Here is a 115,343-nt window from a genome sequence, read left to right as displayed (position 1 = left end):
TATGATGCGAGTCAATTTATAGAAGATTTACAGCAGTTAAGTAACACTTGCAACGATTGGCTTAAGTAATATCTAATTTTTAATTATATAAAGTGAAACTTTAATCAGTGGGGTGTCAGCCCCCGCTGATTATTAGCCCGACCCCCACCTAACTTCTTTGCTTTCGCTGAATTTTGAGATGGGGGTCTTACTGCCCGGCAAATAGCGGAATAAAATTGAAAATGAATAAAAGAAGAGACCATGTTGATATTACATGGTCTCTTCTTTTATTCATTAATACTAAGTAATTGTGGAAAATATAGGATGATTTGTAGTTTAATAGTAAAGAGAGTGATTAGTATTAATTTTCTTTGTTTTTAAAATTTTAAGTATGTAAATGTTTAACAGGGGGGAATAAAGTGAAATTCGTAAGCATTGAAAAAGATGAAATCTTAATTGAGGATATGGCAAAATTGTATTGTAAAGTATTTGAGAAAATAAATTTCAATGAAATGATCGAGCGAATGAATAGGCATATAGAATATACAGGTTTTAAAGGTATAGTAGCAATAAATGATGAAAATGAAGTAGTTGGCTTTACTTATGGTTATCGCTCAATCGAGGGACAGTACTATAATCAATTAATGAGAGAAGCATTACATCTAGAGCAAGTAGACGAATGGTTGCAAGATTGTTTTGAATTTGTAGAGTTAGCAGTTCACCCACAATATCAAAATAAAGGTCTTGGAACGAAATTACATAATGAATTACTAGAAGGGCTTTCAAATAGAACGAGTGTTTTAACAACACAAATAAACAATGAAAAAGCACGTTCGTTATATGAAAGATTAGATTGGGTAAATGTTTTAGAGCCATTTCATCCAAGTAAAAATGATGTTCCATATGTAATAATGGGAAAAGTATTAAAAATAAAAGTGAATTGATAATTATGGCATTCACAAAATGGTTGGTTTGTAATAATGAAGGGGAAAACGAAAATGACGAGAATATCTATAGAAAAAGCTACAATTTTAGATGCTGAGAAATTAACAGAAATAATGAAAAGAACATTTGATGCAGAAGCAAAACAATGGCTATACGGCCAAGATGATGTCATTGATTATAACATTCAACCGCCAGGGTACTCTTCAGTTGAAATGATGGAATATTCCATTGAAGAATTGGATTCTTTCAAAGTTGTAATGGATAAAGAAATAATTGGAGGGATAATAGTTACGATTTCTGGTAAGTCGTACGGTCGAATTGATCGTATTTTTGTAGATCCTGTTTATCAAGGAAAAGGAATTGGATCACATGTTATGAAATTAATAGAAAAGGAATATCCAAACATAAAGATTTGGGATCTCGAAACATCTAGTAGACAAATTAATAATCATCACTTTTATAAAAAGATGGGCTACCAAATGATTTTTGAATCGGAAGATGAGTATTGTTACGTGAAAAGAATAAAAACAAGCTCAAACAAAGAGAGTGTAGTTACAAATAAAGATATGAAAAATAGTCAATACGAAAACTGTAATTTAGCGAATACAGGGTATTATCAAGTGAATTTAAAAAACAGTTCATTTGTTGGTAGCAATATAATAAATATGAATATGAGTAATTGTAATGTAAGTCAATCAAAGTTTAGAAATATAAATTTTAGATGGTCATCATATGCAGATTTAAATCTTTCTGGCAGTAAATTTAATTTGGTGACTTTAGGTGGAGTGCAATTTAAAAATACAAGTCTCGGAGATGAGAAGGAACCTATTGTATTCGATAAATGTGATTTGGAAGGCAGCACTATAAGTAATAGTAATCTGAAAAATATTGAAATAGAAAATTGTAATATAGTCGGCATGAAACTAAATGGTATTCCAATTGAAAATTTGCTTAATTTATATAACGAGGCGAAAAGTTAACCAAATCCATATAGTTGTTAATCTTTTTGGAAATTAAGTATTATATCGAAATAATTATGTAAAAATGACATAAAGAAATACGAGTGAGAAGGTCATTCATACACGTTTCTAGAATACACACAAACAAATATATTGTTATTTATATGGAGGAGAGAAAGATGGGGATCAACGTTAGAGCAGTAGAAATACAAGATGCTAGAGCAATTCATCGTATATGTATACAGGATGACGTTTTACCGTATATGGTTTTCTTACCTAGCATGCGTGTAGAAGCTATGGAAAATAGAATTCGAAATTTAGCACCAAATCAATTTGAATTTGTTGCAGAATATGATGGAGAAGTTGTTGGATTTGTAGGTTTAACACAAAGTCCGGGCCGAAGATCTCATTCAGGCGATTTATTCATTGGGGTAGACAGTGAATATCATAATAAAGGAATTGGGAAAGCACTTCTTATGAAGATGCTTGATCTGGCTGATAATTGGTTAATGTTAGAGAGAGTAGAACTAGGTGTGTTAGAAACGAATCCAAAAGCAAAAGCTTTATATGAAAAATTTGGATTTGTAGAAGAGGGAGTAAAGATAGGGAATTTGAAAGCTCACGGAAAGTTTATTAATGAAATTATGATGAGTCGTTTTAGACCGAATGGTTTAATTGTACATAATGAATAGTTAAAAGCATGACAGTATACTGTCATGCTTTTTCATTAGAATTTGGCTGTAATAAAAATAATACTAAACCAATAAAAATAACGGTAATTCCTAGTCCTTGTTGTAAAGAAATAGTCTCATGTAATATAAAGTACGCTAGCATACAAGTGCCAATTGTTTCACCTAAAATACTCATTGAAATTACAGTAGCACTCATCCATTTTAATAACCAATTAAAAATGGTTTGTCCTAAAATTGTAGCAATGAAAGCTAATCCAATAAAGCACAACCAAGTTTGTGTAGAGTAATGGATGAAAGATTCTTGTTGCATGAAAGCAAATATGCTAAGAAAGCCAGCACTACTTCCATAACTAATTACCGAATATGGTATAAGTGACAAATCTTTACGAACGTGTTGGCTAATGAAAAAATAAGCAGTAATGATACCGGCAGCGATAAATGCTAAAATATCTCCATATAAAGCTTCTCCACTAATTTTGAAATCTTGCCAGCCAATGATGATACTACCTGAAATAGCGATGAGGCAACCAATAACCGCTCCTTTCGTAAATCTCTCCTTAAATAAAAAATAACCACCAATCATTGAGAACAAAGGTTGTAACGTTACGATAACTGTAGAGCTTGCTACAGAAGTATATTGTAATGATTCAAACCATAGTACATAATGTGCAGCTAAAAATAGCCCAGATGTGAATCCGAATGTCCATTGTTTTTTCGTTAAAGTTTTTAGCTCATTTCGACTATTTTTATTAAATAGTAATAACGGTAACAGGATCAGTGTGGCAAAGAATAATCGGTAAAAAGCAATGATTGTCGCAGGAGCATCTGCCAATTTTACAAAAATTGCTGAAGTTGATAAGGCGAATACACCAAAAAATAAGATGAAATATGAAAGAATAGGTGATTTCAAAGTTTGTCCCTCCGATAGAATGTTTATTATAATAAACTTAATGCGATATAATGTACAAAAGTAAGTATATAAGTCCCGGAGATAATAGGAAAGGATTATTTGCCTTTGTTTAGTATGTCAGCACAAAGACAATGAAATATGCATTATGATGGACGAAAGGAAGTTTTACTATGATACATGATAGGCTTGGACAAACAGTATTAAGTTATCGTAAGAAAAATAATATGACAATTCGTGAATTTGCTGATTATGCAGGGATTAGTACATCACTAATTAGCCAAATTGAAAGAGGACATGCTAATCCTTCTTTAAATGTTTTGGAGTTAATTGCAAAAGCATTAAATGTACCGCTGTTTACACTTTTTATTAATGATATCGATACAGATTCGCTCATTTCTAAGAAAAAAGATCGAAAAAAAGTATATCGGGAAAACAATGATCACATTGTATATGATGTATTAACACCTGATTTTATGAAAGCACGTATTGAAATGTTAATGATGGATTTAAATAAACAAGCAAACACAACAGAAAGTCATTATTCCCATGAAGATAAGGAAGAGATTGCTGTTATTATGAAAGGGGTAGTGTACGTAGAATTGGAGGGAAAAGAATATTTTTTAGAAGAAGGCGATGTTGTACGTATTCCACCAAATGTGAAGCATCGATTTTTGAATAAAAGTGATGAATCGAATCACATTTTATTTGTACTGACACCATCTTTAGGATGAAAATATAGTGATTTTAACTAGAGGAGAAAGAAAATGGAAAACAAAAGTATTTTAAAAGGCGGCCTTTCAATTATTTCTCAATGTAAAAAAGAAACAAATGATATTTGGCATGCGCATTTTGGAGCAGCTGCAATTGCCAGTTATTTTAATCATATAAAGAGAGCTCCAAATTATAAAGATATAACATTAGAAAAATTATTCATTCTTAATGAACGTCAATAATCTGTAAAAGAAAGCTTAATCTAGTTTCTTTTTTTGTTAGTAGTATATTATTTTTTCAAATATGTAAGATTTTACATGCGTATTTTACTTTTACTAATTATGTAAGTAGGCTATACTGAAATACATACATTTTATTTTTGGAGAGATGTAAAACGACATGGAACTAGCGAAATTGGAAAAAGTAATTGAAATAAAAAAAGAAGAACTTTTATATTTAGTATCGGATTATGGAATTCAACATGAAAAAGTATTGGCATTGAGTCAAGAACTAGACAAATTAATCAATTACTTTATGTTTTTAAAATAAAGAGAACTATGACGTGGTTTGTATATGTTATAGTTCTTTTTTATTAGGTAATTTGAAAATATATTCAAATATATTGTCTAATTTCTTACAGAATGCGCAACTTGCTAGTCGAATATAAGGACTTTTGGTTATAATAAAAAGGAATTATTAATTGTATCGGTTAGGAGCGCAGCACATATGAAAACAGTTGTTGTTATCGGTGGAGGTATAACGGGACTTTCTACTATGTTTTATTTAGAAAAATTAAAAAAGGATTATAATATCGATTTAAATTTTATTCTTATTGAGAAAGAAGAGTATTTAGGTGGTAAAATCCATAGTGTGGAAGAAAAGGATTTCATTATGGAGTCAGGAGCGGATTCAATCGTTGCTCGTAATGAATATGTTATGCCACTTGTAAAAGATTTAAATTTAGAAGATGAAATGGTATATAATGAAACGGGTATTTCTTACATATATTCTGAAAACATGTTACATCCGATTCCTTCTGATACTATATTTGGGATACCGATGAGCGCCCAGTCTTTGTTTAGCAGTACGCTAGTCTCAACGAAAGGGAAAATCGTAGCTTTAAAAGATTTCATAACGAAAAATAAAGAGTTTACGGAAGATACATCACTTGCTCTATTTTTAGAAAGTTTCTTAGGGAAAGAGTTAGTGGAAAGACAAATTGCTCCTGTACTTTCAGGCGTATATTCTGGTAAGTTGAATGAGCTTACAATGGCATCTACATTACCGTATTTACTGGATTATAAAAATAAGTATGGAAGTATTATTAAAGGTTTTGAAGAGAATAAAAAACAATTTCAATCAGCAGGAAATAAAAAATTCGTATCATTTAAAGGTGGACTATCTACGATAATTAATCGCTTAGAAGAAGTGCTCACTGAAACTGTCGTAAAAAAAGGTGCTATAACGACGGCTGTAAGTAAACAAGAAGATCGATATGAGATTTCTTTTGTAAATCATGAAACAATACAAGCTGATTATGTTGTTTTAGCAGCTCCGCATGATATAGCACAAACTTTATTACAGTCTAATGAGTTAAATGAGCAGTTTAATACATTTAAAAACTCATCTCTTATAAGTATTTACTTAGGATTTGACATACTAGATGAACAACTACCAGCTGACGGCACAGGGTTTATTGTAACGGAAAACAGTGATTTACATTGTGATGCTTGTACATGGACAAGTCGAAAGTGGAAACATACATCGGGTAAACAAAAATTATTAGTAAGAATGTTTTATAAGAGCACCAATCCGGTATATGAAACAATCAAAAATTATAGTGAAGAAGAATTAGTACGAGTAGCTTTATATGATATTGAAAAGAGTCTCGGAATTAAAGGTGAGCCAGAAGTAGTCGAAGTTACAAATTGGAAAGATTTAATGCCGAAATATCATTTAGAACATAATCAAGCGGTTCAAGCATTGCAAGAAAAAATGACGAATCTTTATCCAAATGTATATTTAGCTGGTGCCTCATATTATGGTGTCGGAATTGGTGCGTGTATTGGAAATGGAAAGAATATAGCCAATGAAATAATGGCTACATTAAATAAATAATACTGTAGAATAAATAAAAACTGTTCCTTCAGCAAAATGGAGGAACAGTTTTTATTTATTTTATTTGAATGGAAATTGTATTGTTTTTTACATTGTTTTCTTTTATTGTTAATGTTATTTCTCCAGACTCTTTAAATGAATACGGTGATAGTTGATAAATATCTTTTATATCATGTTTTTCTTGTAATTTATTTACCGGTATTGATACGATATTTGGCTTCCATGTTTCTTGTTTTCCTGAAGGATATTCTATAAGTATTACCGGATTTTTTAACTGTATTGTTTTCCAAGAGACGAAATATAGTTGTACTTCTGTATCTTTTTTTAATAATTCTTCGGAGAAATAACCGAATTCGCCTACATTACCGAAAACAGTATAGTTTTGATTTTTTAATTTAATATCTAAATAACTAGGTTGATATGTTACCGCATGATAAGTTCCATATGAAAGTGAGAGTATGGCAGCGATTAAAATACCGATTGAAAATGTCCTAAAGCTATTACCTTTAAAGCTAGTCATCATGAATGAGTTTGGTGTGAATTTTTTTGCGAATAAAAAAATAAGTAATATGAGTAAGAGGGATAAGCCGATGAATATATACATAGGAAATCTTCACCTCCACAATAAAATAATATATTAACTATATTTTACCATAAATGTATGGGGTAGGTTGGTTGTTTAGAAGGAGAAAATGAAGAAACAATTTCTTTACAGTTCTTGATAATTTAAAATTCGATTTATGGAAATTATAGCGTCATGTTTGAGGTGCAATCAGAAGGTATCTAATTCGTGTATATAGAATTAAGAGAGAATGTGCCATTAGAAATGTTTGATTTATGGAACAATAAGGACTTTACTAATTATACATATTTTTTCTGATATAATGAATGAGTAGAGAGAAAGGAGTGATCCTATGGCATTTCCTATACTAGAAACAGAACGCTTACGTTTAGTTGAAATAGAACAATCTTATTGTCAAAAAATATATGAAATCTTTTCATTGGATGAAGTGACGTGTTACTACGGTATGAATTCTTTTACGGAGTTTGGACAAGCTTCACGTATGATCGAATCTTTTTCAAAAAATTACTTTGAGAAAAAGGCAATACGATGGGGAATTGTGTTAAAAGAAACGAACGTTTTAATAGGAACAATTGGACTAAACAATTTACAATTATGGAGTAAACGATCTGAGATTGGATATGATCTGCATCCTCGCTATTGGGGAAATGGTTATGCTTCAGAAGCAGCTGGAGAAATTATTAATTATGGATTTAAAGATTTAGGTTTGTTTAGAATTGGAGCTATTACATATCCTGAAAATGTTACTTCTTGTAGAATGTTATCTAAAATTGGCTTCCAAAAGGAAGGGCTATTGCGCGGATATATTCATCAAGGAAATAAGCAACACGATGCATTATTGTATTCTATAGTGCGAACTGATGTTGAGGACATAAATTTATAATAAAAAAAACCTCTTAATTAAAAGAGGTTTTTTTTATTATAAATTAACCTAATTTAGGTAATAAACGTTCTCCGCTTTTCATGCTACTTTTACATAAAGGGCATTTAGGCTCTTCTTCAAATGAAAAGTTCTTTCTCATCCATCCTAAACAATCCTCTGATTCACATTCCCAAACAGGGGTTTGTTCTGGTGGTACTTCTGCTACATCGTTCTTTCGATTGCGATACATGTAACCACTCCTTTTATGTAAAAAATTTTAGTTATATATTAAAAAGGTTGTTAACCTTGCTGGTAACAACCTTTTTATTGTTTGAATTATAGCTTTACAACGTTTTTAGCTTGAGGTCCGCGGTTACCTTCTTCAACTTCAAAGCTAACTTCTTGACCTTCGTCAAGAGACTTGAAGCCGTCGCCAGTGATAGCTGAGAAGTGAACGAATACATCGTTACCGTCTGCAACTTCGATGAAACCGAAACCTTTTTCGCTGTTAAACCATTTTACTTTACCTGTTAATGTCATGGTAATGCCTCCTAAAAGTAGAAAAATTACAATATGATCGGCCTTATTTGAATGAAAATAAAATTTCACATATTATCAAAAACCCATAAGGAGTACAAACTGTCCCCGATTGATACTTGATAATATGCAAAGAAAATATAGTGTTAAATTGACCTTAATTACTATCTTACAACAAATGGTGGGAAATAGCAAGTGCTGGTAATACCACTGAGTAATCTGGGTGATAATAGTAAAGGCACAAAGGCACCTCTTTTATTTATATATTATTCCTAATTGGGATTTATGCAAAATCATGTAAGAAAAACTTAGAGTAAATATTAATAATATATTTTTCGTGGTAAAATATGGTTGGTTACTGTTGGTAGTTAAATATTATAAAAGGAGAAAAGAAAGTGAAAAATAATTCATTTATAATAATTGAAGCAGCAAAAGCAGGGAGAAAAAAGGTCCATCCAGTCTTTGCTGTAATATTAGCCATTATATTTTTGACTTTAGGCGAACTTTTTATGTTATTTATGTTATTTTTACCGAAAGCTGAAACGATATTCATGAAAGGTATTTATGACAATGTTAGAATGGTGTTAACGTTTGGCGGAGCTATATTTATTTTATTTATATGGGTTCGTTTTGTAGAAAAAAGACCTTTTTCATCCATTGGCTTTTGGAAAGAGAAATGGATGAGAAAGTATTTAAAAGGTGCGTTAATAGGGTTTTTATTTATTTCAACGCCAGTTATTCTACTATTATTAATGGGGAGTGTGAAATTGCAAGTACAACATATTACCTCAACAGTGATAGTAGGAATAGTAGGATCTCTAGTTGCATTTTTAATACAAGGGGCAGCGGAAGAAATTATTGTACGAGGTTGGTTATTCCCGGTTCTTTCTGTTAGAAGTCGTATATGGGTTGGAATAATTGTAACTTCATTTTTATTTGGATTTCTTCATCTACTTAATCCAGGAATTACAATATTATCTATATCGAATATAATATTAGTGGGTGTTTTCGCAGCTTTATATGTATTGAAAGAAGACGGTCTGTGGGGAATATGTGCATGGCACTCAATTTGGAACTGGGCTCAATATAATGTATATGGTTTTGCAGTTAGTGGCACAACTGTATATTCTACTCCAATTTTTAAGTCTATAACAAATGGACCAGAAACATTGCATGGAGGCACGTTCGGAATTGAAGGTAGTATCATTACAACAATCATGCTCACTGTCGCTTCAATTGTTTTATGGAGAAAGTTATGGGGAAGAAAAGCGAAACAACGAAATTTTAGTTAATGAAAGAGGGAGAAACTATGGGGATAATAGCATTTGAGGGAGCAAGCGCTGTTGGTAAAAGTACCACGTGCCGTGAATTAGAAAAGAATTATGGTGCTTATATAATACCTGAAGTGAATTCTTTATTTGAAAGGCCAAAAAATGAACATAGAACATGGTATTTTGAAAAACAAGTTGAGCGCTGGAATATAGCTGTTCAGAAGTCAAAGCAATATGGATTAGTAATACTCGATGGCGATATTTATCAGCCACTTAGTTATAATTGGTGTTTTCATTTTGATATATTTAATCAGCCATTATCTTTAATAGAAAATTTTTATAAAGAAAAGATGATAAATAGGGAAATTGGCTTTCCGGATCAATATTTTTATTTATATACGAACGATGAAGAACTTAGAAAGCGGAAAGTATCTGATGAGACGAAAAGAAGAAGAAACTTTGAAAAACATTTACATATATCAAAATCGTTTCAGCGTTATTATGAAAATTTAAATACTGTTACAGATGGGTATTGTAAATTAATTGAGGCAAAAAGTGTAAGAAATAATGAATTAGAAATAGTGAGAAACTCACAAAATTTGAACGTGTGTGAAGAAAGACGTTTTGATGTTTCGAAGTTAGATGCTATTACGAAGTGGTTAAAAGAAAATCGTGCATAAAGTAAAAACAACGAGTGTTGTAGAACGCGCTCGTTGTTTTTTTGTTTCTTTATAAATATAAAGGAAAAATTTGTAGAATATTTTCATTATTTAACAGAATAATCTTTCAATTTTAAAGAAAAAGAAATACAATATGAGGAAGTATATATAAATAATATGATAGGGGATGGGATGCGATATTTTGAATGAAGTAACAGTTTTTATATAAGAAATAATTAGGTAGTCAGAACGGAGATATTTGGGAGGAAACAAGCGAGATGAAAACATTTTTGAAAATAATAGGTGTTATAGCTGGTATGGCGGTAATTGGAGTAGGTTTAACATATGGTATGCTGCATTATTTAAATAATAGTAAACCAGCTGCGAAAAAGGCATCACCAGCTGCTCCAGCAGTAGAAGTATTAGCTGATAGTAACGTAAAAGCAGAAGATGCAAAGCTTTTAGAAAATGGAAATTATTCATTGCCGAATAGTGGTTTTAATAAAAATTTTAAATGGACAGATGAGAACATACAGACAGCATTACATGAAATGGCACATCAAAAAGCGAAAGCTGATCAAAAGTGGGGCTATATTTTTATTACACAAGAGCGGATTGAAAGCTTAATTGATATTATAAAGAGTAATGATCTTGTACAGGGAAGTACATATGTAGAAATTTTAGAACGATGGAAACAAGGAAAATATGAAAAGGTTGATGGGGATCACAATAAGATTTGGAAATTACAAAGTGGGAATTTAGGAGAAGGAAAAGGAGTAATGTCGCAAGCTGAGCAAAAAGAATTAATTAATCAAGTGTTTATGAACAAAGGTACATATTCAGGTAGTAAATTAATTGCAGGTGGGGAACAGACTAATAAATAGTATACTAATTAATGAAAGAGAGTAATTGCTTATTAGGCAATTACTCTTTTTCTATGTACGTCTTAATATTTTAGTCTCGTTCAAGTAAGGAAAGGAACGATTGTAATACCGGGGAAATCCATCTAGATTTATGATAGATTACATAACTTTGAATAACTGTTGGAGTTTCGATAGGTTGAAAACATAGTTGTCCTTTTTGGCAACTTTCTTGTACAACGATATAAGGAAGAATTGAAATGCCTAACTCACACATAACGGATTGTTTAATGACTTCAACATTGGAAGTTTCAAATGTTTTAGCTGGAATATTTCCACTTTGACATAAAAAACGATCTACCATTGGCCTATAGCCGCAGCTTTGTTCTGTAAAAATGAACTGGGTGTCCTGTAATAACTGGAATGGATTTGTATGCGCAGAGGAATAAGCTGGTAAAATCCATCCAAATGTTTCATTACTAAAAGTACGCGTAATAAAATCATTATGTTCTATACTTTCTCCAATTATGAAGACAACGTCTGTTTCTCCTTCACGTAATTTTTGTAATGCTTGTTCATTTGTGTTTGTTTCAAGTACGATATTTACTTTCGGATTTTTCTGTTTGTAAGTACGTAATAATTGTGGTAATCGGTATACCGCTAATGATTCATTAGATGTAATACTTAATGTACCTTCTAAATAATCTGTATTTTGGGGGATTTCTCGCGCTTTTTCATATATTGAAAGTAATTCTAATGCATAAGGATGAAATTGATGACCTGCTTTTGTAAGTAGCACTTTTTTCCCTAACCGATCGAAAAGAGGAATATGTAAATCGTTCTCTAAAGCTTTCATATGTGCTGTAACAGTAGATTGCGCATAACCTAGCGCATGCGCAGCCTTAGAAAAATTACCATACTTCACAATGGCGCAAAATGTTTTAACATGTCTCATTTCCATAAGCAATCCCTCTTTTATTATCATGATTTGTGAATGATTATATCATGTATTTTAATTTTCCAAATGATTAAATTCTGTATAAAATGAAATTGTAGAAATATTCATTCAGGTGATATTGGAGGAGAAAAGATGAAAAAAAAGGGCTATCATGTAGCTGTTGTTGGGGCTACAGGTGCGGTAGGACAAAAAATTATTGAACTGTTAGAGAATGAAATGAAGTTTAATATAGTTGAAGTTACATTGCTTTCGTCAAAACGATCCGCCGGTAAGAAAGTAAGATTCAAAGGACGAGAGATAATTATAAAAGAGGCAAAAACAACTAGCTTTGAAGGTGTAGATATTGCCTTTTTTAGCGCTGGGGGAGAAGTATCTAGACAATTTGTAACTCATGCAGTTTCTAGTGGTGCGATTGTAATTGATAACACAAGTGAGTACCGAATGGCGCAAGATGTACCGCTCGTTGTTCCGGAAGTGAATGCGCATACTTTAAAGCAGCATAAAGGTATCATTGCAGTTCCAAATTGTTCAGCATTACAGATGGTAACAGCACTTCAGCCGATTCGAAAATCATTCGGTTTAGAAAGAATTATCGTTTCAACATATCAAGCCGTATCGGGTTCTGGCATTCATGCGATTCATGAATTACAAGAGCAGGCTAAGTCTATGCTTGCTGGTGAAGAAGTGAAAAGTAATATATTACCGGCGAAAAAAGATAAAAAACATTACCCAATAGCGTTTAATGTACTGCCTCAAGTAGATATATTTACAGACAATGATTTTACTTTTGAAGAAGTAAAAATGATTCAAGAAACGAAGAAAATATTAGAAGATGAAAACCTGAAAATGGCAGCTACTTGTGTACGTGTTCCAGTTGTATCAGGGCATTCAGAATCGGTTTATATAGAACTGGAAAAAGAAGCAACCGTTACGGAAATTAAGGAAGTATTAATGGATGCACCAGGTGTTATTTTGCAGGATAACCCTAGTAAACAGCTGTATCCAATGCCATTATATGCAGAAGGGAAAATAGATACATTTGTCGGAAGAATACGTAAAGATCCTGATATGCCAAACGGATTCCACCTCTGGATTGTTTCTGATAACCTATTAAAAGGTGCGGCTTGGAATTCAGTTCAAATCGCAGAGACTTTAGTAGAAAAGGGAATACTTTAATCTAGTTTGAAAAACCGGGGAATCGATAATCATTTTCCGGTTTTTATCCCGCTATTTGCTGGGCAGTAAGACCCCCACTGATTAAAGCTTCACTTTATTTAATAATTGTTTTCTTTATTTCGCCCAACTTTAATTTAAATTAGTCGTTATTGAATTTTTATAAATATCTACTTTATGTGCAGTGAAGCATAAGGTTTTGGATTCTGCATGAATTGTTAGGTTAATAATAATCGATAACGGCATTTCGACCGTTTTCACAATATCTTCTATAGCAATATACTCATTTTCTGCTTCGTTATAATAAACAACAGAACGAATTACTGCCTCGTTATTTTCAATGTCAATTTCACACATCATAGGGAATTTTTCACCATTATGTAAGAATAGTTCGCCTAGTACGATTGAACCGTTTAGCTCCTCTGTAAAATTAGTAGTTGCTGCTGGTTTTACCCATGTTTCGTCATGTTCTTCGTTTTCCTCTTCATCTATTGCCCATTCCCAAATGGGGTTTTGTTTTAGGTCTTCAATAGTTAATTCATCAATTGGTTTGCAATTGCTCATACATAAATTCTCCTTTTGCTTTGATAAATAAGTTTCTTAATCTCAAAAATTAGATGATTGCTTACGAGTAAGTTCAATATAGTATTTTGCTCATTTGATATTAAACTATTTTATTTTGAAGTAAAGCTTCTGTAGCAATATTAACAAAAAAATAATTATTTAGTAAATAATTATTAGTGGAGGTTTTAAAGTGGCATGGAGTTAAGGTAAGGTAGTAAAAAACATCAAGAATGAATGGGATTCATTTGGTACGATATGGATATGTTTAATAAGAGGGGGAATTTGATGTATCAAGTAAAGGGGTATTTTTCATCGCTCAAAGGAAGTCATTATGAAATTGGTAAGCAACAAGGTGAATTTGTGAAACAACATTCTTATCTTATTCCGCAATTTATAGAGCAAGAAAACTTAATATCGCATAACCATTGGACAGAATCTAGAAATATATTAAATCAATATTGTTCTGGAATTAATGAAGAAATTGAAGGTTTTTGTGAAGTGTTAAAAATTCCTTCAAAAAATATGATGTATTACTATCAAACACTATTGAAAGCAGGTTGTAGTCATTGTGCAGTATTACCTAAAAAGACAGATTCAACTCACACTTATGTATTAAGAAATTATGATTTATCACCAGTAATAGATGATATGCGTTTTTGCTCGACGCATGTTGAAGGTGCGTATGCACATAGTGGCTTTTCTACTCAATATTTTGGTCGAACAGAAGGGGTTAACGAACATGGATTATCTGTTACATTTTCAGCATGTGGTCAACCAGTAGGAAACATTGCAGGTTTAAGAAAGCCAATGGTAAATGGTTTACAGTGTTTTGCGGTAATTCGATTGTTGTTGGAGAAATGTAAAAATGTGCAGGAAGCTAAATCACTAATAGAAGAAATACCAATTGCTAGTAATATTAATTTAATAGTAGCTGATCCTTTAAACGCAGCACATATTGAAATATTTGACGGTCATAAATCCACAACAACGATTGATGGTGACAACCAAACTTTTATTGTATCAACAAACCATGCAGTTAGTTCATCAATTCAGAAATTAAATAATAGGAAATTAGAACAATCTACAAAGAGATATCATGTTTTACATGAGCATTTAAATGGATATGAACAAGTGAGCATAGAGTCTTTAAAAAAGTTAGTAGAAGAAGAATATCCTGATGGACTGACTGTACATAACTATGAAGAATGGTTTGGAACTTTACATTCTGTATTATTCGATTTACATGATCGTACAATGAAGATTTGTTTCGGATCACCACTTTTAAACGACTGGTACTCATTGAAAGTTGGAGGAAGTATGCCGTTTTCTGAGGTGAACGTGAACTTTAAAAATAAAACTTATACTGACTTTTGGAGGGAAGATAAGAATGAATTGATGCCTAAAAGATAAATGAGATAAGATGATAATGAAGAGAGTGCATTTACACTGGAGGGATTACCAATGCTAAAAGTTATGTTACCATTTGTTCTTATCTTTTTTCTTGTTATTGCGATGTATATTGCTTATCAAAAGAGAAAAAAATCTGGGATAAAAGGATTGAAAAGTGCGTTAACTTCTATTTGCTTCTTTTCACTCGCAATTTTAAATATGTTTGCATATTGGTTTCACTTTGGCGGTGCTTTTACTTGGTTATTTTCAATTGCATTATTGCTAGTTGGTGCATATTTTACTAAATATATTCCAATATCTAAAAAGGTACATTAAAATCTATAAGAGTTTAATATAATGTTTACTTTGTTTTGAAAAGAGATTATTCTACTAGATCGTTGTGAAACGGTTTCATAGGATAATCTCTTTTGTTTAGTTTTGGAAAGAACGTACTGTACTTTTTAGTTGCTCAATAAATTCTCGAGTTGCAGCACACATATATTTATCTTTTCTATAAATTAGCCCTATTTCAATTGTTGGAGTAGGGTTTTCTATTTTAATAGCTTGAATGTTTTTATTTTGTAAAAAGTCTATATATGGTTTGGGTAACACTGTAATTCCCATTCCTTTGGAAACCATTTGGATTAAAGATTCCATCGTGCTAATTTCTAAAATTGGTCTTGGTTTAAAGTTGAATTTTTGACAATGAGATGTAATTAGTTCGGTTAAAAAGAAATTTTTAGGTAAAAGAATTAAAGGGTAGTTTTGTAATTCAGCAATAGATACATGATTACGTTCAGCTAATCGATGACCAGTTGGCACGACTAATGTAAGATCGCTTTTGTATAGAGGGATAGAGATAATCTCTTTATCTTGCACCGGGAGAAATGTAATTCCAATATCTAGTTCGTTTCGTAATAATTTTTCACGAATATCTCCTGTGCGAAGCCCTAATACAGAAAGCTCTATATTGGGATATAAATTATTGAAATTTAAAATAGTTAGTGGTAGTAAATAATTTAGGACGGTTAACAAAGCCCCTATTGTTAAGGAACCTTGCTGTAATCCGTTTAGGTCTTGAATAGCTGAACGAGCTTGTTCGACTTCATGAAAAATGGTTTTACTATGTGATAATAAAATCTTCCCTGCTTCAGTTAAAGATATTTTTTTACCAATTCGATCGAAAAGTGGCATTCCTACTTCATGCTCTAATGCACGTATTTGTTGACTTAGAGAAGGCTGTGAAATATTTAATTTCTCAGCTGCTTTTGTGAAATGTAATTCTTTTGAAACAGCTAAAAAGTATTCAAGTTGTCGTAATTCGATTGGAATCACCTCAAGTATAATAATAGGTTATACCTATCATTATTATATAAATAATTGAATTGAACAATGATTTTAAAGGTTTTATAATCATCTTTATATAGCAGAGAGGGTTGTAAAAATTAATTGAGAGAAAATACATGTAACACCTTTAAAGGAGGAAATAGAATGGCTAATGAATATCAATTATTATCTTTAAATATAGGATTACCAAAAGAGGTTACATACGGTGGAAAGGTAGTTCATACAGGCATAAATAAGAAACAAGTAAAGGAACCGGTATATTTATCCTTTGTAAAATTTAATGGGGATGGACAAGCTGACTTAGTTCATCATGGAGGAGTAGATAAAGCAGTTTGTGTTTATACTGGTGATCACTATCCATACTGGGAAAAAGAATTGAATCAAGAACTTGTATATGGGGCTTTCGGAGAAAATATAACAGTTAGTGGTATGAGCGAAGAGGATGTTTGTATTGGTGATACATTTGAGCTAGGACAGGCAATCGTACAGGTAACACAACCAAGGCAACCTTGTTTTAAATTAGCAAAAAAATATAATATTCCAAAGTTACCACTATATTTTCAAGAAACAGGATATACAGGATTTTATTTTCGTGTATTAAAAGAAGGATGGGTATCATCAGTCGACACCTTAAAAAGACTACAGTCTGATCCAAAAGGTGTTTCAGTAGCATTCGCTAACCGTATTATGCATAAGGAAAAACAAAATATTGAAGGGGTAAAAAGGATATTAGAAGTAAATGCACTTTCAAATAGTTGGAGAAAGTCTTTTGAAAAGCGTATAAGTGGAGAAGAAATTAATACGAAGGAAAGACTTGAAGGGATAAAAGAATAAAAATATTTTATTATAAATAGTGTATTTCTATTAGTAAAAGCTAATTAGAAAGCGCTATTTTTATAAAATAAACTAATTAATATCCGAAAATCTTAATATTTTTTTATTCGACTTATTTTCAAATAGTCGAAACATAAAATTAATTAGACTTTTTTTTTATGTTTTATGATAGTATATTGATTGGTAAGACCTCTATTTTTAAGAGTAGGTCATATAAGTATATCTAATTTAATGGAATTTAACATTTGGAGGTACAACATGGGGAATGTTGAAAAATTGGCAAGTCTTCTAATAGAAGAACCGAAAAGAGAGCAGTTATTTCCTTTATTTGAAGAAGTGTTTGGAATTACAACTCAAACATTGAATGATTTTTCGGATAAAGGATATTGGGATGATACATATAAAGCTTTATCATTTTTACAAGAAGATAAAGTGATTGCAAATGTTGCGGCATTTTCACTCCCATTATTAATTAATGGTGAAAAAATAAATGCGGCGGGTATTCAATCAGTAATGACACACCCTAATTTCCGTAGACAAGGGCTAATGACACAATTAATGAGTAAAATGATAGAAGAAATTGATAAGAAATGTGAATGTGCATTATTGTTTACGGAAAAACCTGAACTATATACAGCATTTGGATTTAAAGTTGTGCAGGAATATTTGATGACTATACCATATGATAAAAATATTAATAATAACCATTCACTACTTAAAAAGTTAGATTTCTATAATATAGAGAATAGACAGTTAATACATGAAACGATTGATAGTAGCCAAAGACTTTCAAATAGTTTTTCAACTTTAAACTTCCATCCTTCATTTTATTTGAATATGTATGATTCGGAATGGAATGAGAAATTGTATTATTCAGAGAAACTAGATGCTTTAATCGTTTATGAAGTAGACAATGAAAAGTTGAAATTATTTGGAGTATTTGCGCCAGTACTTCCGGTTTTAGATGAATTATGTGGAGAAATCAATGAAAGGTTTACGGAAATCGAATTTTATTTTTCACCGGATCAATTAGGGGTTGAGGATGTACAGTTTACAGAATTACAGTCTAGCAAGTATTTAATGGTTCGAAGTGATAAAGAGTTAGATTTTAAAGGTTATAAATTCCCAGTATTAGCGGAGTTTTAAATATTTGTATAAAGGTTTTATTATGGAGGAACTATGAATATATCATATATACCTAAACATGTTGAGCAGCTCACTATAATGAATGTCCCTGAATATTATAAAATTAATGACAAGCAGGCGTTTATTGTCCGTTCGAAAGCAGAAACAGATTTTTGGCTTAAAACACATTATGGTTTTGAAGTCATGAATGGTCATGTATTTTATAATGAAATGATGACAGACTTTCAAGCTGAAGTACAATTGTGTATGAATCCAAATTCAAAATACGATCAAGCAGGTCTTTTTGTTATGATTTCGGAAAAGTGTTGGTTGAAAACTTCATTAGAGTATATTCCAGATGGCCCTTCTCATTTAGGAGCTGTCGTAACGAATAATGGATATTCTGACTGGTCAACGCAAGATTATCCAACTGAAGCAGCTAAGCAACAACTTCGTTTTCGAATTATTCGAAAACGCGGTGATTATACAATATATGTGAAAAAGAGCCATCAATGGGAACAAATAAGAATCGCTCATTTAATGGAGGATATAGGGAATGAGCCTATTAAAATAGGTTTTTACACGTGTAGTCCTTCTAAAAATAATGGATTTGAGACTGAGTTTTTAAATTTTACAATTGAAGAAATATAGATGAAAAAACCGTATTCTTTTCATTAAGAATACGGTTTTTGTATTTACATAATATAAAGCACATTTATTGACCAGAAAGTCATTAATACTTATCATTTAATAATGTTAAATATTAATTTGCATAATATAATAAAAGTAATGAAGAAATTACAAAAAATATCAATTAAATAAGGAGGGATATGAATTATTCAGTGGTAATTTCATGGGAAAAGGAGATTATGTATGAAATCATTTCGTAAGTTATTACAGTATTTAAAACCATACATGTTCTTCGCTATTATTGGACCGCTATTCATGGTACTTGAGGTTGCGATGGACTTAATTCAACCGACTATTATGCAACATATCATTGATGTTGGGATTGCAAATCGGGATTTAAATTATGTAATAAAAATGGGGCTTCTTATGATAGGAGCAGCAGCACTCGGTTTAGTTGGAGGGCTTGGGTGTATGATGTATTCTACAAAAGCAGCTGTTAATTTCGCTACAGACATACGAAAAGATGTGTTTGCGAAAATAGAAACATTTTCTAGTAATAATCGTGATTCATTTGGAACAGGTAAATTATTAACGATCGTGACGAATGATATCACTTCCATTCAATCGGCAATGACGATGACATTACGTGTTCTCGTTCGTGGTCCACTGTTATTTATGGGAAGTATAATTATTGTTTTTGTAACAGCGCGAGAGTTATTTCCAATATTACTTGTAGTTGTTCCGATTTTATTACTTGCGATTATTTTAATTGCAAGTAAAGCAAGTGGTACATTTAAAAAGGTGCAAGAGGCATTGGACAAAGTGAATACAAAGTTACAAGAAAATTTATCTGGTGTACGTGTTATAAAAGCGTATGTAAGACAAAAATACGAAATCGTCCAATTTGGAAATGTAAATACAAATTTAACGAAGATAAATATTCGAGCTGTGCAACTTATTTCTTTAATGATGCCAATCATTATGCTAGTTGTAAGTGGCGGGATTGTCGCAACATTATGGATTGGTGGAGAAAAAGTATTCAATGGAATGCTTCAAGTAGGAGCGATTTTGGCATTTATTAATTACTTGAATATCATTTTAATGTCACTTATGTCGATTAGCATGGTATTTATTCAAATTGCGCGAGCTTTTCCATCTGCGGATCGTGTACAGCAAGTGTTAAATACCGAGGTTGATATTATAAGCGCAGCTAATGCAATCGAACCTGAGAAAATCGAGGGGAATATCGAATTTAAAAATGTTAGTTATAGCTATACGAAAAATAATGAATACGTTTTAAAGGATATTTCGTTTAGCATACAAAAAGGTGAAAAAGTAGGGATTATTGGATCAACTGGAAGTGGTAAATCTACCTTAGCGAAACTGTTACCACGTCTATATGATGTGGATCAAGGTGAAATATGTATAGATGGAATAGATGTTAAAACATATGATTTGCAAAAACTCCGTGCTTCAATAGGGTTTGTACCTCAGAAGGCTTTGTTGTTCTCAGGTAGTATAGAAGAGAATTTACGTTATGGTAAAGAAAATGCAACACATGATGAGCTGGAAGTAGCAGCTGCATCAGCTTGTGCGACTGAGTTTATCAATAAGCTGGAAGAATCTTATCGATATAATTTAACACAAGGTGCGACAAATCTATCAGGTGGACAAAAACAACGTGTATCAATTGCAAGGGCACTTGTGAGAAAACCACCGATTCTCATATTAGATGATTCTACATCAGCAGTTGATGCAAAATCAGAGGCTACTATTCAAACAGCTTTAAAAACAAAATATAAAGGCACAACGACATTATTAATCGCGTCCAAAATTTCTTCCATAATGGATGCGGATAAAATACTTGTATTAGATAATGGTGAATTAGTTGGCAATGGTACACATGAACAATTGTTAGAACGAAGTGAGGTTTATCAGGAAATTTATCTTTCCCAAGGTGGTAATTTGCATAAAGAAGGTGGGGAAGAACATGCGTAATTTTCAAGGGCAATTTGCTAATAAAGGTGGACGAAACACACCGAAGATGGGAAAAGCTAAAAATGCCCAAGGAACTGTAATGCGGATATGGAACTATATGGGCTATCAAAAAGCTGCTCTAATGTTTGTTATATTTCTAGTCGTTGTTACTACTTTACTTGGATTATTAGGTCCCTATTTTATGGGAGTCATTATAGATCAATATATTGTACCGAAAGATTTAAGTGGTACAGCAAGAATGTGTATGTTACTTATCGCGATTTACGGTGTAACTGTACTTTTAACATGGTTACAAACATTTGTCATGATTAACGTTGCATTAAAAACAATTCAAAAAATACGACAAGATATTTTTGAGAAAATCCAAACGCTTTCTTTACGGTTCTTTGATGTGCGTTCTCAAGGTGATTTAATGAGCCGTGTGACAAATGATATAGATAATTTGAACCAAGCTTTGACACAAAGTGTTGTACAAATTATTTCATCAGCGCTAACTTTTATAGGTGTAACGATTGCGATGTTCGCCTTAAATTGGATTTTAGCAATTGTAACTTTAATTACAGTACCTATTATGTTTTACGTTACAAAAAAACTAGTTGCATATAGTGGTAAAAACTTTGCGAAGCGTCAAAAAGATTTAGGTGAATTAAATGGATTTATTGAGGAAGCAATTACAGGTGCGGATGTTACGACGTTGTATGGAAAAGAAAAAGAAACTGTACAAAATTTCAATAAAATTAATGAACAGCTAAGAGTTTCAGCTACGAAGGCTGATACATTTTCAGCTTTTATTTTTCCAAGTATGAACTTTATTAATAACTTAGGTATGGGGCTTGTCATTGGGACTGGATCAGTTATGGTCTTAAACGGAATGACAACAGTAGGTGTTATTGCGGCTTTTATTAATTATTCTCGTCAATTCTCAAGACCGTTAAGTCAATTTGCGACTTTAATGAATACAATTCAAGCGGCAGTTGCTGGTGGAGAACGTGTTTTTGAGATTATGGATGAGGTACCAGAAATTCAAAATAAAAAAGACGCATTTGTTGTACAAAATTTACAAGGGCATGTTGCACTTGAGAATGTTTCATTTGGCTATGCAGAGAATAAAACGATTTTAAAAGAAGTGAGTCTTAAAGCGCAGCCAGGAGAGACAATTGCTTTAGTTGGCCCGACTGGATCAGGGAAAACAACAATCATTAATTTGTTAACTCGCTTTTACGATATACAGCAAGGACAAATTCATATTGATGGAAAAGATATAAAAGATTATGATATTAATTCTTTACGAAGTAAAATAGGAGTAGTTTTACAGGATACGTATTTATTCGCTGGTTCGATTATGGATAATATCCGTTATGGACGCTTAGATGCTACTGATGAAGAAGTTATCACTGCAGCTAAGGCAGCATCTGCACATTCTTTTATTAAGCATTTGCCAAATCAATATGAAACAGAAATTGCTTCAGAAGGATCGAATTTAAGTCAAGGACAAAAACAACTTCTTGCGATTGCACGAGCAATTTTAGCAGATGCAGATATATTAATTCTCGATGAAGCGACATCTAATATTGACACAAGAACAGAATTACAAATACAAGCAGGGCTAAATAATTTAATGAGAGGTCGCACAAGTTTTGTGATCGCTCACCGACTTAAAACAATTGAAAAAGCAGATCAAATCCTTGTTATAAAGGATGGAAGAATTTTAGAAAGAGGGAATCATGAGTCTCTTATGGAAGATAGAGGGTTTTATTTTGATCTGTATACGAGTCAGTTTAAAATTTAATAAAAAAAATGAGGTTTCTCTAGAAAAGAGAAGCCTCATTTTTTTATTTGTAAACTTTATGAATTACTTTTCTAACCAAATTAATTATCCGACCTGAAAAATACTTATACTTGCAGATACATTTGTTAAAGAGCCACCATCACTATTTGAGAGAGTGATAGTACCTGCTGAAGAGGTGTTATTTATTAAAGTCAATGTTGAAGGAACAACTGTTACGGTAAAAGCAGCAGTACCTTGATTTATTGTATGTGGTGACCCCGTACCAAAACGTCCACCTGAAATTGGTGTACCATTTAGTTGGAGGGAGAATTGGTTTTCGCGAGAAGCTTGTAATTGAAACTCTGCTACATATGTTCCTAGTGTATTAATTATAATATTTCCAGTACCTGTGATGTGGCTAAGGGCAGTTCCTGTTATAGGTCCATTTGTGTTAAAAGTAACACTACTTCCTACTGCAATTGATTGGTTAGTAGTATCAAAAACATATAGATAGTTTGTTAATCCTACACTAGCCGCCCCGGTAGGCCCAGTGGAGCCAGTAGAACCAGTAGAACCAGTAGGTCCAGTGGAACCGGTAGCTCCAGTAGGTCCGGTAGAGCCGGTAGTCCCAGTAGAGCCAGTAAGTCCAGTGGAACCGGTAGAGCCAGTAGCCCCGGTAGCTCCAGTGGAGCCAGTAGCCCCAGTAGCCCCGGTAGCTCCAGTAGGTCCGGTGGAACCGGTAGGTCCAGTAGGTCCAGTAGGTCCGGTAGTCCCAGTGGAGCCAGTGAGTCCAGTGGAACCGGTAGCCCCAGTAGCCCCAGTAGTCCCAGTGGAACCAGTAGAGCCAGTAGCCCCGGTAGTCCCAGTGGAACCAGTAGAGCCAGTAGGTCCGGTGGAACCGGTAGGTCCAGTAGGTCCAGTGGAGCCAGTAAGTCCAGTGGAACCGGTAGCCCCGGTAGCTCCAGTAGCCCCAGTAGTCCCGGTAGTCCCAGTGGAGCCAGTAAGTCCAGTGGAACCGGTAGGTCCAGTAGCTCCAGTAGCCCCGGTAGTCCCAGTGGAACCAGTAAGTCCAGTGGAACCGGTAGCCCCGGTAGCTCCAGTAGCCCCGGTAGTCCCAGTGGAACCAGTAGGTCCAGTAGGTCCGGTAGCTCCAGTAGAGCCAGTAGGTCCGGTGGAACCGGTAGGTCCAGTAGGTCCAGTGGCCCCGGTAGAGCCAGTAGGTCCAGTGGCCCCGGTAGAGCCAGTAGGTCCAGTGGAGCCAGTAAGTCCAGTGGAACCGGTAGCCCCGGTAGCCCCGGTAGTCCCAGTAGTCCCAGTGGAACCGGTAGCCCCGGTAGCTCCAGTAGGTCCGGTAGAGCCAGTAGCCCCGGTAGAGCCAGTGGAACCGGTAGCCCCGGTAGTCCCAGTGGAACCAGTAGGTCCAGTGGAACCGGTAGAGCCGGTAGCCCCAGTAGGAGAATGTGGGAGAATAATACGGTTAATATCTAAAAGTGAAAAGTTAATGAACATATCTTTGTTTTGATAATCTATCGAAATCACCTCACTAGCATGTTTAAAGAAATAGTAAAGTAATAATTTTTATAGGTATTTCATTTCTATATTATTAATGCAACTTATTTTGGAAACAGTAAATAGCTATTATGACTATAGGGTATTAATTTTTAACCTAAATTTTAATAAAACCTTTATTAAAGATAAAGAGCGCTTTTAAAGGCGCTCTGAGACAAGTTTCATGTTGAAAAAGGGAATTGAGGATATTATGTGCATACTGTTTTAGAATGTTGTAAATTTTTAATTAAAAATAAAAGGATCTTATAAAAATTTAAAATTTGTATTATTAGATAGTCACCATACAATAAAATATGCTTGTTTGATATAAATGTGTGTCAAATTTACCAAAATATATTTTGGCATGCATAAGAAAATTAAAATACTTTATTAGTAAATAATAGCGGCTTCAGTGACAGATGGTAGAAAGAGTTTATGTGGTATTGTAATAATTTCAAGCGCAATTTGCGCTGAATATAGGAGTATTTGAGTTAAATCTAAAGCGAGTGTTAAAAGTATTATGAAGCTTGTAAGAATTACAAAACTACCCCAAAAGAAACTTTTTGAAGTGTTGCGGAAATCTTTTATTAAGGAAAAGAAAGAAAAAGATGCGGTAACAATAAGAATGAAAATTTTATACTTATCAGACATTATAACCCTCCCAAAGAACAGTAATTTATATTATACTGTATTTTTCAATATTATTATAAAAAGATTTTAAAGTGAATAATAAGAAAAAAATAAAGCCATAACTTAAGACATTAGTTTAGGTTCTATTGTTTGAATACTTTGTTTTAGAAGGTATATAATCTGAAATTGAAAATTTTCCAAATGAATTGCCATTTTTTATTTCTAATCCAACATCAGGTACTCAATGAAATGGTATGAAAGATTATAGGCTGGTGATACGACATTAAATAAGAGGAATCTGCGCGCAGCAAGAGTCCTAGCTCAGATTTCTACTAGAGAAAAATATTTAGTTGGAGTTGATATGTTAATAAAAAACGGATGGATGTGGAAACTAAATATTCATGACATTAAGGATAAAGGTCAGGAAATATAATTTGGTATTCTGGGAATAACCGGAGGTCCGTAGTTAAAGTTGCATAGAATTTGTATTTTGTTTCTAATTTTTCAATTGTTGTTAAGTGATGAGAACCTAGTCCACGCTGTACACTATGTTGAGAAAGAGTCGGCCCAATTTGTAATTTTCGTTTTTTCATTGCATCGTTCCATGGACTATAAAAAAATTTAAAAATAAAAGCAGGTTCCATGTAAATGCTATAAGGATAATGCGAACCATGTCTCCCGACTCTATAGTTCCCGTGCGAATTATTGTGAATTAATCTACCGTTAAGATATAGTTGGTTTGGATTAGGTTGAATTATTATGCCGTGATAACGTTGTTTAACAAGCGGAGAGCTATATCTTGGGTTAGTGTAGCCATGAGTCGGTTTGTCAATCATCATAATCATTCTTATTGAAAACATATTGCCACCCATAGTGCTAAGTGATTTGAAAAATTGTTCTTTATTATAACAGCACAGGAATTCTGTCGTATTCAATACCATTTTCCATCCTGTAATTTCTCTTTCAATTTCCATAACTTCTTGATCAACTAAATAAGCATCAAATTCGAGTGATTTTGAGTTTCGTATTTCCCAATTAGGAGCGAATGTTTTACAGATTTCAACTGAACGATCAGTGGATCCACGATTAATAAGAATGCCATGATCAAATAGCTTTGTATGGTGCATTAACCACCATGGAAGTAAATATTCTTCATTGTAAAAATGAGAAATTAAAGTAGTCTTAATCAAAATCACCTCCGTATTTAACCTGCTTCTTATTTAATATGATATGGAAGGAAACCTATTGTTAGAAGGTTTCCTCTTAAAAGTTTTAAACCACATAGGGTATGTGGATGGATTAGTATATAAAGTAGTCTAATTGATAAAGAGTGGTATTAAAAAGTACAAAATCTAAAATGAGCATCGAATTAGTGTATAACGATTGAAACGGCACTGAAAACTAATAAAACAGCCATAATGATGTTGAATAATTGGTTATGTTTTACTAATATTTTTTGGAATATTGAACCAAATAAACTCCAACTAAATGTACTTAGTAAACCGACTATACCTAGAAATAATGAGAAAAGCAGAAAACTTGAATATGAATTGTAGTAGGGGAGTATGAAAGTCGATACTACAGTCAGTCCGAATAATATCCCTTTAGGATTAACGAATTGAAGAGAAATCCCCACAGTGAATAAGTTTTTATTATCTTTTTCAACGGGATTCGTACTGCTTTTACTAGTAAGTATTTTAATAGCTAAATATAACATATACGCTACACCTAAAATTTTTAAAGGGAATTCGATTATGGGTAAGATATTAAGTAGTACAACATTAAAGAAACTACATAAAGAAGTGAGGATGAAAAAACCAAAAGCTACTCCGAAGCAAAAGTTTATGCTTCTCTTTAATCCATGTTGATTTGCGTATGTCATAGCTAAGAAATTGTTAGGACCAGGTGTGAAGCTACTTATAAATACAAATAACAAAAAAGAAAATATAGGCATTTGAACCCCCCTAATTATTTTTGTATGTTATAATGACCGAAAAGAACAATATAACGTGTGCTTTTTATTATACATAACGGTCGTTATATTGTATATAGTGTGGGAGTGTTTTTTATGGAAGAAATTCAACTTATACTAGCGAAAAATTTAAAAACTATAAGAGAAAAAGAAAAAATAAGTTTGGAAAAAGTTTCCCAATTAACAGGTGTGAGTAAAACGATGATTGGACAAATTGAAAGAGGAGAATCAAGCCCGACACTAACAACAATATGGAAAATTGCAAATGGCTTGAAAGTTTCTTTTACCTCTTTAATCAACAATCCTCAGCCTGATACGAAAGTGATCTTAAGAAAAGATATTCAAGCATTGTCTGAAGACAATGGAAAATATAAAGTGTATCCTTCTTTTCCTTTTCAAGATGATAGACATTTTGAAATGTATACAGTAGAAATAGAAACAGAAGGGAAATTAAGTTCAGAAGGGCATAAAGAAGGCGCAGAAGAATTTATTACGGTATTTGAAGGTGAATTGACAGTAGAAGTGAATAACTGTCAATATACATTAAATAGTGGAGATTCAATTCGTTTTAAGGCCGATAGATCACACTCTTATTATAATTTAGGGGAATCTTTGACTCGATTAAGCATGACAATTTATTATCCAACTGCATAAGTTTACATTTATAGTAACAAAAGATAAAACCATCTTTAAGAGATGGTTTTTATTTTTTATTACTCACAAAAAAAGACACTCATCTGAGTGTCAACATAGTATTGCTCTCGCGTATAGGATTGGAGTACGTTTCTCAAATACGTATTGAGATGGTTCGTAAAAAAGAAACTGTCTTCATATTTAATGTAACATCGGTGGAAGTCAGTGTAAATTGATAATATATATACGGAAAATTTAGTATAGATAGTTTCTACTATGAATATAGTGCAATTTGTTCTTTAATGCGCCACCACTTTTATGAAATAATTGGGAGGTTCTTATCATGACAGACTTAGTATTTAATAATGTTTATTAGAAAAAGAATGAATCATTTTTAAATCGATTCGTATAATTGTTAGAGAGGCACCTGTTGAACCGCCTCCAACCAAATTAACGATGTATAATACGCCGAATAATTGAAGTGAAATTGTAGTATCGGCAATTAAATTATTGTTATAATTTGAAGTTGATATAGCGGGAGAAAAAATAGAACCAGGAAGTGGAGTAGAAGCGTTTAATAGTAGTTTTGTTCCAGCGAGTAGAGCAGTTGTCGTATTAACTTGATAGGTTAAATGATATCTTCTGGTTACAGGAATTGTAAATATATCGTTTGAGGCGTTAACTGTAAAATTACCGAGGCTTTGGTTATTAGAAAGAGGAATATTAGTTCCGCCTAATATCACAGTGATGGGATCACCTAATGTATTATTAGCGAACATAGAGTTTGTTGTAACTATTGACCCAGTATTTCTGGTAGGTTCAGTAAGTCTGTATGGAAGAATAATTTCAAGAGTCGTTGATACTAGTTTTTCTATTCTTTTTTCATTTTTATCTTGAGTATAAATTACCTCATTTTTAAATTAGAATGCAATAAGTTTCGTGTTTTTGGAATGGAACTATCATTTTATTATATTAATAGGGGTTATAGCAACGGTAAAATGTTTAATAACTGTATGAATCATTTGGAAAGAAAAAAGAATAGTTATGAAAGCATTTCTTAATAATAGACTCATACTTATGTAAGTTAATTAAAAATATGTGGAATGAGGAATTAAATTGAAGCGGAATGACAAATTATCAATAAATAAAGGTAAGATAGAACCTGAGAATATTGGACCTACATTTTCAGCTCTTCCACCAATATATATTCCAACAGGAGCAACAGGAGCAACAGGAGCAACGGGAGCAACGGGGGCAACGGGGGCAACAGGAATAACAGGAGCAACGGGAGCAACAGGAATAACAGGAATAACGGGAGTAACGGGAGCAACGGGAGTAACAGGAACAACGGGAGTAACAGGAACAACGGGAGTAACGGGAGCAACAGGAACAACGGGAGCAACAGGAACAACAGGAGCAACAGGAGCAACAGGAGCAACAGGAGCAACAGGAGCAACAGGAGCAACAGGAGTAACGGGAGCAACAGGAATAACAGGAGCAACGGGAGCAACAGGAATAACAGGAATAACGGGAGTAACGGGAGTAACGGGAGCAACGGGAGTAACAGGAACAACGGGAGTAACAGGAACAACGGGAGTAACGGGAGCAACAGGAACAACGGGAGCAACAGGAACAACAGGAGCAACAGGAGCAACGGGAGTAACAGGAGCAACGGGAGTAACAGGAGCAACGGGTGTAACGGGAGCAACAGGAATAACAGGAATAACGGGAGTAACGGGAGCAACAGGAGCAACGGGAGCAACGGGAGCAACGGGAGCAACGGGAGTAACAGGAGCAACGGGAGTAACAGGAGCAACGGGAGTAACAGGTCCTACTGGGGGGATTGGCCCTATAACAACAACTAATTTGCTATATTACACTTTTTCAGATGGAGAGAAACTTATATATACAGATGCAGATGGCATAGCTCAATATGGTACAACGAATATACTATCACCTACTGAGGTTTCATATGTAAATTTGTTTATCAATGGAATTCTGCAACCACAACCATTCTATGAAGTTAGTACTGGTAAACTAACTTTATTGGATAACCAACCACCATCGCAAGGTTCTTCAATTATTTTACAATTTATTATTATTAATTAAAAAAGACAGATTCTTAATGTGAAAAGGAATCTGTCTTTTTTGTTCTGAATTACATTCGGTAACATTAAGTGACGATAAATTCAATTGTAATTGGAATTCCGCCGTCTAATGCATCCCCACCAGGAATTGTAATAGCACCAGTAGGACCAGTAGTAACACTGGAGTTCACGCTTGGTTGAAGAATACCGTTCACATATAAGTTGTAATACGTGAAAGTCGGAAAAGCGGTTGCAGTAGTACCCGCATCGTTTAAACAAGCTGTGGCAGCAATTGCAAAAGCCGCACCTGTACCTGTGCCGGCTCCTAGTGTAGATGTAAATCTTCTAGATGCCATAAATGGTTGAATGATAGGCAATTAATTTTCACTCCTTACAATATTTTATTAGAACGAAGTATAAAATAACTTGTCCACTATATTGTATGAGAGTTTTTTATAATAGAAACGGCTTCCCCTTTAAAAGGGGAGCCCAATTTTAGTAAAGAAGTGTTCTTTATGTATATGAAAAAATGATGTTGTTACTTGCGGAATATATGTAAATCGTAAATTCGGTTTTTGTATTCAAATTAAAATGTGTCTTTGAACCTAAGAGATAAACGTGGAAAAATAAAATAAACTCTTAAGTTTAGGTATTTAATCTAAGCAGTCAATTATTAAAAACATATAATTAATATGTGAGTCATGAACATAATTAAATAGCGTTTGCAAGTTTAATTATATTTCATGTTTCCTATTTTAAGTCAATATATAACACATACTCTTTTACAACTTTATGATTTTTATAATAGGAAAAACTCAAATATAAAACAAGTAAGGAGGACATAAATGACAAGTAATAATTGTTTCGGTCATAACCACTGCAATAATCCGATTGTTTTCACTCCAGAGTGTTGTAACAATCCACAAACAGTTCCGATTACTAGTGAGCAATTAGGTAGATTAATTACTTTACTAAACTCTTTAATTTCGGCTATTGCAGCGTTTTTTGCAAATCCAAGTGATGCAAACAGATTAGCTTTACTCAATTTGTTTACTCAACTATTGAACTTACTAAATGAATTAGCACCTTCTCCAGAAGGGAATTTCTTAAAACAATTAATTCAAAGTATTATTAATTTACTACAATCTCCTAACCCAAATCTAAGTCAATTACTTTCTTTATTACAACAATTCTACAGTGCTCTTGCACCATTCTTCTTCTCTTTAATTATTGACCCTGCAAGTTTACAACTTTTATTAAACTTATTAACTCAATTAATTGGTGCTACTCCAGGAGGCGGCCCAACAGGTCCAACAGGTCCAACAGGTCCAGGAGGCGGAGCAACAGGAGCAACAGGAGCAACAGGAGCAACAGGAGCAACGGGAGCAACAGGAGCAACAGGAGCAGGAGTAACAGGATCAACAGGAGCAACAGGATTAACAGGTCCAACGGGAGCAACAGGCCCAACAGGATCAACAGGAGCAACAGGTCCATCAGGAGTAACAGGAGCAACAGGCCTAACAGGAGCAACAGGAGCAACAGGAGCAACAGGTCCAACAGGTCCAACAGGAGCAACAGGTCCAACGGGGGCAACAGGTTTAACTGGTGCAACAGGTTTAACAGGAGCAACAGGTGCAACTGGTGGCGGAGCTATTATTCCATTTGCTTCAGGTACAACACCATCTGCGTTAGTTAACGCGTTAGTAGCTAATACAGGAACTCTTCTTGGATTTGGATTTAGTCAGCCTGGTGTAGCATTAACAGGTGGAACTAGTATCACATTAGCATTAGGTGTAGGTGATTATGCATTTGTAGCACCACGTGCAGGAACTATCACGTCATTAGCAGGTTTCTTTAGTGCGACAGCTGCATTAGCTCCAATATCACCTGTTCAAGTGCAAATACAAATATTAACTGCACCTGCAGCAAGCAATACGTTTACAGTACAAGGTGCACCTCTATTATTAACACCAGCATTTGCCGCAATAGCGATTGGTTCTACAGCATCAGGAATCATACCTGAAGCTATTCCAGTAGCAGCTGGGGATAAAATACTGTTATATGTTTCATTAACAGCAGCAAGTCCAATAGCTGCAGTTGCTGGATTTGTAAGTGCAGGTATTAATATCGTTTAATTTGTTACAATGTTTAGTAGGAAATTAAACAGGGGTTTGTATATAGTCCTTCCTAATAAATTTAGGAAGGACTATATTTTTTAGGAAAATAAGTAATAAATTAATTGAACAATTACTCTTTGTTAAGTTCGTATAAAAAAGTATAATTTACCCTTTCTCATTTAAGTAATAAGTTATGTAACTTTAAAAATTTCCGATCAGTAAAAAAAGATGAATTCTTTTAAAAAAGAATTCATCCATAAGATAAACTATTTATTTTTATTACAGTTACATCCTTTTTTCTTTACATAGCCTTGCTCCGCTAAGTCTCTTTGCGATTGAGAATTGGAAGATTGAGAGGATGCTGAAGAACTACTATTTTTATTATAAGAGTAGTTTTTTCGATAGTTATAATTACTCATAGTACTATCACCTCCAATTTAATATATAAATATTATATGTATGTCCACTATCAATTGTTACTATTTTTAATAGGAAGAGAAGATACAATAAAAAAATCTCCTTGGTATTTTCCTAGGAGATAAATGATGATTCTTTTGAAAATTTACAAATTAATAGCCCCAGTAAAGAGGGAAGTAATAAGAATCTTGGTGATGCGGATTATGTTGTTGAGCGAGGGGCTGGGTTGGATAATTTTTCATTTCACGGTTTTGATTGCAGTTTGACGGAGGACCAATTACAGTAGTTGATTGGATAGGGGAAACCGCTTGTTTCCATTGTTGTTCATTGAGGCAGTAAGTATGGGCCATCATATGAGCTGGAGTTAACCTTAAAATGTCAGAACCGAAAATAACTTCTGGAGTTGGAGCATTGAAAATAGCTAATAAATGAGTATTATTTGCTGTAGCAATTTCATAATGCCACCACGCTTGTGGAATGTTGGCAACTTGCCCGGGTTTTATCGGTAAGTTTAATATTTGATTCGTAAATGGATTAAGTAAAGAAACAACAGCAGACCCTGAAATACAATAAACAAGTTCAGCTGCATTTTGATGAATATGTGGTTCTACAACATTTCCTGTACTTAAATAAATATCTAATAAAGAAGTATTTTCTAAAGTATTTAATTGTTTAATACCAAGTACATTTATATAATTTTGGGCATCTTTCCGAAAAAAATTACTTTTATTTACATCATAAGTAAAATTGGTTGAGGGGGAGGTATAGTCGATGTTGGCAGTCAATTGTATTACCCGCCTTTCTATAGGTAAGTTAGGTTACAAAATTAGGATATGTGTCTAGTCTTTGTTTTGTGCTGTTGTCGGTAGCTTAATAAATTCACTTATTCCATAAAGAATAAGGTGTTAAGACCAAACTATATTCGTATTCCCATTCATACTTTGGATTGATGGAAAAAAGTAATGAAAATGTTAATTTAAAATTACATCAATCATTTATAAGGAGTGAATGTTCATGTCATTTAGTGAAATGATTAGAAATGAAGTACTCAGCTGGGCGGGTGTTTCTGAAAAACCGCATCGATTTGGTGGTATTGAAATAAATTATGGCAAGAAAGAACTTGGCCATCTTCATGGTGATAAATTAGCTGATTTACCATTTCCGAAGTTAAAGCGAGATGAATTAGTGAAGCAAGGCTTGGTAAAACCACATCACGTATTACCTGAATCAGGATGGATCAGTTATTATTTAAAGAGTGAAGAGGATATTCCATTTGCAATTGAGTTATTTCGTATGCAATATGATCGAATTAAAAAGTAATGAAATAAAGTAGGATAATAAAAATTTATTTTTATGTCACATCCCTCCTTAATCGTTCGTCTTGTATGTAGAACGATTAAGGAGGGATTTTATTATGAATACATTTGATATAGCAATTGTTGGCGGTGGGCTTGCTGGATTAACAGCATCTATATATTTAGCGAAAGCTGGAAGGAAAGTGATTGTATTAGAAAAGTCCAGTCAATTCGGTGGCCGAGGGATGACTACAAATAAAAATGGAATCTGCATGAATCTTGGTGCACATGCTTTATATAGAGGCGGGGCAGCGTTTATAACTTTTAATGAGCTTGGTATGACTCTTCCAGGTGGAATACCATCTACAAAAGCACATGGAATATGGAAAGGGGATATATTCACTATCCCAACAGATTTTTACTCAATTTTATCAACACCACTACTTTCTTGGTCTGCAAAAGTACAATTCTCACGTCTTATGATTCGTTTAGGAAATTTAGATGTAGGAGAAGTTCCGAAAATGAGTCTAACTACATGGGCAGAAAATGAAATAAAAGATCCAATGGTTCGCAATATATTTTATGCGCTATGCCGAACAACAACATATACGTTTGCTCCTACAATACAATTAGCATCATCTGTACTAAAGCAAATACAGCTTTCTATAAAAGAGGGAGTGCTTTATGTAGATGGTGGTTGGGAGACGATAATAACAAAATTAAGAGCTATAGCGAATGATATCGGGGTGCAGTTTTTGGCTAAAAAGCATGTTGTGGAAATTGAGCATTCCGAAGGTAAACAAAGAATACATTGTGTTGATGATGAGGTTTTTGAAGTAGGCGCAGTCATCGTGACGACTCCGCCGAAAGAAGCTTGTAAAATAATAAAAGGTGCAGAAGGAACAAGTTTGCATAGATGGAGTGAACAATCTGTACCGGTTACTGTTGCTGCATTAGATATTGGCTTGAGACAATTACCCAATCCTACACATCAATTTGTATTAGGATTAGATCAACCTATATTTTTCACAAATCAATCGAGAGCAGCTAAATTAAGTGAAGATGGATCAATTGTAGTGAGTCTAATTAAGTACTATAATCCTGTACTCGAGATGAATCATATTCGTGATGATAAAGAACAGTTGGAAAGTACGATGGAGTTGTTACATCCAAATTGGAAAAGAGAAGTTGTTGCACAGCAATATTTACCGAAAATAACAGTAGTACATGATTTTCCTCATATTGACCGTGTTGAAAAAGCGAGCCCTAATATACCTGAAATGCCAGGTGTTTATGTTGCAGGAGATTGGGTAGGGCATGATGAAGTATTAGCTGATGCTGCGGTAGCAAGCGGGAAGCGTACAGCGTTATACATTTTAAAGCAATATGAAAGTGAGGCAGTTCATCATGGAAACGGAGCAGTTATATGAAGCGTATCAACCATTATTATTTTCGTTAGCATACAGAATCCTTGGGAGTGTTATGGATGCTGAGGATATCGTTCAGGATGTATTTATCTCGCTAAATAATATAGAAGATCCTCAATCTATAGAAAATATGAAAGCATATTTATGTAAGATGGCGACAAATCGTTCAATTGATAAATTACGATCGGCAGCGCATAAACGTAACGTGTATGTAGGGATGTGGTTGCCAGAGCCAATTGTAGAAGAGAGTGATGAGCCATCAAAGTCATTTATAATGAAAGAATCCCTTTCCACCGCATATTTATTACTTTTACAACAATTATCTGAGGTAGAAAGGATTGTTTTCATATTAAGAGAAGTTTTCAGTTATGAATACGAAGAAATAGCTTCAATTGTTGATAAGAGTAGTGTAAACTGCAGGAAGATCTTTCAACGTGCTCGAAAAAGCATGTTGGAGAAACCGAGGCAATCAAAATTAAGCACGGAGAAAATGGCTTCTTATGTTGAAAAGTTTGTATCATCATTACAGTGTGGGGATGCGGAAGGTATGTTAGAAGTATTAAAAACAGATGCTATACTCAAAGCTGATGGTGGTGGTAAAGTTACGACTGCGATTAACCCGATTTATTCTGCGGATCGAATTATACGTTTGTTCTTTGGGATTGCACAACGATTGACAGAAGAGTACACTGTTGATTTCAAAATGGTCAATGGTATACCAGGAGTTATAGTTACAATAAATAATAAAGTAACTTATGTTCTTTCGTTTGTATTTGAGGATGAGAAAATTTCAAATATTTATATGATGGTTAACCCTGAAAAACTTATGCATTTAAATGTAAAAATATAAAAAAGCGCATTTCTTCAGAAATGCGTTTTTTATTATTTTTCTAACATTTCAAGAGGTACATCTTTTTCGCCAGCTACCTCAAATTTAATTTCCCCGTCTTCTTCATAAATACGTGTAATAATCGGTATAGTAATCATTAATTTTTTATGCTGCTTTCGTTTTCTAGCAGCATCTAAGCTAATCACGTTCATTTGTAAGCATCCTTTCTTCTGGAAATATATAGACAAAGAAAATGCGTCCGAAAAGGGCGCTTAATTGAATTTGAAATACCGATTCATTTAAATGGGGTTTATATAATTTAATAACTGCAATTTTAATATGAAATAATATAAATGGAATAATTGCACGTAGAAATTAACTTTACCAAAAAACGAAACAATATGCTATAAAAAAATTCAAATCTTTGTCATATAACAGGAAAAAGGTTTTTGTTTCGCATATAATGAAAGTAGACGGGCAGCAAGAGCTTTTTCATCATATTGCTTTGGAAAGGCGATGAAAAAAATGGATACGTTAGATTCATTATTATTTCAACTTGAACAATATGGAGAAGAGCATGATCGAAATAAAAAAACAAGGGAAGAAAAATTACGGAATATTACTCGTGAGATGGGGCAATTTTTATCAATTTTAGTAAAAGGGTGTAGCGCAAAAAACATTTTAGAAATCGGAACTTCTAATGGTTATTCTACATTGTGGTTAGCTAATGCGGTAGAAGAAACAAATGGAAATGTAACAACTGTAGAGCTTTCTTCAGAACGAGTTGGAGAGGCACTTGTCAATTTTGAAAAGGCAAACCTTTTACAAAGGATTGATGTTCATAATCAAGAAGCAGGGGCATTTTTAGATGCGCAATTAGATCATTCATTTGATTTTATTTTCCTAGATTCAGAGCGTACGCAATACATGTGGTGGCTTGAGCATATAAAACGCATTTTACAACCAAAGGGTTTTCTTGTTGTTGATAACGCAACCTCTCATGCAAATGAATTAGCCGAGTTTAAAAAAATGATAGAAGAAGATGAAATGTTTGAAACGGTGTTATTGGCATTTCAAAATGGAGCATTCGTAGCGCGCAAGAAGAAATAGGAGTGAGCGCAATATAATTATCACATTGAAAAAGGGTGTATGTCAAAAGATTGAGTACAGAAGGATAGAAGAACATAATTTATATACGTAACATACGAAGAATCCGCCTTCAGCATGTCGTTCTCTAGGTCTTAAGTCTGAGGAAAATTATGTTGATTACAGGTATACTTATAGTAAGAAACAGGGAATGACTGCATAAACAGGCATTTCTAAAAAAATCGATTTCAAGCAGTCAGAATGTATATGAAATACGATATAATTGATGAAATATAGTGCATATAAATTCGCACATATAAATAAAGGAGCGATTTTGTTGACTGAACTCGAGAAAAAAGAACCTGTATCCATTGTGAAAGATAATAATGTAGAAGTAGTAGTTGATACAGTTATAAAAGATGAAGAATTAGAGGAACTAAATAAAGAAGCTGATCTTTATGTACAAAAGTTAAATAGCGAGCAAAATACAGATTTATCAAAAGTATTGTCTCAGCTAGGAGATTTAGGGGATAAAGAGCAACAGGCAGCAGGACAAACGTTATCAGCTTTAAAACGCCCTGTAACAGCGATGATGAATGGGAAAAATGAAGAAATTCCAAATACATTGTTAGAATTACGGAAAGTGGTATCAGAGCTTGATCCCAATTCACTTAAAGCAAGTGGTATGAAGAAAATAATGTTTAAAGTATTCAAGAAAAATCCACTTGAAACATATGTGCATAAATACCAATCTATAGATAAACAAATCGAGGAAATTATTAGATCCCTTCTAATTGGCCGTGATAACTTACAAGAGGATACAGTTGGTCTTGAAATGTTAAAAGAACAATCGCACGATAAAATTCATGCGCTTGATAAACAAGTATACTTAGGGAAAAAGCTTGCTGGCATGCTTGAAGCTGAGAAACAAAACCCAGAGCGTCAAAGAGATATTCCATTAATTAACGATGCGTTAGAAAAGATACTTGTACGTACACGTAATATGCAGCAAGCGAAAAGTGTTTTATTACAATCTATCGCATCTGTAGACATTATTAAGAAAAATAATGAAAAGTTAACAGAGGCAATTCGTAATGCAATTACGATGACGCAAAACGTTGTAACGGTTTCAGCTGCTATTCAGTTAGCGTTAACAAATCAACGGAAAACAATCGATGCAGTGAATGCGACAAATGAAGCAATTGAATCGATGGTATTAAGTAATTCTCAAGCGTTAAAACAAAATACAGAAGAAACGACAAAATTGCTTGAAAACCCTGCTATTAGCATGGATAAATTACGTGAATCATTCCAAAATGTGTTCGCTGCAATTGAAGCATCTGAAAAATCGTCAGAACGTATTATCGAGTCAAGTAAGAAGTTCGTTATTGAACTAGACACATTTAATGATGAGATGAAGCAGAAACTCATTCAGCGTCCAAGGAAATAACGGATTATTAGAGGAGGTGAACAAATGAGTTTCATTCAAACAGTATTATTACTACTCGGTACATTGCTTTTAATAGCATTTACTGTCGTTGTTTTAGTCGTATATTTCGGACGGAAGCTGTATTTTTCATGGACGAAGCCATATAAAAGAGCGCAAGATTCTTTAGACAAGTTATCAAACAAATCAATACCGTTTCTACAAGAATTTACACAACATCCACTGTTTTATCGCTGGATTCGCACTGAAGGAAAGAAAGAACAAAATACATTAAATACTCTATTTTGTGCATCAGGTCAACGTACGAGAGAACAAGTCTTCTCGATGTTACCGAAAGAAAAGCAGAAAAAAGTGCATGTAATGGCAAAAACTACGAAAAAGCTTACGAATGAAGATATTGATGTAGCTGCGATGAAAGTGAAAGATTTCTTAAGACAAGAAACACAGCAAACTGTAAAACCGACAGACTTATCATTTTACAAATTGTATTTTTATGACCGTTATCCAGACGCATTAAATACAATTCAAGCGTATAAACGCTCAATAAATCCTTCATTACAAAGAACGGTTGATGATATTACAATTTCAGTATTGAATGCACTTCCGTACTATCAAGAGCAACGCATGTTTGAACAACAACATAAACTTGAAACGTTCTTAATGAAAGATTTAACGGCCATGTTATCGTTGGTAGTACAATTACCACCTTCACAAAGACCAGAGAAGGAAGAAGAACTGAAAATCTACTTGGAAAATTTCCAAAAAGAAATGGAAGTAGTAGAGCGAGATATTCGCGATTCAATTGATCACGATTTAAATGTGAAGATGAGAGCAGCGACTGAGAAGTTTAAGAATAAATAACAAAAAGCGCCTTAAAAGCTAAGTATCACAGCTTTAGGGCGCTTTTTGTTATGAGATTTTATTTTGCACTAACGGTAGTATGACTAGAAGCCACACTTTCATTATGCAATCGATCAACTGCAGTTACGACATACGTATACGTTTCTCCAGAAATAACGGTTTTATCTACATAAATTTCTCCAAGTTTTGTTTTTCTTACAGTAGTAAGTAAATTTTTCGGATTTTGTATATCCACTTCATTTTTCCCATTCGCGCGGTAAATAGCGTAATAAGCAGAATCATTATCTCTATTGTCAATGATGCCAATTGCAATACCTTCATTTCTTGGAATGGCACCTTTTAAAGTCGGTTGTTTTGGTGGATCATGATCAATCCAAGGCATAGGCGGGATTAATGCAGGATATTTATATATGTCTTTTGAGAGTCTATCCTTAACTCCAAGTGGATTGTTATTAATATCTTTTAAGCTAAAATGCATACTACCTTTTATTTCAGGATATAGCCGGTTTAATGCAATTTGTCTTGGATATTCTTCTGGATCAGACCAAGCAGGGACGGAGTTATTATTAATTTTATAGGCCGCTTGACCGATGTATAGGTGAATCGGTTTGTTATTTGTTTCTTTAACCCACCAATCTACTAATATGTCATATGCAGCTGGGGTGAAACCTATATTCCAATATATTTGCGGTGTAATGTAGTCAATATATCCTTTTTGTATCCACTCACGTGTGTCAGCATAAAGGTCATCATAGTTTCTTTGGCCTGCGGTTGTGTTAGAGCCAGTCGGATCGTCAGCTATATTTCTCCATACGCCGAACGGACTAATGCCAAACTTTACATATGATTTTTCTTGTTTTATAGCAGTATTTAAATCTTTTACAAGTTCATTTACATTGTTACGTCGCCAATCTTCTATATTTGTAAATCTACCGTTATTATATGTTTCGTACGTTTTCTGATCTGAAAATTCTTCACCGGCTACTTTATATGGATAAAAATAATCATCCATATGCAGCGCATCAATATCGTAATTTTGCACGATTTCTAAAGCACCTTCTGTTATAAATTTTTTCACTTCTGGAATACCGGGATTGTAATATAACTTTCCGCCATAAGGGACAACCCAATTGGGATGTTGCCTTGCAGGGTGATTATTTGATAATCGATTTATATCGGTGTGATTCATCGTTATTCGGTATGGGTTAATCCAAGCGTGGAATTCTATATTTCTTTTATGAGTTTCTTCAATCATAAATGCAAGCGGGTCATAACCAGGATCTTTTCCTTGTGTTCCTGTAATGTATTCAGACCAAGGACCGTAATTTGAAGGATAGAAAGCATCAGCGGTTGGTTTAATTTGTACAACAACTGCATTCATACCAGTGCTTTTTACATCGTCTAATAATCTTATAAATTCTTGTTTCTGTTTTTCAATGGGTAAGCCAGTTTTTGAGGGCCAATCAATATTCAGAACAGATGCAATCCATACAGCACGTAATTCATGTTTTTTGTATGCAGTATTTACTTCAGCATAAGTAGAGTGAGGGGGAATGAAAGAGAAAGGGATGAACAAGATGACGATACAACATATCATTAATAAACGTTTAACGATCATTTATACGCCTCCCTATCATATGATTATTTAAAATAATATAGGAGGCGAGGTTGACTTTGCAATAGAGAAAATTGCATATTGAAACATTAATTTAATAGGAAAAATATTTTTAATGAAATTTACTTTCATTATAACTAAATTCATTTACTACTTCATATGCTTGTTAGTAAAGTGAAACTTCCTTTCATTTGAAGGGTAATAAATTATAAGTATAGGAGGATTAATAAATGAAAGTTTTGTTCGTCTGTTCTGGAGGAATGTCCAGTGCAATTGTTGTAAACGCTTTAAAAAAAGAAGCGGAGAAAAATGGTGTGAACATGGAAGTGCATGCAATTGGAACGAATGAGGTAGAGGAAGAAGTAAAGAATGGCTGGGATGTCGTAATGGTGGCACCTCAAATAAGACACCGATTTGACTCTGTAAAAAAATTTGCAGAGGAGGAATCTATTCCGTGTGGCATCATTCCACCGCAAGCATACACGCCACTTGGAGGCCCGACTTTATTAAAAACTGTAAATGAATTAATTAGTTAGGAGGAAGCGTTATGAATAAGTTTGTCACGTTTCTTGATAAAAACTTATCTGGCCCGATGGCAAGGCTTTCTGAGCAGAGGCATCTACAAGCAATCCGTGATGGAGTTATTTCGGCGTTACCATTTATTATAGTAGGAAGCTTTTTTTTAATAGTAGCATTTCCACCACTGCCGAAAGATAGTTTCATATCGGTTTGGGCATTAAAGAATCAAACAAGTATATTGATACCATATCGTTTAACTATGTTTATTATGTCCTTATATATAGCATTTGGAATAGGATATAATTTAGCGAAAAGTTATAAATTAGATGCTTTATCAGGAGCACAGCTTGCGGTATGTTCACTACTTTTAACATTAACGCCTGAGTTAATTGATAAAAAAGGATTCATGCTTCCGATGACAAATCTTGGAGGTCATGGATTATTTGTGACGATGATCGTCTCTATTTTATCAGTTGAGATTTTAAGGTTTTGTAAGAAGAATAACGTAACGATAAAAATGCCAGAACAAGTACCATCGTCAGTATCACGTTCATTTGAAGCACTTATACCTGCAGCATTCGTTATTATTATGATGAGTCTTATTACAGTCGTTTTTAAAGTTGATTTACATTACGTTGTAGATAAACTAGCCGCACCGTTAGTAAAAGCTGGTGATAGTTACTTTGGCGTTATTATACCTGTATTTTTAATTACGTTTTTCTGGTCTTTCGGGATACACGGAGTATCAGTTGTAGGTACTGTGGCAAGGCCACTTTGGGATGTGTATTTAGGAAAGAACGGTGAAGCTGTAGCAAGTGGAGCGAGTCATTTTCCGTTTATTGCACCAGAACCGTTTTATCAATGGTTTATTTGGATTGGTGGTTCGGGTGCAACGTTAGGGCTTGTGTTAGCTATGATTGTATTTGGTCGATCAAAATATTCAAAAGCATTATCGAGAACATGTATTGTCCCTGGGATTTTTAATATAAATGAACCGGTTATATTCGGTTTGCCGATTGTATTAAATCCAATTTTAATTATTCCTTTCGTCATTACCCCGTTAGTAACAGCTACTATAGCGTATGCTGCAACCGCAATGGGATTTGTAACACCAACGCATATTATGCCGCCATGGACATTACCTGCTCCAATTGGTGCATATTTAGCAACAGGTGGAGATTGGCGTGCGATTGTATTAGTTTTTATAAATATAGCAATATCGTTCCTTATTTATTTACCATTCTTTAAAATGTACGACAAAAATATGCTTGAAATCGAAAAGAATGGTGACGGAGAGTCGGTTAATCCTTAATCTGCATGCTGTTATTTTGAGTGATAGACTTTTTGTCTATCACTTCTTTCACATTAAAACTAGAAAGGGGGAAATAGAATGAATATAAAATTTAGTTATAAAGGTGTGTTTTTATTACTATTTGGAGTGATTTGTGCAAATTTACTTTTTGTCCCTTTATTAGGCATGCTAAATTTATCACAAATGCATAGTATTTGGCTCGTTACAAGTATTGCGGCAAGCGTTTTGCTTACGGTAGTTGTTTCTTTCATTGATGGATCGTTTGCATCGAAAGCTCAGTTGTTTTTTAGATTTATATTGTTTTCGATTGGTTGTACGTTGGTTACTTACATGATTGTTTTTTAGTAAATAGGAGGTCATGCATGTTATGTATGTTGCAGGGGTAATGTCCGGTACTTCGTTAGACGGAATAGATGTAGCACTCGTTCATATAGATGGAAGCGGTGTAGATTCTAAAGTTGAACTCATCCATTTTACTACTGTGCCATTTTGTAATGATATGAAAAATGATATCCAGCAGGCATTATCAATAGAAAATTCAAATGTACAACTTATATGCAGTTTGAATTTTAAACTCGGTTTACGCTTCGCAAACGCTGTAAAGGAAGTTTGTAAAGAGGCCAATTTTCCTTTGAGACAATTAGATTTAATTGGTTCTCACGGACAAACGATTTATCATCAGCCACAGCAAGATGGAGGTATGATTCCTTCTACATTACAAATTGGAGAACCAGCAATTATAGCGTATGAAACGAATACGACGGTTATTTCTAATTTTCGAACGATGGACATGGCAGCTGGAGGACAAGGAGCACCACTTGTATCATATTCAGAGATTATTTTATATCGTCACCAAACTAAAAATAGACTACTACAAAATATCGGCGGGATTGGTAATGTGACTGTAATACCAAGTCAACTAAGTGAGAAAAGCGTTATAGCATTTGATACAGGTCCAGGTAATATGGTAATGGATGAAGTATGTCAAAGGTTATTTCAGTTGTCATATGATCAAAATGGTAACATTGCAAAACAAGGAGTAGTTGTAGAAGAGGTTTTGACATATTGTATGAATCATCCATTTTTGAAAATGAATCCACCGAAATCAACTGGTAGAGAACAGTTTGGAGAAGAATTTGTCAGTGAGTTATTAAAGCGGTTTGAAAAGCATAGTAAAGAAAATATATTGACGACTGTCACAAGGTTTACAGCAAGTTCAATTGTTTATCATTATAAGGAGTTTATTCTGCCGTATTATGAAATCGATGAGGTAATTCTAGGTGGTGGCGGAAGTTATAATGATACACTTGTAGAAATGATACGGCATGGATTGAAAGAAGAAAAATGTGCATTATTCCTTCAAGAAGATATAGGCTATTCTTCAGAATCGAAGGAAGCAATCGCCTTTGCCATTTTAGCAAATGAAACATATCATCGTAATCCAAGTAATGTGCCGAGCGCAACAGGTGCTAAGAATTCCGTAATTTTAGGGAATATAACATTCCCTCCATACGCAGATGAAAATGAGGCGAACATATGAAGTATATGATTGGAGTAGATGGCGGGGGAACGAAGACAGAGGCAATTGCATTTGATCAAGATGGAAATGAAGTTGTAAGGGGTACGAGCAGATTTGGAAATGTATTAATAGATTTTGACCAGGCACTTTTGCATATTATGGAAGCAATTAATCAATGCCAGAAGAGTTTAATGAATGAGCATTGCGTTTGTATTTGTTTAGGATTAGCTGGTATAAGCGGAGGGAATACAAATGAATTAACATTACGTTTAAAAAAGAAATACGGAACAAAAATTGAAATTTTTAATGATGCAATGATCGCGCATGCAGCTGCTTTAAAAGGTAAGGAGGGAATATTAACTATAGGTGGTACAGGTGCAATTTGTATCGGAAAGAAAGGGGAAGTATATCAGTATAGCGGTGGATGGGGACATATTTTAGGAGATGAGGGGAGCGGATATTGGATTGCATTACAAGCTTTAAAGAAAATGGCAATTCAGTTCGATCAAGGAATCAGTCTTTGTCCATTGAGTTTGAACATTCAAAGGCAGTTTCAACTTTTGACACCGTCTCATATAAAAAGCTTAGTATATACTTCTTCTAAAGATAAAATTGCAGCAATCGCGCCATTAGTTATTCAGGAAGCGAGAAATGGGAATGATGATGCACGTGAAATTATCTTGCAAGCTGCTAAGGAATTAACGAGAATTACAGTGAATATTTACAATAAAATGAAGTTTGATGTACCAACTTCAATTGCAGTAAGTGGTAGCATAATGCGTTTCGTTCCAGAAATATATGCTGAATTTAAGAAATGCTGTGAGAAAAGTATAGGAAAAGTTACATTTGTATCACAATCCGAACCAGCAGTGAAAGGAACATATTATTTAATGAAGAATTTATATTTAAATAAATAGCTGTATGAGAATTTTTGTATGATTTGTAAAAATATGATGTTAAAATGTATAAAGGGATGTATGTTAAAAACGTACAATATACGTAGTAATTGAATATTGTATATGTAATCCCATGTAGAAAGTGAATGATTACATGATTAATAGTATGCAGTTTTTATATTTGGTGGCTTCTTATTTAATTGGAAACATATTGACCGCTTATATAGTAACAAAATTGAGACATAACGTTGATATTAGGGATGAAGGAAGCGGAAATCCTGGCGCAAGAAATATGGGGCGCGTATATGGAAAAGGGTATTTCATCGCTACATTTTTAGGTGATGCGATTAAAGGGGCAATCGTTGTTGCTGTAGCAAAATATCTTTTTGAAGATCCTACATTCGTAATGTTAACATTATTGTCCGTTATTATTGGACATATTTACCCAGTTTTATTTAAAGGCAAGGGCGGTAAAGGTATTTCAACATTTATAGGAGGACTAATCGCATTTGATTATTTGATAGCGCTTACCCTCTTAGGCATTTTTATTGTATTTTATTTAATATTTAAAGGGTTTACGAAGCCAGGACTAATTACAATTGCTTGTTTACCAATTTGTATGATTCTTTATTCTTATTCTATTGTTACCACTATATTAAGTGGAATGATTATTGTACTTATTCTATATGTGAATCGAGAATAAAATGAATGTTTAATAAGTGGGGATAATCTCCACTTATCATTTTTTATTAAATAGATAAAGGAGATAAGGCATGGGGTTAATTTATAAAGTTGCTGATCAAGATTGGGAATTTGAAAGTATACATAAATTAAATTATAAAACTTTTGTGGAAGAGATACCACAACATGAAGAAACGAAAGACCGGTTTCGTATAGATCGGTTTCATAAAGAAAATACATATTTAATTTGTTTAGATGAGGATAGATTAGTAGGTATGGTCGCAGTGCGGGGAAAACGACCATTCTCGTTAGATTATAAAATCTCAAATTTAGATGTTTATTTGCAAGAGCATGGAGAAAAAATGTATGAAATTCGTTTACTTTCAGTAGAACGTGAATATAGAAATGGAAGAGCGTTGTTAGGATTAATTCGTTTTCTACATCGTTATTTGCTTCTAAATGGATATGAATTAGCACTCATTTCTGCAACAACACGTGAACTAGCTTTATATGAGCAAATGGGATTCAAATCTTTCCATACGTTAGTTGGTACAGAAGAAGCAGCCTTCCAGCCAATGTATGTTACCCCTGCTATGTTTGAAGAGTCGAGTGTTGGGGGGGTTATGACGAAAGAATATACGTTTTTACCTGGTCCAGTAGATATTGAAGAGAACGTTCGAAAGGCATTTTCTACGCGGCCTATTTCGCATCGCTCTAAGTCATTTCAAGTGATGATGGACAATGTGAAAAAACGGTTACTTTATATGACAAAAGCAAAACATGTACAGCTTATGTTAGGAACAGGGACGTTAGCAAATGATGCGATTGCTTTACAGTTACGTTCTTTAAAAGGGAAAGGACTAGTATTAACAAATGGGGAATTTGGTAATAGATTAGTTGGACATGCAAAACGAGCACAGTTACATTTTGATACGTATAAAAAGGAAATGGGAGATCCATTTATTTATACCGAATTAGAAGAAATCATGACAACTGGAAATTATGAATGGATTTGGTTTGTTCATCATGAAACATCTACTGGAATGTTAAACGATTTAAACGAGCTAAATACTCTTTGTAACGAGAATCAAATAAAACTATGTGTAGATTGCATAAGCTCAATTGGAGCAATACCATTAGACTTGAAGGATGTGTATTTTGCGAGTGGTGTTAGCGGTAAAGCGATTAAATCATATACAGGAATTTCTTTCGTTTTTTATAACCACATTGTAAAAATAAACGAGGCTGTGCCAGCCTATATGGACATTGGCATGTATGAAGAAAATGAAAGCATTCCATACTCACAATCATGGAATTTAATTTATGCATTGCAAGAAGCGTTGAAGAGATTTGAAGATGAAAAGGTATTTGTAAAAATTAAAGAGACATACGAATATGTTGAAGAAGTTATTACTGATATGGGCTTAAAGCTTGTTTCACCTAAAGAACATGCCGCGCCAATTATACTTACTATTGTATTAAGCGAAGACCATTCTTCTAAAGTAGTAGGCGATGCATTAGCATTACAAGGATACATCGTTCATTATGAGTCATCTTATTTACAAAAGAATAATTGGATCCAAATTGCATGTTTAAATCATTATAAAGAACGCGATATGAAGAGGATGTTAAATTGTTTGCAAATGTGTTTATTTCAGAGTGGGGTACATATATAAAGATTTTTTCTTTTCGTATAAAGGAGCTACGACTTACGAAAACTTAGAAATAGAACTTTGGAAGAGGTGTCAGTATGATAACTAGAAAACTACCATTACATATAGACGATATTAAAAAAGCTCACAAGATTCTAGATAGAAATGCTCGTAAAACGCCATTAGTAAAATCTTTTTATTTGACTAGTAAAACGGGCGGAGAAATACATTTGAAATTAGAAAATATGCAATTAACGGGTTCTTTTAAATTTCGTGGCGCATTTAATAAAATGTCACGGCTCACGGATCAAGAAAAAGAAAGAGGTGTAATCGCATGTTCAGCAGGTAATCATGCACAAGGAGTTGCATTATCTGCTCATTTACTCGGTATTAAGAGTAAAATTGTTATGCCAATTTCTGCACCTCAGGCAAAAGTTGAAGCAACAAAAGGATATGGATCTGAAGTGATTTTACATGGTGAAACCTTTGATGATGCAAAGGTAAAATGTGAAGAAATTATAAGGGAAACAGGTGAAACATACTTACATCCATATGATGATGTAGAGGTAATGGCTGGTCAAGGTACAATTGGATTAGACATTCTTGATGATATGTGGGATGTAGATACTGTCATTGTACCAATAGGTGGAGGCGGAATTATTTCTGGTATTTCTGTAGCATTAAAATCTTTTAATCCATCCATTAATATAATTGGTGTCCAAGCAGATAATGTTCATGGAATGAAGGCATCTTACGATAAAGGCGCAATCGTAGAACATTATGAGGCTCCTACTATTGCAGATGGTTGCGCAGTTAAAATACCAGGAGAATTAACATTTGAAATTGTAAAAGAATTAGTAGATGATATTGTAACTGTATCAGAAAAAGAGCTGGAAGTAGCGATGAAAGATTTATTACAACGTGGGAAAGCTGTTGTAGAAGGTGCAGGTGCATTAGCAACTGCTGCACTTCTTGCGGGAAAAGTTGATAGTTATATAAAAGGGAAAAAAGTAGTGGCTGTTATATCTGGTGGGAACGTGGACTTACAGCGCATATCAAGTGTATGTGAGCACTTTTTTGTCGCTAATGAAGTGAAATAGTTTTATGAAAGAAGAGCTAAGAGAAATGATCTTAGCTCTTACTTTTTGTCTACCATTTACTGTAAGTAGCAATAAACTTGCAGAATTTGCTGTCTAATGAATTGTTTTATTTAAGCGCCTATTTTTACACATATCTTTAATGTTACAATAATTATTTCAATATTGTCGAAACGTAAGCAGAAATTTAATATAATAGTTTTAATGTGCTAATGAGCGGTGAGGAGGGCAGGTCATGAATAAAGAAGAACAGGTCATGAACGGTTTCAGGGAATTATATAATAAGCTGGTTTGGCTTAATAAAGATAAGATGGAAAAAGGTCTTAAAGGGTTTAAGTCTTCTGAAGTCCACTGTATTGAATATATTGAAAACAATGCAGATTCTAACGTGACACAACTCGCAGAGGCTTTTTATGTGACTCGCGGTGCTATAAGTAGAATGACTAAGAAGCTCATACAAAAAGGCCTTGTTGAAAGTTACCAAAAGTCAGAAAATAAGAAAGAAATTTATTTTAAGCTTACCGAACAAGGGAAAGAAATTTATAAAATCCATGAAAATCTGCACAAAGAGTTTCAAGAGCGGGATAAAGCTGTATTTGAGCAAGTAACTGAAGAAGAATTCGACAGTATAATTAGCTTTGTGGAAAAGTATAGTAGACATTTGGATGCAGAAATAAAGAAACAAGGTATACATATTAAATCGTAATACATTTTAATAATAAAATGGCAGCCTTACTCTAATATGAGAATAGGCTGCTTTTTTATTATTTTATCTTTGTTGACTAATCAACAAAACAGGGTTATTATTTTGTTGACAAAGCAACAAAACATTTTAAGGAGAGAAGTTAAATGTCTATATTTAGATCACAAAATGAAAGGGAAACTGAAAAAAGCATAGATAAACATGCGTTACTATTCGGACTTATTTCTGTATTTCTTTGTGGTATAGGTTTCAGTATCATCATGCCTGTAGTCCCATTCTTAGTACAGCCATATACAAGTAATCCGGAAGAACAAGCATTAGTTGTTACACTACTAACTTCCGTATATGCGGCCTGCGTGTTTTTAGCTGCTCCAGCACTCGGGGGTTTAAGCGATAAGTATGGCCGTCGTCCATTACTTTTAATATGCTTATTTGGTTCTGCAATTGGGTACTTGGTTTTTGGCATAGGAGGAGCTTTATGGGTATTATTTGCTGGACGGATAATAGAAGGTATAACAGGTGGGAGCATAAGTACTATCTTCGCATATTTTGCAGACATCATTCCGAAAGAGCAGAGAACGAAATACTTTGGATGGGTGAGTGCAGTTGTAGGTGCGGGAACTATTATTGGACCAACTCTTGGGGGTTTACTTGCAAAGTTTGGTCATTCTGTACCTTTATACTTTGGAGCGTTCATAACTTTATTAAATGTTTTATATGGTATGAAATACATGCCTGAGAGTCTTGACAAAAATAACAGGTTAAAAGAGATTACTTTTGTAAGGTTAAATCCTTTTGCACAGCTAGCAAATATACTTTCCATGAAAAATTTAAAATGGTTACTTATCTCAGCGTTTTTACTTTGGATACCTAACGGATCTTTACAAGCAATTTTCACGCAATTTACAATAGATACTTTCAGTTGGAAACCTGCATTAATCGGACTTATGTTTTCAATTTTGGGCTTTCAAGACATTGTTTCACAAAGTTTTATCATGCCAAAGCTTTTAATCAATCTTAGTGATAAACAAATAGCTATTCTTGGGATGGTTTCGGAGATTATAGGATACAGTTTTATTGCGGCATCAGCTTTGTTTTCACTCTATCCACTACTAATCGTTGGAATGCTAATGTATGGTTTTGGGGATTCAATTTTCGGGCCTTCATTCAACGGGATGCTTTCAAAGTCTGCCAGTTCTAGTGAACAAGGAAGGATTCAAGGTGGAAGCCAATCTATTCAAGCTTTAGCAAGAATGATTGGTCCTATTCTTGGAGGACAAATCTATGTATCACTTGGTCATGCCGCACCTGCTTTTATGGGTATGATTCTTATAGTAGCGGCAATAGCAGTTTTGTATAAGGGAACGTATGAAACTGTATAACAGATAGATATAAGAACAAATAAAAGGGAGTCAGAACTTAGGAACAAGTGCTGATTCCCTATTTGTTTACGGTTTGAGAGCTAAGAGAAATGCTTTTGTTTAGGAATTTATTCTGCTATGCTCTCATGGTGAAGGGTAATATTCAGTGAGGTGGAACTATCATTAATTACAGTTAGCTTTATTTGAAAGTAAAAAGGTAGGTAAATGACTAGATAATTTCATTATGCTTGTGCTGAAGTAAATAATGACTCCATCTTTACTTTGCTCTTTTCTCGAATTTCAGCATCTGCGTGTCTCATAACGTATTTATGCGCTACAGCGATTGCTAAAACATCATCTAATAACCCAATCCCAATAATAGCAGCTATATCTGGAATGAAATCGATTGTTAATACGTAATAAGATAAAGCGGCTAATATTATGAATTTCGCCTTAGTAGGTAATTCTTTCTTTTTCATTGTGTAGAATAAAATAATACTTTCATATACGCTAGATTTACCGAGGTTTACAGAGCTTTTTTTGAACTTTTTCCAAAGTGTCTGTTTCTCCATATAAACACTCCTTTTACAAAACATAGATTTTTTAAAAGGATGGACAAAGAAGTGAGAGATTAATCAATTTTATTGTTTTTCTTAATTATATATTTCCATAAAAATAGGGGATTACCTGTTTAAAATAATATAATGTGGATTATGTAACGATTCATAGTGTTCCGTTACATAGTATATATATTGTAAAATGTATGTGGATGATTTAGTTATTATTATGCATTTTATAAGCGGTATGGGGGAAGCAAAATGAAAATAATAGAACTACCAATTGAATTCGAATTTAACGGGCAAAAACAATGTGTTTATCCAAGTTTAATTATAGTACATAATGAATTAACATTAGTCGATACAGGATATCCAAGTTTTTTACCTTTAATTGAAAATGCAATATTAAAACATGGATATGAGATGAAAAACTTAAAAAATATAATTATTACTCATTATGATGATGATCATCTAGGGGCTTTATATGATTTCAAAGTGAAATATCCTCAAATTAATATTATTGCTAGTGAAATTGAATCTAACTATATTAGTGGTGATATAAAATCAGAGAGGTTAGTTCAAGCTGAAGTAATGTTAGAACGTATGCCAAATGAAGAAAAAGAATTTGGTAAATGGTTTATACAACAGTTAAAAAATATAAAACATATTTCCGTCGATGAAAAAGTGCATGATGGTCAAATGATTTTGAATAATGAATGTCAAATAGTAGCGACGCCAGGACATACTTCGGGGCATATTTCATTATATTTTCCGAATTTAGATTGTGTAATTACGGGAGATGCGGCTGTTCAAGAGAATCGTGAGTTAGTAATAGCTAATCCGAATTTTTGTTTGGATATAGAAAAAGCGAAACAGTCTTTAAACAGGATTAAAAGTTTTAAAGCAGCAGAGTATTATTGCTATCATGGAGGAAAGCTTACTGTATAAATTAATGAAAATCGGTCTTTCCTAAATCGAAAAGATTGGTTTTTAGTTCATATATTTTGCGATTTCAACCAAATCAGTAACATTATATTTCGGTAAAATTGAAATATATATGTAAAGAAGAATATATATAATTTGAGCAAGAGTATAGGGGGGAGAAGATGGGTTCGTTATTTGATGTAATAGCAGATATCATTTTATTTTATCCTCGAAATGACATGAAATTGAAACATCATATCGCAAAATTAAGTGAATTAGAGTGGTTTCGAAATCTACATGAAGATCTGAAGTATACAAGTTTAATTTGGAGTAATAGAAAAATTAAAAGGTATATTTTGACTTCTATAAACATGGAAGCATTAATAAAATCTGAGAAAAAGCAAAAAGAATTTGTTCATCTAGTACAGGATGAATATAAAAAAAGAAGATAAGAATTTTTTTATTTTTCATATTTGGCGAAACAAATGGTACAATGAAAGCTAATGTGAAAAATAAGGAAAAGAAGTGGTCTATTTGAAAAACTTTTTAGAATTAGGAATTAGTGAAACTTTTAATCATACATTACGTGAAAATGGAATTACAGAAGCAACACCAATTCAAGAGAAGGCAATTCCTGTTATTATGTCAGGTAAAGATATTATTGGGCAGGCGAAAACAGGAACGGGTAAAACGTTAGCATTCGTGTTACCGATTTTAGAAAAAATCGATCCAGAGTCTAGTGATGTTCAGGCCTTAATTGTTGCACCAACAAGGGAACTAGCTCTGCAAATTACAACTGAAATTAAAAAAATGCTTGTTCAAAGAGAAGATATTAATGTACTAGCGATTTATGGTGGGCAAGATGTAGCACAACAATTGAGAAAATTAAAAGGTAATACACATATTGTTGTTGCAACACCAGGACGATTATTAGATCATATACGACGTGAAACAATTGATTTAAGTAATCTTTCAACGATTGTACTAGATGAAGCGGATCAAATGCTTTATTTCGGTTTCTTATATGATATTGAAGATATTTTAGATGAGACACCAGGTAGTAAACAAACGATGTTATTCTCAGCAACGATGCCAAAAGATATTAAAAAATTAGCGAAACGTTATATGGATGAGCCGCAAATGATTCAAGTACAAAGTGAAGAAGTAACGGTTGATACAATTGAGCAGCGTGTCATTGAGACGACAGACCGTGCAAAGCCAGATGCACTTCGTTTTGTTATGGATCGTGATCAGCCATTTTTAGCTGTTATTTTCTGTCGTACAAAGGTTAGAGCAAGTAAGCTTTATGATAATTTAAAAGGATTAGGTTATAATTGTGCTGAACTTCATGGTGATATACCTCAAGCGAAACGTGAAAGAGTTATGAAGAGTTTCCGCGAAGCTAAAATTCAGTACTTAATCGCAACGGATGTAGCAGCTCGTGGACTTGATGTAGATGGTGTAACGCACGTATTTAACTTTGACATCCCTGAAGATGTAGAAAGTTATATTCACCGTATTGGCCGAACAGGACGTGCAGGTGGATCAGGTCTTGCAATTACGTTCGTTGCAGCGAAAGATGAAAAACATTTAGAAGAAATTGAAAAAACGCTTGGTGCACCAATACAAAGAGAAATAATCGAACAACCGAAGATAAAACGTGTAGATGAAAACGGAAAACCGGTACCAAAGCCAGCTCCGAAGAAATCAGGTCAAAATCGTCAAAGAGATAGCCGCGAAGGTTCAAGAAGTGAATCAAGACGTGATTCAAGAAATAGCTCAAGAAGTGATTCAAGAAATAGTTCTAGAAATGAAAATAACCGATCATTTAATAAGCCAAGTAATAAAAAAGGTAGTACAAAGCAAGGTCAGCAAAGACGTGGCCGTTAAATAGTTATAATTGTAAAAGAGTCGCAAAATATTGTGGCTCTTTTTTGTTTGTATACAACAAGGATGATGGCAAGAAAAAAACAAAATTTCATTCACCGCATTTGAAATTTATAAAGGGAATTTTATAGTCCAAAACCATTAGTGCAAGGGTATTACTATCATTCAGCAGAACACTTTGGTTAAAAGAAAAGGTATTGAAGCGAGCGAGTATTTTCATTATACATTCCGCAATTATTGAAATAGAACAAGAGAAGTTTATGAAGGATTAAACTCGTATTGGTGTACGATCGTTGGAAACTGGAAAACTAATTTGTTAGTTTTGATCGATGAGGAACTCGAGAAGCACCACTGCCATCCTTATGGGGAAATTGCTTACGACGACGATGAAGGTAATGTAGTGATAATATGCGAAATAAGAAAAAAGGACTAGCAGTCGTACCTGCCGTCCTTTAATAGGAGAAAAGTAATCTTGTTTAGAACTACGCATAAACAGAAAATCTGCTTGTAATTAGTTTTACCCTAAATATACGTGTCTATACAAAAAAGGGATAAGTAAAAGATACTTATCCCCGGAAGGGAAATCCCAAGCACCAAAATGGCTCGTATTGGTCTGCAGGTTCAAAAGTAGTATATGTAAAACGAAAAATCTCATACAAAAAGCAGACAACGATTTTGGTTGTCTGCCAGTGAGTTCAATGAGTTAGCTAATTGTGATAATTTGCATCCCCATTGCGAGAAGAGTGAAGCTGCTAGTTCAAACAGCTTGTTGGTATTATTTTCGATTTCTTAAAAAATATACAGAGAAAGTAGATAAGTGAAGAACCTACCTGTTTTTGCTGTAACAAAAGAAAGAGGTATTGGCCGTGGACACGGCGGCTTGAAAATAGTATGTATTTTTATTTGGAAAATATTCACGGGGTGAAGAAACGTGGAATGTTTGATAAAGGTGTTTGTGAAATTAATCAGCTAATTAGTAAAACAAAATAGTTATTTGGAAGAAAAGGAAAATGAATATGAGATGAATTGAAGCTGTTGAAAAATTACTTGAAGTGATGAAAGAATGCTTTTGGAACGGAACATCTTTAAAGGGTGAAGCTAATGATTTTAATATTGTATCTTGGCTGATTGAAGAAGCGACGCGTAAAACAAAATAAAGATTTCATTTTGTAGCAATGGAGAATAGATATGTGTACTTATTGGGGGAAAGTAGATAAAGAGTTCTTTAAGAGGCAAGAACCGGAACAAAATAAAAGAGCGGCTAGCAAAAGCTAACTGCTCAATACAAGGAGATACAGAGAAGACTACTTTAAATGAATGTTGGCATACAGCCCACATTCAGTATTGACCGAATATTTATTTTAAATTCAATTTATTTAAAGTAAACATCCCAACAGATAAAATGGTTGCGCCTGCTACAGAACCTAGCCAGTCTCTCCAGCCTAATGTATTTAAAGATGCATCTGTTAAATCCGTAATTAAGAAGATAGCAAACATTAATACACCAAATGCTAAGCATCCCCAAAATGTTTGCAAATATTTAATCATCTTCTTTCGGAACTTGCTCATATAAATCACCCTTATTAATAATTTATATTTTTATAAATAAATTATCACATATACAAAAATTAAAAGTGCGAAATATGCAATATTACATATTGGAACTCAACAAAATACTCCATTGATAAGTACATAGATCGAACGGAGGCATCGTTCTTTTCCTAAAATGAAAGGTGACGATAAGAAACATGAGATACGTTTTAAACAAATTGAGCGGACGTTAAAAAATAAAAATTTATAAAGGAAATAGAAAGTATGGTGTTGTATATGTACGATAATAGGAAACTTTTTGCAAACTAAACATATAATTTTAATAGACCGACAGTCGGTCTGATGGGAAGGAGAACTTGAATGCGAATTGTAAAGGAGTATGAGGAGCGTAGAAAGGAAATTTTAGAAACAGCTGAGCGTTTGTTTCTTACGAAAGGTTATACGAAAACAACCGTGAATGATATTTTAAAAGAAATTGGTATAGCAAAGGGGACGTTTTATCATTATTTTAAGTCGAAGGAGGAAGTAATGGATGAAATCATTATGAGGATTATTAAAGAGGATGTCACTAAGGCGAAAAGGATTGTCTCCAATCCCGATATCCCCGTTTTAGATAAGTTATTTAAAATTTTAATGGAACAATCACCAAAATCAGGAGATGTCAAAGAAAAAATGATTGAACAATTCCATCAACCAAATAATGCAGAAATGCATCAGAAAAGTTTAGTGCAATCCATTATACATTTATCTCCTGTATTAACGGAAGTTTTAGAGCAAGGAATAGAAGAAGGCATATTTTCTACTCCATACCCACAAGAAACAATTGAATTATTACTCTCTTCAGCACAAGTCATATTTGATGATGGTTTATTCCAGTGGAAACCGGAAGAAATGATGAGAAGAGCTAAGGCTTATATTAAAATGATGGAAGTATCTGTTGGAGCGAAAGAAGGGTCCTTTGATTATATGATCGAGGTTTTAATGAAACAGAAATAGCTTTTTTCTGTTTGGGTGTTATAGACCGGCAGTCGGTCTAGACTAAATGAAGGATGTGATGAAGATGCCAGCAAGTATTCAATCTTCCTTGAAAGATTTTCACTTAATGGTAAGTGGTCAAATTATTACTATTTTAGGTTCAACACTATTACGTTTTGCACTGTCTTTATATGTGCTAGATATAACAGGACGTGCCGATATATTTGCAGGGTTATATGCCATAACGAGTATCCCGTTTTTGTTAGCTCCTCTTGGCGGAGCGATAGCAGATCGTTTCAACCGCCGTAATGTAATGGTCATTTTGGATTTTATAAACGCTGCTATTGTATTAAGTTTTATAGTTTTGTTATTAACTGAATCGGTATCTATTTTATTGATTGGAGCAATTATGTTTTTACTAGCAGTCATTAGTGCAATGTACTCACCAGTTGTTATGGCAAGTATTCCGCAATTAGTTCCAGAGAAAAAGTTAGAACAAGCAAACGGTATCATAAATGGTGTGCAAGCATTATCTAATATAGTTGCACCTGTACTAGGAGGAATATTATATGGCATAATTGGTTTGAAAATGCTCGTAATAACAAGTTGTCTTGCTTTCTTTTTATCTGCAATTTTAGAAATGTTTATTACAATACCTTTTATAAAAAGAGCGCAAGAAAGCCATATCATACCGACAATTGTAAAAGATATGAAAAAAGGTTTTCTTTATGTTTTAAAGCAACCTTTTATTTTGAAGGCTATGTTACTTGCAGCTTTACTAAACTTAATTTTGACACCGTTATTTGTTGTTGGAGGACCTATTATGTTACGAGTAACTATGCAGAGTAGCGATACGATGTATGGAATTGGAATGGGATTAATTGATTTTGCAACCATATTAGGGGCATTGTCAATCGGTTTCTTTGCTAAAAAGTTACAGATGAAAACATTATATAATTGGATGCTTATCATAGCTTTATTAGTAATGCCAGTGGCACTATCAGTTACACCGTTTATTCTTAATTTAGGATACTATCCACCATTTATCCTCTTTATACTTTCTTCTCTTCTAATCGCAATGATTATGACAATTGTATCCATTTATGTGATTACTGTAGTCCAAAAGAAAACACCAAATGAAAATCTAGGAAAAGTGATGGCATTTATAACAGCGGTATCTCAATGTATGGCACCAATTGGGCAAGTCGTATATGGTTTTATGTTTGAAGGATTCAGTACGAAAATTTATTTACCTATATTTGCTATTAGTTTCATAATGATAATAATAGCGGTGGTGACGAAGAAAATATTAAGAAATGAAGGGAACTAGCTTCATATGCTTAGAGTATTAGCGAAACCCAATCCTAATCAATTCTTCATCATTTATTTCAATTACGAATCTATATTCTTTGTCTAATAGCCAGTAATAAAAACTGACTGCATCAACGTCAACTAGTGATTGGAATACTTTATCAAGATTTGTACTTACTACAGGGATTTCATAGTTATCCCGTATTATAAAAATCTGTTCGTCAAAATCTAGTTGGTTTGCTCTAATAAGGGAAATTAGTTGTTCTTTGTTCGAAGCTATGAATTGATTATCTATCTGTTCCCAATCTATTCTTCCCGAGACAATTATAGGAAATGAATTCATTAAAATAGTAGCAATCTGCTGGCTTTTTTCTTGGGAGAAAATGAGAGTTTCGTTTCCTAGGGATTCAAGGCATTCACTAAACAAAGGGTTTGTGTCATTGTTGTTTTTGGTTTTCAGTGCTCTTAACTTTTGTCGCAATTTCCATTGTCTTGACGATCTATCATCCATTTTTAACATTCCTTATACAATTATTTAAGAATGAGTATAGCATATAAGGGAAGTCTTTATGAAAAGGAACTTTTTAAATATAAATTAAACAAAAGCGTTATTTGAAAAAAAGCCTTTTAAGGAAAGATAAGAGGCCATCAAAAAATATAACAACATGAAAATTTTATATTATGTATATACAATTTAAAGAGTTAGTGGAAATAATAAAATGTATAAAATTCTTATAAAAAAGCCCTAGGATTAGGGGATCTAGGGCTTCCTCTGTTGGTATATCTCACACGACATTATAAAAAGAAAAGAACTTAATGAAGATAACACATGAATGTTTCGTAAATGTATCAAAAAAGTGAACAAAAACGTTATTTTATTAGAAAAATATGATTGTATGAAATATCATGTATGAAAGAAGAGGCGTTAGCAAAAATATACCTTAACGAAATCGACTTTATTTTTCAGCAAAGTATTCTTCTTAAGTGACTCATGTTGTAAAGGTAGCAGCGAAAACAGAAAGAGTTCTTTTTTTGCAGACTGAGAAATTGTTAGTGAAATACGGATGGGGAAATATGAACATGATTATTTGAAAGTACGGGAAGAGAAATTGCTAAAATGGCAAGATGTACTTGGATTTTAAAGAAAAAACTCCTATTGAATGTAGGAGTTTTTTCTTTGTTTGAAAGTTCAAAAAGATATATAATAATTTTCTGACTATTAATTTGTGGAGGGGTATTAATGAAAAATGAAACGTTACACACACAAGAAGACATTTTAAAAATGCTTGATTCATTATTAAGACCTGCAGAACCATTTTGGAATGAATTTTATGAGAATAGAGAAAAGGATGTTCCGTTTTTTGGAAATGTCCCAGATGAGAACCTAGTTTCGTATATACAAAAAGAGAGAGTTTCAAAAGGGAAAGTATTAGAACTTGGGTGTGGTCCAGGTAGAAATGCCATTTATTTAGCGACTCAAGGATTTGATGTAACAGCAGTGGATTTATCTGTAGAAGGCATTAATTGGGCTAAAGAAAGGGCATTGGCAAAAGAGGTAGCAATTCATTTTATTTGTGATTCAATTTTTAATTTAGAGGTTCAAAACGAATTTGATTTTGTATACGATTCGGGCTGTTTGCATCACATTCCACCGCATAGAAGAATAAATTATGTGGATTTAATTAAAAACTCATTAAAATCGGGTGGTTATTTCGGATTAACATGTTTTGCGGCAGGTGATTTAGATGAGCGAAATGGATCGGAAATAACAGATTGGGACGTATATAGAGAGTGGAGTCTACAAGGTGGTCTTGCATACTCGGAAGAAAAGTTAAGAGAGATATTTAAAGAATTTGAGGTAATTGAGATTAGAAGAATGAAACAAATGAAACAACCGAAAGAAATGTTTGGAGAATCATTTCTTTGGACAGCATTATTTAAGAAGAAATAATAAAGTAGATAATTGACAAACTCATCGTTTTTATAGACAATATATTAAAAGGAACGTACGTTTGGTTTTGTTGGCGTATGTTTTACATAAATACATAACAAGGGGCTGTCTCCATATGAGTAACGCAAATCAAAAAATTACTACGTTTTTAATGTTTGAGGGCAAAGCTGAGGAAGCAATGAATTTTTATACGTCACTATTTGATCAATCAGAAATTGTAAGTATTTCTCGCTACGATGAAAATGGACCTGGTAAAGAGGGAACTGTAATTCATGCAACTTTTACGCTAAATGGCCAAGAGTTTATGTGTATTGATAGTTATGTAAATCATAATTTTACATTCACTCCAGCTATGTCTCTTTATGTAACTTGTGAGACAGAAGAAGAAATTGAAACGGTCTTTCATAAACTAGCGCAGGATGGAGCGATTCTTATGCCTTTAGGTTCTTATCCGTTTAGTAAAAAGTTTGGCTGGTTAAATGATAAGTATGGTGTATCTTGGCAGTTAACTCTTGCTGAATAAAAAAGAAAAAGCGTAGCTTATTTGTTTGTCAAAGATGTTCATCTTGTATGGAATGAAGTTTCTAGGGTTTTAAAGAATAAAGGTGTTCTTATTGCTGGATTTACAAATCCGTTACTATGGATTTTTGATGATAACCAAGAGCAAAAAGGTATTCTGGATGTTAAACATTCAATTCCTTCATCAACATTGGATTATTTACCAGAGGATGAAGTTCAAGATTACATCGATTCAAATCAAACAATAGAATATGCGCATACTTTAGAAGACCAAATCCAAGGCCAAATTGATGCTGGTTTTGCTATAACAGGTTTTTATGAGGATGATTTTGGTGGAACAAGGATATTGGATAAGCATATTAAAACATTTATTGCGACAAAAGCTATAAAATTAAAGATGGATTAAGAATTTTTGCTTGTCGCACGGGGCGTTAGTCGAAGAAGGCTCTTAAAATAGAAAAGGATGGTACTTTCCATCCTTTTCCTTATGTATTTTGAGTGTCGAAACTATTCTCAAAACAAGTTTTACACTACTAGTTGTATAATTAGGTTATGCTTTTATATTAAGAATTTTGCTGACCGAATCTTTTCCCGAGTTTAGCTAACAATTCAGGTTGATCGCTTTGGCTCATTATAACTTCAATAAAGATAAGTTGATTCTTATTAAAAATTATATTTGTTAAGACTTCTGCTAATTCTGCTTCATTTTCTACTTTAAATGTTAGACTTTTTTCTTCTGATCCAAATATCATTGATAGTTTATTGTAATCCCACATCTGTATGTCATTATAAGGTTGGTTTTGTCCGTGAATGGCACGTTCAACAGTGTATCCGTTGTTATTGATTAAAAATATAATCGGTTTTAAATTTTGACGTAGTATAGTTGATAACTCTTGGGCAGTTACTTGGAAAGAACCATCACCAATAATTAAAATGTTGCGCCGTGATAAATTGGCGAGCTGTGTACCAAGTAGAGCGGGCAGTGTATATCCGATAGATCCCCATAACGGTTGTCCTACATATGCAGTGTCATTAGGTAGAGGGATAGCAGCACTACCAAAGAAAGGTGTTCCTTGCTCTACAATTAAGACGTCGTTTTCTTGTAAGAAATGGTACATTTGCTGCCAAAAACGTTTTTGTGTGACCATTTGTGCTTTTGGATTGAACTCTTCAGTAAAAGGTGATGATTCTAAAATAAATGGCTTAACGTCAAGGGTATCTTTATTACGATGCTCAATTGAATCACTTAAATGTTGTAAAACATCCTGCATTACAACTGGACCGTATTTTTTATCTATAATTTTCACAGTGTAGGGATGGATTTCTATAACTTGTTCTTTTGTAAAACCTTGTGTGAAGCCGCCTGTAATAGTATCAGTTAACTTCACACCAATACTAATAATACAATCAGATTCATCAATTCTTTTTCGCAAGTACGGAGAACTTACATCACCAGTATAAACACCTATAAATTGAGGGTGTTTTTCTGGGAATATTCCTTTTCCCATACTGAACGTCGCGATGGGAAACCCAGTTTTTTCTACGAATTGATGTAAACTTTCTTTAGCATGAAATCGATCTACTTCAAAATCAGCTAAAATAACAGGTTTTTTGGCACTATTTATTTTTGAAATGGCATGTAGAAGCATTTTATTTAATGCTTCTTTATTACTTAAAATAGGTTTATTTATAATAGGTTCTGTCGGTTTATTAATTGGTTTATTATACACATCAATCGGCAAATTAATATGAACAGGGCGTTTTTCATTCCAACATGCACGTAAAACACGGTCAATTTCCTCAGCAGCATGCTCAGGTGTTACATTTGTTTGTGCTATAGTGATTTCTCGATACATATTGGAAAAGTGATCGAACTTTCCATCTCCTAACGTATGATGGACGATTGCTCCATTTTCCATTACTTTTGTTGGTGGCGTACCTGTAATTTTTATAACTGGCACGTTTTCCGCATATGAGCCAGCAATACCGTTAATAGCGCTTAATTCTCCAACACCGAAAGTAGTAATAAGAGCGGCGATTCCTTTTATGCGAGCGTACCCATCTGCTGCATATGCAGCATTTAATTCATTACAATTGCCAATCCATTTTAAACTTTTATGTGCTATCACATCATCTAAAAAGGCAAGATTATAATCACCAGGAACCCCAAATATATGTTCAATTCCTAATTCGTGTAGTCTATCCAATAAATATGTACTTACAGTATATTGTTTTTTCAAATGAATCATCTCCTAATTATGCAATGAATGTTTCAATAGACTAAAGAAGTTCTAATGCGTTGATTAAAATATTCATTACTAGATTGTGGTATAATTTACATACAGGGGGAAAGTAGATGACACAACATAAAGAAGAACAGATGAATGAGGCATTAGCATTATTTTATTTTGCATATAAAACATTTACTGAAAAGCCAGATGAAATTATAAAAGAATATGGCATTCAACGAGTACATCATCGAATTTTATTTTTTATCGCACGTTTTCCAGGGATAAGTGTAAATGAGTTATTATCACTATTAGAAATAAGTAAACAAGCTCTCCACGGGCCGCTACGTCAACTTGTGGAAAAGGGCTTAATTGAGAGTAATGAAGCTATGCATGATCGACGTGTGAAACAGTTGTCTTTAACAGAAAAAGGTACAGATTTAGAGAAAAAACTGAGTGATGTACAAAGACAACAAATGGGTGCTATTTTTTCAAAATTTGGTGAATCATGTGAGGACAATTGGCACCAAGTTATGAATGAAATGGCAAATAGCCGATCAGGTTTTGATGCTTGGATATCGAAACGTGAAATACCAGTCGATCAAAAATAATGAAAAAACTTCTGTTTTTATCGTTTGAAAAAGAGCAAATTTTATCCATACATTTGGCAACTATGATTTGGTCATAGAGTGAATGGATAAAAAGATACATTACTAGATACTTTATACGTGTACGCAATGGAACAATAAAATTCACATTTCCGAAAGGGGAATTATAATGATAAAACTTGTACTTATTCGTCACGGACAAAGCTTATGGAATCTTGAAAATCGCTTTACTGGATGGACAGATGTTGATCTATCAGAGAATGGATTAAGTGAAGCGAGAGAAGCAGGAGCAATATTAAAGAAAAACGGATATACTTTTGATGTGGCTTATACATCTGTATTAAAACGCGCAATTCGGACGTTATGGATTGTACTTCATGAGATGGATCTTACTTGGGTTCCAATACATAAATCTTGGAAGCTAAATGAAAGACATTATGGTGCATTGCAAGGGCTGAATAAAGATGAAACTGCTCAAAAGTATGGTGAGGAGCAAGTTCATATTTGGAGAAGAAGTGTTGATGTAAGACCACCGGCTCTTACTGAAGACGATCCTCGATATGAAGCGACCGATCCAAGATATAAAACACTCAAAAAAGGTGAATTTCCATTAACTGAATGTTTAGAGGATACGGAGAAGAGAGTACTTGCTTATTGGCATTCAGAAATTGCGCCGACATTAAAAAGTGGTAATAAAGTAATTATTTCATCACACGGTAACACAATTCGCTCGCTAGTAAAATATTTAGACAACCTTTCAAGTGATGGTGTAGTTTCATTAAATATTCCAACTAGCATTCCGCTTGTTTATGAATTAGACGAAAACTTACGTCCGATTCGTCATTATTATTTAAGTATGGATGGAGAAGTACCTGAAGGGGAAATTCCGAAACATATTTCTTTTTAATACGAAAATTTGAAATGAATGCTTGTCTACATATATAATATAGACTCATGGTAAAGTGAAATTTTAATCAGTGGGGTCTTACTGCCCACAAATAGCAGGATAAAAGACGTGGTACCTTCTAATATATATGCGATGTAGCTAATTTTAGAAGCTTGTCCACGTCTTTTGTCATAAAGAGAGCAGCTTGCGCATGTAATGATATCGTGAGTAGTTTTTGAATGGAGGGTGATGTGATTAATGATCTCTAACATTCGAATTGGCTTATTTGTTTTAGCGATTGTCTTTGTAGTCCTTGTTTTCTTTTATTGGAAAAATGAAGAGTTGTACGAGGAGAAGAAGCAACGTATTAGAAAGACTTGGTATGGTTTGTTTATCATATCTGTCACCGTGTATTTCATGATAAAAGGAATCGATTTAACCCTCTGGAAAAATCTTTTAATGTTTACTGCAATGGTTATTTTTGTTGATATTGCGTTCATTTTAACGCCTAATATTTCAGAAATATGGGGTGCGAAATTTAGCGATATTGGCAAGACAGTTCAATCCATAAAACGATCATTAATTGCATCTAAAGCAAGAGGAGAAATATACACGACAATTATTCAAAATGTTAATCCAGCAGTATTCGGTACGATGGAATGGCATACGGAAGAGGAATATACAAAGAGCTTAAATGCATTTTTAGATTCATATGGGGAAAAGATTGGCGCGAAAATTGTTGTTTTTGAAGCTGCGAAGGAATTAAATACAAACTTTCGTGGTATTCGCTCACAATTTAGTATTATCGTCCCGTTAGAACATATCGAGCAATTGAATGAGCAGAAAGCGGTGCAAGTAGAAAATGTCGGGATTATACCAGCAAAAATAGTAAGTGACGTTTTCATTGTTATTGATGGAAAGAAAAATAACCTGCAAGATCGGGATTTTGAAAATGTATATAATTTAACAATACATCATAGTTATTTTAGTAAATAAGGACAGAATCTTTTTCTGTCCTTTTCTTCTATACATAAATTAAAAACAAAATCCGACAAAGTTGAATAAAATTGGACAATCATTCCTACACTAGCATGTAGAGGTGATTGTAGTGGTAAAAGATTATGACAATGATTTTTTTAAAGAAAATAACGAAGATACAACAGATTTCTCTTTAATAAAAGGGGATACGTTGCAGCAAGTAGAAGAATTAGAAGAAGAATTAAAAAGAAAATCATAAGTGTACACTCTTTCTACATTTGCTATATAATATAAATAAAAGGTTGTATCTTTTTGAAAAGGGGGAGAAGAGATGGCTGAAGTCAATGTACAAAAGTCTTCGTTTTTTAAAGAAAAAAAAGAAGAATCCAATACAGATTTCTCTCTTGTGAAAGGTGCATTAACGGAGAATATAAATCGGTTAGAGAAACTGATGAATAATAGTAGTTCAAAATATATACAGGTGAAAAGAACAAAAGAAAATGCATAGAGCATTTTCTTTTGTTTTTTATTTAATAGTAAACTTATCTTTTACTTTTTTAGGTAAATCTGTTTTCTGAATCTCTTCATAGGACTTTACTTCAATTGATGATATTTCATTGTTGCTATTATCATCTTGATCTACATAAAGGCGTAAAAACGCGTCTTTATTTAATTTATGATTGTTTTCTTTTTTTGTACTTCTAAATGTAATTTGTTTTTTGACGCCATCTTCATCATATGCGGACAGCGTATAGTTTCGTAAGTTTCTATGATCTACTTTTTCGATAGTTCCTTCGCCTTTTATCTGCATGTAATATACATCTTTACCAATTCTATTTAGTGACGCTCTCTCACAGCCAATAGTAAAACTAAAAAATAATAAACATAGTGTAATAATTGCTAAAAACTTTTTTATTTTCTTTATCTCCTTTAATGTGTTTCTTTAAAAAGTATACGACTATTATTAAATGAGAAAAATCGATGTAGATTACAACGCCCTTACAATGTTGTAAGAGTGTTGTACATAAAATGAACAATAAAAGTTAAAAGAAAGATAAAATAATGAATCATGGTATAATGATATGAGACTTACATATTATTTTTTCATTTTGAGAGGAGCTTGAAAAATGTATTCTACTTTAGAACAATTAACAAAGCACCCTGTATTTTTTCATTTTGCAGAAATTTCAAAGATTCCTAGAGGATCAGGTAATGAAAAGGAAATTAGTGATTATTTAGTGGGCTTTGCAAAAGAGCGTAACTTAGAAGTCATTCAAGATGAAGCATTAAATGTCATTATTAAAAAAGAAGCAACAGCTGGTTATGAAAATGTACCAGCTATTATTATTCAAGGTCATATGGATATGGTTTGCGAAAAAAATCAAGCAACAGTACATGATTTTGAAAAAGATCCAATTGAATTACGAATCATTGGGGACATGTTATATGCAAATCAAACAACTTTAGGTGCTGATAATGGTATTGCAGTTGCGTATGCATTAGCTTTATTAGATTCAAAAGAAATTCCGCATCCAGCACTTGAAGTCGTTATCACTACTGAAGAAGAAACGACAATGGGCGGAGCTTTTGCTATTGATCCAAATCATTTTGAAGGAAAGATATTTATAAATATTGATTCTGAAGAAGATCATAAATTACTTGTAAGTAGTGCAGGTGGTGCGAAAGCTGTTGAAACAATTCAAGTAATTTGGGATGAAACGCCAGCGAATATGGATGCATACCGTATATATGTTGGTGGTCTAAAAGGCGGCCATTCTGGTATGGAAATTGATAAACAACGCGGTAATGCGAACAAAGTATTAGGACGAGTATTACGTGATTTATCAGTACATACGGAGTTTTACATAAGTGAAGTTCACGGCGGATTAAAAACGAATGCAATTCCGCGTGAAAGTGTAGCTACAATTTTAATTCGTACAGAAGATGTAGGACAAGTAGAAGAAAAACTAGAATCATGGACACGTGTATTACAAGAAGAAATGCGTGCTGTTGATCCAGATGTTCATGTTACACTGACAAAATTGGATGAAAAAGTTGAAAAAGTATTTGCTAAAGAGACACAAAAGCAGCTTATTTCATCATTATTCTTAATTCCAAATGGCATTCAAAGTATGAGCATGGATATTAAAGGTCTTGTAGAAAGTTCAACAAATTTAGGCGTTATTGAAACGTTGCAAGATGAAATTAAATTACGTAACGAAGTGCGAAGTTCTGTAAGTAGTTTAAAACAACATGTTGCAGAAGAAATCAAATATATTGCTGAATTAGTTGGTGCTACATTTGAAATAGAGTCAGAGTATCCAGAATGGCCATACAATCCAAACTCACAAATTCGTAATTTATTTGAAAAAGTACATCAAGAAAAATACAATAAAGAAATTGAAATCTTCGCTGTACATGCGGGGATTGAGTGTAGCGCATTCGTTCAAAAGATGCCTGAGTTAGATGCAATTTCATTCGGACCAGACATTTTCAACGTCCACACTCCAGATGAACATATCAGTATCTCTTCTGTAGTGAATAACTGGGGATTCTTCATTGATGTAATGAAGGGTACGAAAGAATTAGCTAAGTAATAACAACGAAATAAAAAGGAGTCTATAAAAATTTATAGGCTCCTTTTTTGTATTGGAATTTATCCCACTATTTGCCGGGCAGCTCGATTGGTTCAACTAATAATCAGTGGGGGATGAATAAAACCACTACTGATTAAAGTTTCACTTTATGAGAAGTCATTTTTCGTTAGTATGTAATATTAAGCTTGAACAATTAATAAGGATGAATTGTTGATGTTTTTTAGTACTGATAAAGGGGTGGAGAAATGAAGGGAAGAAATCATTTTATTGTTTGTATGTTTTTATTGTTTTTCACATTTAGTTTTATTGGTGTTCAGAAAATAATAGCAGAAGAAGTTGAATTTTCAGGAACAACAGCTCCATTGAATATAAATGTTAGAGAGGCAAAAAGTTTAAATGCAAATATTGTAGATGTGATTCCCGGAAATACACAAGTATCTTTTAAAGGATGGGAGTATGGTGAAGCGGTTAAAGATTACTGGACAGGAAATTTAGATAATCGTTGGTTTTATTATTTTAAAGATGGAAAAAAAGTATATGTAACGTCAGCGTATATTAATGGAAATCCCCCAAGTACACCAACAGACCGTAAATTATCTGTACCTAACATATTACAAGAAAGATCAAATTGGTGTTGGGCAGGCACTTCGGTTTCGGTTTTAAATTATTTTGGGAAAACTCCTTCACAAGATCAGTACGTTAGGTATGTTAAGGGTGGATCATATAATAATCCTGCAACTTCACGTGAAATACAATATGGATTATCGGGATATGGTGTTAGCTCAGCTATAAGTTCTGGAGCAAAATCTTATGATTGGTTCAAAAGTCAAATTAATAGTAATCAGCCGATGATTGCACTCATTATGTGGCAAAATGGAGCTAACATCGGACACTTTCTAGTACTTGATGGATTTTATAAAGGGACAAATGGAACAGATTATATAACATACATGGACCCTTGGTATGGTGATCATTATAATCATAATTTCAGTACGTTCCATAACAATAATAATTTTTGGTGGAGTGAAACTGTTTATAATATCCATGCAAACTAATAATATTAAAAGCGGGGGTTCATAAATGGGAAAACTACTTAAGCTTGTGATACTGTGCATGTGCTTAATGACCGTTATTATTTTCGCTAGTAAAATTAGTTATGCATCAAAAAATAAAAGTGAATCAGTACAATCGATCGCATTAAAAGATTATCAATATAGTAAGGGAAGTTCTTCTGAAAATTTAAGTTTTGAAAAAATAACAACATCTCCATTTTCGTTACCAATCTATGAAACAATTCCAGCACAGCAAATTTTAAATAGCTCTGAATTTAAGAATTTACTATTACCAACAAATGAAAAGCTGTGGTTTATTATGAAGGGTGAGCAGCCAGAAGGACTAATTGTTGCGAATGATACTGAACCGATTCGAACGGGCGGAGAAAATAGAAGTAAAGATTTATATGGATTATATAAAGCAATAAAAAATAATACAAATGAAACAAAAGATATTAGTTATTTCGAATTTGAAGGGCAAGGAATATTGGTAGTAAATCAAAATAATGATCAAGAAATATACCTTAGTAAAGGTGCCGCTGCCATATTAAAACTTCCTGCTGGTCAAAAAGTATTGAGCAGTGAAGTAATACAGAAAATGAAAGAGAGAATTGTAACTGGTTTTGAATAGTGGTAATATCTGATTTTTTTTGTTTATACAAGGTTGAATAGGGAACAGGATCAATGGTAGCATTAGGGCATCTTTACTGTTTGAAACCTAATAGTGTATATAAAAAGGTTAGAGAAGTTAATTCTCTAACCTTTTTATATTAATGTCTGAAATTTAAAAAGTGATGGAGTAAACCAAATAATAAAAGTTTGTCTGCTCTTCTATTTTTATTTGCAATTTAAACTCGTTATATTCAGCTATCTATTGTACAACCTTTTTACATAGCTGAATTTTTTTATTTGAAAATAAGGGTGCATCTATAAAACCATAATGATAAACTAAAATACCTAATTCCACTCTAGAATTAATATGCCATTTTTCTTTAATATGATTAATTATCGTTGAAATTCTTCGAGGGGTAACATATATTTTTTTTGAAATTTCTGCATCTGTGTATCCTTTTGCTACATAAATAGCCACTTCTAACTCTCTTTCGGTCAACATTCTTTTCATAAAATACGCTCCTTCGAAATTATTTATATAAAAATCAAAAGAAACTATTAAAAGAAATAAAGGTGAAAAATCATATTTATTTTAATCCGGCTATTTGCGGGTAGTAAGACTCCGACCTCAAAATTTAGATGTGGCAAAGAAGTCGGACTCCCTGTAAAAGCCTGCCTGGGGTGGACTAATAATCAGTGGGGGTGAATAAAACGCACATTGATTATTAGTGAACCATATTTTAATAATTTCTCGTATTGTGATACAAGTTTGTAAAAGAAACTATAAATCCATATAATTAGTAATTGTAACTATATCAATTTTACATTACATTAAAAGTTGGAAAATATTCTTATACTCATAAAGTGTTACATTTGAGGGAGGAAAGATGGAATTCTACAATCTTGGTATTATTATTAAAGAACTTAGAAAGAAAAAAAACATGTCACAATCTGAATTATGTCATGGAATATGTTCACAAAGTCAAATTAGTAAGATAGAAAAAGGTATTATTTATCCATCTAGCATATTGTTGTATCAATTATCTGAAAGACTTGGTATTGATCCAAATTATATATTCGCACTAACCAAAAATAAAAAAATAAAATATATTGAAAATGTAAAATGTGTAATGAGAGATTGTGTAAAACAAAAACAATATAATGAGCTTTATGAAATAGTGAAAAAAGAGAAAAATGATAATAATTTCCAATCAAAAGAGGATAAACAATTTTTATTATGGCATGAAGCGATTGCTATATATTATGTAAATGGAGCAACAAGTAATGCTTTTGACATTTTAAATAGAGCACTAAAACAAACCTTAAGTAGTACTAACTTTTTATCAGAAAAAGAAATAAGCATAATGAATTCAATTGCTATAATACATGCAGAAAATGAAGAGTATGAGAAAAGTATAAATATATTAAAACAAAGTTTAATTAATTTTAATAAGATAGAATTTCCTAGAGAAAAAGAAATCAAATTAAGACTCATTCATACGTTAACAAAATGTTTACACCTTGCAAATCAATATGAAGAAGCAATAAAGTATAGTGAAATAGGTATAAAATTAGCCATAAATATGAATACTTTATACTTATTAGGTGAATTGTTTTTTGAAAAAGGTGCAATTTTATTGAAAGTTCAGCACTCTAATGAAGTTGGTTTAACAGACATAAAAAAAGCATTATTTATATTTGAACTAACTGAAAGAAAACAATATATAAAAATGATCAAGGAAAAATATATTAAAAATCAAGAATAAACAAGAAAGAATTTTAACATAAACTATTCCTAATTGTTATTTATTTCTAAAAAAAGTACTGTAATACGAACTATTCCTAATTGTTGTTTATTGCTAAAATGAATACCGTAATATTAGATAAATATAAAGGGTGGCATTTTATGAAATCAAGAGGAATTACTCGTAAAGCAGATAGTATGGGGCGTATTGTTATTCCAATGGAAATAAGACGGAGTTTAGGAATTGTAGAAAAAGATTCTCTTGAAATGTTTATAGAAGAGGATCAGATTATTTTACGAAAATATCAATCTCCAAGAGCTTGTGCACTTACAGGAGATATTTCAGACAGCAATATTTCGTTAGCGAATGGGAAGATTATCGTAAGTCCAAACGGGATGGAACTGTTAATAAAGAAGTTACAGCAATATCTTTTAAAGTAAAAGATAAGTAAGAACTTTAAAATAGAATATACTTGGAAAAAGTCCTCTATTCATTTAGGGGGCTTTTTTATTGTTATCAATAAAATTGAGAGGCCGTAGTTGGTTCAATGGAATACGGATTACCTTATAAATAGTCTGACTATTTTTTATAAAAAAACTATTTATTTACATTTTTTTGTTTCGTGTTATATTTTTAATGTTAACATAGTTGTATTGAAAATTCTGATTTTAAAATTAGGAAAACTTTAGAAAATGAAATACTCTTACTTGAATTGAAAATCATATAAACATAGTTTGAAAGTAAAGTATGAAAATGAATCAGATTTTCAAATTAAATTTGCTAAATCAATGGAGGTTCGTGGGGGAAATGTAACTAAGAAGAAATCTCTTATACTCCATGTTTTTTATTTGTAAATCGGTAATTCTAATAGCTCTGACGAAAAGTAAAGGAGTAAAAAAGAAGTGGATAGTTTGTTTAATAGAAGATAGGGTGTAAAAAATAAAACAACGGAGGTTTTATAATGAATAAAGGAATACTGCAGATTACAGAAATTGAAGAAATTACCATTCCGAATCTATTGAAGGATAAAATGAAGAATCTGATAGAAAATGAATTAAAAACTCATAATCCTTATACTTGTGATCAAGAAATAGCAGCATATTTTTCAAAAGAGTGGCTTAATTGTTTGATTGACTATTCAAAGAAAACTCCGAATTCAGACATGAAAAATCTACTACATATGATAAAAATAGCGAATTGTGGTGGGAACGTACCGCCTATCCTTATTAAAAATACTCCATGTGATCCTATAGAAACACTATTACCTGGGGAAAATCGCAGAGGTTTTAATTATGGTGAAGACGAACACGATAGAATGAAAAAATATTTTTATGCAGAATGGGTCACATGGCTTTTTGCCACACTTTTTAATTATGATGCTTTAATTCACCCATCCGAACATGCAGGGAAAAATAGATTTCATCTCATTTCACCTTTAAACAACGATGAAGTTTTGCGAAATGTCGGTGCAAGCACCGGTGGCGGGAACTTTTATCAACATAACGATGCCACAGTGTATACAGATATGAAAGACCAATCAGATATTGAAGCAAGATTGAAAACATTCAATACGAATTTAGAAATTGTATCAAATAGACTTAATAAATCCGTGGAACGAATAGTGTCTGAAATTACTTGTGGAAAATTTACTAGAGTTGATGCTCTTTTATTAAAAGGAGTGTTAAATTTAAAAACTCAAACTCATATTGGAACGCCAAAATTACTTCAAAAGCATCTTGAAGAAAATTTCTTCAGTAAAGATGACATATTGGCGATAAGTAAAATGCCTATTGCTCATATCGCAGGAATGGCTGATGGTGAAATATCGGGATTTGTAGGGGAAATAAACCAAATTATATTTTTAGATGATAATGGTGATATTATTGCAACTTGTTTAAATGGAGCAGAGAATAGATTGATTTATGTAGGAGAAAGTGAAGAAGAAAAATTGAAATTTGACATGTTTTTAGAACTCTTACGAACAACGCCTACTTATAAGGTTCCACTTACATCTGAAGATTTATTAATTATCCCAAATTCATACTATGGTAAACAAACAAATGTAACTCATGGTAGAGAAAGGTTATCTGAGGAAGAATATAAAATCCCGATTGGAAATAATAAATACGGAAGAAGAATTGTTTGCAGGCAATACGTTTCCAGCCGATTACGTGATCAGAAAGAAAGTTACTTTAAAGATTTAATTAACTAGTTTAAAGAGAGGAGGGAAGATGGGGAGGTTTGGGGTATAATAGCTCAAGCCTTCCCATATTCTTTGTATGGATTTTACTATTGAATTACTCATACTACTATTTTTAGTAGCTGTATTAGCAGGATGGATAGATACGATTGCTGGAGGCGGTGGTATGATAACTATCCCGATAATGTTATTAGTAGGTATGTCTCCTTCTGTAGCGATAGCAACTAATAAACTGCAAGGGAGTAGCGGAACTCTCATGGCAACAGTGTTTTTTATTAAGAAGAAAGAAATTAATCTTAAAGAAATGCGTTTGTCCATCTTAATGACCTTTTTTGGATCAGTTTTCGGTGGATGGCTTGTTTTACAGATACGAGCAGAATATCTAATTATGATATTACCTTTTTTACTTGTTTTTATTGGCATTTATTTTCTATTATCTCCAAATATAGCAAACGAAGATCGACCGAGAAAAATAAGTATGTTGTTGTTTGCGTTAACAGTGGCTCCGTTACTGGGATTTTATGATGGTTTCTTCGGCCCAGGAACAGGTAGTTTAATTGCTTTAGCATTCATTCTTTTATGTGGATATAGTGCTACACGGGCGACTGCAAATGCTAAGATTTTGAACTTTACAAGTAATTTCGCTGCTTTGTTGTATTTTATTATTTTTGGCCAAATCGATTGGACAATTGGATTGATTATGATGCTTGGTCAAATAATAGGATCATATATTGGGGCGAAGATGGTGCTTACAAAAGGGACGGCATTAATACGACCAATAGTGGTTATTGTTTGCTTTGTCATGGCAATTAAGATTTTTTTACAAAATATGAACTAAATGTAATCAATATATTATTTGTATCAAAGTTAGAGTGTTTTCATGTTCCTATTGCAGTATTACGCTGTTTAAGATGTGTTCAAAATTACACAATTTGACTAGTGTAATGTATTGCGTTATGCTTTTTTATAGTATAAAAGAAAGGCTTGAAGATAATGATTCGTCGTTTGAGAAAGCTAAAAAATGTAGCAGTCGTAGTAAGCTTCTAAGTAAATAGCAATATATATAATACTTAGAAGCGAGGAATAAAGTTATGAAGCATCCATTATTTAATCATTGGTCAGAAACAAAGTATATAAAAGATATAGTAACAAATCCACTCATTGAAGTAGGAGAGTACTCCTATTATTCAGGCTATTATAGTTATCAAAATTTTGAAGATGGCTGTGTAAGGTATTTGTGGGGAGATGCTAAGTCCCAAGCACTGTTCAATCCAATTGAACAGATGGGATGGCACCTTGACAAACTCATTATTGGGAATTATGTTTGCATAGCAAGCGGGGTAGTCATTTTAATGGGTGGTAATCATAATCATCACTCAGAATGGATTACAGTATATCCATTCGCTGAGCAAATTAAACAATCATATGAACCTAAGGGAGATACAGTCATTAAAAGTGATGCTTGGATTGGAATGAATGCTATAATAATGCCTGGCGTTACTATTGGTGAAGGTGCAATTGTTGCTGCAGGATCAGTCGTAAGTAAAGATGTTCCGCCGTATACAATAGTTGGTGGAAATCCTGCTAAGGAAATAAAGAAACGATTCACTGATACAGAAATAAACATGTTAATGGAAATGCGTTGGTTTGATTGGGATAGGAAATTGATTGAGAAGGCAATTCCGCTGTTATCTAGTCCATCCATCGAACCATTATTTGCTTTTTATAAAAATGAAGTGAAAAATAAATAAATCAGTTAGAAAAACTACATCCAGTATAGGGTGTAGTTTTTTATTTTTTGTAAATGTGGAACAAATGTATTATTTAGATTGTCTATTAACTGTAATCCTAAAAAAATATGAAAGTGTGAATCATTTTGAAAAATATAAGGGGATTAAAAATAAGGATATGTGTGGGAATACAAAGTATTAGCGCACCTAAAAATGTCGGATGAGATGGTCTATATGAAAGCGATTCTAACGTTTTATATGTATATACAATTTGAGAACACTTTCTATTTTTTTGCGGGATTATGTTAGAATAACGCTTTTTTTAAGTACAAAGAAATTGGAGGTAACAGAAGTGAAAGGTATGTTTTGCAATAGAGTTATTGCAATAGTAACAGTGCTTACAATATTTTGTAGCATGGTCGTTACAATTGGAAAAGCAGCAGCGGAAACAGATCCTGCTATAGACGTTGAAGCAGGGTCAGCAATTTTAATAGAAGCAAATTCTGGAAAAATTTTATATGAAAAAAATGCAGATGAATCATTGGCAATTGCTAGTATGACAAAAATGATGAGCGAATACTTAGTTCATGAAGCGGTGGATAAAGGAAAACTTAAATGGGATCAAAAAGTTAAAATCTCTGAATATGCACATAAGATTTCGCAAGATCGTTCACTATCAAATGTTCCATTAGAAAATGGTGGCTCTTATACGGTAAAAGAGTTATATGAGGCAATGGCAATTTACTCTGCAAATGGTGCAACAATTGCTTTAGTTGAACAGATTGCTGGTAAAGAGGTCAATTTTGTAAAAATGATGAACGATAAGTCAAAAGAGTTTGGTATGAAAGATTATAAGTTTGTAAACTCTACTGGCTTAACAAATCAAGATTTAAAAGGATATCATCTAGAAGGGACAACTCTAGAAGAGAAAAATAAAATGTCTGCAAGGGATTGTGCAATTTTAGCACAACGTCTTATTCAAGATTTCCCCCAAATATTAAATACAGCAAAAATTCCTAAAAAAACATTCCAAGAGGGTGGTAAATATCCAATTGATATGGCGAACTTTAACTGGATGTTAAAAGGCTTAATTAAGCAATATGAAGGTGTAGATGGTTTGAAAACAGGAACGACTCCAGAAGCGGGAGATTGTTTCACTGGTACAGTAGAAAGAAATGGTATGCGACTAATTTCTGTAGTGATAAAAGCAAAATCTCATACGGCACGTTTTGATGAAACAAAGAAATTATACGATTATGGATTTGCGAATTTTGAAGTGAAGAATGTCTACGGAAAAGATTCAGTAATAAAAGGACATGAAACAGTTCGAGTGGCAAATGCAAAAGACAAAGATGTAGTAGTTCAAACGAAGCAAGCTGTTTCACTTCCAATGCCGAAGGGCAATAAAGACATTTATAAAAAAGAATTTAAAGTATCGAATAGGGAACAAGAAGCGCCTATTAAAAAAGGTGTAACAATTAGTAAAATGATTATCTCGTCTAAAGATAATACAGATCCTGGGTTCTTATCAGGTAATTCATTACAAATAGACCTTGTAACAAAATCTGATGTGGAACAAGCAAATTGGCTTACACGTTTTATACGTAAAACAGGATCTTTTTTTAGTGGTATGTGGGATCGTACGATTGATATAGTAAAAAGCTAATTTTATAGGATACAACTAAATATTAGTTTGAAACAAAAGGTTTCCAAGCACTATAGATTCTTATGTGGATAGCTTGGAATGTCAGGGTGTAATTTTTTCTTCTTACTTTGTGCATTGCAATGACACTACTTTTTTCTATAGTTTCGTATCATTTAATCGAAAAGAAATGTATCAACTGGGCAAAACAAAGAACAACAAATTTTTTGAAAAAAGTATAATTCCTAGAGGGATTTTATTTCTTTAGTAAATATACGAATATGACCGATTCCTTAGTATACTTGGGAATCGGTCAATTTTGGATTCTAAATGTAAATATAGTAAAGTGGAATATAATTGAAATCGAAAACCACTTAGAAATAACAATTACGGTGTGAGCTATTGTATAGTATAGATATGTTTAAAAATAAAGGGGGAATACATATGTGGAAGCGATTTGTAGCAATTGGTGATAGTTTTACAGAGGGGATAGGGGATGAAGTTGAGGGAATTGCATTAAAAAGCTGGGTAGATCATTTTGTTCAACTGTGTGAAAAAGATATAGAATATGCCAATTTTGCAAAGCGTGGGTTAGTAACTGAAGAAATTCGCTTGCAGCAATTGGAAAAGGCGTTAACTTTTAATCCAGATTTGGTTAGTCTCATTGCAGGGGCAAACGATGTTTTAAAAGGACGTTGGAATCATGATGCATATAAGAACGATATGGAATTTATGATAGATACATTAAGTAAAGCAGGGGCTGATATTATTATAGCAAACCTTCCTGATTTTACAGTTAGGCTTCCTTTTGCTTCTGAAAAAAAACAAGAAATAAAAGAACAATTATTAGAGGCAAATGAAGTTATACATTCACTGAGCAGAGAGTATAAGCTTCATCATGTTGATTTTTGGAATCATCATTTAGTTAATGACAATACGCTTTGGTCTAAGGATTTAATTCATCCAAACTCAAAAGGATATGTAAAAGTTGCTGAATTGATTTTTAGTAGTTTGCCTGTACAGAAGACAAAATAATAGTTTGCAATGTAACGAATATGATATTAAGTGTATGAAGCTATGTTTTTTAGTAAATGGAAAGAACTAAACATTTAGCAAACAAAGCGTTTCTACGATATATTTCTACAGTAGTGCACAAATACAGAATCACAAAGAAAGATCACTTATGGAAATAGGTGGTCTTTAAATGTTTTTATAACTAAATTAGTATATACTGTATTACTAACAATTTCGTACTACATAAAAATTAAGTTCTCTTATAGAAAAACTGATTTTATATTATCTTAAAATATAATAACATGTTCAAATCATATTTTAGGTATGTATCCTAATTGTGAATGATGTGTAATTTTTTTGAAGTATAAATATCCAATAAATAAAATAGGTAGTAGGTGCAGAAGTATTAATACTATATTATTTAATTCTTGTTATGAGTACATTAGTGATTAGTAATATTATATTTTTATTATCAACTTTAGTTATTGGAATTAATTTGAATAGAAAATATGTAGGATAGGGAAAGGTACATATACTTTAATGTATATGTACCTTTTTATTTAGTAGGATTGATAGTCTCTATAAACTATTATATTAATAAAATTAAAAAACTTTATTCTTAATATTCCTATGGTTAAAGCTATCTATAAAATGAAAATATAACCAAATAATAGTTTTGTTATGATTTGTGGATTTGGTTTTTTTATCCGAATTTTCTGATTCAAATATTTCAACTTTATGAATATAGTAGGTGAAATATTTGTGTGATAGTATTTGAGATAGAAAAAAGCCAACTTTAAAAAGGATGTGAATTGAATGTGCAAACGACTGTAAAGGGTTATATTAAGGCAACGTTTAGCTGTTATTAGTGTAAGGTAAAGATATATTTTGTAACAGTTGATATAAAAATGAAGAAATAGGTACGCTTTCTCTTGTCTGACTATTTTAAATATATGAAAAATAAGAGCGGTTTGAGTTTTGACGAAGTTAAATTCTAGGTGAGATGTCAATAATGATTAATTAAGTTTAATAAAGAGGTACCTTATACGCAAAAGCGTTTATATTAGTAACCTAAGGAGCTTGCTTTTATGAAAACTACTGATTCAAAAGGCCTATTAGGAAATAGGGTTTATTTACAAGTTTTCTCTGCCTATTCATTGCTTATGCTTGGTGTTTTTATTGATATGTTAGCGATTATGACTATAGTTGGGTTTGAATGGGAAGTAGATCCTACTATGATTGGATTGATTCCTGTTGCATATGCACTTCCTGGAATTATTTTTGGCTCATGGGCAGGTGTTATTGCAGATCGTTTTAGAAAAATTCCAATTATGATGTTCTGTAATCTAATGGTTGGTCTAATAACAATTGCTCTTTTATTTGTACAAGATATCCACTGGCTCTTAGTGGCATTAATGATTCGTTCCATTTTTATTGTTTTCTATTATCCTGCACAGCAAACACTAACAAGACAGATTGTATCCCCGGACTTGCTTACTAAAGCAGTAAGTATCAACGGAATAGTAGAGCAGGGTACAAAGATAGTAGGCCCACTTATAGGGGGCATGTTGTTGAGCTGGTTTCAACCAGAGTTCTGCCTCATTATAAGAGCTATAAGTTGTTTATTAGCTACTTTAGTTTTGATACCCACAATAAAATTTAAAGAAACTATATCGAAAGAATTTGTTGAAAAGCAAAAACAAAGTACTTGGACCGCTTGGGTACAAGGGTGGGGTTATGTGTTATCTAATCGGATAATATTATCAACCATGATTTTCGTTACAATAGCCATGGCGGTATTACAATTAGTAGACTCACAATTCCCAACTTTATTTAAGAGCTTATTCCCACATGATAAAAGTAAAATGGGATATATCATTTCTATTATTGGTCTTGGCGGAATACTTGGTGCATTACTAACTCAGAAATTAAAACAATTTCAATATGGCTGGGTAGTATGTGGAGGTATGGTTTTAATGGGAATTGGTTTTGGGGGGATTGGTTTGATAACGCCCGGTACGGTCTTCGTTTTAGCCTATTTAATTAGTTTTATCGCTGGTATCGGAAGTGGGCTGATGCTTGTATCTAATCAAGTCATTTTACAAATAGAATCGGATCAAGATCAAGTAGGAAGAGTATTTGGTATACAAAGCAGTTTAACAAACGCAGTTCTAATTATTTCTCCTGCTATGAGTGGTCCATTAGTGCATTTGTTTGGAGTAACTCAACTCTATGTTTATGGAGGAATTGGGCTTGTTATTATTGGAGTAATTGGAGTTTCACTGCAGAAATATTTATGGGCTAAACATAAACACGAACCTATAAGAGCAAATAATTTTTGAAGGGAAGATTTTTATGACCAATGAGGAATGTTATCCATTAAGCCATCCGCAGCGAAGAATATGGTATACAGAAGTTATTCATTCTGATAAAGGAATATGTAATTTAAGATTTTTATTTAAACTTCATCGAAAAATGAACTATTCAAAATTAAACCAAGTTGTGAATCGCGTTATCAGTGAAAATGACGGTCTGTGCATTAGGTTAAAAGAAAATGGGCATCAAGAACCTAAACAATATTTTATTAAACATGAAGAACAAGAATTTGAGTTTTTTGATTTCAGTAATGTGGAGAATACAAATTTGCTTGAGGAATGGATTGAGCAGAAAACAAAAGAAACGTTTACATTATTTAATTCGAATTTATACTATTTCGCTTTAATAAAATTAAACGATAATGAATGTGCGGTCTTTGGAAATGTTCATCATATTATTATGGATGGTTTATCAATTCAAATATTTACTGAGCAGATTGCAAAATATTATTATGACATGCATAACGAGAATGAGGAAGGCGAAATTAAAAATTCATATGTTCAATTTCTGACTAATGAACAAACATACTTGAATAGTAGTCGTTTTCAAAAAGATCAAAAATTCTGGTTAGAGGAATTTAAAACACTGCCATCTGTGACCGGGTTGAAGCCTTATAATACGTACCAAGTTAGTACCAAAGCATCACGTGAGACGTTTATATTAACGGAACATTTGAAGAGAAAGATAGAAAAATTTTCTGAAGATTACAAAATTAGTTTATATACTCTTTTTGTTGCTGCTTTCTCGTTGTCCATGTATCGGTGGACCTCATCGCTTGATATTGGTTTAGGAATGGCTTACGGCAACCGTATGACTAAAATGGAACGAAAATTGATTGGAATGATGGTGAGTACAGTTCCTTTAAGAATGGATATTGATCCAGAAGAAGAAGTACTTTCATTTATTAGTAGGGTGTCCAGAAAACAAAGTAAATCATTAAGACACCAGAAATATCCATTTGATTTGTTATTAAAGCAGATTAATAAAGAGAGTAACAGTAATGTGAGACTTTTCGGAACTACGATTGATTATAGGGATCGTGATGAAAGTGGTGACTCACTATGGATTCCAAACCGTGAAGAAGTACAAGATTTTGCAGTGCATATTGAAAATCTAATTGATATAGACTCTTTACATGTACATATTGATTATCGTGAGGAGCTATTTTCTAAGGAAGAGATAGAACGATTCTTTAACGTTATGCTAGTGATACTGGAAAATATTTTTGAAAACCCAAAGCAGAAGGTTGCTGAAATAGAAATCATTTCTGAGGAAGATAAAAGAAAAAGTTTAGTTGAGTTCAACAATCCTAAACTGGATGTCCCGCCTCAAGCAACTATTCATGAAATGTTCGAACGGCAAGCGATGATTTATCCAAATGCTATTGCAGTTACGTATGAAAAAGAAAAAATTACTTATAAGGAGCTTAATGAACGTGCAAACCAGTTAGCTCATTATCTGCAGAAAAAAGGAGTAGGACCTGATACTTTAGTTGGACTGTGCGTTGAACGTTCCCACGAGATGATTGTAGGTATTTTAGGGATTTTGAAGGCTGGTGGGGCTTATGTCCCACTTGATCCAACATATCCAGAGCAACGACTTCAATATATTTTAGAAGATGCTAGCATTCAGTTATTCGTAACGCAAGAAAGTTTAAAAGAATTGAACTGGTTACCAGAAAATGTTGAGTCGATTTGCCTGGATCGTGATCAAGATGAGATTGGGAAAGAAAGTAAGACTTTGCCGGTTTCTAGTGTCGGTCCCCAAAATCTGGCATATGTAATCTATACTTCGGGATCAACGGGAAATCCAAAGGGCGTTATGATAGAGCATCACAATGTCATTCGGTTATTTAAATCGACGGATTGTTGGTATCAGTTTAATGAAAAAGATACTTGGACGCTTTTTCATTCGTATGCATTTGATTTCTCAGTATGGGAAATTTGGGGAGCATTATTATATGGTGGAAAATTAGTTGTTGTTCCGTACTGGATTAGTCGATCACCTAAGGATTTTTATCAATTATTGGTGGAGGAAGAAGTCACAGTTCTAAATCAGACACCTTCCGCATTTCGACAATTAATACAAGTGTGTGAACAAGAAGATAAGAATAAAAATTTGCAGCTGCGTTATGTCATATTTGGCGGAGAAGCGTTAGAACCTACTAGCTTGTTACCGTGGTTTCAAAGGTATGGGGAGAAAAACCCACAGTTAATTAATATGTATGGAATTACAGAAACTACAGTTCATGTTACATATTATCCAATTACTTTAGATGATGTGCAGCAGGCTTCAAGAAGTAATATTGGAAAGCGGATTCCCGATTTAGAAGTGTATATACTAGACGCTTATCAACAACCTGTTCCTATAGGTGTTGATGGTGAACTTTATATTGGCGGGGCAGGGCTTGCACGTGGGTATTTAAATAGACCTGAATTAACAGCAGAGCGTTTTATATCTCATCCATTTAGTAGTGATCTGAAAGCAAGATTATACCGGACAGGAGACTTAGCGAGGTATTTGCCAGATGGGAATCTAGATTATCGTGGAAGAATTGATCATCAGGTTAAAATACGTGGTTTCCGAATTGAGATTGGGGAAATTGAGTCTACTTTACATACATATGCATATGTAAAAGAGGTAGTTGTAATTGTAAGAGAAGATCAGCCAGGCGATAAACGATTAGTAGCATATGTTGTAGGAGATGGAAATGTAGATGCGTGGAGAGAGTATCTTAAAGCGAAACTACCAAGTTATATGGTTCCTTCGGGATTTGTGGCGATGGAAGCTATTCCACTTACAGCTAACGGTAAAGTTGATCGTGAGGCCTTACCTATGCCGGAGGAAACGCAGATTAATAGTGAATGTGTTGGCCCTCGGAATAGTAACGAACAGATACTAACTACCATTTGGAAGAGAGTATTAGGTGTTAAAAAGGTGGGAATCTATGATAATTTCTTTGAAATTGGTGGCGACTCGATTCTCAGTATTCAAATCATATCTCAAGCAAGTCAAGTGGGGTTAAAACTTACTCCAAAGCAAATGTTTGAATGCCCAACTATCGCTGAGCTGGCACAAGTGGCTATAGAAACGCAGGGAGTACAAGCGGAGCAGGGAATTGTGATAGGTGATGTGCCTCTTACTCCAATTCAGTGCTGGTTCTTCGAGCAAGAACATCCACATACAGAGCATTGGAATCAATCAATGCTTTTAAGAGTAAAAGAAAGATTGGATGTGAAATTACTAGAGGGAGCGATATTAAATTTACTGAAACATCATGATGCTTTACGTTTCCGGTACGAACAGTTACCAAACGGAACGTGGAGGCAGAGAAATGAAGGGACTGATGAGCTGTCAGTACTCCATGTTGTAAAACGGAATCAAGTTAATGAAAAAGAGTGGAATAAAATAATACAAGAAGAGATGAATATTCATCAAGCTAGTTTCAATTTAATTACTGGTCCGTTAATGAAAGTAGTGTACTTTGAAGATAACTTGATTGAAAATGATCGAATATTCTGGGTGATACATCATTTAGTAGTAGATGGAGTGTCATGGAGGATTCTATTGGAAGATTTACAGGTGGTATATAACCAGATGAAACAAGGTCAAGAAATTCGCTTACCTGCGAAAAGTACATCTTTTAAAGAATGGTCTGAACGACTTCAGACATACAGTGATTCGGGTATTTCAAAAGAAGTAAAGGATTATTGGAATGAACAAGTAGAAAAAGAAACGATGAAAATTCCAATGGACTATCCAATACAAGAAACGACAGAAGAATCGATTGATCAAGTGACGAGGACTTTAGGAATAGAAGAAACACAAGCATTGTTTCACGAAGTTCTAGTCACTCATAAGGCAAGGATTGATGAGGTACTATTAACGGCATTAGGACAAGCTATCGTCGATTGTACAAATCAGCAAACCGTTTCTATTCATCTAGAAGGACACGGGAGAGAAGAGATGATTGAAGGTATTGATTTATCAAGGACAGTGGGCTGGTTCACGAGTATTTATCCCGTTCATCTCAATTTTCAAGGAACTCAGACACCTATTGAAGGGTTAAAGGCAGTCAAAGAGCAATTGCGTCGAATCCCAAATCGCGGAGTTGACTATGGTATTTTATGTTACTTGAATAAAGGATTACTTCCGTTTTATCAGCAAAAGCCTTCAATAAGCTTTAACTATTTGGGCCAATTTGATCAGGTGTTTTCAAGGGACTCTTTGTTTATGCAAGAGACAGGATTTACATTTTTAGATCATGCTCCAGATTCCAAACCATCTCATCTAATTGATGTTATCGGAATGGTGAAAGATGAAAAGTTACATTTTATTTGGATGTATAGTAGGGAACAGTTTTCTAAATTAAAAATTCAAGTGATAGCAGATGGTATGTTGAGGCATCTTCGTCAACTTATAAATAAACCAACAACAGAGTCTGCTTTTACGGTATCAGATTTTGCTGATGCAGAGGATCTTACGGAAGAAAGCTTGAGCAAAGTATTACTTAAATTAACAAAGAAGAGGGTGTAAAAATGGGAGACGTTATTGATATATATGGTTTATCACCTTTGCAAAAAGGAATACTGTTTCATACTTTATACGATCAAGATGATGAACATTCTTTTTCCTATATTGTACAAGTAGGTTTCTTGCTCGGGGGGCAATTGGATGTTGATACTTTTGAAAAGGCTTGGGAATATGTTATTAATCGACATGAGGTTTTACGTTCAGTATTTGTATGGGAGGAAGTAGAAAAGCCACTACAAGCGGTTTACCAACGTCTTCCTTTTACTATTCATCAAGAGGATTGGAGCACCTATCCACATGAGGAAAGGGTGAAGAAATTACAACAGTTTTTGAATGTAGATCGTAGAAAAGGATTTTTATTGGATGAAGCACCATTGATGAGAGTCACTGCGATCAAAGAAGCAAAAGAGGAAACGAGAATTATTTGGACACATCATCATATTTTGCTAGATGGATGGAGTGTGTCATTGGTCTTTAGTGAAGTGATGGAAGTTTATCTCAAGATGATAAAGGGAGAATTATTGACTCTTCCTAAATCTCTTCCTTATAAAAAATATATCCAGTGGATAAATAAACAAGATCAAAGTCAAGCAGAGGAATTTTGGAAAGAAGAATTAAAAGGGTTCTATGCACCTACGCCATTAGCAATGGAAAGAAAGGATCAAGGACAAGAGAAGGGCTATGGAGAGTGTGTTTATCAAGTATCTGAGAAACTTACTGAGAAGTTACAAGAGTGGGTACGAAATAGTCGATTAACGTTGAATACGTTAGTACAAGGTGCATGGGCTTATTTGATGAGTAGGTATAGCGGTGACAGTGACGTCGTATTTGGCGTAACTAGCGCTGGACGTCCTACTGATTTAATGGGAGCAGAGAATATGGTGGGGCTATTTATTAACACATTACCTACCAGAATTCGATTAACGGATAATACATCAGTAGTAGATTGGCTTCGTAAAATACAAATGAAAGAAATGGAACGAAGACAGTATGAGTATAATTCGTTGATAGATATTCAAGGCTGGAGTGAGGTTCCGCGAAATAGCTCCTTATTCCATACCTTGTATGTGTTTGAAAATTATCCAATTCAAGGTGAGAGAAATGATGATTTAAGATTACTAGATGTTACAAGCACGGAACAAACAAATTATCCTTTAACACTCATTGTAATGCCCGGTAAGAAAATTACTTTAAAGTTGATGTATGATCGAAGCTATTTTAATGAAGAAACAATAAATCTGATTCAGAATCACTTATTGCAAATATTAATTCAGATGACGAAGAGCCTAGATTCAAAACTATTTGAAATTACTCATTTAACAGAAGAAGAACAGATACAGTTACTAGAGGAATGGAATCATACTCAATTTAATTATTCGGCTGAAGGCATGATTCATACGATGTTTGAGGAGCAAGTTAAAAAAACACCGGAAGCAATCGCGGCTAGTTACGAAAATGAACAAATTACCTATAAAGAGTTGGAGAAGCGTGCAAATCAGCTAGCTCATTATCTACAAAAGCATGGTGTAGGCCCAGAGTCTCTAGTTGGAGTATATATGGAACGTTCATTACAAATGATGATAGCGTTATTAGGTATTCTAAAATCAGGAGCAGCGTATGTTCCACTTGACCCTACTTATCCAGAGAGTCGACTTCGATATATATTAGAGGATGCTGGAATCGAAGTACTAGTGACGGAAGAGGATTCTAAAAATTTGTTTGTATCTGAAAATATAGAAACGATTTGTATGAATAAAGATTACACTGCAATTGAAAAAGAAGAATCAACCCCATGTATAAGTGGTGTAACAGGAGAAAATTTAGCGTATGTTATGTATACTTCAGGATCTACAGGGAATCCAAAGGGAGTAATGATTGAGCATCATTCAGTAATTAATTATCTAGAATGGATGCAACATAAATATCCGCTTTCTGAAAAGGATGTGGTCTTGCAGAAAACGCCATTCTCATTTGATGTCTCTGTTTGGGAATTGTTTTGGGGCATTCACGTTGGTGCAAGTGTATCTTTCCTACCTCCAGGTGGAGAAAAAGATCCTTCTATTATAGCTGAAGTGATTAAACAACATCAGGTTACTATAGTTCAATTTGTACCTTCGATGTTATCTGTTTTCTTAGACCACTTCAATCATATTGAATTGAACATGAATTGTTCGTCCGTACGCCATGTATTTTCTGGTGGAGAAGAACTAAGTTCAGGGTTGGTTAGACGATTTCAACAGAAATGGAATTATAGTGGACAAGTGAAATTAACCAACTTTTATGGGCCAACTGAAGCCACTATTTATGTGAATGCATTTGATATTCAGCCTAATCAAGAATTTGTTTCTATTGGGCAGCCAATACAGAACACGCAATTATATGTATTAGACCAAAATCAACGCTTGCAATCAATAGGAATTGAGGGTGAGTTATATATTGGTGGTGCTGGTTTAGCACGTGGATACTTAAATCGTCCGAATCTTACTGCTGAAAAATTCGTTTCGCATCCATATCGATTTGGGGAACGACTATATCGAACAGGAGATTCAGTAAGATATTTAACTGATGGGAATTTAGAATTTATAGGTAGAATGGACCACCAAGTCAAAATGCGTGGTTTTAGGATTGAATTAGGAGAAATTGAAGCGACTTTAGAAAAATGTTCGTTTATTAAAGAGGCTGTCGTATTAGTTAGAGAAGATCGTCCAGGTGATCAACGATTGGTTGCATATGTAATAAGCGATGGAAATACCGAGGAGTGGAGAGAGTATTTACAAAAACAATTACCAAATCATATGATTCCAGCGCACTTTATAGATTTAGAACACTTCCCGCTTACTCCAAATGGGAAAATTGACCGAAAGGCCTTGCCAGCACCTGATGAGCAAGCTATTGAAGATTTAAATGTGCTACCTCGGACGCCATCGGAAGAGCTTATTGCCTCGGTTTGGAGTCAAGTGTTAGGAACAGAAAATATTGGCATTCAGGATTCCTTCTTTGAACGTGGTGGGCACTCACTACTTGCTACTCAAATTGTCTCTCGATTGCAAGAACTGTTCCAAATTAAAATTCCATTACGTGAACTTTTCAAGCACGATACAGTGGAAGCATTGGCGAAACGAGTGGATCAGTTACGAAAAGAAGATAAAAAACGAGAGGTTGCTCCTCTTGTACCTATGAAACGAGAAGAAGTTATCCCACTTTCCTATGCGCAGAAACGTCTATGGTTTATTGATCAATTAATGCCAAATAGTGCTATGTACAATATCCATGCAGCGTGTCGCTTAACAGGTGAATGGTCAATTGAAGCATTGGAGGTCGGATGGAATCAATTGTTGGAGCGTCATGAATCATTAAGGACGACAATTCTAGAACAAGAGGGTGAACCTTTTCAACAAGTTCAATCTCATGTGTTCAGGCATATTCCTCAAACGAATCTAACAGATCTTTCTTTGGAAGATAGGGAAAGAGAAATGAAACGCCTTATTCAAAACGAGGCGGAGGAACCATTTCATTTTGGACAAGGTCCTCTGATTCGAACACGAATATTGAAAGTGGACAGGGAAGAATGGGTTCTCATTTGTACGATGCATCATATTATTTCAGATGGATGGTCAATGGGAATCTTACTTGAAGAATGGATGGCTTTTTATGAAGGAGCACTAACCGGAAAACCAGTGGAATTGAAGGAGTTATCTATCCAATATGCAGATTTTGTTATGTGGCAGAAGGAATGGCAAAAAGAGGAGAGTTTGAATCAGCATCTTCAATATTGGAAGGAAGAATTATCTGGGGAACTACCGGTTTTACAATTACCGATGGATCGTCCTCGACCTGCAGTTCAAACCCATCGTGGTGCAAGTCAGTCCTTAATAGTGGCGAATTCCTTACAGGAAAAGCTCAAAGATTTAAGTTTGCAAGAAGGATGCACTTTATTTATGACATTGATGGCAGCGTATCAAAGCTTCCTTTCTCGTTATACAGGACAGGACGACATTATAGTTGGAAGCCCCATCGCTAATCGAAATGTGAAAGAGATTGAGGGATTAATAGGATTCTTTGCAAATACGTTAGTTTATCGAGCTGATTTCAGTGGAAATCCGACGTTCCAAGAACTATTGTCGCAGATAAGAAAAAAAGCACTAAAAGCATACGAGTATCAGGACATCCCATTTGAGAAAGTGGTAGAATCCGTAAAACCTGAACGGAATACAAGTCATTCACCAATATTCCAAACTATGTTTACTTTACAGAATACGAAACAAGAGTTTCTTCAGCTATCCGAAAGACAAATGGAACTCATGGAAAGCCATGTTTCTGTTGCCAAATTTGATTTGAGTTTATTTGCTTCTGAGACGGAAGAAGGATTATCACTAACCTTTGAATATAATACTGATTTGTTTAATGATACAACCATTAAACGTATGGTAAATCATTTTGAACATTGGTTAAATCAAATTGCCTCTTATCCAAAATGTTTATTATCAGAATTGAATATGTTATCGAAAGTGGAATATAAGCAACTACTAGAGGAATGGAATGAATCAGCCGTTATAGATATAGAAGATAGTACGATTCATACAATGTTTGAAGAACAAGTGGAAAAAACACCAGAAGCAATTGCAGTAGTGTGCGAAGATGAAGAACTAACATATCGAGAGTTGGACGAACGCTCGAATCAGTTGGCACATTATTTACAAAAAAATGGTGTAACATGCGAAACATTGGTTGGGATTTGCGTTACACGTTCATCCGAGATGATTGTCGGTCTCTTAGGAATTATGAAGGCGGGAGGAGCATATGTCCCAATTGATCCAGCGTATCCGGAAAGTCGACTGCAGTACATTTTAGAAGATGCTCAAATAAAGGTACTGGTGACACAGGAAAAGTTACAACAAAAAATGGTTATACCTACATTCGTTAACGTCATTTGTATTGATCGTAATCGAGCAGAAATAGAACAAGAAGTTACTACGGTATGCACGAGTGAAGTGACGGGTGATAACTTAGCCTATATTATCTATACTTCAGGTTCCACGGGAAATCCAAAGGGAGTAATGATTGAGCACAGGAATACAGTAACAATGATTCATTGGGCGCATCATACGTATTCTCGAAAGGAATTAGCGGGAGTATTAGCTTCAACTTCACTATCTTTTGATTTATCCGTTTTTGAAGTATTTGTTCCCTTAACGATGGGTGGTAAGGTGATTGTCGCTGAAAATGCTCTACATCTAGACAAGTTGTCTACCAAAGGTGTGACTTTGGTTAATACTGTGCCATCGGCAGCAAAGGAACTGGTTCGAGCAAAAACAATTCCTTCTTCAGTAAAGGTAATGAATTTGGCTGGAGAACCGTTACCATATCCGCTTGTTCAAGATTTATACGAGAGAAGTACGATTGAGAAGGTGTTCAACTTATATGGACCGTCTGAAGATACTACGTATTCCACGTATCTGGAATTAGAAAAGGGTGTCATGCATAGGGTACCACCAATTGGTAAACCAATCTTCAATACAGAAGTATATGTATTGAGTGCTGAACAAAAAATGGTTCCAATTGGTGTAGTTGGTGAGTTGTACATTGGTGGATCAGGGTTAGCACGTGGATATTTAAAACGCCCTGACTTAACGAAAAATCGATTTATACCGCATCCGTTTAAAGAAGACGAGCGAGTATACCGGACTGGAGATCTAGTAAGGTATTTGCCGGATGGAAATTTGGAGTATGTTGGACGAATTGATCATCAGGTGAAAATTCGTGGGTTCCGGATTGAACTAGGAGAAATCGAAGCGGTATTACAAAAGCATACATTAGTTAACGAAGCTATTGTGATGGTGCGGGAAGATTATCCTGGCGATCCACGTTTGATTGCCTATGTTGTAGGAGACGGTGATTCTCAAAAGTGGCGTGATTATCTCAAGGACCAACTACCAAATTATATGATTCCATCCTATTTTGTTGAATTAAATGCATTTCCACTCACTCCTAATGGAAAAATTGATAGGAAGGCTTTACCAGCACCAGAGAAGCAGGAGATAGCGAGTTGTTATATTGCTCCTCGTACGTCTACGGAAAAAACAATTGTTTCGATATGGCATGAAGTTTTAGGCATGGAAAACATCGGAATTCAAGATTCGTTTTTTGAAATTGGTGGACATTCATTACTTGCTACGCAAGCTGTTTCCAATCTTAAAGAGGCTTTTGGAATCGAGATACCATTGCATGATTTATTTATGTTTCATACGGTGCAGCAATTGGCAGAACAGATTGATCAATTGCTCGATAACAAAAATCAAGAAATGCAGAATGATAGTAAGGAGAATATAAGCCTTCAAGATTATATTCAAAAAGAAGCAGAAGTGAGTAATGATGAAGAATTACTGGAACTGCTTAAGCAATTAGAAGAGTTATCAGAGGAAGAAGCACAAGGGATATTTGAGAGTAATTTGATTGAGGAAGGGGTAAAAAAATGAGAAGTGATTTACTTGCAAAGCTGAGTTCACTTTCTCCTGAGAAGAGAGCATGGCTTCAGAAGCAAATGCAAAAAAAGGAGAATAAAGAAGCACTCCCGTTGTCTTATGCACAACAACGTTTGTGGTTTATGGACAGATTTAACCCAAACAGTTCTTTATATAATATTCCAACCGTATGGCATCTAAAAGGAAATTGGATACCTGAAGCATTAGAGAAGGGATTCAATCGACTCATTGAACGTCATGAATCATTACGAACTGTTTTTAAAGAAATAGGAGAACAGCCTGTGCAACAAATTGTCGAATTCCTTCCTAGAGCATTACCTGTAAGGGATTACTCTCAACTTCCTCTAGAAGTAAAAGAAAAAGAGGTAGATAGTTTAATTGCGAGAGAAGCGCAAGAACCATTTGATTTAATGAATGGTCCTTTAATTCGTAATCAGCTTGTTCAATTAGAGAAGGATGAATGGTTATTACTGTGTACGATGCATCATATTATTTCTGATGCTTGGTCCATTGGTATATTCATGAATGAATTCCTTGCTTTCTATGAAGAAGAAACGGGCGGAAATCCTGCTAAATTAAGTTCATTATCTATTCAATATGCAGACTTTGCGAAGTGGCAAAAGGGGTGGTTGCAAGGTGATGTGCTAAATCGTCAGCTTACGTATTGGCAGGAAGAATTGTCTGGTGAGCTTCCTATCTTACAACTGCCAGTGGATCGACCTCGACCGGTTAAGCAGACTTACTCTGGGGCTGCGCATCATGTGATTTTTCCTTATAAATTGCTCAGTCAATTGAAGGATATAAGTCGACAAGAAGGATCTACTTTATTTATGACTTTAATGGCCGCATACCAGAGCTTTCTTGCTCGTTATACGGGACAAAAAGATATTCTAGTTGGTAGCCCGATTGCAAATCGGAACCATAAGGGAGTAGAAGGATTAATTGGTTTCTTTGTTAATACGTTGGTTTATCGATCAGATTTGAGTGGCACCCCTACTTTTCGGGAGATTTTGAACCAAACAAAGAAAAAGGCGTTAAAAGCTTACGAATATCAAGATATACCATTTGAAAAAGTGGTAGAAGCTGTGCAACCTGAACGAAGCATGAGTCATTCTCCTATATTTCAGACCATGTTTACGCTACAGAATATAAAACAAGAACGACTAGATTTGCCTGATAGAAGTATTGAAATGGTAGAAAGTAATATGTCTATTGCTAAATTTGATTTGAGCTTAACTGCCTATGAAGTGGAAGAAGGTCTATTCGTCTCATTTGAATACAACACGGATTTATTTGATAGTAGTACCATTGCACGTATGGCAGGACATTTTGAGAACTGGCTAAATGAAATCACGTATCATCCAGATGAATCATATACAAAGCTGTCAATGTTATCGGATACTGAGCAAAAACAACTCCTAGAAGAATGGAATGATACGGACGTAGTTTATGGTCATGATTGTATGATTCATGAGCTATTTGAGCAGCAAGTTGCACGGACACCTGACGCAGTGGCGGTAGTTTATGAGGGTGGAAAGCTAACGTATCAAGAACTAAATGAAAAATCGAATCAATTGGCACATTTTCTACAAAAACGAGGTATCGGACCTGAATCATTGGTTGGTATATGTATTGAACGTTCTCCTGATATGATTATCGGTCTCTTTGGGATTTTGAAGGCAGGTGGGGCTTATGTCCCACTGGACCCAAGTTATCCTGAAAACCGCCTGAGATATATTTTGGAGAATTCACAAATTCAAGTGCTGTTAACAAAAGAGGCACTACAGGACTGGTTACCTAAAGATATTCAAGCAATTTGTTTAGACCGGGATCAAGTGATGATTTCTAAAGAGAGTAATTTAGCTCCGGTAAGTGGAGTAACAGCAAATAACTTAGCCTATATTATATACACTTCGGGTTCGACGGGAAATCCAAAGGGGGTAATGATTGAACATCATTCCGTTATCAACCGCCTACAGTGGATGCAGAAAAAATACCCATTGTCCGAGGAGGATACAATCCTACAAAAGACACCGTTTTCATTTGATGTTTCTGTATGGGAATTATTTTGGTGGTCATTTGTAGGAGCACGTGTTTGTTTACTTCCACCAGGAGGAGAGAAAGATCCTGCGGTGATTGAGGAGTATATTGAACGATATCGCGTGTCCACCATACACTTTGTTCCGTCGATGTTATCTACTTTCTTAGATTATATGGAACTATATAATTCGAAAAGGGATGTATCGTCTTTAATTCAAGTTTTTACTAGTGGAGAAGCGTTAAACACTGAGCATGTTCGCCGGTTTAAGGGGATCTTTTACAATGTTCAGCAAACAAAGTTAATTAACTTGTATGGTCCTACTGAAGCGACTGTGGATGTGACTTATTACGATTGTGATTTAGAAAAAGAAGCAATGATTATTCCGATTGGTCGTCCAATTGATAATACAGAGTTGTATGTGTTAGATCAATATCAACAAGTGGTCCCGATTGGTGTGGCAGGGGAACTTTACCTTGGAGGAGTAGGATTGGCACGTGGCTACTTCAATCGACCGGATTTAACTACTGAACGATTTATACCGCATCCTTTTAAGGACGGGGAACGATTATATCGAACGGGTGACTTGGTGAGATATATGAATGATCGTAACTTAGAATATATTGGAAGAATAGATAACCAAGTTAAAATTAGAGGATTCCGAATTGAATTGGGAGAAATTGAAGCAGCTTTACATGATCACTCATCTGTAAAAGAGGCAGTCGTGTTGGTGAAGGAAGAACGACCAGGAGATAAGCAGTTAGTAGCTTATGTAGTGGGTGAAGGGGATGCTGGAGAATGGCGTGAATATCTCAAGAAGCAATTACCACATTATATGGTTCCGGCATACTTTTTCCAAATTGAAGGTATGCCACTCACTCCAAATGGTAAAGTGAATCGGAAAGCATTATTGGAATTAGAAGAACAGTTCATAAGTGAAGATATTACTTCATCACGAACACCAGTGGAGGAGCTCATCGTTTCCGTTTGGAGCCAAGTGTTAGGAATAAAAAATATTAGTGTTCAGGATTCCTTTTTTGAAATCGGTGGTCATTCACTACTAGCTACTCAAGTAGTGTCACGTTTACAGAGAATTTTTCAAATCGAATTACCAGTACGTGAACTATTTGAATATACAACGGTGGAGTCACTGGCAAAGCGATTAGAACAGTTACGTAAAGGAGATAAAAAACGAGAGATTCCGCCACTAATACCAATGAAACGAGGAGAAGCTATTCCACTATCTTATGCCCAACAACGTTTATGGTTTATTGATCAATTTACACCTAATAGTGCCCTTTACAATATGCCAATGGTATGCCGTCTTACAGGGAATTGGCTACTTGAAGCATTGGAAACGGGATGGAATCAACTAATAGAACGTCATGAATCACTGCGGACGGTCTTTCAAGAGGTGAATGGTCAACCCGTACAGCAAATTGAACCGTATGCTTTTCAATCAATTCCGAAAACGGATTTAACTATGCTTTCTTCTGAAGATCAAGAAGAAGAAGTTAAACGTTTAATTCAACAAGAAACAGAAGTACCATTTGATTTAACAGAGGGTCCATTAATCAGGACAAGTATTTTGCACGTGGGAGAGGAAGAATGGATACTCCTTTGTACTCTACATCATATCATTTCAGATGGATGGTCAATGGGAATCCTACTTGAAGAATGGATGGCATTTTATGAGAAAGCAACGGATGGAAAGGTAGCGGAACTTGAACCATTACCGGTTCAATATGCCGACTTTGCTCAGTGGCAAAAAGGATGGTTAAAGGAGGAGGTGCTTGATCAACAACTCCAATATTGGAGGGAAGAATTGTCTGGGGAGCTTCCTGTACTCCAACTTCCTGTGGATCGCCCGCGTCCCGCAATACAAACTCATCACGGGTCGACATACACTATGGTTCTGCCAAGCACGCTACATGATAAATTGAATGAACTTAGTCGAAAAGAAGGGGCTACGCTCTTCATGACGCTTTTAGCTGCATATCAAAGCTTTCTATCTCGTTATACGGGACAAGAAGATATTCTGGTCGGAAGCCCAATTGCGAATCGGAATTATAGAGAAATTGAAGGACTAATTGGTTTCTTCGTTAACACGCTGGTTTATCGAGCTAATTTGAGTGGTAGACCGACATTTCAAGATGTACTGTATCAGGTTCGTCAAAAGGCATTGAAGGCGTATGAATATCAAGATATTCCATTTGAAAAAATTGTAGAAGTTGTGCAACCGGAGCGAAGTACAAGTCATTCGCCAATTTTCCAGACTATGTTCATCTTGCAAAATATGAAACAAGAGTTACCGGTGTTATCTAGTAGAAGTATTGAAATGATAGAAAGCCATAGTCCAATTGCAAAGTTTGATTTAAGTGTAATGGCAGTTGAGACGGAAGAGGGATTACTTTTTACTTTTGAGTACAATAAGGATTTATTCAATGCTACTACTATTGAACGGATGGCAGGACACTTTGAGAAATGGCTACATGAAGTTTCTCATCGCCCACAAAATCCGTTGCATGACCTGAGCATGCTATCAGAAACCGAGCGTACTTTGTTATTAGAAACATGGAATGACACTGTAATGGAAATGTCTCATCAGGGTCTTATTTGCGACAAATTTGAGGAGCAAGTAGCAAGGCGTCCTGATGCGATTGCGATAGTTGATCAAACAAAACAGTGGACTTATGGTGAATTGGATACACAAGCAAATCAGTTGGCAAATGTTTTACAGCGAAAGGGAGTAGCCCCAGAGTCAGTGGTAGGGGTTTATCTTCCGAGATCAGCTGAGCTGATGGTAAGTTTACTAGGCATTTTAAAAGCTGGTGGAGCTTATGTCGTTTTAGATCCGTTGTATCCAAAATCAAGGTTAGAATACATGATTGAAGATGCAGGAATTCAATTTGTAGTGACGGCGGAAGGACAAGACGGACATTTCGCACACGTCGAAATGGTGAGGTTAGAAGAATTAACGGTGGAAAGCGTAATCGCACCTACACGTCAAATAAATCCAGAGAACTTAGCCTATATTGTTTATACCTCTGGTTCTACAGGAAAACCGAAGGGTGTAATGGTTGAATATCGCTCATTAATGAATATGGTTTCTTGGCATCAGGAAGTTTATCATATTTCAGCAGAGGATCGTGCGACTCAGATTGCAGGGGTTGCTTTTGATTCGGCTGTCCAGGAGATCTGGCCGTATCTAACTGCTGGCGCAGCACTCTACTTGTCAACAGAGGAACTGAGAATTAATCCAGAAGCACTAAGGGACTGGCTCATTGATTCACGAATAACAGCTAGCTTTGCACCTACGCCTATTCTGGAAAGGCTCTTGAAATTATCTTGGCCAGATAAAACGGATCTTCGTTTTATCATTACTGGTGGGGATCAATTAACGCAGTACCCATCTAACGATATTCCTTTTGCGGTAATTAATCAGTATGGTCCATCGGAAAATACCGTTGTTACCACAGATTGTTATGTACCTGTAGGAGTGACAACAGGTACGCCATCGATTGGTCGACCGATTGCAAATACAGAAGTTTATGTGTTAGATTCTCATCTTCAGCTAGTACCAATTGGCGTAATTGGAGATCTCTATATTGGAGGGAAGAGTCTTGCACGTGGATATGCTAATCGTCCGGATCTTACAAAGGAAAAATTTATTCCACATCCTTTCAAGTCAGGAGAACGTCTCTATTATACAGGAGACAAAGCAAGTTATCTTTCTGATGGTAATCTCCAGTTCCATGGACGTATAGATGACCAAGTAAAAATTCGTGGTTTCCGGATTGAATTGGGAGAAATAGAAGCTGTTTTGCAGGCACATTCTTCTGTGAAAGAAGCAGTTGTATTGGTACGAGAGGATAATCAAGGTGATAAGAGATTAGTAGCTTATGTAGTTGGTGAAGGAAGTGTCCATGAATGGCGAGAACATCTACAAACACATTTACCAAATTACATGGTTCCAACAAACTTTATTGAGATGGAATTTTTACCACTTACACCGAATGGAAAACTTGATTTGAAGGCATTGCCTATACTTAGTGAACAATCCGCTGAAAATACTGTATACCCAAGAACTCCGCTGGAAGAACTTATCGCTTCAGTGTGGAGTCAAGTGCTAGGAATAGGAGACATTGGTGTTCAAGATTCTTTCTTTGAGCTTGGTGGTCACTCTCTACTTGCTACACAAGTGGTCTCACGCTTACAGGAAGTCTTTCAAATCAAATTGCCAGTACGTGAACTGTTCGAATATTCAACGATCGAGGCATTAGCGAAACGAATGGATCAGTTACGTAAGGGGAATGAAAAACGAGAAATTCCACCATTGGTGCCGATGGAACGTGGAAATAATATTCCACTATCTTATGCCCAACAGCGCTTATGGTTTATTGATCAATTTGCACCTAATAGTGCACTTTATAATATGCCAATGGTATGCCGTCTTACAGGGAATTGGTTACCTGAGGCATTGGAGTTGGGATGGAATCAGTTGATAGAGCGTCATGAATCTTTGCGGACTGTATTTTATGAAGAGGATGGCCATCCTGTGCAGCAGATTCAACCGTACGTTTTCCGTCCGCTTCTGCAAATGGACTTAACTAAGCTTTCATTAGAGGAGCGAGAAAGAAAGTTGGAGCAATGGATTCAAACTGAAGTCGAATCTCCATTTGATTTAGAACAAGGGCCATTATTCCGTGGGAAACTCATAAGAATTTCAGAAGAAGAATGGGTTCTTCTGTGTAATATGCATCATATTATCTCGGATGGGTGGTCGATGGAAATCTTGCTTCAAGAATGGATGGCATTTTATGAGAATGCGATTGGTGAAAAACAAGCAGAGCTGCAACCACTACCAGTTCAATATGCCGATTTTGCTCAGTGGCAAAGAGACTGGTTGAAAGATGAAGTACTATATCAACAGCTTGCATATTGGAAGGAAGAATTATCTGGTGAGTTACCAGTCTTAATGTTGCCAATGGATCGTCCGCGTCCGCCAGTGCAAACCCATCATGGATTAACTCATAATGTTTTGTTGTCACGCTCATTACTGGATAAATTAAACGAACTAAGTCGTCAAGAAGGGGCCACACTTTTCATGACCTTATTGGCATCGTATCAAAGTTTCCTTGCTCGTTATACGGGACAAACGGATATTATTGTTGGTAGCCCAATTGCAAATCGAAATTATCGAGAAATTGAGGGGCTAATTGGTTTCTTTGTCAACACTTTGGTTTATCGAGCTGATTTAAGTAATGCACCGGCATTTCAAGAGTTGTTATCTCAAGTACGGATAAAAGCATTGAAGGCGTATGAGTATCAAGATGTTCCGTTTGAGAAAATTGTAGAGGTTATCCAACCTGAACGAAATACAAGCCATTCTCCGATTTTTCAAACCATGTTTACTTTGCAAAATACGGGACAGAAGCTACCAGAACTACATGGAAGAAATATAGAAGTAATGGAAAGTAATGCTCCGATCGCTAAGTTTGATTTAAGTTTAACTGCTGCAGAAGTGGAAGAGGGTTTATTACTTACTTTTGTTTATAGAACTGATTTATTTGACAGCTTAACTATTGAATCCATGGCTGAACATTTTGGGAACTGGTTGAATGTAATCGTGGAGAATCCTGATAAATCATTAGCTAAGTTGCCTATATTATCAGGATTACAGCAAAAACAGTTGGAGGAGTGGAATAATAATACTGTAGCATATCCACAGGAAAGTACGATTCATCAGCTGTTTGAAGAGCGAGTAAATCGTACACCTGATGCGGTAGCAGTGGTAGATGAAAAACAGCAGTTAACATATCGAGAGCTGAATGAAAAAGCTAATCAATTGGCCCACTATCTTCAGCAATGTGGGATTGGGACTGAATCATTAGTTGGAATTTGCTTTGAGCGTTCAGTTGAGATGATTGTTAGTATTATGGGGATCTGGAAGGCTGGAGCAGCCTATGTTCCATTGGATCCATCATATCCAGAAAGTCGCCTACGATATATTTTGGAGGACACTGGAATTCAAGTATTAGTTACGAACGAGTCATTGGAAGATTGGATACCTAAAGAAATCAAGATAGTTTGTCTAGACAGGGATCAAATAATGATTTCACAAGAAAGCATTCTTTCACCAAAATGTGAAGTAACAGGAGAAGACTTAGCGTATGTTATCTATACTTCAGGATCAACGGGGAATCCAAAGGGTGTCTCGATACAGCATCATTCTGTACTAAACTTGTCGTATGGTTTACAAAAAGAGGTTTTCGAACATGAGATACCATCTAACATGCATGTCGGTTTAAATGCGTCAATTGCCTTTGATGCATCTATCCAGCAATTACAAATGCTGCTTTATGGTTCAAGTTTGTATATTATTCCAAGCGAAGTACGAAGTGATCCGGAGCAGTTTGTAGCTTATATTAGGGAGAACAAGTTAGAAATCTTTGATATAACACCTTCATTGCTTCAATTACTTATAGATGTCGGATTGTTAGAAACGTGCGATGGCGTTCATGTTCCAAGTAAGGTACTGGTTGGTGGTGAAGCAATTATGCCGTCATTATGGGAACAGCTAGTAGAGACTGATAAAATCCAGTTTTATAATGTATATGGTCCTACAGAATGTACGGTTGATGCAACATGCTATCATATCAAGAAAGGTAGTAAGAGAGTAACAATTGGACGTCCATTGCCTAACATCCAAACTTATGTATTAGATAGAAATAGGTTGCCAGTTCCAGTTGGTGTAATGGGGGAACTTTATATCGGAGGAGCAGGTCTAGCAAGGGGGTACTTGAATCGTCCAGAGTTAACATCCGAACGATTTATTTCTCATCCATTCAAAGAAGGCGAGAGGTTATATAGAACAGGTGATCTAGTGAGATATCTTCCTGATGGTAATATAGACTACTTAGGAAGAATGGATAATCAAGTGAAGATTAGAGGATTTCGAATTGAACTTGGAGAGATTGAGTCGACTTTACAAGAGCATGACTTAGTAAAAGAGGCAGTTGTAATGGTTAGGGAAAATCAGTCGGGAGATAAGAGGCTGGTAGCTTATGTAGTGGGCGAAGGCAGTTTAGAAGAATGGCGAGAGTATCTTAAAACAAAACTGCCAATCCATATGATACCTTCCTACTTTGTCGAAATGAAAGAATTACCGCTAACCATAAATGGAAAGATTGATCGGAAATCGTTACCTATACCAGATTATCAAGGAACACAAGAAGGATACGTGGCCCCAAGAAATGAACGTGAACATAAGCTTTCTATCATTTGGGAACGTGTGCTAGGTTCAAAACGTATTGGTATGAATGATAACTTCTTTGAAATTGGTGGAGATTCAATTCTTAGCATTCAGATTGTCTCGCGCGCGAAGCAAGTTGGTTTACAATTGACACCAAAACAAATATTTGAACACCAAACAATTGCTGAGTTGGCGCAAGTAGTCAAAGAAGAACAAGGTGTACAAGCTGAACAGGGAATTATAACTGGAGAGACGATACTTACACCTATTCAGCAAAGGTTTTTTGCACAAAATCATCCTAACCCACATCATTGGAATCAATCCATGTTCTTTAGAACGAAAGAGAAATTGGACATAGGATCACTGGAAAAGGCGGCAGGTAACCTTCTACTTCATCATGATGCTCTGCGTTTAAGATATGAACGTTTACCTAATGGGGTTTGGAAACAGTGGAATGAAGGAATAGAAGAACAATTGATGCTTACTGTCATTTCATTAGACGAAGTGCCGGAAGCTGATTGGCATCAGGTTATTCAAAAAGAGATTAATATTGCACAAGAAAGTTTGAATTTACATGATGGTCCGCTAATGAGAATGGTGTATTTTGATGAAGGTGAGCACGCTGGCCGATTATTTTGGACAATTCATCATTTAGCCGTGGATGGTGTTTCTTGGCGAATTTTATTGGAAGATTTGCAAACAGCATATACGCAAGTAGTCCAAGGGCAGAAAATTCAATTACCTATGAAGAGTACATCTTTTAAAGAATGGTCGGAGAAATTACATCATTACGCTGAAACTGGCCTATCAAAAGAAGTGCTACATTACTGGGAGGAGCAGGCTGAACAAGACGTAGTTAAATTGCCGGTAGATGGTACTATAAGTAATCCAGTAAGCGCAGTAACTGAGGAAATTACTGTGGTGTTAAATGAGAATGAGACCCGTATGTTATTGCAAGAGACTTTAAGCACTCACCGTGTCCAAATCAATGAAGTATTATTAGCAGCATTAGTACAAGCTACGGCAGCATGTACGGGGCAGCCGATATTGAGCGTAGATTTAGAGGGACATGGTCGAGAAGAGATTATTGAAGATGTTGATTTATCGAGAACTGTGGGATGGTTTACAAGTATTTACCCAGTTCATTTAAATATTACTAGTGCTAATACGCCAATTGAAGCATTAAAAGCAGTTAAAGAACAAGTTCGCAAAATTCCTAATAAGGGTGTTGATTATGGGGTGTTGCGTTACATGAACGCAACAATGTGTGAGCAATTAAGCTCCCAATATACACCGTCTATTAGTTTTAACTATCTTGGACAATTTGACCAAATGTTTTCTAGCGATGCAATGTTTATTCCGGAGAACGAATTTAAGCGTTTAGATCATGCTGCCGGTTCCAAGCGATCGCATGTAATTGATGTAATTGGGGTTGTAACGGATGGAAAACTTCAGTTCACTTGGGTATACAATGTTGGACAATTTGCCAAATCAACGATTCAAAGTATTGCACAGAATATGCTATATCAACTGAGTACATTGATTCAATTTTCAGATAGAGAATCTGCACTGACCATTTCGGATTTTGCAATGGCTAATCTTAGCCAAGAAGGTTTGACAAATGTACTAAACAAAATGCATCGCGGAAAGAACAATCAGATTACTGATTTATATCCACTATCACCTTTGCAAGAAGGTATGATTTTCCACACATTGCATGACCAAGGGGATGAACATGTTGCACCGTATATAGTGCAATTGAGTTTTATGATTCGAGGAAAAATGAATATTCCTACATTTGAGCAGGCGTGGAAATCTGTAATTCAGCGGCATGAAATTTTTCGTACAGCATTTGTATGGGACGAAATTGAAGAACCTGTACAAGTGGTGTATGAAAATATCCCATTTAAAGTGAATAAAGAAGACTGGCGTACAATGACAAGTGAAGAGATAGAGGAAAAAAGAAAAGTCTTTTTGGCATTAGATCGAAAACAAGCCTTCCAATTTGATGAAGCACCATTGATGCGGGTAACAGTCATTCAAGAAGGTGAGGAAGAATATCGGATTGTTTGGACCCATCACCATATTTTACTGGATGGATGGAGTTTACCATTAGTATTTAATGAATTACTTACAGCCTATCAGAAGAGAATGAATGGAGAAGCTGTGAAGTTACCTAAGTCCTCACCATATAAGAAATATATCCAATGGTTAAGAGAGCAAGATAAGGAGCAGGCGGAACAATTCTGGAGAGAGAAGCTAAAAGGTTTTACTGCGCCAACTTTGCTGGGCTTAGAAAGTAAAGAGGAAGAAAAAGGTTACACAGAGAAGGTTACGTATTTATCAGAAGAGCAGACTCAAGCGTTACAAGGATGGGCGAAACGCAATAAACTTACTTTGAGTACAGTAATTCAAGGTGCATGGGCATATCTCATGAGCCGATATAGTGGAGAAAATGACATTGTTTTTGGTGTAACAAGCTCAGGGCGTTCTACGGAGATTATTGATGTTGAAAACATCGTAGGTCCTTTCATTACAACGTCACCGACGCGAATTCAATTGATGGATGATATAAAATTAATAGATTGGTTGCAGAAGATACAAGAGGAAGAGATAGAAAGAAGACAATATGAGTATGCTTCTTTGACAGAGATTCAGGGGTGGAGTGAAGTTCCTAGAGGAATACCGCTGTTCAATAGTTTATATGTGTTTGAAAATTATCCAGTGAAAGAGGAGTCTTCAGAAAATCTGGAAATTGGTGAATTGGAAGGGGTAGAACAAACCCACTACCCATTAGGGTTAGCTGTAGTTCCAGGAATCCAGTTATCGTTAAAGTTAATGTATGACCGTAGTAAGTTTAATAGAGTAACCATTGAACGAATGCTGGGTCATTTACACAAAGTGTTAATGCAAATGCTCAAAAACATTGATCAAAATCTATCGGAGCTAGTATATATTACGGAAGCTGAACAAAGAAAGCTATTGGAAGAATGGAATAATAATACTATATCCTATCCACGTGAGAATGCAATCCATCAACTATTCGAAGAGCAAGTAAATCGTACGCCTGACGCGTTGGCAGTGGTAGATGAAAAACAGCAACTAACATATCGAGAGCTGAATGAAAGAGCTAATCAATTAGCCCATCATTTACAGAAATGTGGAATTGGGACAGAGTCATTAGTTGGCCTTTGCTTTGAGCGTTCAGTTGAGATGGTTGTTGGTCTCATGGGAATTTGGAAGGCTGGAGCAGCCTATGTTCCATTAGATCCATCGAATCCGGAAAGCCGCCTACAATATATTTTAGAAGACACAGGAATTAAAGTGTTAGTTACAAATGAAGTATTACTAGGCTGGATTCCTAAAGACATTAAGACAGTTTGCCTAGATAGGGACCAAGCAATGCTTTCTCAAGAAAGCAAACTTTCACCAATATGTGAGGTAACAGGGGAAAACTTAGCGTATGTTATCTACACTTCTGGTTCGACAGGGAATCCAAAGGGAGCTTTAGTACAGCACCATTCTGTAATAAACCTATCATATGGTTTACAAAAAGAAGTTTTCTCACATGAGATACCTAGTAATATGCGCGTTGGTTTGAATGCATCAATTGCCTTTGATGTATCTATTCAGCAATTACAAATGCTGCTTTATGGTTCAAGTTTATATATTATTCCAAGTGAAGTTCGCACTAATCCAGAACAATTTGTGTCCTATATTAGGGAGAATAAATTGGAAATGTTTGATATGACACCTTCATTACTTCAATTACTAATAGATGGAGGATTGCTAGAAATAAGTGCTGATGTTCATGTACCAAGCAAGATATTGGTCGGTGGTGAAGCAATCATGCCGTCATTATGGGAACAGCTAGTAGAGACTGAAAAGATTGATTTTTATAACGTATACGGTCCTACAGAATGTACGGTTGATGCAACATGCTATCATATCAAAAAAGATAGTAAGAGAGTAACAATTGGACGTCCGTTGCCGAACGTTCAAACTTATGTATTGGATAAAAATTTGTTACCTGTTCCAGTTGGTGTAACAGGTGAGCTATATATTGGGGGTGCAGGTATAGCGAGAGAATACTTGAATCGCCCAGAATTAACAGCAGAGCGATTCATCCGTCATCCATTTAAGGAAGAAGAACGTTTATATCGTACGGGAGATTTGGTTCGTTATTTACCTGATGGTAATTTAGATTACTTGAGAAGAATTGATAATCAAGTGAAAATTAGGGGCTTTCGTATTGAACTTGAAGAGATTGAAGCGAGTATAGAGAGGCATCCATTGGTAAAAGAAGCAGTAGTTTTGGTAACAGAGGATAAATTAGGAGAGCAGAGATTGGTTGCTTATGTAGTTGGAGATGGTAGTATGCATGAGTGGCGTGAGTATCTCAAGACACAAGTACCAAATTATATGGTTCCCGCTCACTTTATTAAGGTAGACGAGATTCCTCTTACAACAAATGGCAAAGTTGATCGAAAGGCATTGAACAATTTAACTATTCATAGAGAAAATAACTTCTCTACACCAATCATTCCAAGGGATGAAATTGAATATCAGTTGATTAAAATCTGGCAGGATGTGTTACAGATAGAAGATGTCTATGTAAATGATGATTTCTTTAATAGAGGAGGACATTCTCTCCTTGTAATTAAATTAGTTTCAAAAATTAGGGAGAAGTTTGGAAAAGAGATTAAGGTGTCAACATTGATTAAGAATCCAACATTGGAAGGAATCGCATGCCTTATTCGTGATAAGCATGATATGACGAAATCAGTAGCAGCGCTAGTTCCACTACAAGAATCAGAAAAAAGCCCTTTCTTCTGTGTTCATCCGTTTATGGGGAATGTATTCTGTTACATTCAACTAGCAAGATTACTTAAGAACCATTGTTCATTTTATGGTTTACAGAATCCTCTTATAGAAAAGGGAGAAATTGATGAATTGACCTTGCCGGAAGTAATTCAACTTTACATTGAAGAAATCAAACGTGTCCAGCCAGAAGGTCCATATCGTCTTGGAGGATGGTCTTTAGGCGGTGCGATTGCTTATGAAATCGCAACTGTACTAAAGAATCAAGGTGAGGAAGTTGAGTTGTTGATACTAATGGATACTAAAGTACCTTCAGAGCAGGACTATAAAACAACGGAGGATATGCTCTCATATATATATGAGCATTTCATTCCTAGAGATCTTACTGAGCAGGGGGAAGGCCTCTTCCATGAACAAGATATGCTTGTAGAGCGATTAATTATGGAAGGAGTACTCCCGCCTGATGCAGATCTTATGAATTTGAAGCAAGTTATCAATGCTCATAGGAAATGCCTGAACATAATGGCAGATCATGATTTAATACCATACTCTGGAGAAGTTCTCTATTTTAGTGCTGAGGAAGGAAAAGAGTTGTTTACAGATTGGGGACATTTATTAAAAGGAAGAGTAAATAAGTATTCTGTCCCTGGATCACATGAGGAAATAGTAGACTTCCCCGCAGTTGAAAAGATAGCTAAGTACCTATTAAATGAATTTGAAGGGATAAAAGAAACATCCCTTTCATTAACTGAAAAGTAGAGAGTGCAAAAGATGCAACGCTATGAACGAAAAGGGCAGCCTAATAACTGCAAATAAAGTGTAGGCAATAATGAATATATCAAGAGTATTACTTTTTAAGAGGATAATGTAAAAAGTAATTGGTAGAGACATAGAAATCTTTGTAATAGAAGCGAATGCCTGATGATATTACTGAGGAAAGGTGCATATTTTCATTGATATGTAAATATGCACCTTTTCTATTGTATTTGCAATTTAATAAAGTTAATTTGAATTTATGTAACGCACATATATGAAGCCATCTTTTAAAAAAGGAAGTGATTTATCATACACATTCAAGCTGTGAAAATACCAAAGAATATTGAAAGTCATTTGTTTAAGCAACTTAGTAACTTAGTTTCAAATGAGAAGAAAGAACGAATGAAGCGTTTATTAAACTCATGTGACGTTAATAGGACCCTGATAGGGGATTTACTAATCCGATCTCTAATCTGCCAAAAGTATAAAATTAATAATGAAGAAATTAGATTTAAATATAATGAGTATGGAAAACCTTTTGTTGAAAATTTTTCTGACTTTCATTTTAATCTGTCACATTCAGGAGAATGGGTGGTTTGTACTACTGCTAATTTTAATGTGGGTATTGATATAGAAAAGATTTCAGAGATAGAGGCTCTTAAATTAGCAAAAGAATTTTTTTCAGCGGATGAATTTTATGATATATCTAATATGAATTCTGATGAACAAATTAATTGTTTTTTTGATTTATGGACATTAAAAGAAAGCTATATAAAAACGATTGGAAAAGGGCTTTATACCCCATTAAATTCATTCTCTATAAAAAAAGAATCACGAACTTTAATTTCATACAAGAATATACCTAAAAACTTTTACTTTAAACAATATAACATTGATCCAAATTATAAGTTATCTGCTTGTGCAACAAGGGATGAATTTCCGCAAGAGATAATAATTAAAGACATTTATGCAATTTGCCAAAATATATACAAATTTGAAAGTAAGGAGAAAATCAATGCAGAAGACTAAACTTTTTTGCTTTCCACATGCTGGGGGATCTGCGTTTAGTTACGCAAAATGGAAAAATCACTTTAATCCATATATTGAGGTAGTCCCGATAGAGTTAGCTGGTAGAGGATATAGAATTGAAGAAAACTTGTACCAAAGTATGGAAGAGGCAGTAAATGATGTCTACAATAAAATAGTTATGCAGATAGATGATTCGCCCTACATTCTATTCGGGCATAGCATGGGAAGTTTGATCGCCTATGAAGTAGCCAGAAAAATAAAAGATTCTAAAAACGTATCGCCTGAATTTCTTGTTTTGTCCGGTAGAAATCATCCAAATAGTAAAATAAAAAATATCCGACATAATCTTTCTAATGAGCAATTTAAAAGAGAAGTTATTGCAATGGGAGGTACACCATCTGGGGTACTGCAATCAGAAGAATTAATGGAGATTTTTCTCCCTATTCTAAGAGCAGATTTTAAAATCGTTGAGACGTATATTCATGACAAAAATACACAACCATGTGATATTGATTTTCTTATATTTAATGGGGAAAATGATGAATTTACTACATATGATCAAGTAATAAAATGGGAACGATACACAAGTAAAACGTGTACTTTTCATTCTTTTGAAGGTAATCATTTCTTTCTAAATGAAAATATTGAAGAAATAGCAAATAGTATTAAAAGAAAGTTAGATTCTAAAAGATTATCAAATAGTTTTTAGTTTTTTAAGTATACTCATAGCTAACAAAGAAAAATATGAAAGATGAAAAATACAGGCATTGCTGAAATTTTATTGAATATATGCATAGAATCCTAAATGAACTGTTTAAAGGCAGAGACTCTAAGCAAAATGTATATGAATTAACTTTAGTTTAAGTTGGCTTTACCTATAATACCATTTAGAGTCTTTATTATACTTAGTACAAAGTACATAACAGTTAGGGATGCTGTATGTAAAGCTAATGAATATGTGAAGTGAAAAGGCCGACTCTTATAATTATGAGTGGGCCTTTTGGTTTTATGGATATCAAATTAGTGAGCAACATTTCAAAGCGTATCTTGTGATATAACTAAGTAGATTTTTTTAAACAAGGGGATGATGAGATGAATAAATTGAAGGGGAAAATTGCATTAGTAACAGGGGCTAGTAGAGGGATAGGTCGAAGTATTGCCTTACATTTGGCACAGGCTGGTGCGTTAGTCGTTGTTCACTATAGTAAAAGAAAAGAAGAAGCAGAAAGTGTAGTGGATAAAATTAAAAAAGATGGAGGTTCCGCATTTGCGATTCGTGCAGACTTAAGTACTTTTAATGGCATTAATAAATTGTATTCAATGATGGATCAATCTCTTCAAAAATATATAGGTGATACTACATTTGATATCCTTGTAAACAACGCTGGAATTGGGCAGGTGTTAACGATAGAGGAATTTACGTTTGAAATATATGTAATGTTTAGATACCTAAAGGAGTCTACGTTTTTTTAGTAGGGTCTTTCTAGCTAATGATAAGGTACCAGCAAATAAACTATTTTGTCTAATTGACAAATAGAAAGTTTACATAACGTTTTTCTGGTAAACAATTATGAGTCAAATAGTGTGATCAATTAAGTTATTTAGTCCTAAATCATAAGATTTTAATACAAAATACTATAATTTGATTAATAATAGTAGTGAAAAAAATATTAAATATATCTAAGTTTTAAAGCGAATATTAGAAACTGGTGTACCGCATTCTTATTTCAATAGCACATATGCAAGTATTAAAGTCCAGAACTCATCTGGTAGCGTTATGTACAATAAGGAAATTATGGGAAATAGACAACAAAATGCTGAAACGCAAACAGTACCTGTAAAAGAGGGAGATTATATAGAATTTACTCATATAGGAGGGGAAGCAGCAAAGGAAAAAACACGTGCGACTTTAACTAACCTTGAGAATGGAAAACAGGAATATATCGGAAAGAAAAGAACATATGGGGTTACATCTACAGGATTAATAAGACAATAAACGTATAAAAAAGTTGGGGAAATCCCCAACTTTTTTATACGTTTTAGTCAAGAAGATTCCTTCTTCAAGGAATGCGAAGTGAGTAGGTAGAGGTAAATTGGCTTCGAATAAGGTATGGCAGGAAGCTTTATCAATAAGTATGCAAATATTTAAAAAACTAATTTTTATACAAAAAGTGTATACTTACGACAAAAAAATTTACCTTAACCAACAATTTTGCTTTTAGTAAATTTAAGGTGTGTAATTAATATACATTTTTCGAGGAAAACGCAGAATTCTGTCAAATTATCTTCATTTACATGACTGTGAAAGTGGTATAAAAATGAAGCATATCCAAAATTATTAAAGGGGCTGAAAAAATGATTAAAAAACTTATTATTGGTTCTGTTGTTTTAGGAACAGCAATAGGAGTAAGTAAACCTATATTTGCTTCAACAAATTATTCTCCATCACAGTTTCAAGATAGGGGAGATGCCCAAGTTCAATCAATACCATCGCCATGGCAGTATTTAGGGCAAACCTCTAGGGAACTTCAAATTAAAACTAAGGATCCAAAAGTGCTTGCTTTTGAATTAGCGAAAGAAGCTCCATTTTACGAAGATGAATTAGTGGATGTGTGTTTTGCAATCTTAAGAGAAAATGTAGATGTAGTATATTGGACAAGTAAGGAATGGGCTAGATTTGAAGTAGGAAATTACGAGTTTAAACATGAAATGAAAATTTATAGAGATAAAGAACGTCAGCAATTAATTACTTCAATAGAATCATAAAAAAAGAAGCTATCTTTAGTAAGATATGCATCCAATAATGTAGACAGGAAAAGAGAGCACATAAAACTGTTGCGATATTGGAAAGTAAACTAAAAAAACAAGTATAATTACTTGTTTTTTTAGTTACAGTAATTATTTAGAAGGCTTAGCTTGTATATGTTCACATATATTTATTGGATAACCATAATCCTCTCTATACTATGATTGGGATACAAAAGCTAGAAAGGTATCAATCCATTTATTCTTAAATTGAATTAACATTCCTCCGTCATGGTAGGTTTCGTTATATTTTGAAAAAACACTTCACAAACAATATGTATTACTTTATGGGAACATTATTAAATTTGAACGATATTAACAATGCTTTGTTGATAATTAGCTAAAAAAGTATTGTACGATTAAATGTATTGTGTTACATTTGCGTTACAGGTTTGTTACGAAATGTTATAATTATTTCTATATCATTTCCTTTTGTTTCCTTAATGTTACGAAAGGTATAGATGTTTTATGTGTATAGGAGTGTGTGTAGTAAAGAGTCTGAGTTGAAAATACGTGCACACTTTAAATTTCCTTTCTGTCTGAATGAAGAAGACTACCAACTAATTAAAGGGTTCAAAGTAACAACTTTAAATAAAATGTGCTTCCTTTCCCACACACAATTGAGTACATATTTAAAGTACAGCCTAGTTGCTACACAGACTCTTGTACATATAAACATTAAGGTGAAATAGAGATAAGGATTTATTACATAATAAGCATTACTTAGCTAAACGTAAAAATATTATCTGTGCATTTTTATGAAATGTTAAAATGTCTAGATGATATTTTTTGAAGATTCTTGGATGTGTTTATGAATAACAATTTCTAATACTTAATGATTCTCTACTACTGTAATATCCAATAATTTATGTAATAGGATTTATAAGGTGTATGTACATTCACTTATATAGGGAAAATGAGGTTTTTCATATGAAGTATAGTTATAAAGTGTTTATATTTATTTGGACAATTATTTTATTGTTTTTTCTGCTTTATTATGGTTACAGTGAAATTTCCGAAAACGAGCAAGTGCCAGTCATAACAATCAAACAATAAAAATAAGAAATACTACAAAAGCAAAACATAATAAAAATAGATACCCGAAAATGTTTAAGAACAGGAACAATTACATGCATAAACAACCTTACGATTTCCATGCATACCCCACGTCATTTGGGCAATAGGGGAAAAGTATTATTATTTGGCGTGCGCAATCTTCCATCACTAGTAGAAACGGAAAGTTCCGTATCCCTGCTGAAGGAGGAAGATGTCTACCTGCCAGGGGGCGGATCTATTCAGCATCTAGAAATATTGGAATTAAAAGTGTAGAAAACAAATAGTGAAAAGGGAACATATCTTGTGTTTCCTTTTTTATTCTTGTAGATAAGTCTGGGGAGAAAACGGGGATTTCTGCACGTAACATAGATCTCATCGGTATACTAATTGTGTTTTACGTATAGCTGGGAGTTGGTGTGATGGTATTTACAATGGATGTGAGATTCCGTCATTCTTTTCATGAAATTGAATCATTAGACATTCCAAATATATTGTTTCCGAGTCAGTGCAGGAAATTGTATCAAGTGATTGGAATCGGCATTCAAGAAGAATTCCGCAATCCCTATGTCATTATAAAAGAGCAACATGGTTCCGTTACATTCCGATTACCAGAAGAATTATCAACATGGGTGCAGAACAAATTATTACTTGTTAAAAGGGGGCCAGTTTGTTTCCATACTGCATTTCAATTAGCCATGCGAAGTTTTGTGCCATTTTTTGATCTCGGATATAAAAAGAATAGTCTGTCAGGTTAGGTGAGGAGATGCCACCTCTGACTTTCACATCATACGTAGGATGTGGTGTAACTTGAATCAATTCAGATTTATGATTCTGAATAAACATTCTAACCTTTTCAAACTTGTTAATTACGGGCTGTATCTCCATTTTAAACCGATCATAGGGATATGTTTTATTTTTATTGTAATACCTATCCAGTTCAATCAACTCTGACACTGCTGTATCAAATTCACTCTTTACTTCAGGATTTACTTTTTGCAACCATTCTTTTGCATAAGAGCGGAATGAAGATTTATAAAACAAATTCATATCAAAACCAGCTAATGTGAGTGGCTTTCCTTTTTCTTTTTGTTCTTTCATATAGGTAAATAATTGTTCAAGTTCCTCAGTTTTCCATACAGAGTATAAGGATTGTTTCATCGCTTCTGTAGCGGTTGAGTTATCAAAATTTTGCTGAACAGCTGCTGCTTCCAAAAGCCCTGTTTCAAATGCAATCACATCATATTCAAGGTGTAACAGCTTGGGAGGAAGTGCTGGAAGACGGGATCCCTAAGAAAGCAAAAAAACTAGGTGTGAAATAATCAGTTATTTGTGATGGTGGATTCTCCTAGGTGGAGGGTTCGCCGTTTTTTATTATATGTTATGTTGTGGTTTTTATATAAAGCATATTGAAAAGATGGATTAAATCTTCTGGAATGATGTCTCCATAATTAATAACTTGTACAATAACCTTTCAATTATCACTAAATCCATTCATATCAACAAGTTGTCCCATATATCCCTTTGTAGCAATATCTTTTAAAGTACGCTAAAAAATACCCTTTATTTTATCTTTATCTTATCTTTACCTTATCTTTAAATTTTTATATTAAACTTGAAACCTTAAAGTATTGATGTATGAGTCTAAAAGGGTGGGAGATAGATGTTCATTACATAGTTTATATATAACCAATTACCTTTGAAAAATTGCATTTCTTATACGAGGAGGAATATATGAAGGATACAAGTAAAAAACAAATTATAAAAGTGTTCCTTATTAGTATTTTAGGCTTAGGAACAATACTTGGAATGCTATATTTTAATCATAAAACCAATATTCAACAAAATAAAGCGCTAGCCACTGAAAAACGTGTATTGCAATATGAATCTACCTTGAAAAAAGAATTAGAAAAATATAATTTAGGAGAGAAAACAGCAGTTTTATTAGGAATTATGTACCAAGAGAGTAGAGGTGAGGGAAACGACCCTATGCAGTCATCCGAATCACTTGGATTAAAGCCAAATGAAATTCAAGAGACAAGCTTGAGCATTAAACAAGGGGTAAAGCACTTTGTTAAAATGTACAAGTATGGAACGGAAAAAGATGTTAGCATGGATACAATTATTCAAAGCTATAATATGGGGCCAGGTTATATTGATTTTGTTGCTAGTCAAGAAGTTAAACAACACTCGGAGGATTCAGCCAAAAAGTTTTCTAAGATGAAAGTTGATCAAAATCCAGCAATGTATACTTGTGGTGGAAATAAAAATAATTTTAGGTATCCATATTGTTATGGTGATTTCACATATGCCACAAAGGTAAATGGAAAAACAAAACTTATTGAAGAACTTCTTCGAAATGTACATAGCTCTTCTAAATAAGTTGCAGAATGAAATATAATGATACCGTCAGTCATTAACAATAATATCTAAGAAAAAACTATTTTATTTCTTAATTCACATAATTTTCAAAAATAAATTCTGTAGATGTTAATATTTGTTATATAATATATTTGTCAAAGCATTACCCTTGAAGTTTCTACGGTCAATCTGTAAGATAGTTTGTTTGGTCCTTATATTCGCCTTAAACTAAAAAGAACTTGTAGAGATTCCTACAAGTTTTTTTGTTTTAAGGGTTAAATGTGGATTTCAAATATAGTTGTAATTTTTTGAGGGGGAAAAGTAAATGTTTATAAAAACAGAAAGGTTATTAATACGGAAATTTGAGTTCAAAGATTGGCAAGCTGTTCATGAGTATACATCAGATATCAATGTTATGAAATACATACCTGAAGGGGTTTTTACTGAAGAAAATACAAGAAACTTTGTGAATGAAAACATTGGTGAAAACGCTAAGAACTTTCCTGTAGTATTAATTGATAAAGATATTCTGATTGGTCATATAGTTTTTCATAAATATTTTGGTGAGCATACATATGAGATTGGTTGGGTGTTCAATCCTAAATATTTCAATAAAGGATATGCTTCTGAAGCAGCACAAGCTACATTGGAATATGGCTTTAAGGAAATGAAATTACATAGGATTATAGCTACATGTCAACCACAAAATACCCCATCATATCGAGTAATGGAGAAGATTGGAATGAGAAGAGAAGGCTATTTCAGGAAGTGTATACCACATGGGAATGAATGGTGGGATGAATATTATTACGCTATTTTAGAAGAAGAGTAGTGTTTCAGAATGCATCATTTAAATTGACACTCTTATTCCTAAATAGGCAAGTTGACTATCTTTATTGGGGATTCTTGCTACTAAAGGCGAAGTTTATTTTCAGTATCGCTGACGTGCAAAACTTTGTATAATCTGATCTTATCTCTAAATCACAACTGTTACCCCATCACCATCAAGTTAAAGTTTCATTTTATTTTGCTAACTTGATCATGATGTGACGTAACCTTAATTATTTAAAAATTTTAAAAAGGCCCCTTAGTCATGTTAAAGGGACCTTGATCACGCAAATGATCTGTAAACCAATTCATTTTTTATATATAGATCATTTGTATAATAATCTTTATAAATAATTGCTAAATAGTGAATTTACATAAATGCTTTTAGTAGTTCTTGAATTAATGGGATTGCTCCACCTATAAATTTTAAAACTGCCATTGCGATTTCCATATTATTCTCTCCTCTTTTTCGTATTAAGATGTAATAAATCTTTATAACCTTATTATAGTAAGCGCTTACAATTATAACAATACATTTTCGTATGCAATATTGCATATTTATACATTAGATCTCTATTATTCATTTTTTAATGGTACTATAGCGAGGTGAGAGTCTTTAAGGGTTCTGCTTAATAGGAGGAAATATGGAAAGAGTGCAAGCGATTTACAGTAATCAAAAATTTAAGAGTTGGGTTAAACAGGTATTAGCTGTAGGAGGAGTAATAGGGTGCTGTTATTTGGTGTTATATGTTTTCTGTTTCTTAGTTATCATGTAAATAGTATACAACTAAACTAGTAGAGTCTTGCCTAGAAAGGTAAGGCTCTTTTATTGTAGTACCTGGAGATGAGCAAACTACATACAATATCTCTCAGGTTTTTCAGATCACTTTGTACGGTTTCTTGTTTAGAACACTAATTCCTAGCATTGAAAACAGAATTCTATGGATAAAAAATATGTTTTTACTAGATACATATTAAAAAGACAAGCATAAATTATATTAGATTTTGACAAAGTCTTTTTAATTTCGAAAAGGATTTAAATCTTACTTATAGATTTGATTCCTTTTTATATAATATAATCCTTATATTGATACGTAAATATAATACAGTAATAATGATTTAAAAGCAAGAATTTTAGTAGCGGTACATTCACACATCCATCAATTTAAGATTTTAAAGTAGCTCTTAAACAAAAAAATTCTTTTTTTAATTAATTAATAGTAAACAAGAAAGATTGGCAAATTAACAACTAAAGAGATTTATTCAGGTAAAATCTATCAAAAGGTCCTTTACAAAATTTATACATAATTTAATTACAAAATAATGTAAAAATTATGCATTTTTGTAAAAGAAATTTGCTCCTTTTTTTTTACTTCAAAAATTATTTGGTTTTGTTAGGATTAAATTCCATGTCTGGCTTTTATTAAAATTTTCGGAGCCAACAAACCTCTCTACCATCCGGT

95 protein-coding genes and 7 pseudogenes (1 of these 102 cut by a window edge) are annotated in these 115,343 nt (G+C 34.1%); 76 read left to right on the top strand and 26 right to left on the bottom strand.

From position 1 onward, the window contains the following. The 4 genes from catA to ES895_RS14440 form a co-directional block, all read left to right on the top strand. Nucleotides 1-69 carry the end of a type A chloramphenicol O-acetyltransferase gene (catA, locus tag ES895_RS14455; protein ID WP_000668532.1) on the top strand. Its footprint begins 582 nt before the window's first position, so the window shows 69 of its 651 coding nt (coding positions 583-651); the start codon falls outside the window, past its left edge; the stop codon is at nucleotides 67-69. A gap of 329 nt (nucleotides 70-398) precedes the next feature. After that, nucleotides 399-923: a GNAT family N-acetyltransferase gene (locus ES895_RS14450; RefSeq protein WP_000673961.1), complete on the top strand. Its 525-nt coding sequence runs from the start codon at nucleotides 399-401 to the stop codon at nucleotides 921-923. A 36-nt stretch (nucleotides 924-959) separates the two neighbouring features. Continuing rightward, nucleotides 960-1,904 (top strand): GNAT family N-acetyltransferase, encoded by a 945-nt coding sequence (locus tag ES895_RS14445; RefSeq protein WP_002061342.1) that lies wholly within the window; start codon nucleotides 960-962, stop codon nucleotides 1,902-1,904. A gap of 158 nt (nucleotides 1,905-2,062) precedes the next feature. Continuing rightward, nucleotides 2,063-2,575 (top strand): GNAT family N-acetyltransferase, encoded by a 513-nt coding sequence (locus tag ES895_RS14440; RefSeq protein WP_000512617.1) that lies wholly within the window; start codon nucleotides 2,063-2,065, stop codon nucleotides 2,573-2,575. A 22-nt stretch (nucleotides 2,576-2,597) separates the two neighbouring features. Here the strand turns inward: ES895_RS14440 and ES895_RS14435 are convergent, their stop codons facing one another. Further along, nucleotides 2,598-3,485 (bottom strand): DMT family transporter, encoded by an 888-nt coding sequence (locus ES895_RS14435; protein WP_000841812.1) that lies wholly within the window; start codon nucleotides 3,483-3,485, stop codon nucleotides 2,598-2,600. Between the two features lie 170 nt (nucleotides 3,486-3,655). Between ES895_RS14435 and ES895_RS14430 the strand changes: the two genes are divergently transcribed. The 4 genes from ES895_RS14430 to ES895_RS14415 all read left to right on the top strand — a co-directional run bounded on the left by ES895_RS14430 (nucleotide 3,656) and on the right by ES895_RS14415 (nucleotide 6,314). Further along, nucleotides 3,656-4,216, top strand: a complete 561-nt coding sequence (locus ES895_RS14430) for a helix-turn-helix domain-containing protein (RefSeq protein WP_135238436.1) — start codon at nucleotides 3,656-3,658, stop codon at nucleotides 4,214-4,216. A gap of 33 nt (nucleotides 4,217-4,249) precedes the next feature. Beyond that, nucleotides 4,250-4,438, top strand: a complete 189-nt coding sequence (locus ES895_RS14425; protein WP_058839124.1) for a hypothetical protein — start codon at nucleotides 4,250-4,252, stop codon at nucleotides 4,436-4,438. A 157-nt stretch (nucleotides 4,439-4,595) separates the two neighbouring features. Further along, on the top strand, nucleotides 4,596-4,745 hold the full coding sequence (locus ES895_RS14420) for an aspartyl-phosphate phosphatase Spo0E family protein (RefSeq protein WP_000417698.1): 150 nt from the start codon (nucleotides 4,596-4,598) through the stop codon (nucleotides 4,743-4,745). Nucleotides 4,746-4,922: 177 nt separating this feature from the next. Next, entirely contained in the window at nucleotides 4,923-6,314 is a 1,392-nt protein-coding gene (locus ES895_RS14415; RefSeq protein ID WP_000860344.1) for a protoporphyrinogen oxidase, read from the top strand. A 55-nt stretch (nucleotides 6,315-6,369) separates the two neighbouring features. On the opposite strand, the gene ES895_RS14410 is transcribed toward ES895_RS14415, so the two are convergent. Next, the gene (locus ES895_RS14410; RefSeq protein WP_000275250.1) at nucleotides 6,370-6,918 is read right to left on the bottom strand and encodes a hypothetical protein; all 549 of its coding nucleotides are present in this window, start codon (nucleotides 6,916-6,918) and stop codon (nucleotides 6,370-6,372) included. Between the two features lie 310 nt (nucleotides 6,919-7,228). Here ES895_RS14410 and ES895_RS14405 point away from each other — a divergent pair, with 310 nt between their 5' ends. Beyond that, the gene (locus tag ES895_RS14405) at nucleotides 7,229-7,780 is read left to right on the top strand and encodes a GNAT family N-acetyltransferase (RefSeq protein ID WP_000885392.1); all 552 of its coding nucleotides are present in this window, start codon (nucleotides 7,229-7,231) and stop codon (nucleotides 7,778-7,780) included. A gap of 43 nt (nucleotides 7,781-7,823) precedes the next feature. On the opposite strand, the gene ES895_RS14400 is transcribed toward ES895_RS14405, so the two are convergent. Together ES895_RS14400 and cspD are read right to left on the bottom strand one after the other, a co-directional pair. Continuing rightward, the gene (locus tag ES895_RS14400; protein ID WP_000286203.1) at nucleotides 7,824-8,009 is read right to left on the bottom strand and encodes a cold-shock protein; all 186 of its coding nucleotides are present in this window, start codon (nucleotides 8,007-8,009) and stop codon (nucleotides 7,824-7,826) included. Between the two features lie 86 nt (nucleotides 8,010-8,095). After that, a complete protein-coding gene (gene cspD, locus ES895_RS14395; RefSeq protein WP_000176366.1) occupies nucleotides 8,096-8,299 on the bottom strand; it encodes a cold-shock protein CspD in 204 nt (67 codons plus the stop codon). Between the two features lie 392 nt (nucleotides 8,300-8,691). On the opposite strand from cspD, the gene ES895_RS14390 reads away from it, so the two are divergent. The 3 genes from ES895_RS14390 to ES895_RS14380 all read left to right on the top strand — a co-directional run bounded on the left by ES895_RS14390 (nucleotide 8,692) and on the right by ES895_RS14380 (nucleotide 11,110). Further along, the gene (locus ES895_RS14390; protein WP_135238435.1) at nucleotides 8,692-9,588 is read left to right on the top strand and encodes a CPBP family intramembrane glutamic endopeptidase; all 897 of its coding nucleotides are present in this window, start codon (nucleotides 8,692-8,694) and stop codon (nucleotides 9,586-9,588) included. Continuing rightward, complete coding sequence (locus ES895_RS14385) at nucleotides 9,588-10,247, top strand: AAA family ATPase (RefSeq protein ID WP_135238434.1); 660 nt, start codon at nucleotides 9,588-9,590, stop codon at nucleotides 10,245-10,247. Before ES895_RS14390 ends, ES895_RS14385 begins: the two co-directional genes overlap by 1 nt. 257 nt (nucleotides 10,248-10,504) lie before the next feature. Next, nucleotides 10,505-11,110, top strand: coding sequence for a PRK06770 family protein (locus tag ES895_RS14380; RefSeq protein ID WP_135238433.1), 606 nt, complete (start codon nucleotides 10,505-10,507; stop codon nucleotides 11,108-11,110). A 70-nt stretch (nucleotides 11,111-11,180) separates the two neighbouring features. On the opposite strand, the gene ES895_RS14375 is transcribed toward ES895_RS14380, so the two are convergent. After that, nucleotides 11,181-12,047, bottom strand: a complete 867-nt coding sequence (locus ES895_RS14375) for a LysR family transcriptional regulator (protein ID WP_000425905.1) — start codon at nucleotides 12,045-12,047, stop codon at nucleotides 11,181-11,183. A 129-nt stretch (nucleotides 12,048-12,176) separates the two neighbouring features. On the opposite strand from ES895_RS14375, the gene ES895_RS14370 reads away from it, so the two are divergent. Further along, nucleotides 12,177-13,220 carry an aspartate-semialdehyde dehydrogenase gene (locus ES895_RS14370; protein ID WP_061654644.1) on the top strand — a complete coding sequence of 348 codons (1,044 nt, stop codon included), beginning with the start codon at nucleotides 12,177-12,179 and terminating at the stop codon, nucleotides 13,218-13,220. A gap of 129 nt (nucleotides 13,221-13,349) precedes the next feature. Here the strand turns inward: ES895_RS14370 and ES895_RS14365 are convergent, their stop codons facing one another. Beyond that, nucleotides 13,350-13,781: a hypothetical protein gene (locus ES895_RS14365; RefSeq protein ID WP_048568004.1), complete on the bottom strand. Its 432-nt coding sequence runs from the start codon at nucleotides 13,779-13,781 to the stop codon at nucleotides 13,350-13,352. 285 nt (nucleotides 13,782-14,066) lie between these two features. Here ES895_RS14365 and ES895_RS14360 point away from each other — a divergent pair, with 285 nt between their 5' ends. Both ES895_RS14360 and ES895_RS14355 read left to right on the top strand, forming a co-directional pair. Next, on the top strand, nucleotides 14,067-15,191 hold the full coding sequence (locus ES895_RS14360; protein WP_087948364.1) for a C45 family autoproteolytic acyltransferase/hydrolase: 1,125 nt from the start codon (nucleotides 14,067-14,069) through the stop codon (nucleotides 15,189-15,191). Nucleotides 15,192-15,242: 51 nt separating this feature from the next. Then, nucleotides 15,243-15,506, top strand: a complete 264-nt coding sequence (locus ES895_RS14355) for a hypothetical protein (protein WP_000921857.1) — start codon at nucleotides 15,243-15,245, stop codon at nucleotides 15,504-15,506. Nucleotides 15,507-15,602: 96 nt separating this feature from the next. Here ES895_RS14355 and ES895_RS14350 read toward each other — a convergent pair whose 3' ends face one another. Continuing rightward, a complete protein-coding gene (locus tag ES895_RS14350; protein WP_000612234.1) occupies nucleotides 15,603-16,505 on the bottom strand; it encodes a LysR family transcriptional regulator in 903 nt (300 codons plus the stop codon). A gap of 156 nt (nucleotides 16,506-16,661) precedes the next feature. Between ES895_RS14350 and ES895_RS14345 the strand changes: the two genes are divergently transcribed. From ES895_RS14345 to ES895_RS29760, 6 genes are all read left to right on the top strand, one after another. Then, entirely contained in the window at nucleotides 16,662-17,351 is a 690-nt protein-coding gene (locus tag ES895_RS14345; RefSeq protein ID WP_135238432.1) for an MOSC domain-containing protein, read from the top strand. Nucleotides 17,352-17,609: 258 nt separating this feature from the next. Then, nucleotides 17,610-18,497, top strand: a complete 888-nt coding sequence (locus tag ES895_RS14340) for a GNAT family N-acetyltransferase (protein WP_000528676.1) — start codon at nucleotides 17,610-17,612, stop codon at nucleotides 18,495-18,497. A gap of 33 nt (nucleotides 18,498-18,530) precedes the next feature. After that, complete coding sequence (locus ES895_RS14335) at nucleotides 18,531-19,127, top strand: DUF1349 domain-containing protein (RefSeq protein ID WP_098300233.1); 597 nt, start codon at nucleotides 18,531-18,533, stop codon at nucleotides 19,125-19,127. 222 nt (nucleotides 19,128-19,349) lie between these two features. Beyond that, on the top strand, nucleotides 19,350-21,104 hold the full coding sequence (locus tag ES895_RS14330; RefSeq protein WP_098300234.1) for an ABC transporter ATP-binding protein: 1,755 nt from the start codon (nucleotides 19,350-19,352) through the stop codon (nucleotides 21,102-21,104). Beyond that, the gene (locus ES895_RS14325; RefSeq protein ID WP_001243556.1) at nucleotides 21,097-22,893 is read left to right on the top strand and encodes an ABC transporter ATP-binding protein; all 1,797 of its coding nucleotides are present in this window, start codon (nucleotides 21,097-21,099) and stop codon (nucleotides 22,891-22,893) included. The genes ES895_RS14330 and ES895_RS14325 overlap by 8 nt, the downstream gene beginning before the upstream one ends. Nucleotides 22,894-23,422: 529 nt before the next feature. Beyond that, entirely contained in the window at nucleotides 23,423-24,394 is a 972-nt protein-coding gene (locus tag ES895_RS29760; protein ID WP_240690231.1) for a DUF4573 domain-containing protein, read from the top strand. 416 nt (nucleotides 24,395-24,810) lie between these two features. Here ES895_RS29760 and ES895_RS14315 read toward each other — a convergent pair whose 3' ends face one another. The 3 genes from ES895_RS14315 to ES895_RS14305 all read right to left on the bottom strand — a co-directional run bounded on the left by ES895_RS14315 (nucleotide 24,811) and on the right by ES895_RS14305 (nucleotide 27,004). Then, entirely contained in the window at nucleotides 24,811-25,071 is a 261-nt protein-coding gene (locus tag ES895_RS14315) for a hypothetical protein (RefSeq protein ID WP_001281135.1), read from the bottom strand. A 386-nt stretch (nucleotides 25,072-25,457) separates the two neighbouring features. Continuing rightward, on the bottom strand, nucleotides 25,458-26,240 hold the full coding sequence (locus ES895_RS14310; protein WP_000598288.1) for a glycosyltransferase family 2 protein: 783 nt from the start codon (nucleotides 26,238-26,240) through the stop codon (nucleotides 25,458-25,460). A 179-nt stretch (nucleotides 26,241-26,419) separates the two neighbouring features. Beyond that, nucleotides 26,420-27,004 (bottom strand): LysE family translocator, encoded by a 585-nt coding sequence (locus ES895_RS14305; protein ID WP_001121281.1) that lies wholly within the window; start codon nucleotides 27,002-27,004, stop codon nucleotides 26,420-26,422. Nucleotides 27,005-27,061: 57 nt separating this feature from the next. Between ES895_RS14305 and ES895_RS14300 the strand changes: the two genes are divergently transcribed. Next, on the top strand, nucleotides 27,062-27,676 hold the full coding sequence (locus ES895_RS14300; RefSeq protein WP_118414491.1) for a helix-turn-helix domain-containing protein: 615 nt from the start codon (nucleotides 27,062-27,064) through the stop codon (nucleotides 27,674-27,676). A gap of 338 nt (nucleotides 27,677-28,014) precedes the next feature. Here the strand turns inward: ES895_RS14300 and ES895_RS14295 are convergent, their stop codons facing one another. Continuing rightward, entirely contained in the window at nucleotides 28,015-28,560 is a 546-nt protein-coding gene (locus ES895_RS14295) for a BclA C-terminal domain-containing protein (RefSeq protein WP_033667963.1), read from the bottom strand. 211 nt (nucleotides 28,561-28,771) lie between these two features. Here ES895_RS14295 and ES895_RS14290 point away from each other — a divergent pair, with 211 nt between their 5' ends. Then, entirely contained in the window at nucleotides 28,772-29,764 is a 993-nt protein-coding gene (locus ES895_RS14290) for a DUF4183 domain-containing protein (protein WP_135238431.1), read from the top strand. Nucleotides 29,765-29,828: 64 nt separating this feature from the next. Here the strand turns inward: ES895_RS14290 and ES895_RS14285 are convergent, their stop codons facing one another. After that, a complete protein-coding gene (locus ES895_RS14285) occupies nucleotides 29,829-30,119 on the bottom strand; it encodes a DUF4183 domain-containing protein (protein WP_001121647.1) in 291 nt (96 codons plus the stop codon). Nucleotides 30,120-30,587: 468 nt separating this feature from the next. Between ES895_RS14285 and ES895_RS14280 the strand changes: the two genes are divergently transcribed. Then, nucleotides 30,588-31,877: an exosporium glycoprotein BclB-related protein gene (locus tag ES895_RS14280; protein WP_135238430.1), complete on the top strand. Its 1,290-nt coding sequence runs from the start codon at nucleotides 30,588-30,590 to the stop codon at nucleotides 31,875-31,877. A gap of 248 nt (nucleotides 31,878-32,125) precedes the next feature. Here the strand turns inward: ES895_RS14280 and ES895_RS29310 are convergent, their stop codons facing one another. Together ES895_RS29310 and ES895_RS14275 are read right to left on the bottom strand one after the other, a co-directional pair. Next, nucleotides 32,126-32,278: a hypothetical protein gene (locus tag ES895_RS29310; RefSeq protein ID WP_002100980.1), complete on the bottom strand. Its 153-nt coding sequence runs from the start codon at nucleotides 32,276-32,278 to the stop codon at nucleotides 32,126-32,128. A 150-nt stretch (nucleotides 32,279-32,428) separates the two neighbouring features. Next, a complete protein-coding gene (locus ES895_RS14275) occupies nucleotides 32,429-33,061 on the bottom strand; it encodes a cupin domain-containing protein (RefSeq protein WP_000126330.1) in 633 nt (210 codons plus the stop codon). 229 nt (nucleotides 33,062-33,290) lie between these two features. Here ES895_RS14275 and ES895_RS14270 point away from each other — a divergent pair, with 229 nt between their 5' ends. From ES895_RS14270 to ES895_RS14260, 3 genes are all read left to right on the top strand, one after another. Beyond that, the gene (locus ES895_RS14270) at nucleotides 33,291-33,596 is read left to right on the top strand and encodes a luciferase domain-containing protein (RefSeq protein ID WP_000010319.1); all 306 of its coding nucleotides are present in this window, start codon (nucleotides 33,291-33,293) and stop codon (nucleotides 33,594-33,596) included. A gap of 94 nt (nucleotides 33,597-33,690) precedes the next feature. Further along, nucleotides 33,691-35,001 carry a phytoene desaturase family protein gene (locus tag ES895_RS14265; protein WP_135238429.1) on the top strand — a complete coding sequence of 437 codons (1,311 nt, stop codon included), beginning with the start codon at nucleotides 33,691-33,693 and terminating at the stop codon, nucleotides 34,999-35,001. Further along, on the top strand, nucleotides 34,979-35,848 hold the full coding sequence (locus ES895_RS14260; RefSeq protein WP_135238428.1) for a sigma-70 family RNA polymerase sigma factor: 870 nt from the start codon (nucleotides 34,979-34,981) through the stop codon (nucleotides 35,846-35,848). The genes ES895_RS14265 and ES895_RS14260 overlap by 23 nt, the downstream gene beginning before the upstream one ends. A 32-nt stretch (nucleotides 35,849-35,880) precedes the next feature. On the opposite strand, the gene ES895_RS29305 is transcribed toward ES895_RS14260, so the two are convergent. After that, complete coding sequence (locus tag ES895_RS29305; RefSeq protein WP_001100984.1) at nucleotides 35,881-36,039, bottom strand: hypothetical protein; 159 nt, start codon at nucleotides 36,037-36,039, stop codon at nucleotides 35,881-35,883. 304 nt (nucleotides 36,040-36,343) lie between these two features. Here ES895_RS29305 and ES895_RS14255 point away from each other — a divergent pair, with 304 nt between their 5' ends. The 3 genes from ES895_RS14255 to ES895_RS14245 all read left to right on the top strand — a co-directional run bounded on the left by ES895_RS14255 (nucleotide 36,344) and on the right by ES895_RS14245 (nucleotide 39,221). Then, complete coding sequence (locus tag ES895_RS14255) at nucleotides 36,344-36,937, top strand: O-methyltransferase (protein ID WP_002005067.1); 594 nt, start codon at nucleotides 36,344-36,346, stop codon at nucleotides 36,935-36,937. Nucleotides 36,938-37,250: 313 nt separating this feature from the next. Further along, nucleotides 37,251-38,363, top strand: coding sequence for a toxic anion resistance protein (locus ES895_RS14250; RefSeq protein WP_000137407.1), 1,113 nt, complete (start codon nucleotides 37,251-37,253; stop codon nucleotides 38,361-38,363). 24 nt (nucleotides 38,364-38,387) lie between these two features. After that, nucleotides 38,388-39,221, top strand: coding sequence for a DUF3974 domain-containing protein (locus ES895_RS14245; protein ID WP_000008378.1), 834 nt, complete (start codon nucleotides 38,388-38,390; stop codon nucleotides 39,219-39,221). A gap of 58 nt (nucleotides 39,222-39,279) precedes the next feature. Here the strand turns inward: ES895_RS14245 and ES895_RS14240 are convergent, their stop codons facing one another. Next, nucleotides 39,280-40,839 carry a glycoside hydrolase family 10-like protein gene (locus ES895_RS14240; RefSeq protein ID WP_135238427.1) on the bottom strand — a complete coding sequence of 520 codons (1,560 nt, stop codon included), beginning with the start codon at nucleotides 40,837-40,839 and terminating at the stop codon, nucleotides 39,280-39,282. Nucleotides 40,840-41,066: 227 nt separating this feature from the next. On the opposite strand from ES895_RS14240, the gene ES895_RS14235 reads away from it, so the two are divergent. The 10 genes from ES895_RS14235 to ES895_RS14190 all read left to right on the top strand — a co-directional run bounded on the left by ES895_RS14235 (nucleotide 41,067) and on the right by ES895_RS14190 (nucleotide 50,597). Next, nucleotides 41,067-41,372, top strand: a complete 306-nt coding sequence (locus tag ES895_RS14235; protein ID WP_000865907.1) for a PTS sugar transporter subunit IIB — start codon at nucleotides 41,067-41,069, stop codon at nucleotides 41,370-41,372. Between the two features lie 11 nt (nucleotides 41,373-41,383). Beyond that, the gene (locus ES895_RS14230; RefSeq protein WP_098375746.1) at nucleotides 41,384-42,667 is read left to right on the top strand and encodes a PTS sugar transporter subunit IIC; all 1,284 of its coding nucleotides are present in this window, start codon (nucleotides 41,384-41,386) and stop codon (nucleotides 42,665-42,667) included. 78 nt (nucleotides 42,668-42,745) lie between these two features. Then, nucleotides 42,746-43,012, top strand: coding sequence for a hypothetical protein (locus ES895_RS14225; RefSeq protein WP_001021966.1), 267 nt, complete (start codon nucleotides 42,746-42,748; stop codon nucleotides 43,010-43,012). A 22-nt stretch (nucleotides 43,013-43,034) separates the two neighbouring features. After that, nucleotides 43,035-44,207 carry an anhydro-N-acetylmuramic acid kinase AnmK gene (anmK, locus tag ES895_RS14220; protein WP_135238426.1) on the top strand — a complete coding sequence of 391 codons (1,173 nt, stop codon included), beginning with the start codon at nucleotides 43,035-43,037 and terminating at the stop codon, nucleotides 44,205-44,207. Beyond that, the gene (locus ES895_RS14215; RefSeq protein WP_098279609.1) at nucleotides 44,204-45,103 is read left to right on the top strand and encodes a BadF/BadG/BcrA/BcrD ATPase family protein; all 900 of its coding nucleotides are present in this window, start codon (nucleotides 44,204-44,206) and stop codon (nucleotides 45,101-45,103) included. Before anmK ends, ES895_RS14215 begins: the two co-directional genes overlap by 4 nt. Before the next feature lie 133 nt (nucleotides 45,104-45,236). Next, nucleotides 45,237-45,785, top strand: coding sequence for a glycerol-3-phosphate 1-O-acyltransferase PlsY (plsY, locus tag ES895_RS14210; protein WP_000610873.1), 549 nt, complete (start codon nucleotides 45,237-45,239; stop codon nucleotides 45,783-45,785). A 70-nt stretch (nucleotides 45,786-45,855) separates the two neighbouring features. Next, on the top strand, nucleotides 45,856-47,439 hold the full coding sequence (locus ES895_RS14205) for an aminotransferase class V-fold PLP-dependent enzyme (RefSeq protein ID WP_000523052.1): 1,584 nt from the start codon (nucleotides 45,856-45,858) through the stop codon (nucleotides 47,437-47,439). 74 nt (nucleotides 47,440-47,513) lie between these two features. Further along, on the top strand, nucleotides 47,514-48,515 hold the full coding sequence (gene tdcB, locus ES895_RS14200) for a bifunctional threonine ammonia-lyase/L-serine ammonia-lyase TdcB (RefSeq protein WP_000632959.1): 1,002 nt from the start codon (nucleotides 47,514-47,516) through the stop codon (nucleotides 48,513-48,515). A 232-nt stretch (nucleotides 48,516-48,747) separates the two neighbouring features. Further along, a complete protein-coding gene (locus ES895_RS14195; RefSeq protein ID WP_098279608.1) occupies nucleotides 48,748-49,218 on the top strand; it encodes a MarR family transcriptional regulator in 471 nt (156 codons plus the stop codon). A gap of 143 nt (nucleotides 49,219-49,361) precedes the next feature. Beyond that, a complete protein-coding gene (locus ES895_RS14190; protein ID WP_053513506.1) occupies nucleotides 49,362-50,597 on the top strand; it encodes an MFS transporter in 1,236 nt (411 codons plus the stop codon). 221 nt (nucleotides 50,598-50,818) lie between these two features. Here ES895_RS14190 and ES895_RS14185 read toward each other — a convergent pair whose 3' ends face one another. Then, nucleotides 50,819-51,148, bottom strand: coding sequence for a YkvA family protein (locus ES895_RS14185; protein ID WP_000415089.1), 330 nt, complete (start codon nucleotides 51,146-51,148; stop codon nucleotides 50,819-50,821). A 246-nt stretch (nucleotides 51,149-51,394) separates the two neighbouring features. On the opposite strand from ES895_RS14185, the gene ES895_RS14180 reads away from it, so the two are divergent. The 3 genes from ES895_RS14180 to ES895_RS14170 all read left to right on the top strand — a co-directional run bounded on the left by ES895_RS14180 (nucleotide 51,395) and on the right by ES895_RS14170 (nucleotide 53,947). Continuing rightward, nucleotides 51,395-52,081 (top strand): MBL fold metallo-hydrolase, encoded by a 687-nt coding sequence (locus ES895_RS14180; protein ID WP_135238425.1) that lies wholly within the window; start codon nucleotides 51,395-51,397, stop codon nucleotides 52,079-52,081. Nucleotides 52,082-52,239: 158 nt separating this feature from the next. Next, nucleotides 52,240-52,509 (top strand): hypothetical protein, encoded by a 270-nt coding sequence (locus ES895_RS14175; protein ID WP_000535034.1) that lies wholly within the window; start codon nucleotides 52,240-52,242, stop codon nucleotides 52,507-52,509. A 73-nt stretch (nucleotides 52,510-52,582) separates the two neighbouring features. Beyond that, nucleotides 52,583-53,947, top strand: a complete 1,365-nt coding sequence (locus tag ES895_RS14170) for a DEAD/DEAH box helicase (protein WP_002196494.1) — start codon at nucleotides 52,583-52,585, stop codon at nucleotides 53,945-53,947. Between the two features lie 1,353 nt (nucleotides 53,948-55,300). Here the strand turns inward: ES895_RS14170 and ES895_RS14160 are convergent. Then, nucleotides 55,301-55,513: a hypothetical protein gene (locus ES895_RS14160; protein ID WP_000033159.1), complete on the bottom strand. Its 213-nt coding sequence runs from the start codon at nucleotides 55,511-55,513 to the stop codon at nucleotides 55,301-55,303. 342 nt (nucleotides 55,514-55,855) lie between these two features. Between ES895_RS14160 and ES895_RS14155 the strand changes: the two genes are divergently transcribed. Then, the gene (locus ES895_RS14155) at nucleotides 55,856-56,491 is read left to right on the top strand and encodes a TetR/AcrR family transcriptional regulator (RefSeq protein WP_001223580.1); all 636 of its coding nucleotides are present in this window, start codon (nucleotides 55,856-55,858) and stop codon (nucleotides 56,489-56,491) included. A gap of 64 nt (nucleotides 56,492-56,555) precedes the next feature. After that, nucleotides 56,556-57,800 (top strand): MFS transporter, encoded by a 1,245-nt coding sequence (locus tag ES895_RS14150; protein WP_001111715.1) that lies wholly within the window; start codon nucleotides 56,556-56,558, stop codon nucleotides 57,798-57,800. An 18-nt stretch (nucleotides 57,801-57,818) separates the two neighbouring features. On the opposite strand, the gene ES895_RS14145 is transcribed toward ES895_RS14150, so the two are convergent. Beyond that, nucleotides 57,819-58,292, bottom strand: a complete 474-nt coding sequence (locus ES895_RS14145) for a CDI toxin immunity protein (RefSeq protein ID WP_000342727.1) — start codon at nucleotides 58,290-58,292, stop codon at nucleotides 57,819-57,821. Between the two features lie 473 nt (nucleotides 58,293-58,765). On the opposite strand from ES895_RS14145, the pseudogene ES895_RS14140 reads away from it, so the two are divergent. From ES895_RS14140 to ES895_RS14125, 4 genes and pseudogenes are all read left to right on the top strand, one after another. Further along, nucleotides 58,766-58,923 (top strand): annotated as a pseudogene (locus tag ES895_RS14140) (ABC transporter ATP-binding protein); the annotation flags it as partial. 98 nt (nucleotides 58,924-59,021) lie between these two features. Then, on the top strand, nucleotides 59,022-59,732 hold the full coding sequence (locus tag ES895_RS14135) for a class I SAM-dependent methyltransferase (protein ID WP_000787497.1): 711 nt from the start codon (nucleotides 59,022-59,024) through the stop codon (nucleotides 59,730-59,732). A 115-nt stretch (nucleotides 59,733-59,847) separates the two neighbouring features. Then, nucleotides 59,848-60,255: a VOC family protein gene (locus ES895_RS14130; protein ID WP_000063589.1), complete on the top strand. Its 408-nt coding sequence runs from the start codon at nucleotides 59,848-59,850 to the stop codon at nucleotides 60,253-60,255. Nucleotides 60,256-60,267: 12 nt separating this feature from the next. Next, nucleotides 60,268-60,657 (top strand): annotated as a pseudogene (locus ES895_RS14125) (SAM-dependent methyltransferase); the annotation flags it as partial. A 157-nt stretch (nucleotides 60,658-60,814) separates the two neighbouring features. Here the strand turns inward: ES895_RS14125 and ES895_RS14120 are convergent. Next, nucleotides 60,815-62,500, bottom strand: coding sequence for an alpha-keto acid decarboxylase family protein (locus tag ES895_RS14120; RefSeq protein WP_002196497.1), 1,686 nt, complete (start codon nucleotides 62,498-62,500; stop codon nucleotides 60,815-60,817). Between the two features lie 107 nt (nucleotides 62,501-62,607). Between ES895_RS14120 and ES895_RS14115 the strand changes: the two genes are divergently transcribed. The 5 genes from ES895_RS14115 to spoIISB all read left to right on the top strand — a co-directional run bounded on the left by ES895_RS14115 (nucleotide 62,608) and on the right by spoIISB (nucleotide 65,459). Beyond that, nucleotides 62,608-63,090: a MarR family winged helix-turn-helix transcriptional regulator gene (locus tag ES895_RS14115; protein WP_000191888.1), complete on the top strand. Its 483-nt coding sequence runs from the start codon at nucleotides 62,608-62,610 to the stop codon at nucleotides 63,088-63,090. A gap of 166 nt (nucleotides 63,091-63,256) precedes the next feature. Beyond that, on the top strand, nucleotides 63,257-63,994 hold the full coding sequence (gpmA, locus tag ES895_RS14110) for a 2,3-diphosphoglycerate-dependent phosphoglycerate mutase (RefSeq protein ID WP_000594152.1): 738 nt from the start codon (nucleotides 63,257-63,259) through the stop codon (nucleotides 63,992-63,994). 237 nt (nucleotides 63,995-64,231) lie between these two features. Further along, nucleotides 64,232-64,969: a type II toxin-antitoxin system SpoIISA family toxin gene (locus ES895_RS14105; RefSeq protein WP_000624977.1), complete on the top strand. Its 738-nt coding sequence runs from the start codon at nucleotides 64,232-64,234 to the stop codon at nucleotides 64,967-64,969. A 112-nt stretch (nucleotides 64,970-65,081) separates the two neighbouring features. Then, entirely contained in the window at nucleotides 65,082-65,210 is a 129-nt protein-coding gene (locus tag ES895_RS14100) for a hypothetical protein (RefSeq protein WP_000237820.1), read from the top strand. A gap of 72 nt (nucleotides 65,211-65,282) precedes the next feature. Further along, nucleotides 65,283-65,459 carry a stage II sporulation protein SB gene (gene spoIISB, locus ES895_RS14095; RefSeq protein ID WP_000852629.1) on the top strand — a complete coding sequence of 59 codons (177 nt, stop codon included), beginning with the start codon at nucleotides 65,283-65,285 and terminating at the stop codon, nucleotides 65,457-65,459. 18 nt (nucleotides 65,460-65,477) lie between these two features. Here spoIISB and ES895_RS14090 read toward each other — a convergent pair whose 3' ends face one another. Next, on the bottom strand, nucleotides 65,478-65,867 hold the full coding sequence (locus ES895_RS14090) for a YxeA family protein (protein WP_000713867.1): 390 nt from the start codon (nucleotides 65,865-65,867) through the stop codon (nucleotides 65,478-65,480). 211 nt (nucleotides 65,868-66,078) lie between these two features. On the opposite strand from ES895_RS14090, the gene pepD reads away from it, so the two are divergent. From pepD to ES895_RS14075, 3 genes are all read left to right on the top strand, one after another. Beyond that, complete coding sequence (gene pepD / locus ES895_RS14085) at nucleotides 66,079-67,548, top strand: beta-Ala-His dipeptidase (protein ID WP_000287515.1); 1,470 nt, start codon at nucleotides 66,079-66,081, stop codon at nucleotides 67,546-67,548. A gap of 245 nt (nucleotides 67,549-67,793) precedes the next feature. After that, nucleotides 67,794-68,603 carry a papain-like cysteine protease family protein gene (locus ES895_RS14080; RefSeq protein WP_098279605.1) on the top strand — a complete coding sequence of 270 codons (810 nt, stop codon included), beginning with the start codon at nucleotides 67,794-67,796 and terminating at the stop codon, nucleotides 68,601-68,603. Nucleotides 68,604-68,628: 25 nt separating this feature from the next. Continuing rightward, nucleotides 68,629-69,231, top strand: a complete 603-nt coding sequence (locus ES895_RS14075; RefSeq protein ID WP_000517260.1) for a hypothetical protein — start codon at nucleotides 68,629-68,631, stop codon at nucleotides 69,229-69,231. Between the two features lie 240 nt (nucleotides 69,232-69,471). Here ES895_RS14075 and ES895_RS14070 read toward each other — a convergent pair whose 3' ends face one another. Further along, a complete protein-coding gene (locus tag ES895_RS14070) occupies nucleotides 69,472-69,723 on the bottom strand; it encodes a response regulator transcription factor (RefSeq protein ID WP_000827560.1) in 252 nt (83 codons plus the stop codon). 376 nt (nucleotides 69,724-70,099) lie between these two features. Here ES895_RS14070 and ES895_RS14065 point away from each other — a divergent pair, with 376 nt between their 5' ends. The 17 genes and pseudogenes from ES895_RS14065 (at nucleotide 70,100) to ES895_RS13985 (ending at nucleotide 109,599) form a co-directional block, all read left to right on the top strand. After that, nucleotides 70,100-70,978, top strand: a complete 879-nt coding sequence (locus ES895_RS14065) for a helix-turn-helix domain-containing protein (protein ID WP_000397984.1) — start codon at nucleotides 70,100-70,102, stop codon at nucleotides 70,976-70,978. Nucleotides 70,979-71,118: 140 nt separating this feature from the next. Then, nucleotides 71,119-71,397, top strand: a complete 279-nt coding sequence (locus tag ES895_RS14060) for an AbrB/MazE/SpoVT family DNA-binding domain-containing protein (protein WP_000842216.1) — start codon at nucleotides 71,119-71,121, stop codon at nucleotides 71,395-71,397. A 521-nt stretch (nucleotides 71,398-71,918) separates the two neighbouring features. Continuing rightward, complete coding sequence (locus ES895_RS14055) at nucleotides 71,919-73,169, top strand: hypothetical protein (RefSeq protein ID WP_001032367.1); 1,251 nt, start codon at nucleotides 71,919-71,921, stop codon at nucleotides 73,167-73,169. Between the two features lie 67 nt (nucleotides 73,170-73,236). Beyond that, nucleotides 73,237-73,995: a TSUP family transporter gene (locus ES895_RS14050; RefSeq protein ID WP_000347986.1), complete on the top strand. Its 759-nt coding sequence runs from the start codon at nucleotides 73,237-73,239 to the stop codon at nucleotides 73,993-73,995. 253 nt (nucleotides 73,996-74,248) lie between these two features. Further along, a complete protein-coding gene (locus ES895_RS14045; protein WP_000682540.1) occupies nucleotides 74,249-74,908 on the top strand; it encodes a CatB-related O-acetyltransferase in 660 nt (219 codons plus the stop codon). Between the two features lie 331 nt (nucleotides 74,909-75,239). Then, on the top strand, nucleotides 75,240-76,553 hold the full coding sequence (locus ES895_RS14040) for a D-alanyl-D-alanine carboxypeptidase family protein (protein WP_000677706.1): 1,314 nt from the start codon (nucleotides 75,240-75,242) through the stop codon (nucleotides 76,551-76,553). A 92-nt stretch (nucleotides 76,554-76,645) separates the two neighbouring features. Continuing rightward, a pseudogene (locus ES895_RS14035) lies at nucleotides 76,646-76,771 on the top strand (acyltransferase family protein); the annotation flags it as partial. 202 nt (nucleotides 76,772-76,973) lie between these two features. Then, nucleotides 76,974-77,564: an SGNH/GDSL hydrolase family protein gene (locus tag ES895_RS14030; protein WP_000265873.1), complete on the top strand. Its 591-nt coding sequence runs from the start codon at nucleotides 76,974-76,976 to the stop codon at nucleotides 77,562-77,564. 1,067 nt (nucleotides 77,565-78,631) lie between these two features. Further along, a complete protein-coding gene (locus ES895_RS14025) occupies nucleotides 78,632-79,885 on the top strand; it encodes an MFS transporter (RefSeq protein WP_000858613.1) in 1,254 nt (417 codons plus the stop codon). 13 nt (nucleotides 79,886-79,898) lie between these two features. Next, entirely contained in the window at nucleotides 79,899-84,455 is a 4,557-nt protein-coding gene (locus ES895_RS14020) for a non-ribosomal peptide synthetase (RefSeq protein WP_097813649.1), read from the top strand. A 2-nt stretch (nucleotides 84,456-84,457) separates the two neighbouring features. After that, nucleotides 84,458-90,928 carry a non-ribosomal peptide synthetase gene (locus tag ES895_RS14015; protein ID WP_135238424.1) on the top strand — a complete coding sequence of 2,157 codons (6,471 nt, stop codon included), beginning with the start codon at nucleotides 84,458-84,460 and terminating at the stop codon, nucleotides 90,926-90,928. Next, entirely contained in the window at nucleotides 90,925-105,807 is a 14,883-nt protein-coding gene (locus ES895_RS14010) for a non-ribosomal peptide synthetase (protein ID WP_135238423.1), read from the top strand. The genes ES895_RS14015 and ES895_RS14010 overlap by 4 nt, the downstream gene beginning before the upstream one ends. A gap of 321 nt (nucleotides 105,808-106,128) precedes the next feature. Next, a complete protein-coding gene (locus ES895_RS14005; protein ID WP_000701216.1) occupies nucleotides 106,129-106,833 on the top strand; it encodes a 4'-phosphopantetheinyl transferase family protein in 705 nt (234 codons plus the stop codon). Next, nucleotides 106,820-107,542, top strand: coding sequence for a thioesterase II family protein (locus ES895_RS14000; RefSeq protein ID WP_001172937.1), 723 nt, complete (start codon nucleotides 106,820-106,822; stop codon nucleotides 107,540-107,542). The genes ES895_RS14005 and ES895_RS14000 overlap by 14 nt, the downstream gene beginning before the upstream one ends. Before the next feature lie 383 nt (nucleotides 107,543-107,925). Then, nucleotides 107,926-108,267 (top strand): annotated as a pseudogene (locus ES895_RS13995) (SDR family NAD(P)-dependent oxidoreductase); the annotation flags it as partial. A 253-nt stretch (nucleotides 108,268-108,520) separates the two neighbouring features. After that, nucleotides 108,521-108,829 (top strand): annotated as a pseudogene (locus tag ES895_RS13990) (putative mucin/carbohydrate-binding domain-containing protein); the annotation flags it as partial. A gap of 359 nt (nucleotides 108,830-109,188) precedes the next feature. Next, entirely contained in the window at nucleotides 109,189-109,599 is a 411-nt protein-coding gene (locus ES895_RS13985; protein WP_135238422.1) for a hypothetical protein, read from the top strand. 198 nt (nucleotides 109,600-109,797) lie between these two features. On the opposite strand, the pseudogene ES895_RS13980 reads toward ES895_RS13985, so the two are convergent. The 3 genes and pseudogenes from ES895_RS13980 to ES895_RS29755 all read right to left on the bottom strand — a co-directional run. Further along, nucleotides 109,798-109,884, bottom strand: a pseudogene (locus ES895_RS13980) (DUF2278 family protein); the annotation flags it as partial. Nucleotides 109,885-111,345: 1,461 nt separating this feature from the next. Continuing rightward, nucleotides 111,346-111,930, bottom strand: coding sequence for an erythromycin esterase family protein (locus ES895_RS13970; RefSeq protein WP_002103105.1), 585 nt, complete (start codon nucleotides 111,928-111,930; stop codon nucleotides 111,346-111,348). Between the two features lie 160 nt (nucleotides 111,931-112,090). Next, nucleotides 112,091-112,213 (bottom strand): annotated as a pseudogene (locus tag ES895_RS29755) (vancomycin resistance histidine kinase VanS); the annotation flags it as partial. A gap of 212 nt (nucleotides 112,214-112,425) precedes the next feature. Between ES895_RS29755 and ES895_RS13965 the strand changes: the two are divergent. Then, nucleotides 112,426-113,073 (top strand): lysozyme family protein, encoded by a 648-nt coding sequence (locus tag ES895_RS13965; protein WP_135238421.1) that lies wholly within the window; start codon nucleotides 112,426-112,428, stop codon nucleotides 113,071-113,073. A gap of 304 nt (nucleotides 113,074-113,377) precedes the next feature. Continuing rightward, nucleotides 113,378-113,884: a GNAT family N-acetyltransferase gene (locus ES895_RS13960; protein WP_000470144.1), complete on the top strand. Its 507-nt coding sequence runs from the start codon at nucleotides 113,378-113,380 to the stop codon at nucleotides 113,882-113,884. 366 nt (nucleotides 113,885-114,250) lie between these two features. On the opposite strand, the gene ES895_RS13955 is transcribed toward ES895_RS13960, so the two are convergent. Further along, nucleotides 114,251-114,436, bottom strand: a complete 186-nt coding sequence (locus tag ES895_RS13955) for a hypothetical protein (RefSeq protein WP_001987408.1) — start codon at nucleotides 114,434-114,436, stop codon at nucleotides 114,251-114,253. Nucleotides 114,437-115,343: the final 907 nt, after the last annotated feature.

Origin of the sequence: Bacillus sp. 007/AIA-02/001, assembly GCF_004634455.1 — a bacterium.
Classification (GTDB): domain Bacteria; phylum Bacillota; class Bacilli; order Bacillales; family Bacillaceae_G; genus Bacillus_A; species Bacillus_A cereus.
The sequence above is the reverse complement of the archived record's forward strand: the minus strand, read 5'-3'. Positions and strand labels throughout refer to the sequence as shown.

Excerpts from the sequence above, each read along its gene's own strand:
- ES895_RS14230 (WP_098375746.1), top strand. The coding sequence starts at position 41,384 with ATGAATAAGTTTGTCACGTTTCTTGATAAAAACTTATCTGGCCCGATG.
- ES895_RS14115 (WP_000191888.1), top strand. The coding sequence starts at position 62,608 with ATGACACAACATAAAGAAGAACAGATGAATGAGGCATTAGCATTATTT.
- ES895_RS14445 (WP_002061342.1), top strand. The coding sequence starts at position 960 with ATGAAGGGGAAAACGAAAATGACGAGAATATCTATAGAAAAAGCTACA.
- ES895_RS14010 (WP_135238423.1), top strand. The coding sequence starts at position 90,925 with ATGAGAAGTGATTTACTTGCAAAGCTGAGTTCACTTTCTCCTGAGAAG.
- ES895_RS14415 (WP_000860344.1), top strand. The coding sequence starts at position 4,923 with ATGAAAACAGTTGTTGTTATCGGTGGAGGTATAACGGGACTTTCTACT.
- ES895_RS14270 (WP_000010319.1), top strand. The coding sequence starts at position 33,291 with ATGTCATTTAGTGAAATGATTAGAAATGAAGTACTCAGCTGGGCGGGT.
- ES895_RS14075 (WP_000517260.1), top strand. The coding sequence starts at position 68,629 with ATGGGAAAACTACTTAAGCTTGTGATACTGTGCATGTGCTTAATGACC.
- ES895_RS14365 (WP_048568004.1), bottom strand. The coding sequence starts at position 13,781 with ATGAGCAATTGCAAACCAATTGATGAATTAACTATTGAAGACCTAAAA.
- ES895_RS14015 (WP_135238424.1), top strand. The coding sequence starts at position 84,458 with ATGGGAGACGTTATTGATATATATGGTTTATCACCTTTGCAAAAAGGA.
- ES895_RS14225 (WP_001021966.1), top strand. The coding sequence starts at position 42,746 with ATGAATATAAAATTTAGTTATAAAGGTGTGTTTTTATTACTATTTGGA.
- spoIISB (WP_000852629.1), top strand. The coding sequence starts at position 65,283 with ATGGCTGAAGTCAATGTACAAAAGTCTTCGTTTTTTAAAGAAAAAAAA.
- ES895_RS14045 (WP_000682540.1), top strand. The coding sequence starts at position 74,249 with ATGAAGCATCCATTATTTAATCATTGGTCAGAAACAAAGTATATAAAA.
- ES895_RS14260 (WP_135238428.1), top strand. The coding sequence starts at position 34,979 with ATGGAAACGGAGCAGTTATATGAAGCGTATCAACCATTATTATTTTCG.
- ES895_RS14335 (WP_098300233.1), top strand. The coding sequence starts at position 18,531 with ATGAATATATCATATATACCTAAACATGTTGAGCAGCTCACTATAATG.
- ES895_RS14385 (WP_135238434.1), top strand. The coding sequence starts at position 9,588 with ATGAAAGAGGGAGAAACTATGGGGATAATAGCATTTGAGGGAGCAAGC.
- ES895_RS14155 (WP_001223580.1), top strand. The coding sequence starts at position 55,856 with ATGCGAATTGTAAAGGAGTATGAGGAGCGTAGAAAGGAAATTTTAGAA.
- anmK (WP_135238426.1), top strand. The coding sequence starts at position 43,035 with ATGTATGTTGCAGGGGTAATGTCCGGTACTTCGTTAGACGGAATAGAT.
- ES895_RS14375 (WP_000425905.1), bottom strand. The coding sequence starts at position 12,047 with ATGGAAATGAGACATGTTAAAACATTTTGCGCCATTGTGAAGTATGGT.
- ES895_RS14425 (WP_058839124.1), top strand. The coding sequence starts at position 4,250 with ATGGAAAACAAAAGTATTTTAAAAGGCGGCCTTTCAATTATTTCTCAA.
- ES895_RS13960 (WP_000470144.1), top strand. The coding sequence starts at position 113,378 with ATGTTTATAAAAACAGAAAGGTTATTAATACGGAAATTTGAGTTCAAA.
- ES895_RS14405 (WP_000885392.1), top strand. The coding sequence starts at position 7,229 with ATGGCATTTCCTATACTAGAAACAGAACGCTTACGTTTAGTTGAAATA.
- ES895_RS14235 (WP_000865907.1), top strand. The coding sequence starts at position 41,067 with ATGAAAGTTTTGTTCGTCTGTTCTGGAGGAATGTCCAGTGCAATTGTT.
- ES895_RS14330 (WP_098300234.1), top strand. The coding sequence starts at position 19,350 with ATGAAATCATTTCGTAAGTTATTACAGTATTTAAAACCATACATGTTC.
- ES895_RS29310 (WP_002100980.1), bottom strand. The coding sequence starts at position 32,278 with ATGAGTAATTATAACTATCGAAAAAACTACTCTTATAATAAAAATAGT.
- ES895_RS14370 (WP_061654644.1), top strand. The coding sequence starts at position 12,177 with ATGAAAAAAAAGGGCTATCATGTAGCTGTTGTTGGGGCTACAGGTGCG.
- ES895_RS14105 (WP_000624977.1), top strand. The coding sequence starts at position 64,232 with ATGATCTCTAACATTCGAATTGGCTTATTTGTTTTAGCGATTGTCTTT.
- ES895_RS14135 (WP_000787497.1), top strand. The coding sequence starts at position 59,022 with ATGAAAAATGAAACGTTACACACACAAGAAGACATTTTAAAAATGCTT.
- ES895_RS14175 (WP_000535034.1), top strand. The coding sequence starts at position 52,240 with ATGGGTTCGTTATTTGATGTAATAGCAGATATCATTTTATTTTATCCT.
- ES895_RS14185 (WP_000415089.1), bottom strand. The coding sequence starts at position 51,148 with ATGGAGAAACAGACACTTTGGAAAAAGTTCAAAAAAAGCTCTGTAAAC.
- ES895_RS14255 (WP_002005067.1), top strand. The coding sequence starts at position 36,344 with ATGAAAAAAATGGATACGTTAGATTCATTATTATTTCAACTTGAACAA.
- ES895_RS14160 (WP_000033159.1), bottom strand. The coding sequence starts at position 55,513 with ATGAGCAAGTTCCGAAAGAAGATGATTAAATATTTGCAAACATTTTGG.
- ES895_RS14430 (WP_135238436.1), top strand. The coding sequence starts at position 3,656 with ATGATACATGATAGGCTTGGACAAACAGTATTAAGTTATCGTAAGAAA.
- ES895_RS14410 (WP_000275250.1), bottom strand. The coding sequence starts at position 6,918 with ATGTATATATTCATCGGCTTATCCCTCTTACTCATATTACTTATTTTT.
- ES895_RS14265 (WP_135238429.1), top strand. The coding sequence starts at position 33,691 with ATGAATACATTTGATATAGCAATTGTTGGCGGTGGGCTTGCTGGATTA.
- ES895_RS14360 (WP_087948364.1), top strand. The coding sequence starts at position 14,067 with ATGTATCAAGTAAAGGGGTATTTTTCATCGCTCAAAGGAAGTCATTAT.
- ES895_RS14145 (WP_000342727.1), bottom strand. The coding sequence starts at position 58,292 with ATGGATGATAGATCGTCAAGACAATGGAAATTGCGACAAAAGTTAAGA.
- ES895_RS14150 (WP_001111715.1), top strand. The coding sequence starts at position 56,556 with ATGCCAGCAAGTATTCAATCTTCCTTGAAAGATTTTCACTTAATGGTA.
- tdcB (WP_000632959.1), top strand. The coding sequence starts at position 47,514 with ATGATAACTAGAAAACTACCATTACATATAGACGATATTAAAAAAGCT.
- ES895_RS14205 (WP_000523052.1), top strand. The coding sequence starts at position 45,856 with ATGGGGTTAATTTATAAAGTTGCTGATCAAGATTGGGAATTTGAAAGT.
- ES895_RS14065 (WP_000397984.1), top strand. The coding sequence starts at position 70,100 with ATGGAATTCTACAATCTTGGTATTATTATTAAAGAACTTAGAAAGAAA.
- ES895_RS14380 (WP_135238433.1), top strand. The coding sequence starts at position 10,505 with ATGAAAACATTTTTGAAAATAATAGGTGTTATAGCTGGTATGGCGGTA.
- ES895_RS29305 (WP_001100984.1), bottom strand. The coding sequence starts at position 36,039 with ATGAACGTGATTAGCTTAGATGCTGCTAGAAAACGAAAGCAGCATAAA.
- ES895_RS14070 (WP_000827560.1), bottom strand. The coding sequence starts at position 69,723 with ATGAAAAGAATGTTGACCGAAAGAGAGTTAGAAGTGGCTATTTATGTA.
- ES895_RS14325 (WP_001243556.1), top strand. The coding sequence starts at position 21,097 with ATGCGTAATTTTCAAGGGCAATTTGCTAATAAAGGTGGACGAAACACA.
- ES895_RS14245 (WP_000008378.1), top strand. The coding sequence starts at position 38,388 with ATGAGTTTCATTCAAACAGTATTATTACTACTCGGTACATTGCTTTTA.
- ES895_RS14130 (WP_000063589.1), top strand. The coding sequence starts at position 59,848 with ATGAGTAACGCAAATCAAAAAATTACTACGTTTTTAATGTTTGAGGGC.
- plsY (WP_000610873.1), top strand. The coding sequence starts at position 45,237 with ATGATTAATAGTATGCAGTTTTTATATTTGGTGGCTTCTTATTTAATT.
- ES895_RS14025 (WP_000858613.1), top strand. The coding sequence starts at position 78,632 with ATGAAAACTACTGATTCAAAAGGCCTATTAGGAAATAGGGTTTATTTA.
- ES895_RS14030 (WP_000265873.1), top strand. The coding sequence starts at position 76,974 with ATGTGGAAGCGATTTGTAGCAATTGGTGATAGTTTTACAGAGGGGATA.
- gpmA (WP_000594152.1), top strand. The coding sequence starts at position 63,257 with ATGATAAAACTTGTACTTATTCGTCACGGACAAAGCTTATGGAATCTT.
- ES895_RS14440 (WP_000512617.1), top strand. The coding sequence starts at position 2,063 with ATGGGGATCAACGTTAGAGCAGTAGAAATACAAGATGCTAGAGCAATT.
- ES895_RS13965 (WP_135238421.1), top strand. The coding sequence starts at position 112,426 with ATGAAGGATACAAGTAAAAAACAAATTATAAAAGTGTTCCTTATTAGT.
- ES895_RS14215 (WP_098279609.1), top strand. The coding sequence starts at position 44,204 with ATGAAGTATATGATTGGAGTAGATGGCGGGGGAACGAAGACAGAGGCA.
- ES895_RS14345 (WP_135238432.1), top strand. The coding sequence starts at position 16,662 with ATGGCTAATGAATATCAATTATTATCTTTAAATATAGGATTACCAAAA.
- ES895_RS14400 (WP_000286203.1), bottom strand. The coding sequence starts at position 8,009 with ATGTATCGCAATCGAAAGAACGATGTAGCAGAAGTACCACCAGAACAA.
- ES895_RS14060 (WP_000842216.1), top strand. The coding sequence starts at position 71,119 with ATGAAATCAAGAGGAATTACTCGTAAAGCAGATAGTATGGGGCGTATT.
- ES895_RS14180 (WP_135238425.1), top strand. The coding sequence starts at position 51,395 with ATGAAAATAATAGAACTACCAATTGAATTCGAATTTAACGGGCAAAAA.
- ES895_RS14420 (WP_000417698.1), top strand. The coding sequence starts at position 4,596 with ATGGAACTAGCGAAATTGGAAAAAGTAATTGAAATAAAAAAAGAAGAA.
- ES895_RS14315 (WP_001281135.1), bottom strand. The coding sequence starts at position 25,071 with ATGTCTGATAAGTATAAAATTTTCATTCTTATTGTTACCGCATCTTTT.
- ES895_RS14240 (WP_135238427.1), bottom strand. The coding sequence starts at position 40,839 with ATGATCGTTAAACGTTTATTAATGATATGTTGTATCGTCATCTTGTTC.
- cspD (WP_000176366.1), bottom strand. The coding sequence starts at position 8,299 with ATGACATTAACAGGTAAAGTAAAATGGTTTAACAGCGAAAAAGGTTTC.
- ES895_RS14355 (WP_000921857.1), top strand. The coding sequence starts at position 15,243 with ATGCTAAAAGTTATGTTACCATTTGTTCTTATCTTTTTTCTTGTTATT.
- ES895_RS14000 (WP_001172937.1), top strand. The coding sequence starts at position 106,820 with ATGCAGAAGACTAAACTTTTTTGCTTTCCACATGCTGGGGGATCTGCG.
- ES895_RS14195 (WP_098279608.1), top strand. The coding sequence starts at position 48,748 with ATGAATAAAGAAGAACAGGTCATGAACGGTTTCAGGGAATTATATAAT.
- ES895_RS14055 (WP_001032367.1), top strand. The coding sequence starts at position 71,919 with ATGAATAAAGGAATACTGCAGATTACAGAAATTGAAGAAATTACCATT.
- ES895_RS14190 (WP_053513506.1), top strand. The coding sequence starts at position 49,362 with ATGTCTATATTTAGATCACAAAATGAAAGGGAAACTGAAAAAAGCATA.
- ES895_RS14280 (WP_135238430.1), top strand. The coding sequence starts at position 30,588 with ATGACAAGTAATAATTGTTTCGGTCATAACCACTGCAATAATCCGATT.
- ES895_RS13985 (WP_135238422.1), top strand. The coding sequence starts at position 109,189 with ATGATTAAAAAACTTATTATTGGTTCTGTTGTTTTAGGAACAGCAATA.
- ES895_RS14305 (WP_001121281.1), bottom strand. The coding sequence starts at position 27,004 with ATGCCTATATTTTCTTTTTTGTTATTTGTATTTATAAGTAGCTTCACA.
- ES895_RS14080 (WP_098279605.1), top strand. The coding sequence starts at position 67,794 with ATGAAGGGAAGAAATCATTTTATTGTTTGTATGTTTTTATTGTTTTTC.
- ES895_RS14340 (WP_000528676.1), top strand. The coding sequence starts at position 17,610 with ATGGGGAATGTTGAAAAATTGGCAAGTCTTCTAATAGAAGAACCGAAA.
- ES895_RS14020 (WP_097813649.1), top strand. The coding sequence starts at position 79,899 with ATGACCAATGAGGAATGTTATCCATTAAGCCATCCGCAGCGAAGAATA.
- pepD (WP_000287515.1), top strand. The coding sequence starts at position 66,079 with ATGTATTCTACTTTAGAACAATTAACAAAGCACCCTGTATTTTTTCAT.
- ES895_RS13955 (WP_001987408.1), bottom strand. The coding sequence starts at position 114,436 with ATGCAATATTGCATACGAAAATGTATTGTTATAATTGTAAGCGCTTAC.
- ES895_RS14120 (WP_002196497.1), bottom strand. The coding sequence starts at position 62,500 with ATGATTCATTTGAAAAAACAATATACTGTAAGTACATATTTATTGGAT.
- ES895_RS14050 (WP_000347986.1), top strand. The coding sequence starts at position 73,237 with ATGGATTTTACTATTGAATTACTCATACTACTATTTTTAGTAGCTGTA.